Origin of the sequence: Priestia sp. FSL P4-0332 (genome assembly GCF_038005845.1) — a bacterium.
Lineage (GTDB): Bacteria > Bacillota > Bacilli > Bacillales > Bacillaceae_H > Priestia.
Window position 1 is genome coordinate 1 of sequence record NZ_JBBOUA010000004.1, and the last position, 115343, is coordinate 115343.

Consider the following 115343-nt stretch of genomic DNA (forward strand, 5'->3'; position numbering starts at 1 on the left):
ATAATCAATGAAGACACGACTTTAAATAGCCAAGTGGTGGCAACGGATGTCGATGGCAGACCATTGACGTACGGGTTACTGACAGGTCCAGTAAATGGAACCGTCGTTGTGAATCCAGACGGCACCTACACGTATACGCCAAATGAAAATTACAATGGGATAGATAGCTTTAGTGTAGTAGTAAGCGACGGCCAGGGAGAAACGGCCGTTTCTACCATCACGATTACGGTTCTGCCAATAAATGATCCACCAGTAGGGCCAGATGTTATTACGGTTACTACATTGGAAGAAATCCCAGTTACAGGCCAAATCGTGGCAACTGATCCAGATGGAGACCCTCTAATGTACACCTTACAAGATCTACCGACTAATGGAACAGCGATAATCAATCAAGAAGGATTATTCACTTATATACCAAATGAGAATTTTGCTGGAAACGATACGTTCACTGTAAGTATAGCTGATTCAACTGGACAATTTATTATTACTAATGTATTTGTTGTTGTTATACCAGTTGAACAGCCACCTACTGTACCGAATTATTCAATTACTACTCCTGAAAACCAATCCGTAACCAGCCAGGTAGTAGGAACCGATCCGCATGGGGATCCACTCACTTATCGTTTAGGAACCTCTCCAGTAAATGGGAACGTTATAGTAAATGCAGATGGAAGTTTTGTATATTTACCAAATTCTAATTATGTAGGTCCAGATTTATTTACAGTTATTGTAGAAGATTCAACAGGTCTTACAGCAGTGTCTATTGTAAATGTTACAGTTATTGATATGAATGATTCGCCAGTTACGAGTGATGTTATTCTTCAGACTATAGAAAACGTAGCAATCAATGGGCAAGTGTTCGCTACAGATCCAGATGATAATTTACTCACTTTCAGTTTATCTGGTACTCCCTTTAACGGCACAGCTGTGGTAAATGCAGATGGAACATTTTTATATACACCAAACCTTAATTTTATTGGCTTGGATTCTTTTACAGTAGAGGTAAGGGATAGTCGCGGAGCTAGTGCACAATCTCTTGTGACTATAAGTGTAATTCGAGTAAATCAACCACCTCTCGTTATAGATTTATCAATTTCGACTGTACAGGGACAGTTTGTAACAGGGCAAATTCCTGCCTTTGATCCTGAAGGTGATCCACTAGTATATGGGCTGAGTTTAGCGCCACTTAATGGTACCGCCATTATTAATGCAGATGGCACCTTTACCTATACGCCGAACCCAAGTTTTGTAGGATCAGATTCATTCTCTGTTTTTGCCAGAGATGCTCTTGGAAACCAAGGGTTTGGAACTATTACCGTGGAAGTGCAGTCTCAAGATTTACCGATTAGTGCTGAAGGGCTCACTTTAACTACTTTAGCAAATCAACCTGTAAGTGGATCTATTGCCACTGTGAATCCAGCGGGCTTTCCGTTAAGTTATGCTGTAGCCATTTCCCCATCAAATGGAACCGTTGTGTTAAATCAAGATGGTGCTTTAGTTTACACACCAAATCCTGGATTCACCGGAGAAGATGTCTTTAGTATCGTTGTTAGAGATTCAGCTGGAAACCAAAGTATTGCTAACGCTGTTGTGACAGTAGTAGTAGGAGACAGAATTTCAGTTGTTAATAGTGAGATAACTACTTTATTCAATGCACCAGTTTCTGGGCAAATAAGTGCTACAAATTTGAGTGGAAATCAGTTGTTTTATACACTTACATCTAATCCTATTAATGGATCTGTCTTAGTTAACCCAGATGGCACATTTAGTTATACACCAAATGCTGGATTCTTTGGAACAGATCAATTCCAAGTGCTTGTAAGTGATGTTCTCGGTAATACAGCTGTTGCAACTGTTTCCATTGTTACGGAAGGACCGGTAGAAAGGGCACCCATTGTGTCTGATCAAACCTTGACTACAATTGAAGAACAGCCAGTGTCAGGGGCAGTGCAGGCAGTTGATCCTCAAGGTGAAGCATTAACCTATACGTTACTTGGCACACCACCAAATGGAATAGTCGTATTAAATCCGGATGGCACCTTTACGTATACACCAAATTCAGGATTTGTGGGAACTGAGTCATTTACAGTGGCTGTTCAGAACCAAACTGGTTTAAACGCCACAGCTACCATACAAGTGACTGTTACCCCACTAGTAAATCAAATTATAGTGACAAATACGACGGTTCGAACAGAGGAAAATCAGTCAGTAAACGATCAAGTATCAGCTCGCGATCAGTTAAACAGGCCGTTAACCTACACGCTTAACACTCCTCCATTATACGGAACAGCAATTGTGAACCAGGATGGAACTTTTATCTATACACCAACTCCGGGTGTAAGCGGTATTGATAAGTTTGATGTGCTTATTCAGAATAATCAGGGAGACCAAGCAATTGCACCGGTTATTGTAATAATAAATCCAGCCCAGAGCACTATTACACTAGAGGATGTAACAGTGCAAACCCAACAAAATGTGAGTGTCTCAGGGACAGTAATAGCTACCGATTCTCTTGGAAGACCTCTTCGCTTTTCATTGAACCTGCCACCTTTAAATGGAACAGTTAGAATAAATCCGGATGGCACATTCACATACACGCCGAGCCCTCAGTTTTTTGGAATAGACTCTTTTACCGTACTTGTCCAAAACGATCGAGGAAATTCAGCCATTGGAATTGTTCGAGTAGTGGTTCAAGAAAATCAAGATATTATTACAGTTACTCCTCTTACAGTGAGAGGGCAAGCAAACCAACCGGTTACAGGGCAAGTTACAGCAACCGACACACTAGGAAGGCCGTTAACATATCAAGTAAATAATTTACCTTCAAATGGAACAATTGTTTTCAATGCGAATGGTACATTTATTTATACACCCAATATGGGTTTTACCGGTATTGACTCCTTTACCGTACTTGTCCAAAATGATTTGGGTCAGTTTGCAACGAGCAGTGTGAACGTTGTAGTTGAAGGAATAAATAATACGATTAGTACACAGGATCAGGAATTGACAATTCCAACAGGTCAAATTATTGGAAGTCAAATTATTGCGGTTGATGCATTAGGAAGACCCCTCACCTACACAGTGGTAACACCGCCTGCAAACGGTGTAGTGATTTTAAATATAGACGGCACATTCACCTATACTTCAAACTTAGGGTTTGTCGGTCAAGATCAGTTTGTTGTTGTTGTAAGGAATGACACTGGGCAAGAGGCATTCTCAGTTGTGACTGTTAATTCAACTCCAAGTAATAATATCATTACACCAGGCAGTAATACGTTTACTACTCTTCAGGGGATACAGGTGATCGACAGCGTGCAAGCAACGAATCTATTACAAAGACCATTAAATTACACACTGACTACTGAACCGGCTAATGGCAATGCAACCCTTGATGCTTCTGGGAGGTTTGTATATCAACCAAACTCCGGATTTATAGGAACAGATTCCTTTACAGTATTAGTAAGAGACGATTTAGGCACAGACTCTATTGTGCTAGTTACAATTATAGTAGGTAGGTTACCTCAGCCTCCTATCATAGCAGCCCAAACGTTTAGATTGTTGGTTAATACTATTGCAACAGGACGAATTATCGCCACAGATCCAAATTCTCTACAATTGTTTTATCAAGTGACTCAAAATCCACAAAACGGGCAGTTGCTGGTTGATCGAATAACAGGTGAATTTATTTATGTTCCTAACCCTAATTTTGTAGGAACGGACACTGCTGTCGTGCGTGTAACAAATACGGATGGGGTATCAAGTGAAGCTACGGTTACATTTACTGTAGAAAGGGCGCCTACACCTACACCCCCAATTAGCCGTCCAGTCAACAATCTAAGGAAAAGAAAACGTCTTAAAAAGAAAAAACGCAAACAAAAAAATGACTGCTCTAAAACGAAAAAAGAGAAATCACAGGATGATTGTTCTGAAACAAAAAAAGAGAAATCTCGGGATGAATGTTCTAAAAAGAGAAAAAAATAAGATATAGAAACTGATCCTTTGATTGCGAATAAAGTAATTCACGGTTCTCTAATTTCACAAAATAAAAACACCTTCACATTTAATAACTAACATTGAATGTAAAGGTGTTTTTTAGTGAAAAAGAAGAAATGAAGGCTTAAAAATATTAGCAAAAATAAATACAAAAATACATTTAGAAAAAGAAAACATTATTTGATATTTTGTGTATAAGAGGTAACAATAATTTTTATTTATAAAGAAAATTTGCTACGATACTATATTTTTAAGAGCAGTCATCAGCTGATCATAATTGAATTTTTTCACAATAGGAAATAAGGTTTTCTCATATGTCCCTTCATATTTCTGAAACAACTCTAATATAAGAAGACGGTTTGTTTGATGAAATTTATCAATTTTGTGTAAATGATTATTCAAGGTTCTCTTATCAACCGTTCCATCTTTTTTTCTATAATTCTCTCTATTCATTAAACGTTTCTTACACTCTTCCGGTGAAAGGTCTAAAAAAATAATTACATCAGCCTTCTCAAAACGTATATCGTAAGTTTCAAAATACCCCCATCCCTCAATAATCCATTCTTTTTGCTCTACTACCTTGTCTAATTGCCTTCTGAATTTGCGCCTTTGGCGCCGAAGCTGTTTAATCCTTTGCATGTTTTTATCACGAAACCATAAGTCCAAATGATAAACAGGTATCATTAGGTCCTTTCCGAGAGAAGTAGCCAATGTTGTTTTACCTGCACAACTATTCCCAAAGATTACAATTCTACACATAGAGCTCCCATCACTCCATTTATAAAATTAAAGGCCGCTTATAGAATTTAGTATAGGCTATGAGATTATATTAATAAGCCGTAAAATGGGTCGGCTACTTTAAAATATAACTCTTTCTGCTTACATAATAAGAAGCTACTTTAAAAGATCGATAGCATTTTTTCTGTTATATAATTAAATTTTATGATCATGTTAACTGTATATATGTTTGCAGATACAATAAAGGAGACTTATTACTATATAGAATATATACATAATATTTTTCAATAGTAGGCAATTATCTTTTTAGCATCGTACAACTCTGATAACCACAAAGGTGTGGATAAGTTTTCTTATTAATTCTATATTTCATGCTTGATCTAAATTGCTTCCATAAAGTGAGCGACTAATAGCCTGATTCACTTATTCTATGCCATAATAACTATATATAACCTTATATAACTTAGAGCACAGACTTAAACCTGCCCTTTTAGTAATCTATTCCTATCTGTAGAAACCGTTATATCGATATTGGTAAGGTAAATAATACAGAAAATATGAGCTTAGATGTAGATTTTAATACGATGTGGAATATTTGAGGGGTGAAAATTGAGCAACGATTTAAACAAGAGTTAGAAGATCTACAAGCTTTACTGTAATTGTAAACGAATAAAATTAAAAGGGTTGAGCCTCGTACGATAAAGAGTTTGATCTCATTAGGTACTTAGGCAATGTATCTAACTTTTAAGGTTTAGTTTCTAATCTCGATGGTCCTTTTTATCTAAACAAGCTTATCATGTACAAGTTTAGTGTTGATGTTAATATACAGCTAAAAATAGGTATTTTCCCTCCATACTTTGTCCATTCAATGTTTAATATTTTTCATATAATATATAGCAATGTGAATTTATTTTTCTTCTTTAAGGAGGGGTTTTGGATGGGCAGAGATCATAAATGTGTATGTGATCAGTTAGAAAGATTACAACCAGGGACACAAGTTGATATATTTCTAAACGGAAATGTACTGGAAGACCTTATTTTTACTAACTTTAATTTGGATACTTTCTGTGCAACTTTTGTTGATGTGGAAACGGAGACAGGAACTATTATTGTTTTAGATTGTAGAGATATACAAGCACTTCGAATTGAGTAGCATTATAAGATAATAGTGTAACAGTGTAATTGCAGAAGAGCTTGTAAAAGAGCTCTTCTGTTAATTTAAAGAAACGCTCTATTCAGATATTATCCAAACTAAGAAAGGGAAACCTAAAATGTCAATTTTCGTTAACCGTTTTACCAATCCCAAAATATTCAATTCTAATTCTATAGCTGAGAATCATAATCAGAAGGTATATCATATTGATCTGAATTCAAAATACAGTTCTAAAAGTGTGTGCAGCCTTTTAGAAACTTTTCACCAAGGAAAAAAGGTTAAAAACCTTTTAGTAAATGGTACACAAATAAAAGTTCAGAATTTTGTAGGATTTAACCCTAAGACTGGTCTCGCTACATTTTGGGGAAAGAATGATGGTATTCTTTTAGTTGATTGTGAGCGTATTGATGCTATTACACTTTGAAATAATTTTCACACTATAATGCCCTGTTCTGTGTCTTGTTAATCAGTGAAGATACCCCTTACTGTAATATTGTTTATAGAGAATTAATAACAGATATTTTTATACTTCCATATCATTTATACAAATATAAGGTTACTTTACAAACGTTTATAGAATTTAAAATACTCTGATGCATATTTTTTCTGCAACAAAAAGGCTTCTTAAAAATAGAAGCCTTTTTAAAATTATTAACCATGGAATAGTAAAAACCAAAAAAGTTTAGTCCTATTAAAATTTTCAAAACAATTTAGTTTATAAGGTTCTATATAAATCACACCAAATTTTCTGTTCTAAGTAGAGAAAAGCTACTGTACAGAAGCAATGGTTTTTCTGTTTTTAGGTTGTATAAATTACTCACTTTTAGTTTATATAATGAGCTTTATCAGAATTAAAAAGCTATGTTTCTTAAACAAGAACATAACTATTAAGGAAAAACCATCTAATGGATGCACTATATAGATACTTTAGGAGTAGCTACCCCTATCTTTAAATTTCATTGCCTGAAAAGGACAAGCATACAAGCAAAACTTTTTCTTTTTCATATTAATATATTATATCTTAAAAAGGGAGGTGGAGTGTTGAACTTTAATAGCAATGCACTCATTGGAACGGAAACAATACAAAAAATCCTAAGCAAGCAAATTTCCAATTCAATAGTTGTTGTTAAAGATTCTTGTAATGTTAATATTTCTATCACAGATACACAAACAGCAATAATTTTACAATCATTATTGCAGGTTTTAACCTTTATTCTAACGTTAATAGGTTTGGATGCTAATTCAATAAGATTAATTACAATCGAAGTTTTACTCCTTGCAAAAGTTATACAATCTAGCAATCATAAAATTATTATCGAAAATTCTAAAGATGTTCATGCTACTACAACTAATATTGATACAGTTATTTTTATACAAAGTTTTATATTAGTTTTGACTATTTTACTAGTTATCTAGGGCAGTGTATAACTAAATAAAAGTCAACTTAAGAAAAGCTCATCATACAAAAATTCAAATGGTATCGGGCAAGCATTTAATTTCTTGTTAGCATAATGGATTTAAAATCCTCTTCAGTGATTAACTGAAGAGGATTTCAATGTGTAATGATTATATTATGAAAAGAATTAAGATAAAGATTATATTAACTACCAAATAAATCATATTCATTAGCTTACTTTAAGTAAATTGTCTATATGAAAAAAATAACAATAATTAGAGTGAACTGATGCAATGAAACATACATTCAAAAACCTTGCCGTAAACAGAACAACTACTGTACAAGAGCAGTAGTTGTTCTGTTTCTAATCTATATATACTATACATTTTTAGCAACATAATTATTATTCTCGATATTTGTTTTTATAATAAATAATTAAATAGTACAAGCTCTTATTTGAAATTTACATATAATAAATCAAATGTAAATTTATAATTTATATTTAATTTATTGCAATAAGGGGGGGATACAAAGGATGATTACAGACTTATTAAGAATCTTAGATCCTGGAACACCAGTTCCAACCTTAGTCGTAGGCGGTGCTACGCTTACTAATCTTGTATTTTCAAGCTTTAATGCTACAACTAATTTAGCTTCTTTTGCAACTAGAACAGGTACTGGGACAAACGCTAGCACAAATATTGTCACAGTAAATGCTAATCAGATTCAAGCTATAACAACAGCTTAAATATATATCTTATTTAGAATTGGACATGCTTCATTTGACTATATATTTTATTAGATATATTTTAAAATCTCCATGTTTGACCAAACACTTACATCTAATTTAATGTAATAAATTCTAAAAATTAACTTAATACTCGTATAATTACAAAAAACTACTGATGGATCCAGTAGTTTTTTTTCTGCTTTTAGGCTGTATACGACATACAAAGACAATTTACATAATCTGTTTAATAAGAATGGCATAGTCTATTCTTAGACCATCCCATTCTTATAGAGTTATATTTAGTATTTAGAACAGTCACAATGATTGCAATCACAGTGACGATGGCATCTACAATTAGAACGGTGATCATGATGATTATTACATTCATGGTGGTGTTTACAGCTAGAACCATGGTGATGATCGCATTCATGGTGATGTTTACAGCTAGAACCATGGTGATGATTACATTCATGACGACGTCTACATCTACAACAAAATACAAGACGATTCCAACAATTCATATATAATACCCCCTATATATAGAATAGGATATTATATTCACAATAAAAAAAATGGCTTGTATTAGTGTCACCTAGTCTAAAAAATAGGCTCTACAATATAGAATGGTTATTCTTAAAGAAAAAATCTTGATGGTTACAAGTAAAAACCAATATTTTTCTTTTTTATACATAAATTGTTTACCAATTTGAACAAACTAATCAAGAGGATAAGAAAGATTTTATAAGAAGGGAAAACCTTTAGATATTGCTTAAATATAATGATTAAATATCCCTCGTAACTTCTCGTGAAAATAAGGAGTTGGTCCCTTATAATTGCTGCGGTTAATAATCTTAATATTTGTTCATATGAAATTTTTTTTAGTAACACAAACCAAGCAATTGGGTCATATGCTGATGAATGAAAAATGAAAGGTTGTGAATAAATGAACTATTATGTTTATGTTCCATATTATCCTCTGATGCATACCTATCACCCAACTGATCATAAATGCAAAAATTCATATCCTGTAGACATGTATTATACCCACCCTACTTATTTTGATTATCGTTTCTACGCTGTTCCGACTTATCATGAAACAGAATACCAAATGGGTAGAAGAAAAGTTAGAAAAGAAAAAGGTGGTCCAGATTTTGAGGCCCCATCTTATCGTAATTCCGACCTTGAGACTTCATCCTCTCATGATTCAGATTTTGAGGCTTCATCTTATCGTAATTCCGACCTTGAGACTTCATCCTCTCATGATTCAGATTTTGAGGCTTCATCTTATCATAATTCCGACCTTGAGACTTCATCCCCTCATGATTCAGATTTTGAGGCTTCATCTTATCGTAATTCCGACCTTGAGACTTCATCCCCTCATGATTCAGATTTTGAGGCTTCATCTTATCGTAATTCCGACCTTGAGACTTCATCCTCTCATGATTCAGATTTTGAGGCTTCATCTTATCGTAATTCCGACCTTGAGACTTCATCCCCTCATGATCCAGATTTTGAGACTTCATCTTATCGTAATTCCGACCTTGAGACTTCATCCCCTCATGATCCAGATTTTGAGACTCTATCTTATCGTAATTCCGATCTTGGGATTTCATCCCCTCATGATCCAGATTTTGAGACTCCATCTTATTGTAATTCCGATCTTGGGACTTCATCCCCTCATGATTCAGATTTTGAGACTCCATCTTATCGTAATTCCGATCTTGGGACTTCATCCCCTCATGATCCAGATTTTGAGACTCCATCTTATCGTAATTCCGATCTTGGGACTTCATCCCATCGTGATTCAGATTTTGAGACTCCATCTTATCGTAATTCCGATCTTGGGACTTCATCCCATCGTGATTCATTCCTAGACAATTTATACAAAGATGGTCCCTATGGTGATATAACTGTAGCCTATCCCTTCAAAAACGATATAACCAATGGAACTAAATAAAAAACGTAAATGAAAAAGCAATTGCTGAAAAGAGGGATAAGTTATATAAAAGGACCGCATCCTTTTTTATGTAATTAGTTTAGACAAAACTTATGATAATAACAAAAAACTAATTTTTTATTTATCATAGGTTTTAAATCACATATTATCATTATTAGATAAAGCTTTTAGCAACGAAGCATCAGCAAAAGATTACAATAAAAAAACAGAAAAAAACTATCTCCATACGCCAAGATAGTTTTTTCTGTTTTTAGGATGTATATGATATACAAAATATCTTACATAATCAGTTTAATGGGAAGTTCGTTTCCCAATGAAATTTATCTATCAGTTTGATTTGTATTTATTACGATTGGAAGGTATAATTTTTAACGGTCTCATCATGTCATGGTCTTCATGTTCTAAACGATGACAGTGCCATACGTAGTCTCCAGAAAATGGATGAAATTTCATGATGATTCGTACGGTTTCTCCTGAACCTACTAGAACAGTATCTTTTAAACCAAAATCAGCTGGGAGAGGAGCTACCAAGTTTCCATTTTGATCATAACGATCAAGTACACGAAAATTAACCAGATGTATATGAATAGGGTGAATTCCGGGGGTCAAATTCACTAACTCCCATATTTCAACAGAATTAAGTAAGGGTGTTTCTGTTGCTGGGTCCATCCACTCCTTATCGTCAAATAAAAGCATAAGACGTCCAAATTCGTCTTGCGAGTCATTTAATGTCAATCGTCTTATCTTTTTCACTTTATTTAATGGAATACGGTCAATATGGCTCAAGAGAGATGGAAGTCTGCTCTGATCAGGACAGGATAAAAATTTAGTTACTTGGAATTCCATTATCTCGCCAGTTGGATTTTCTGATTCAAAACCATCTTGTAATATTACATTTTGCCCTTCCAACCCTGAAAAATCAATAACAATATCGATCCGTTCAGCTGGTGAAACATCCAAACTTTTCACTTTAATTGGACGGGAAAGAAGGCCACCATCAGTTCCAATTAAAGCAAAAGGGCGCAGGTTGCTTAATTGGAACTGATATGTTCGAGTATTGGAAGCGTTTAATAAACGGAATCTATATTTGCGAGGCTCTACTTTTAAAAATGGCCAGACTTTCCCGTTAACCGTAATGGTATCCCCTAAAAATGAAGGAACAATTGAAGGGTATGGTAAATTAGGAGATGGATTGTCTGGTTGTGCAGGATAAAAGAGCGAACCGTTTAGATTAAATGTTTTATCTTGGATAATTAGAGGTACCTCGTATTTACCCTTAGGAAGTGACAGTGATCTTTCTTGCTCATCTCGAATGAAGTAAAGTCCCGCAAGACCCGCATACACATTCAGACGAGTAACCCCAAGTGCATGGTCATGATACCAGAGAGCAGTTGCTCTTTCCTCATTCGTATAATGATAAATTTCTTTCATAAAGTGAGGACCTGTTTGTCTAAATCCTCTTGTAAACCATGCTTCGGGATGACCATCACTAGCTGGTTCCGAGGGGCTTCCATGCAGGTGTACAACAGTTCTTACTTCTGGATTATGACTAGCTCCGTGAATGGTTTTATCCACTGGTAAAAAATGTTTTTCAGGTAAGTTGTTTGCCCATCTCACATATATGGGTTGATTTTTTTCTACATTAAAAGTTGGACCTGGTACTAACCCATTATAGCCCCATACCTTGGTTTTAGGTAAATCCCTATGAAACTTGTGTAGTGTTTCAATCATGCATACATCATAAAACGGCCTGCCTTTATACATTCCCTTTGGTCTGATTATTGAAGGAATTGGAAGGGTATCAACAAATTTTTTTAACTCCAAACATTTTTATCTCCTTTTATCTAACAGAATATATTAATTGACTATATTCTATTAAATAAATATTTTTTTGCTTGTATACTTGTCCATATTTATTATAGAACTTGATATATAAGGGTTTATAATATTTTTTTAATTAATTAAGCTTCACTACTGTTAATGATGCAGCATTAACTTCTTGTTCACCTATAATTGGTAACAAAGTATCCGTAGATGGACCGATGTTTCTAAGTTCCAATGTTGAGTTTTTTGGGATATGAATAATAGCTTGTCCAATGAGCATTAGACTCGCTCCATTCACTTGTCTTTGTATACCATACTGGGTAAGCTTATCCTTTACTAAGAAATTGTTTAAAATCAAACCATACGTTGAAGAAGAAGAAGGACCATCGATTAATAATACATATTCAATCTTATAGTCACCGGATTTACTAATTATTAAGGTATCACTAGGTAAGGCAAACTTTATATGATTTAATGGACCGTTTTGATTAAACGTTATACTTTCACCTGAGTTGACCATGATGGGTTTGGAACCTATGAGTGTAACGTAGCCATAGGCAGGTGAATATCTTTTCCAGTTTCGATCTGACACTATTAGTCACCTACTCACTTATTATTTCTATTATGGTATGTGAGTAGATTAAAATTGATTGTACTATTGTATTATGAGTTATATTATTAATCCTAATAGATAGAAATGAATACTCAATACAATGTTAGTTAACATAATAAAAATTATAAGTAATCATAAAACCAAACCAAAACCTTTCTTTTTCTGTTTTTAGATGCATATTGTATATAACACTAGTTTACATATGAGTTTTTCCAGTATTAAAAGCCTCTTCAGTTCATTAAAGGGGCTTTTAATGCGTGATAAGTAGATTTAGAAAAAAGGTAAGGTGAAGGTTAAATTAACTACCAAATAAATTATATTCATTAGCCTATTTTAAGTGAATTGTCCAGTCAATAAAAATGAGTTAAAAACAGCCCATGAATTAATTCATGGGCTGTTTACCCTCCTAGCAAAGGATGAAAATAAAGATAGAGCAAGAGATCTGTCACGTGTAATATATGTTGCTGCCCATTACGAAGTAAATTGTCCGTAGGAATAAAACAAAAATAATTTGAGAAACTACCAAGATGGATGAATCATTGTTTTGAGCTCATCTCCTTAAGAACAGAAAAAATTCCTTCCAACCAACGGGGATTTTTCTGTTTTTAAGCTATATATGATATATATATGTTTAGTTAACATAATATAGATTCCATAAATAAGTAAATGCATTTTAGATAAAAAGTTGCATTTTACTCTTTAGGGTATACTTGCCTAGTGGTAAGTACACTCAGAGCATCCTTAACTTTTCTTGCAAAGGAGAGTGGCTGATCAATAGACTCGAAATGCATATACATTAGACGTGGTTCATCAAATAGCCAATGATTATGAACAGCTGTTACGATGATACCATGTTCTCGAAGCCTAGTGATAAATGGATTGATTTCAGTCTGCAAAATCACAGTTTCTCCACTGCAAAGAGCCTGACCATCTTCTGTCATAGACTCGAATGTAAACATTTGAGGGATTAGTAAAAATGATCTTCCTCTTCTCCCAAGAACCTCAGGGTGAATGTTTGTACGAGATTTCATTACTGTACAAATTCCATTCTCAAATGTATGCATGGATCCCCCCAGAATGTTATTAAATCTGTCACAGAGATTAGATGAGTTACTATAATCAGAAGTTATGGTTTTACAATCAGGATAAACATTACGTGTAGTCAATACACTCAATGCATCTCTAACTTTTCTCGCAAAAGAAAGTGGTTGATCAATAGATTCAAAGTGCATATACATTAGACGTGGTTCATCAAATAACCAGTGGTTATGAACAGCAGTTACTATGATGCCATGCTCCCTAAGTTTACTCATGAATGGATTAATTTCATCTTGGAGAATTACTGTTTCCCCAAGACATAAAGCTCTCCCATTTCGATCAACGTCTTCAAAAGAAAAAGCTTGTGGTACAAACATGAAAGATTCTGCTCTTCTCCCTAATACTACAGGATGGAGATTGGTACGAGATCTAGTTGCAGTACATACGCTATTAATAACACTTGGCGTTGAGTCAAGTATTCTTGCAAACTCTCGACAGAGTTCAGATGGTTGATTGTCCATGTTCCTCATGAAAATGCCTCCTATAAATAACATATAATCTTGTTATAATATGTACTTACATAAATTAAGAAATGGGCAATCGTCTACTACTGTTCTCTTTAGATAACTTTTTCTGTTTTTAAAATGTATAAGGTATATAAATCTAGTTAACATAATGAGTGTCATCTGAGTTAAAAGCCATTGGAACTAATGATTCAAACGTTTTTTTTTCATATCAGAACATGCCCAAACTCTTTTCATTTAGTTGCATATTTTACTAGTACAAGCACTATATAACTTTATGAAAGGAGAAAAATTAATGCCCTTTAACTTTAGAAAAACTGTAATCGTTATGGAACTGCTATTCCAAGATGTGTTAAAAACAAACTTTGTAATCCCTTTATATCCAACTACATTTAGAGAAACCATTATACCTGTCCCTACGCCTTTAGGAGTTACAGATTTGCCACCTAACATTTATTTTGATCTTGATAATCGATTTAATGTAGAACAAGAACAAAGAATCAGAGATGCCATTAGTGAAACTATGTTGGTATGGGCTACTCATATGAATGAAAAATGGAATGGCGGAACAAACACTGGAATTTCACAAATGGCAGCTTGTATAAACATATATGCAACACAGAATTTACGCCCTGCTTGGTATAGTGAATCACCTATTCAAAATGGACTAACAGCTACTAATATAGCTATGGATCAGTTTACTCAACTTATACGTGATAATGGATTTAGGCGTTCCCCAAGAGCGAAAATCTTCGCTGCTCCACTTAACAATAATACTATTGTCTTTGCATTAACTGCTTTTACTCAGAATTTTGTACCCTTATCATTTATTGTTGACCCAACCTTAATTGATATTGCTACTCTAAACTTTATCACTGGTTCTATGATGCACTCTTGGCTACATTGCGCAGGATTCTTCGACCCTAATACAACTAGTTATTTCAACACGGAATGCTCAATGTGTGTCATGAGAGGATTTCGACCTAAAAACCCTGACATGCCTGATAACCTTTATTATCAGTTTTTCGATTAACTAAAAGTGTACGTATACCTTATACACTTTTAGTTAATATAATGAATTTTATTAGAAAGAAAACTTTTTTTACAAGTTACCCTAAAGGCTTTCTATATAGGATTCAGATTATATTAGACAAGCACACAAGCACTTTCTTGATTAAAGAATAGTATATTAAGAGAAATGAGAAAGGAGGAATTATAGTGGGTAACTGCCATGAAAAAAAACATGAACACAAACACAACTGTGAATCTATCCTTCAGAAAGCCTTTGAAAAACTTTTAAAAGAAATCTTCGAAGATCATCATAAAGATCACCATAAAGATCACCATAAGGACAAACATGATTGTGGATGTCATAGCTAAGATTAACATTATTATAAAAGACCTTTTAGCGGGGACAAGCAATAAAGGATTGAATTCTTGTCTTAAATACTGACCCATAATTCAAACGATTTACTCAAAATGTTGAAAAGTATCCCCAATTTAGAACCCAAAAGGAAAAGCTTCTGTTGCAACAGAGGCTTTTTCTCTTTTAGACTGTATACGATATATAAAACTAGTTAATATAATGTGCCTCACTTATACAAAATGCTTGTCCTGTCTTAGGACAAGCATACAAACATTTTATTAATCAATGAATAAGATATATAGAAACTAATAATGGAGGTGATAAACATGTGTAAATATTATTGCAAGTCAAAAGATAAGAAGTATAAAGAGGACAAGCATAAGGAATATAAATGTAAAAAAAATAAAGAATACAAGTCTAAATGTAAAGACAAGAAAAACGATGGTTATTCTTATTAATTAATTTATTAATGTAAGGTCTCTATTTCTTATAGGAAGTATAACAGGTTTTTAAGAAAACCTGTTATACTCATCAAAAATGCCTGCCTCTTTTGATTTAAAAAGGGCAGGCTGTTCTTTCTACAGCATCTATAAGAAATAGACGCAAAAATAGTATAAATCTTAAATAACACCAGTACTTGTCCAAGCACTTGTAATTACTTTACATATCATAAATTATGCGACGAAACATTTTGTCTCTTTCTATAAATGGGAGAAAAAACTACTGATGGCACACATCAGTAGTTTTTTTGACTTTAAAGATATATTTGGTATAGACTTTTAGTTCATATAATGTTTTTTATCAACATTAAAAGCCCCTCCGATCATTAAACAAAGAGGCTTTTGACGCCTGAGAGGTTTATTCGAAAAGAATAATGATAGAGTAAGAGATCTGTTATTTACAATACATAATATATGTTACTATTCATTACTAAACAAATTGTCCATTATGAATAATTTTTTTATCATTTGGACAAACTAGCTAAGATGGATAAATCATCACTTTACGACTACCTTTCAACAAACAAAAAAAGCTACTGTTGAAGCCAGTAGCTTTTTTGTTTTTAACCTATATATAGTATACACATGTAGCTAGCATATTTGATTTTATAGGCACTATATCTACAGTAAAAGGATTGCCAAAAACACTTTTCCACTTCATTACCATAAATGTAATTTTTTAATGATTGATATTCTTAAACTTATCTGATTATTATGGATTTAAATCGTCATTCTTATCTAATTAAGCGTTTTCATTTTAAAAGTGGGGGACTATACTTATGCATGAGAAACAGAAAAGACATGCTCAATTTGTAAGGCTTCCTGTTGATATTGTAAAAAGGATTGATGAGTATAAAGAATCTAAAACAATATCTTCTAGAAATGAAGCTATTTTAGAATTAATTAAAAAAGGGTTAGGTAAAGCTGATTGATCTCTAAAGAGTAAGACGCTGTTACGAATAAGATTTGCTTTTACGAACAAACTACTCAAGAAGCTTATTAGCTTTCTGCCCAAAATTTCCGCAACAGAAAAACTTCCTTAACGCATTCGGGAAGTTTTTCTGTTTTTAAGCTGTATATCATATACAAAGCTAATTAACATAATGAATTTTATAGGAAATAACTAATAGCACCTTATCTATAAAGATGCTATTACCACTGAACTAAAACACTCTTTAAGGCATTTTGTTTAACTAACCCGTTTGTATATTTCTCCTGGAACTTATTTAACATAGAGATTTTCGTTTGAACAAGAAGATTTTTGCTATATTCATAAGGGTCTGAACATTTTGGGCCTATTTCTCATACTGTATTAGGTATTAATAATATATTGAGGTGAAAAATATGGACGCAAATTATATAGATTCTTATTATTACCCAAGATTTTTAGACTCACAGTTCCCGTCCCCTAGTTTCCCTGGATCACCTGGTGGTTTCCCTGGATCACCTGGTGGTTTCCCTGGATCACCTGGTGGTTTCCCTGGATCACCTGGTGGTTTCCCTGGATCACCTGGCGGTTTCCCTGGATCACCTGGCGGTTTCCCTGGATCACCTGGTGGTGGGCAACAAGCTCCAACTTCCCCACCACCAGCATTTATCCCACAACAGCAAACGGCAACACCATTTGCAGTCGATCCAGGAGCCATTTCTTTATGTTTATTCCGTAACACCTATATATGGCTTAGAAATGGGTCAAGTTTTTGGTATTACCCTATTTTTGTAGGACCGAGATCAGTTGCTGGTTTCAGATGGAACGGGCGATTCTGGACTATTTTTGGTATAGATACAAGACGAATTGTTTCATTTACATGTTTCTAAGTGTTCATAATTTATAGCCCTAGAAAAAGGGGGGAACCAGCTTTGCAACATACAGAGAATGTCAGGGCTAGTATGCCATTCCCATCACGATGGGGTATCCACGCTGAGATTGCAGGTAGACCTATGGTTTGGGGTGTGCTTATCATTAACTCTATTACAGAGAATAGAGTAATGGGTACAGTTAATTTTCGGGGCACCCTCATTCCTATTAACGGATATTGGAATGAGGGGAGCAAACAAATCACCTTTAATTCACCTTATGCCACATATTCTGGTAACTTAACTATGTTTGACGATTCCACTACTAGAATTCGACATCTTGTTTTAAGTGGGCGGGTTATTATGATGTCACCTTCTTTGCTAGCAGGTAGGAGTGGAACTTGGGTGGCTACCACAGATACAAGTCTCACAGGACCTGCCGTTAGCAATAGTGATTTACCTCCTGTTGGTGCCTTTTTAACATCAAATATACTTCATAGTGGACTTGGACGTTGAGGAAATCCTTTGAAAATATCCAATTTGGAAAGCAAAAAAACTAACTTTGAGTCAGAAAGAAGTTAGTTTTTTTGCTTTTAATGATATAGATTAATACATCATCTTATAAAATTATAGAGAATTCCTAATAAGTATTATAAATATTTTCGCATGTTTCAGCTTTTGGTTGATAAAAGCAATGAAGCTTATATCGAGCAACAAGAGGTTGATTGTACCATGTTGGAGGGCACTGTTGAGGAGGTCTGAAATACCATAGGCTAAATTTTGCAGGCCAACTACGTTCTCCTCTGACAGATCGACGTGCCAAACGTTTTTCACTTTCCCGTGCTCTTTGATAGAAATAGCCTTTTTGAGTAGCTTCAAATGCATGCGGTTGATAAATCATTTGTGGAATAGTTCTCAGTCCTTTAAAATCAGAGCAATTTGCTCTAATTCTATTAACCCCCACATTTCCTATAAGAAGCATTCCTTGTTCACCTTCACCTTCACCTTCTGCTCTAAGGAGCCTCGCTAAAAGAGCTATGTCTGAAGTTGTCGCTTTAACAACCGCCATAATTTCACCTCCAGAAATAGGATATTTCCCTATGGCCCGTATAATGTCTTTTCTTCATTTTTTTTAAAAATAGGCTTTTCTCTACCATTACTTCCTGCCTATTTTCCCAAAAATATGGACATTCACCCAAGAAGGAAACTAGGTAAATGCATATTCTTGCTTTGATAAGAAAAAATGGAGGTTTTTGTCATGAATTCAGAAATGCATTTGTTACCTAATTTATATTTTCAAGAAAATCAGTTACCCTATGGAGATATGAGGTTTGGAAGACCAGGTTTTGGTGGTCCTGGCTTCGGCCGCCCTGGTTTTGGTAGTCCTGGTTTCGGTTTTGGACGCCCCGGATTTGGTTGGGGACCTGGTTTCGGGTTCGGTTTCGGTTTTGGACGCCCTGGATTTGGTTGGGGACCTTGGTTTGGCCCTGGAATCGGTTGGGGAGGGCCCTGGTTTTGGTAGTCCCTTTTTATATTAAATGAACTATATCCAAAAAGCCTTAAGATCAATGATCTTAAGGCTTTTTTTGAAATAACTTACTAAATTCAGAAAATCAAAGCTTTATAAATTTACCAATTTCAGCATATTCAGTTTCTTTACTTAAGTGACTTGCCTATAATGAATAAAACAAATGATGCAACAAACATAAAAAACATTGGCTAAGACTTAGCCAATGTTTTTTATGTTTAGATAGATACCCTGAGGAGGGCTTTTTCCAAAAAAAAACGGATGATTCTTCAGAATTCAGATTACATTCTATTCATCGACCTGTTTTCAGGTGAATTATCTATACGAATAACATTTAACAATTTGAGCAAACTACCCAAGATGATTAGAGTCATCAATAAAACATAGTTTTTTCTTTTTTTAAACTGTATAGAATATACAAAGTTAGTTAATATAATGTGCATTATCAGCAATTGCTAAGTATATATAGAAAAAGTGAATAAAAAAAGCTAGCATCTAGCTAACTTTTTTTCAAACAAACTGGATTTAATGATTAGCATCCTCCAGCGAAGCCGCCAAAACAAGAAGCACCGATAATGATTAATAAGATAAACAGCACAATAATTAAAGCAAAACCACTACCAAAACCACAGCCGCCTCCGCCATAGCCGCAACCGCCACCATAACCTCCAAAGCCCATATTTTCACCCCCCTATATGTTTAATACTCTTAAGATATGCATAGAAAATTAAAATGCCAGCCCATACTCTGAACTGGTAAAAATAATAGGATTTTGTAGATATATATAAACCCTTTAGATTAGTTTACATAGAATGAATGAACCATCCGATTTAAGCCCGTAGATCAGTTACCTCCCTAACGGATTTGCAGTTGTTAAAAAAACAGAAAAACCCCCTGCCGCCTGGGAGTTTTTCTGTTTTTTAGATGTATATCATATATATGTTTAGTTAGTGTAATGGATTTTATTGGAATTCATTATCTGAAAAGGTTTTGAATATTATTAGAGAAGGCTCTAGGAATGCCACTTCGATAAAGCCATCTCTATTTTTTTTAAAAAAACAATCTGTCTTCCAATACAGATTGTTTTTTCTTTTTTTGATTTTGTGAATTATGAAGGTGAAAAATGAAGTTAAAAGGATTCTACGTGTGAGACGAAATTTATTCAAGTTACATTATATGCCTACATTTTTCTTTAGGTAACTTGCCTAAATTAATATTTTTCTATCATTTGAACAAACTACTCAAAATGTAATAAAGCATCAGCTAACATCTATATTTTACGACTAGAAAAACTCCCCATAAGGTAGTTTTTTCGTTTTTTAAGCTGCGTATTTTATACATCTTTAGTAAACATAATCGTTATTCCCAGAAATGATAAGAGCCCCTATTTTATTGAATAAGGGTTCTTCTTATTTAGTTATTACTATGAGTAGCTACCAAAGCCTCCGCCAAAACAACTACATCCAATAATGATAAGAAGAATAAATAATACAATTAATAAAGCAGCTCCAAATTCGCCGCAATTAGACGTATAAAGAATCCCTTCTCTATTAGATTTTTATCACTTTCACAGATAAAATAGTCCTCTTACTTTTAAGAAACTAGTCTATTATAAATAAATTTAAAATGACCAAACAGGAATATGTAAAAGCCTTTCAATTGATTTAAAAAGACAGACTTTTCTTTCTACAGTATTTATCTTAAAAAGGCTACTGCATGGTGAACAGTGGTTCTTTCTTTTTTTGCTGTAGTGAATATACAGGTGTAGTTAAAATAATACAATTTATAGATAATAGTCACCTTAATCTTTGATTAATAATACTAAGATTTATCTTGTAATAAAAATCCCTTGAATTATACAAACTCAAGAGATTTCTACATATAATTAATATCTTTATTTATAAAAAGGAGTGAATATATGAATCAAAATATACCTCAGTATGTTGCTTTAACTTTTGATGATGGACCTTCAGCTTACACAATCTCCATTTTAGATATTCTAAAAAGATATAATATATCCGCAACATTCTTTGTTGTTGGTTCAGAAGTGAAAAAATTCCCAGATATAATACAAAGAATTTATAGGGAAAAGCATATCATTGGCAATCATACTTGGAACCACCCTGATATAACAACCCTTTCAAGGAATGAATTGTGGAAGGAAATTAATTCGACAAATATTCAAATCAAGAAAATAATAGGACATTCTCCAGATTTATTTCGTCCTCCCTATAGTTCAATAAATGATAAAAATGCTGATGCTATTAAGAAATTTGGGATGACTTCCGTATTATGGAATGTAGATAGTAAAGATTGGCAGGAGAAATCCCCCTCAAGTATACAAAAGAATGTCATTTCAGGAATCAAGAAAAAGAGTCTCATTGTAATGCATGACGGGGATCAATACGGTAGTGGACCTAGAGACCAAATCGTTACTTCATTGCCTGAAATCATTACATATTTATTAAAAAATAATTATCGTTTTTTAACAGTTCCAGAGTTCCACCAAGTTGCATACAAAATTGAAAAATGGTCCTAAAAGGATGGTTAACTTTTTTATATTCGGCTCAACAGTAAGATAGTTTTTTCTTTTTTAGCTGTATATGATATATATTTTTAGTTAACATAATGAATTAAATCAGCAGCTACACTTAAATCATTTTCAATACCTATCAATAATTTTTAGTTCGATCCATGATAAGACCCTTCCATTTTTTGAGGGCACCCCATATTATAATAAAGGTCTTTATGAGTTCTACATGGAGTGCTTTCCTTGACGGGAAAGTGCCCTTTTATTTTGTTGTCTCCTTCTACTTTTTTGAATTCTTAAAGAATTCTTTCTCCAAAAGCTGAACAAGAGAATCTTTTTTGCACATACCTTCTTCAATACATCTCTTAGCAAATTCTTTAAATAATTCTTCTGGTATATCAGCATTTAAACGCTTAAATCCAGGCAGTGTTTTAAGCATTTTAAGCTTCCTCCTAGAATGAGTGCGCACTCAAATAAGTGATAATTAAAGGATATAATTACCATAGACAATAACCAAAATTAAAATGGTTATTTAGTAATTAATTACCTATAACAGAAATCTTGAATATCATAGGGAGAATTAACACATTAAAATCCGGGGGGACACGATGTGACCAAACTATTTGCTATCAGTGCAGGTATGTCCTTTTTTGCCGTTGCTAAAGCTGAGAATGAAAAAGAAGTACTTACTATTCTTGTTAACCGAGAATTAGAAGAACAAGAGGATTTTGGTATCAGAGCGCATATTGATGACTTTTCGATTGAAGGGCTGTGTGGTGATTTCTTCCATGATGAAAAGGGATCATTTATCGAAGGTCACATCTTAGACTACCCTCGCCATATAAGGAAAATGGGCACTAAAGAGCGTGATACCTATATCCAATCACATGTCGAAAAGAATGCTAGAATTTTTTGGAAAGACAATCCATTTTATGCGGAATTGTACTTGCGGGAATTCAAAAAGTATAAGGCAGCAGGGAAAGACCTAGGAAATACGTTCCGTCCTCATTTTTCGGATGAATTTTATTTCATTACGGCCAAATTAATTATTACTGAAACGGATTGGTACGGAGAAGATTTTCAAATCATTGAAATTGACTTAACTAACCGTAATTACCAGCTTATTTTCGAACTTACTTTAGAGGAAGATTAGTTAACATAATAAGCATTCTAAGAAATAAAAAAGCCATGTTCTTAAAAAGAGAACATGGCTAGGGAAGATGAAAAGGTTGTAATACATTATATATACTTTATAAATAAGTTGTATTAGACAATAATCTAATTTTAATAAATAAAATTAGATTTCTAGAGCAAACTATTCAAGAAGCTGTAAAGTTTCCATTCTTCAATCAAATAAATGTAACAGAAAAGCACCAGGAGTTTTTCTTTCTTTTAAGCTGCATATGATATACATGTTTAGTTAACAATTTCAAGTATGCTTCCCGATTCCTCTATATTAAAATAAATCTATATGGAACAACCTGATAATAAGATCCATATAATAATATTATATTTCTTTGTCTTTTGTCATTTACTTACCATATCTTCATAAAGATATGGTTTTTTCGGATCAATCCACATAAAACAAAAAAGGACAGATAAACTTAATTCTGTCCTTTTTATTCTCAACAAATAAATTAATATCCACTAAATCCTGTACAAGAACAACCTACAATGATAAGTAAAATAAATAGAATAACAATTAATGAAAATGCCATTAACTATAACACCTCCTACTTTTACATCAGAGGATTAATTAATAAGAAGACTTGAAACATGAGCAACCTACAATAATTAATAAAATAAATAAAACGAGAATTAAAGCCAAACTAAAACCGGATCCACCATAACTAGATCCACCGTAGCCACAGCCACCATAATTGTTTCCACCCCAACACATCAATAACTCACCTCCACTAAATACTAAGAAAAATTAATCTCTACTCTAAGGTATGTCCTTAAAGCTAAATTCGATTGGACAAACACATTAATAGGCATAAAAATAAATTTTATGCCTATCGTCATTATTATTGTGTATATAAAAATTATGATAAAAAAGCCTGTTATTATAAAGAAGATGCTATCTTAGAAAGTATAATACAAAGAACATAATGATTCTAAAATACATATAGTATTCATGTAATAGCTCACACAAACTTATCTATAAGCCATATTCTTTAAAATTCGAAGATATGGCCTTCGTTAAAAAATATACGTATTTAACAATATTTATTTTAAATATCTGTTTCCAATAGATTTATTTAATTTAGGCTATGTTGACGATCATTAAAGAAAGACCTGTTACTTAGGCGGTGTTAGTAACAGATCCTGTAAAGGAAATATGAAATAGGATTTCCTTATACGCCGCTAAGATATCCTACGTAAAATTAGTGAAACAACTTATAATAATGTCTATAAAATCATTAAAAATATATATTATTTATCCATAAAAAATAACGCCAGCACTTATCAAAACCCTTTTTATTACTTTGCATACCATAATGTTGAGCAACCTCCTTGCTCTTCCAATAGATCCTGAGTTCCTATATTGCTACTATCTTAAAGAAAAAACTACTGCCTAGTGATAAACATTAGTTTTTTCTGTTTTAACGATTTCTAATTTTCATAGAAGGAGCAAAAATCGTCCAAGCTTTTTTCATTAAACTACATATCATAATTATATATCTTGTCTTACGAAGGGAAGTGATGATATGTCTTTGGAACATCATTTTCGTGGAAATGGCTATCGCCATTGCAATGTAATATTTGTGACATTCGATCAAACAACTGGCAGAGTGATCCTTATTAGTCCTTCCATAGGCACAATTCCTCCAGTTTGTGAAAATGACACATCCATCCAAGATCTTACCGTGTGCTTATTGAAAGACGGCTATACAATTCAAGCATTCTATCAGGAAACCTTTGTCTTCTCAAAATGTAAAAGCTACTATGATACAAAATAGGAAATGAATAAAACTCTATAGCCCGGGCAAACTACTCGAGAAGTCTTCTAAGACTTCATCCACAACTTATTTTCATCTATCAGTAGAAAAAACGACCTTCCGCCTGGGAGTTTTTTCATTTTCAAGTATATACTCTCACTATATCAATGAAAGTTAATAAAATTTTTATAATATCAGCACTTGTCCAAACACTTGTAATTACTTTATATATCATAAATTATGCATTGACACCTTCTATCTCTCCCTATAAATAAGAGAAAAAACTACTGATTCACACACCAGTAGTTTTTTTGATTTTAAAGATATATATAGTATAAACTTTTAGTTCATATAATATTTTTTATCAACCTTAAAATCCCCTTCAATAATTAACTGAAGAGGATCCTGATGTGTGATTAGTGTATTTCGAAGGAACTTAAAAGGATGATTATATTATCTACCAAATAAATTATATTCATTAGCTTACTTTTAGTGAATTGTCCACATGAATAAAACAAAAATAATTAGAGCAAACTACTCGAGACACCGTGAGGCATCTACAACCAATTTTCTTCCTTAGCAAAAAAGCTATTGGCGCTGGATGAGCCAGTAGTTTTTTTCTATTTTCACCCTGTATATGGTATACATCTTTAGTTAACATAATGGATGTTATCGGCAATTGCTCTGTATAAACAGCAAGGATAAATAAAAAACCACTCTTTATAAGTGGTTTTTTTAACTGAAGCCAGGAAAATAGACATATATATAAACTTTCTATGTTATTTTACATAGAATAATAAAGTATTCTTATGATCACTTTGATTTTTCTGTGGAAAGTAAATCTTATTATCCCTGATGGTACGTTTGATGCCATTGTTGCCAACTACTATGAGGATGCTGATGATGCCATTGTCCCCATGGCACATATGGGTTTTGCTGATGCCATTGCTGCCACGTGCTGTGAGGATAATGATGGTGCCATTGTTCCCATGGTACGTACGGGTGCTGATGATGCCACTGTTGCCAGCTACTATGAGGATGTTGCTGATGCCATTGTTCCCACGGTACATATGAAGAATGTCCTTGTTGCATTGAATTCACCTTCTCTCTATTAAGCTTTTATAGTTTATGGATATTAAGTTATAAAGAGCTTATCTTCATCAAATATGGGCTATTCCATTAAGAACTAAAAGCCATTGGGATTAAAAATCCCAATGGCTTTTAAAATTGAATATTGAACAAGTAGTTTTCTAAAACTTAAAAATAACTCTAATAATTTCAAAAATAGGCTTTTCTCTTTTATTACTTTTTACTTATTTTTCACCAAATAAAGGCATTTATCCAAGAGAGAATCTAGGTTAATGCATATTCTTGGTTTGATAAGAAAACAAAACAGAGGTTTTTCTCATGAATTTAGATGAAAGATTTATTGGTAGACCCGGATTTGGCTTTGGCGGGCCTGGTTTCGGGTTCGGTAGACCTGGATTTGGCTTTGGCAGACCTGGTTTCGGATTTGGTGGTCCATTCATAGGTGGATTAGCAGGTGGATTATTAGCTGGTTCTTTATTTTCCGGTGGATATGGTGGTTATGGTTATGGATATCCTTATGGAGGATATGGAGGATATGGTGGCTACGGGTATGGGTCCCCATATGGTTACGGTGGTTGTTGTTAATCATTCATAGTTTAAATAAGATAAATATAGTTTTATCAATACTGCTCTTATCTTATGTAAAATAGTCATCGGAAGTCTGGATATATGTCCTAATCGCTTTTGTGAAAAATTTTATCAAGGCTAAAACTCCTTAGATTTAAAAACCTTGAGGAGTTTTATTTTGCTGAAGAAAGGATATGTTTTTAATACTTACATACTTTTGTTTTTGAATTATCTTTCTTCAAAGTTACCGTAAACTTCTTGAAAAGGCTTTGTAATAATCTTATTTAATTCCATAATCAACATATTCATCCTTTGTTCAACTTCTATTAATCGTACAATCTTTTCATTTCTCTGAACAACTTCCCCTACTTTTTGAACTTCCTCAATTTCATCCCGCATAATTTTCTGACCTGTCATCTGCTTATGTTGTAATTCCATTTGTAAATTGTAGAACTTATTAAAAAGTTGCTTTGTCTCTGGGTCAGCATTAACTTCTCTATATATACTCTTTAAACTTCTAAATTCATTGCTCCTACGTAATATCCTTTCAAAGTCATGAGTTATACCATATAAGTTTACATCCAAGGGGAATATCCTCCTAATATCAAAGTTATAGTAAATAAAGCTAATGGAATTATTAATCCCATTGGCTTTATCTATAAACATGAAAAAATCATTATGATGGTGTATTTAGATCAGGTTTTTATTTTAATACACCATCAAAAAAAGAGCTTTTAAAGAAAATACAATTCATTCTAATTTCACTATATTCATTGACCCATTTTTACGTAAATTGTCTATACGAATAACATTTACTATTTTTAGTATACTACTCAAGGTGTAATCAAACATTGACTCATACAACTTAACGCTTGGTACGGGAAAAACTACTTTTTATAAGTAGTTTTTCTCTTGGTTTTTTTAGACGTTTGTCACATTCCTTTACTCAATAGTGTCTAAATATGTAATATTTATATTAGTTAAGTATATTGGAGAGATTTAAGTATGCAATCCCCTTCTCCCCTGGTCTTATACCCTTCCCTTTAAAACAAAGTCAACATACTTTATATAAGCACGTCCAATTCTAATTAAAAAGGAGGGTGATACCATGAAGAGAAAAAGATTAGGTTTTTGTATGCCTGGGTACCGATGGTGTGGTCCTGGATGTAGTGGTCCAGGGGCGCCGACAAACGATGTTGACGCTTGCTGTAAATTACACGACGAATGTTATCGGAGGTTTGGTGGGCCTTCGGCCTATTGTGATAACCTATTTATTAACTGTATGCGCCCTAAAATCAATTCCCATACAAGAAAAGGAAGGGATGCAGCCCTATTTTCTAACTTTGTAAGACTTAGTAAATCATTACGCTCCTTCTAGCATGACTGCTCACAGTAACTCCTAATACCCAGAAAGGATCCGTTTACTTTATAGATTGGGGAGGCGTAAAAAGGAGGGTGAAGGGATTTTAAGTGCGGGAACTGAATTATTTCAACCACACTACATGCCTTCATCTTCCCTTAGGTAACTTGTTCATTACAAATTAATTCGCTTATCAGGAGCAAGCTATACGGGACGCCTTAAAGTATCTACCTAATGAGATAAGTTTTTCCGATACACAAGTCCTTAGTAATAAAATAAATCTATATGGGATAACCCAACAATAAGACCCATACAATATGTAAATTTTTATTTCTTTGTTTCTTGCCGATTTACCATATCTTCATAAAGAAGATATGGCTTTTTAGATTAGTCAAGATAAAAAAAGGTAGATAATCTTAATTCTGCCCCTAACACTCTCAACAAATGAATTACGTTTAATGCTTGCACTTAAAAAGGAAATATAAAATTAAGAAGCTTTTATATATTCACTTTACAAAAAAATTAATATCCACTACATCCTGTACAAGATTTAGAGATTACTTGCAATTATTCCGAAGTTCTTACATCAAAACCTGTTTCATCATACTTAAGGATTTAAGCTTATAACCCTCTTCACTATTTTGCTTCTTTACTCCCCCCCTCGTCCTTAAACTTATTAATTATTTGTTTAACTAATGGTGAAATGTCATTTATTATGGGTTTATATACATTAACTGTTTCAATCAGAGTATCAATGTTTGCCATGAGCTCAATAATATGCTTATTGCTACTAATATCTTCAGCAGGATTAGGAGAAATATTATTAGGCCCAGCATCGTTACTAAATAAATCATGATTTACTTCTTCCGTTTTGGCCCCCCTGATCCTAGAATTTCCAAACATGAATTGTGAGAACCTATCAATATCCCGATTATTATTCTGTTTCAGGATACGATCCCTATTTCCATTTGAATTGCCACTCCGTAAGGAACCTCCCGTTGTTGAGCTACCCTGGGAATTTTCATTAAAGTCAATATTATCTTCCACTATTATCCTTCCTTTCATTTTGGTATATCCTATGATCTTCCACATTGCCAAGTTTGGACTTTTTTTGTTTTTATTAAATTTTAATAATTTCTAATATCCCCTGTTCACCTCATTACTAGTGCAAATCTTATGAAAAAGACCACTTGTGGAAATAGGACATTTAAGTTGGTCATAAATTCAACATACTCTAGACGTAATCTATCAGGAAAGTGAAACCAGCTATATTTTGGAGGGGATTAGGGTTTTGAAATGTATTTTATCAGATATTATTTTTTAATCTTTTTTCACTGACAGCTTGGCCTTGATATCTCATAACTAAATCTAGATGCCTATACCTTAATAAGCTTATTTGAATAAAATAGGAGGGATCATACTAGTAAAGGGGGGAATTAAGATGTCCCATGAAGATAAACAAAAAGTAATCCATGCTGACAAAGTAGTTATTCATACAAAGGATGTTGAAATTATTCATAATCGAAAGGAAATTACTCAAAGGGATCCATGGGGGTTTTTTTGGGGGAGACAACAGGTAGATAAAGTAAATGAACAAGAAGTACCAAACTCAGAAGAATCACAGACTAGGAGCAATGAAAAAGTTACAAAGATAAATAAAACAGGAAAAAGAAAAGGACCATGGTTTCCAAGTTATTAGAAGTCTAAAAAGCTCTTAATTGTAAGAGCTTTTTGTCATATGTATATACTACACAAGTCAATCACCATATAAATACATATATCAGTTATAAGAAGTCAAAATAAAAATACGCTAACTATTTTCCAGATAGTCAGTGTGTTTTTATTGTCCTTGAAAAGTGAATTCCAAAGACAAAATGCCTTACTTTTCCGTCCCTATATTTTATGCATATTGCTAGTATAAAAGGCTTAAACTAAAAATTTTCTTTGAGCCTTGAGCAAACTATTCAAGATAGATTAAGCATCCCCCTTTGGAACTGCTTGATACTTCATTACACTTAACAAATACCTTGCCACCTTTCTAAATGGATTAGAGGTAGTTTTTTTACGAAACACGAAGTCATAGAACTTTAAGAATAAGCATATAATCTAAAAAAGGGCCCCACGTGCTCATGGATTGAACTAGTAGATAACTCATGAATACAATGTATTCATGGGTTATTTGCTTTTTATATGAATTAAAACATCATAACCAGAGCAAACTACCCAAGACGCCGTTAGGCATCAGCAACTTTAAAATCCCTATTCCTTTAACAGAAAAACTCCCCTCAAAAAAAACTAACTGAACAATTAGACAGGGGAGTTTTTTTCTGTTTTTAAGTTGTATATTGTATACATGTTTAGTTAACATAGAAATGAGCTAAAAGAAGTCCATGAATTAATTCATGGACTGTTTTCCATCCTTACAAAGGATGGAAATAAAGGTAGAATAGGAGTTTTGGTATTTGTCATACATAATATATGTTGCTGCCTATTACTAAGCATATTGCCCATATAAATAAAACAAAAATAACTAGAGAAACATATTCAAGGATTGGTTAGTAATCTTTAGCTATAGCTAAACCACTAAAAGAAATCGGTCCTACGATAGCTGCTTCTGTACCATTTGTAATATTCTCAGCAGTTACTCGGTAATCATGTGATCCAGCCCTCACATTCTTATCTATAGCTTGGAATGTCACAATATAATTTATCTCTGATTCAGGATCTGCTTCTACTCCTTCTTGAGCTCTAAAGATTTCTTGTCCATCACGAAAAATTTTAAATAAAATTTGCGAAGTACCACTTACTCCTCGAACACCAACTGTTGCAATTAATTCTACATGATTTCTATTTGCGTCCCTTCCAGGAATAGTTATACGTATATCTGCTAATACAGTTTTTTTAGGAGAATGAGCAATAGGACTTGGGTTTTTTTGATTAACTTTATGAACTGGTTCAGTTGCTTGATAATCAACAATACGAAACATTATAATTCCCCCCTTAACTTTTATACCCTAGAGTATGTAGTTAAGAGAGAATTGGCTTGGACAACTTTTCTATGTTTAAAAGAAAAATTTCTCTAAAACTATTTTTCTGTATTATTTTATGTATATCATATTCAATCTTAGTTAACATAATGTAAGTTATAGACCAAAATACAGATTGGTTACGCTGCAATGCATAACCTCTCTAAAAGTAAAACAGCTAGCATATTATTACTAGCTGTTTTACTGGATAAACACAAAAAATAATCAAATAAACTTGTCTTAGTTTCCCTCATATAGTCAGAGGCTGAAATAAGATTTACTTCTTATTAGTACCCTCCATGACTAAAACAAGAACAACCGACAATAATTAATAAAATAAAGAGGACAACAATTAAAGCAAAACTACTGCCAAATCCTCCCCCGGAGCCGTAACCATAGCCCCCTCCAGAACCATAGCCTCCACTATAACCTCCAAAACAACACATATCCTTCACCTCCATACGTTTCTACTTTAAAATATGTACAAGAAGAAAAAATGTTCGTCCTAAATTACTAAAAGAAAAATTATCCACGCCTGACCAATTTCTATGCCTCTATTAATATCTTAAGGAATCTATATAAAAAGACCCGTTACTCAGACCTCAATAGGTCCTCTAATATAATTGAATTTACAACTTAGATTTACCTATTGAAAATTTCATTTTATATCCACGCCTGTCCATTACCTTTTATTCTATTTCGCATATTCTAAAACATATGAGATAGAAATTCTCATGTAACCACCCGTAGTCTATATTCGCCACATCTAACAACAGCCTCTCCCTTTATGGAGCAATAATAAACTCTTATTATATTCCTAAAAATAGACTATTTACTATGAAAGGAAGGTGTTAAATATGAGTTTTACGTTAATTGTCATCTTATTCATCTTGCTTATTATTGTAGGATGTTCTTGTACAGGCCTAGGTGGATATTAATTCACCAAAGCATTGATTATAAACTATGATCTTATATTATCGATCTAAGTAAAAGGATTAGTTTAATATTAGTTGATTGAAAAAGAAAAGGGCAGGTTGAAAAATTTGTCTCTTTTATTGAAGTAAGGTATTTTTCCAAACATCTGTTAAAAGACATCTACCTGCTTGAGAAAGGAGGATGAAAATGGAAAACTTAATTTGGAGATATCGAGGAGAACCCGTTGAGATTATGGATCGTTGCGGAAGAATCCACAGGGGAGTTATTGATTCGGATCCACCAAGAGGAGGAATGTTTCTTCGTAATGGTTTTGGAAGAAGATTTATCCCATTCTTCTTAATCACTGCGATTTTCCTTTCAAGATTTGGAAGACGACGCATTTTTTAAAAACTACCCCTGATTATAAATAAATAGGGGATGGGCAACTGCTATAGAAACGTTGACTCATCTTTTTTTAGTTGTTAAACTATCAGACTTACGACCTGATAAAAATTTTCAAGTTATAAAAATATATCTTTAGAACGGTGAAATGTTCACTTGATATCCAGAACCAATCAATATAAGGTGCATATAATATTCAAGATGGTAGGTAAGTTACCCAGCTTGCAGATTTATCATCCTTATCTATGAGCCATGTCCCTTAGCCATGAGGGGGCATGGCCATTATTATGGAAATGTATATATACTTTCTAAGACTTATGTTAAATATTTTTTATATTTTTATTGATCTGATCCGAACTATTTTGACCGGCATTCAACGAAGCCCTGTTACTTAATCGGCGGTAGTAACAGGGCCTATAAAGGAAGTATATGGGATGTCCTTATACAAGGATAAAATATTCTATGTCAAGTTAGTAATACAGCTTGTACAAATACCTATAAAACTAACAAAAATATAAATTAATTATCCATGATGAATATATTTTTTATAACTGAAGCAAACTACTCAAGAAGCAGTAAGCTTTCGATCCTTCAATAAAAATGAATGTAGCAGAAAAAACTCCCGACCTCCTGAGGAGTTTTTTCTGTTTTCACCCTGTATATGCTATACAAGGTTAGTTAACATAATGTCTCTTTCCGGTACACACCATAAAAAAGAACCCTTGTGGGAGTTGGGTTCTAAGGAGGTTACGATTTCTGTAATATGCAGCTTTTTATACATCCTTGATAAATCCTTGATAAATCAGCTTTTTCTCTTGAGGTGATTGAAGCCACGATGTATAAAAAGCGCACCTTTTATACATATGCAAAAAAAGAAAAATATATATTTATTGGTAAAATATGATACAATATTCAACAGCAAAGAAACTACTGGTTCCCTCCGTTCCAGTAGTTTTTTCTATTTTCAAACTGTATCCGATTTTATTAATGAGATTAATGACCTTTAGGATAATTTTTATAGCCTTCAGGTACATCTTTTATTTAGTATCGCTTATTAGAATCTAGGAATTAGAAGTATTATCAATTTGTCCTTGATCACTAATATCTGGATCACAATTATTATTTAACATATGCGCCACTGAAGGGGAAGCATTGCCAAATGAAAAACAAGCTCCTACTGATTTTGAATTAGCCGTATGACTGTTTTGAACATTATTACCTATATCTAGATTAGCGTTTTCTGTAACTCCATTAGCATTGAAATTTTGCACATTAATATTAGATGGCATAAAGAATATACTCCTTTATTCTTAAACTTGGCCTGATATTGGCATGGAAGGGTTAGCAATTTGATCTTGATCACTAAAATCGGGATCAAAATTACCATTAGCCATCCAAGCTGTAGAAGGAGAAAAGTTACCTAAAGAAATATTAGCTCCTACCCACTTTGAATTAGCTGTATGACTATTATGAACCGTGTGACCAAAATCCACATTTCCATTTTGAGTAATACCATTGGTCAGTACATTACCAATAATAATAGAATAAGGCATAAGATTACTCCTTTCTCATTTTCTCACTTTACAGAATATAAAATCATCCATTCTTTATAACAACTGTTTCATATATCCTGAATTTTAAGTGATAAAGAGATAATATAAGAGCTAAATTCACTTTAATTGTAGCTTATGTTCTCATTCTTTATTAGGTAACTTGCCCATCCTGAATATTTTTTTATAACCGAAGCAAACTATCCAAGAAGCCGTGAGGCATCTACCACTTTAAAATTCCTATTCTTTTAGCAGAAAAACTACCTTTGGCTGATAGGTAGTTTTTCTGTTTTCAGGCTATATATGATATACAGGACTAGTTACCATAATGTCTCATTTCGGAACACATCACCAAAAAGAACCTTCTTGGGTTCTAGATGGGGCCTTGTTTCTTCTTTATGCAGCTTTTTATACATATGCAATATCCCAACAGAGATAGCTTTTTTTAGAAAAAGATGTTAATATATAATTCCATAATGATGATGTTCTAAAGGCAACCTCTACTGACGACTGGAGGTTGCTTTTTATTTTGTTAATAAGCTCGCTCACCTTTACAACGATTTTTTGCTCCTCTTGTTTAGCAACTGCTACTTTATCTAAGGCGATGCGATGGGCAGCAGTTCCTCCTTACTCTCTTTCTGATGTTCTCTACATGTTCTAAAAGTTTAAATTGAGCCCATGCCCATTTAATTTTTCGCTTACACTGTTATTATAATGCTCATTTTCAGTAGATATTTCTGTAGCGCATAGAGTTATAAAAACTTTATTATATGTTGGTATTAGGCCTTTCCTGGATGTTTCAAGAGTTATAACGTTTTTTTATCTGTGACTCTTCTGAACTTTGAAACGCTTGTATCGGTGTAAGATCTGTTACCTTTCTCATCTTTATGGAATATAAAACTCCCATTTTCAAAAGTTGTAGCGTACCATACTTAATTACTGTTTGTCTTTGAATACTTAATTGTAACGCCACCTCTTCAGGAGAATAAAAAGCTTAGAGATTTTCTTGTATTCCTTTTTTATAACGGCATTACAAGATGAGTTATAAAATTTTTTGTAACTGGAATTATAATATTCTTTAAACCCTAATGCTTTTCCTCATTCAAAAAGGGGTAGGTCCTAGCGGGAACTTCGAGCACAAAGAATATGAAATAAAATGATTAATCAATTTACTAACCACAGGTAATTAAGAGCAATTAACAAGCATCACCTATTTTACTAGCCTGTCCTGTAAAACAAAATAGAAGAAGCTAACCTATCCAAAATCATTCGGTTAAGTTTATGGGTCAGTTTTTCTACACCACAACTGAAGGAGCTTGGACATAGTTAGATATAAAAACAGCCGTTGAAATGATTAATTCCAACGGCTGTTTCTTCTGATAAAACTCATTATGATGTCAATTTCATACTTCTACCAGAAAAACAATGAAGCTAATGCAAGACCTGTAATTGCTCCCAGTGCTACAGCATAAGGTGCTCCAAACCCATAAAAACCCCCACCATAAAAACCATAGCCAATACCATTTCTACGTCTCATAGGCTGGATATAAACATGACTTGGAGTTACCCTTGTAATACGTCCAAGATGCGTTCGACCATAACGATCATTAATTCTTACGGTACGTCCACGGTGTCGATGACAAAGTTGATAATAGTTTCCGCCGCTCATTATTAGAACCCCCTTTTTATCTGATATGATATGAAAAGGAAGTCCTAAATGTTTGGACGAGTGTCTTGAAAATTAGGAAATACAACGAAATATACGAAATCCTAATAAATTTTGATACTTTTTAGTTAATCTTTCATGATCATCAAGTAAATCATAAACATTTGAAGGGATTTCATCAGATAAATCAAACTCTGTTCCAAAATCAATATTTTGTTCTTTATCTTCCCCTTCCACTTTATATTCACGCCTACTTACCACTGTGGAAAATCCTGCCTTTTTCCAATATTCGACCCATTCCAATTCATTAGGGATGGATTGAAAATGATAAAATTCCGAAACTAAACGTTCATCCTGTTCTGTCATTTGTGGTTCTTTTACCGTTTCAATAGCTAAGATAATTCCTCCCTTTTTTAGCACCCGTTTACATTCCTTTAACGAAAAGGAAAGATTTGTAAAAGAAGCAACAGATTCTAACAGGATGATATCAAATGACTCGTTATCAAATGAGAGATCCTCCATATCTTCAATTGTAGCCTTGCAGGGTAATTTTAACTGTTCAAATCTTTTATTTGCCTTTTGTACCATAGTTGCATTTATATCACATGCTGTTATTTCACACCCATACCTGCAATATAGGTATGCGGATGTTTGTCCTGTACCACAACCTATATCTAATATGGAGGTATCTCCATTTATTTCCTCTTTTTCTAATAACTGTTTTGTTAAATGTAAACCGCCAGGATGGGCCCCACCAACCCCTAGTAAGGCAAGCATATCCATATACTTCATATGAATCACCTCTTATTTTTGTATGTAACAAGGTATGAGAAAAAAAGTAAAAGGTAATAACTTAATAAAATATTTTTTAGATGTATAGAAATTTAGATTTGCCTTACTTGTATAAATCCGCAATGAATTAGTAAGCATAATTCCCAAGTATCTTAATAAAGCTAGCCTTTTTAATTCAGTGGTTATCTTTATTTAAAACTATTATTTTAGGCGATCATTCTTACTCCTTGTACATATTATAAAATTAACATAACTAAAAGGAGATCTTTAAATTAATGTATAGAAGAACACGTCGACCTATAAACCCTTTTTTTCCACATCAATTTCAGCGTCCGAATACAAAACAAAATAACCCAAGTCTATTGTCCTTTTTTCGTACATCAGATGGAAATTTAGATTTTGACAAGATTGCTGGTACTGCGCAGCAAGCGAAGGGATTGTTTAATCAGTTCAGCCCCTTCATTACAAAATTTCTTAAAAAATAACGTTATAATTCCTTAAGAAATGTTGCGAGGTCCTTATATTCTATTTCCCCCCTCTATAAACCCCTGATATTACCCAATTTATAGTGGGGGATCATTATGTCGGATATAGCTTTAAAAGAGGAACTGCCCTGTCTCAAGTTATATTTCCCTTAATAGATAACGATCATATGAGCTTAGAAACTTATAAAAGCTTAATATGTGGGACAAAGGCCTATTTTACAAGAGCGATAAACCATATAACCACTCAGACAGATACTAAAAATGTGCTGTACCCTATCCACTAATTATTTTTATCTAATATAAAAAATACAAAGGGGTGTTTATTATATGTCTGAATGTGGCGGATATGGATTTGGCGGGGGCTTTGCCTTCCTAGTTGTGCTATTTATCCTTCTTATCATTGTCGGATGTAGTTGTTTTGGCGGATGGTAATCATTGCAAAACAGAGCCCAAGTGAGTCCAAAAGGCTCTGTTTTTTGCCCTTATGACGATTGAATATGTAAGCAGACTGAGAGCGAAAAACAGTCTGCAATACTGAAGGGGTACATATAATGGGTCTTAGGATAATTCAGTGTATGTTAAATTACAGAAAATGTTTATATAAGTTTTATTTGTTTGTACCAACCTTTTACTTTCTTTGTAGCATCACTTTTATCACGACATTGGGCAACTTAATTAAAAAGTTTTAAAAGCCATACCAAGATAAGTATGACCCCCTAGATAAAGATGATTAATATGTAATGACGTGGACGCCGGTATCCACTACTTATATATGTAAATCTTACAAAAGGGTTAACGATTTAAGGCGAAAAACAAAGTTCGTAAGCCCTATAGTAAAATAAGGCCCACGAACTTTACAGGTCATTTATATTCTTAGTACCCCCCACCAAAACAAGAACAACCTACAATAACTAATAAAATAAAAAGTACCACTAATAAAGCGAAGCTGCCTCCAAAGTTACCCATACTTTCACCACCTATAATATTCTTTCTTTATTATATGTACAAGTTGCAAAATTGCTCGCCTAATGTTTTATAGGAATAAAATGCAAAATAAGCAACACATTAATTCATAATATTAATAAGATAGTATATAAGTTTTTATCCCACAAAACTTTATGTAAACTTTCTAAAATTAGCTTGTTTACATCCTTCACTTTTTACGAAAAAACACCCTTTTCATCAGCCATGAAAGGGTGTTTTTTTAATAGCAACTATGATTTTAGTGCTCTTGGTTTAATTAAGCTATCCATCTCCAAAAATAAGTATAATAAAGTAAAAGAGCCACTACATAATATATTGACTCTTTTGTTTTTGAGAAGTGTGATTTAAGATAGTTATGTATAATTTTGTGCATCTTGACTTGCTACGATCATTGAGTTTGCAATCTTTATACACTCATTAAAGTTTCTTATCTTTCGAACATGTATCATTTATTAAAAATGCTCTTTGAACTTATGCTTAGTACTAGCACTTTTTTTAAATCTTTTTTACAGGAATTAGTGAACAAGTATAGAATAACTCAATTATCCTTCTCTATTTCATAAAATGATGGTACTGTAATGAAATAGATTGCACCAGCGCTTCTTTATTCGTCTTAGTTCCCAAAAAGACGAGCAAAGAAGCCTTTTTTATTTTCTCTCCCTTTTTCCTGGGCCGCTGCTGTTTCAAGTAAATGTTGTTGCTGTTGTTTTTGTGATGAGCGAATGTATTCCATCATTTCTTTATCACGGCTCTCTATGTGTTTTTTCATTTGCTCGGCTTGCTTATCAAAGCTGGCTTGCAACTGTTCGAGTTGCCTTTTTGTTTGCTCGCTATCTACTCGTCCTTGGTCCTCTAACTCCCTTAAATCATTTTTAGAATCACTTAAGGCATTCCTATACTCTTCAATTTAATCATTTCTTTTTGTCAAATTTTAAAATTTCCAGTATGAATAAGGAAGAGCATAAGGGGTTTTTGATATCACATGACTGTGATATGCTGGGCAGAGCCCAGCAAAACAATGTTTTCATCTCAAAAAAGGTGATATCACGAAAACTTCCAGTCTGTCGACATGCTGTTTACCTAAAAAGAAGAAAAACGCCTAATATTGATCTAGTACTGACATCAATTTTGGTGCTTTTTTTGCACATGTTGACCTACTGTGTACTCAACGTCCCCTCAACTTTTATGAAGTTTTAACGAGTTTTTGAAAGGTTTCTTGATGATAATTCGTGAAGTTTTGAGAAGAAGTCTGGGTAGCTTTTTTATAAAACCGATCGTTTCCTCCATCGAAAAAATGTTTAATTTTTGTAAAATGCTGCGTCTCTGATTCTTAACTGTGTTCACTTCTTTGAACAAAATATCTTGCATTTCTGTAATGGAATGGCCATCAATTGCAAGAGCAAAAAGCCGGTGTATATTTAAGCCTTTGGACTATTTCACTTCTTCCTAACGTTCCTACATTAGATTAAAGAGCACAGGTAGGAATTTAAATAAATGGAAACCCTGCTATCGCTATCAATAGTGATTTCTTCGTTGAGGAGTAATTTTCGCTAATGCAGTAAATGTTTCTACTATTCTTAAGTTAGAAGCTGGAGATAGAGTTGATATCTTTGCTCAAAGTAATTTAGATGTATGATCTTAACGGATACCAATAATGTAATTAGTACAAATTTTGAAGTTGCTAAATTCCCTTCTCCAACAAGATAAATAAGGGAATTTAATTACTAATAGGGACAATTTATATAAAAATACTTTAGATTGTTTTTATTTTTCTAAAGTATTTTTTATTTAAAAATGAGTACTGTATACATTTTAAGTTAACATAATAAATTTTATAGAAAAAGGATACAAAGAAGATAGTAAAAGTTTTATATAAAACCAGCGCTTGTCCAAACCTTTTTTATTATTTTGCATATTATAAATTGAGCATTGCATTAACCTCCTCCTCTTCCATTAGAGGGCGATCCATTGCTATGGAGTTGAAGAAAAAACTATTTTTGGGGAAGAAGTAGTTTTTTCTTCTTTCTATACATAAATTCCTGATAACGAAGAAAGCTACTCAAGATACCTTAGGGCATCAATAATCTTTAAGTAGATTATGTATCAAAAAAAATTATCTACTTCCATGATAGTTTTTTCTATTTTACATTATATACGTTGTTCATTCCCAGTAAACTAACTTCTAAAAAATAAAAATACTATTAAAATAATGAAATAGTACAAGCCCTTACTTGAAATTTACATATAATAAATCAAATGTAAATTCATAATTTATATTTAATTTATTGCAATAAGGGGGGGATACAAAGGATGATTAGGGACTTATTAAGAATCTTAGATCCTGGAACACCAGTTCCAACCTTAGTCGTAGGCGGTGCTACACTTACTAATCTTGTATTTTCAAGCTTTAATGCTACAACTAATTTAGCTTCTTTTGCAACTAGAACAGGTACTGGGACAAATGCTAGCACAAATATTGTCACAGTAAATGCTAATGAGATTCAGGCTATAACAACGGCTTAACTAAATGCCTTATTTTAATTTGGAAACAAAAGCCGTTGTAATCAATAATTACAATGGCTTTTTCTGTATTTAACCATGTCCAAACCTTTTTCATTTGGTTACATACCCCACTAGTACAAGTATCTTCTATGAAAGGATAAAATAAAAATGTTTCATAGTGTAAAACGAACTCTAATTATAATGAAATTGATTCTGCAAGATGTATTACAAATAAACTCCTTAGTACCTTCCTATTCCAGCACATTCACAAAGATAGCCTTTCCTGTACCTGAACCACCTGGCATATCCGACTTACCACTCTTCATTTATTTTGATATTGATAACCGTTTTACCTTAGCCCAACAACAATGGATTCGTGATGCTATTAACGGTGTGCTATTTCAATGGTTTCAACATCTAACTGAAAAATGGAATGAAGGCTCTAATAATGGGATCTCCCAATTGGCAAATTGCACTAATTTATACGCCATCAGAAATTTACGACCAACTTGGTATCTAGGGTTACCCATTAATGATGGATTAGCTGCTACTAATATCGCCATGGATCAATTTACCCGACTCATACGTGACAATGGATTTGGACTGGCTCCCCAGGCAAAAATTTTTTCAAATATTTCATTCCCTGCAAATTCTTCCACCATCTTTGCTTTAACAACTTTAGCACAAAGTCAAGTTCCCCTATCCCTTATCGTTAACCCGGCGCAGCTTGATAGTTCAGATTTGAACATTAAGTTTCTCACTGGATCTATGTTTCATGCCTGGCTCCACCGTGCCGGTTTCTATCATCCTAAAAAAAGCGGTCATTTTATTATCGAATGTCCAATGTGTATTATGAGAGGATTTCAAATTAAAGAAACTATCACTCCTGATAGTTTCTATATTCAATTCCTTGATTAAATTTAAGCTGTGTATGATATACAATCTTAGTTAACATAATAAACATATCTAAAGTAAATTATTTTGAGATTTTCTTCATATAGAATTCATATGCTAATGGACAAGTACACAAGCACTTTCTTGATTAAGGAATAGTATATTATGAGAAAAAAAGGAGTGACTAAAGTGAGTGAATACCATGAAAAAAACATGAACACAAAAACAACTGTCAGTCCATCCTACAAAAAGCCTTTGAAAAACTGTTAAAAGAAATTTTCGAAGATGATCAAAAAAACACATCGTTGTGGATGTCATAACAAAGATTGAAATTATTATGAAGAACCTTCTAGATTGGACAAGTGATAAATAATTGATTTACGGACTCGCTTTTAAATTAATTTTTCACCCTAAATGTTAACCCATAATTTGAGCAAACTATCCAAAAGCTCGTTAAATATCAAGTCATATAACCCAGTATAACAAGAGGAAAAGCTACTGTTTAGGCCAGTAGCTTTTTTTCTTCTAAACTCTTTCTGTATTCTACCACCAGTATCTGTTATGAAAGGAGAATAAACACAAGAATGAACGATGAAAAATTTAACTTTAACATAAGAACTCAATTTAAATTGACAACAAATGATCGTACTTTAGGCTATATTTTAAATAGTATTGCTCAAAAAGGAATCAATATTAATGACTACTCTCAAACAAAAATTAATGTAAATGAAAATCTTATTAGACTTGTAGTTGGAGGTACTAGAGCAGAAACAATTGATGTTCTTCGTTGTGTAAGAAGTATATTCAGAATGCTTGACATTAAGTTTAGTGAGAAAGACATTATTCAAATTGAAAGTATTGCATCTAATGATACTCGTCAAATTAATACTTTGTTTGGATCCTTGTAACATAAGTCAAATGTATTATATGAAACTATAGATGATGCCGTGAGGCATCTACGAAAATCCTTGCAGCAATAGAGCAGAAAAACCGCTGATTAGCCCTAGCGGTTTTTCTTGTTTTCATACTCTATACCATATACAATGATTTATTTTAATATAAATACAGCTACAGGAAGCCCTAAGGCCAATGTTAAACTTAGTGTTGTTTAAAGGGAACACTTCCATAATACTGCATCTACTACAGCATCATATCTATGTTAAATCTGTTGTTGCAATTTTAAAGGAGATTTCCTCTGCTGCCTCTAAAGCTCTTCTTTTAGCAGTTTCTTTATAATATGATGATGCTAAAATGTAACCATAACGATGCCCCATTGATGTAGGTGGCTGTAAAATTGCTCCTTTTTTAGGCTTTATATAAACCTCTTCTATGCCTAGGTAGTTAGAACTGCGTTCTTTTCCCGTAACTTGAATTAGTTTTCCTTTGGACTCAACTGTTAAATAATGGGCGTATACATATTTATAATCCTTTTTAGTCAAGGAAGGTTCCTGCCCCATCATTAATTGCATAGTCTCTTGTACTAAGTTAATTCCATGTCCAATTTCAATCATACGATTCATAGCTCCACCCGATATTCTTGGATTTATCTCAATTAATTTCCAACCTTCAGTTGCTTTACGAAGCTCCAAATGACACGCTCCATTTTTCATACCAAAGGCCTGTATAATGGAACTAACAGCATTAAAAAGACTATGAGATAAGCTACTATTCAATTTCCCTAACAAAGAATAACCAGTGACGATAAAACGCTCAAAAAGGGTAATTTCTTGTTCAATTATCGCAATAATATGAACCCTTTCATTATGAACTAACACCTCAACTAAGTACTGAGGGCCATCTACGTATTCCTCGAGTAAGATTTCCTCGTTAGGTAGCTTTTTTAAAAGGGTATGCATAGATGATATTAACTCACTCTCATCCTTCGCTAACAATACATCCTTTGATCCTGTTGATTTAGGGGACTTAACAATAAGGGGAAAATTTATCTCTTTAGTTTTAAGAAATGAAGATAATGATTCTGTTGGTTTATAAATTAAATAATTAAGTGAAATGGGTAATTCCTTTAGCACATTACGAGTCAATATCTTATCTTCCATATGATAGATTGCATCAGTAGATATATCACTCTGACAGAATTCCTCTGACAGACGTGCAGCCACATAAACAAAAGGGTCAATGAAACTAAAAATTCCTTTTATATTTTTTCTTGTTTTTTTTAATTTTTCGATTATCGTGACTAAATTATCATAATCATTTATATCAGTAAAGATCATCTCATGCACATCTGGAAATTCACTTCGATCTTTAAGAAATTTTTTTCTACAAGTTAACAAAACCGTAAAGAAATTAAGATTATTTGCTGCCTTAATTGCTTCCCGACTCGATCCTGATTTATTTGTTTCAATAAAGACAATAGTATCCATAAATATCCCTCATCCTATCCGATCAAAAATGTTCTCTCACTCTATGATATAAAAAAAAGACAACCAAGGTTCGTCCAAATGTAAATAATATACGAATTTGATGAATATACCTAAACAAGTAAGAGTAGAAGAAAGGATGATTGCTATGGCTTCAATCGGCATGCTTCATCATCGTAAAGACCCAATAAATGTTAGAAAAGCTTATGCTTTCGCTGCAGTAGCAAAAGTCGAAGGTATAGATTTTTTTTATTTCACTCCAGGGAAAGTTAATTTAGAAAAACGTACCATTTTAGGAAAAACATACAAAAAAGGAAAATGGATAGAGAAAAGATATCCTTATCCTGATGTTATTTATAATGCCAGCCCCCCTATAAGTGATAAAGCAGCAGATATAGTAGATGAATTAAGGAAGATAATCCCATTTACCAGTCACTCCGTTGGGGATAAATTAACTGTTTATAACAAAGTGAATAAGGCTAAAAAATTTAATCAGTACCTTATTCCTACTTCAGAATTAACTAATTATAGAGTATTGCTAAATATGGTGGAAAGCTACACAAAAATAATTGTAAAACCCTTATCCGGGCATAAAGGGGCTGGTATTTTCTATATAGAGAAGATAGGTGACAGTTATAAAGTTAGTAAAGACGAACAAGACTCCATATTTAGTGAAAATCAATTAGCAGAGTTTATCGATAGTCATATAAAACAGGATACTTACTTAGTACAAAAATTTATAACATGTAAGACAAAATTAGGAAATGTATATGATTTTAGATTACATGTACAAAAAGGTGGCAATGGCAATTGGTTAATTACGTCTATATATCCCAGAATAGGTAAAATGGGTAGTATAGCTTCAAACCTAGGCAACGGTGGCTATACTTGTATTCCAGATATCTTTTTAAAACAGGAATTTGGAGATAACTACTATAATGTCCAAAAGTATCTTGAACAATTTGCTTTAAGTTTTTCTAACCATTTTGAATCTCTATATCAGGATATACTATTTGACGAGTTAGGAATTGATGTAGGACTTGATAAAAAAGGAAGACTTTGGATTTTTGAGGTAAATTGGAGACCAGGCCCTCCTGTCATTATGAATGTTGAATTGGATGTAGTAAGGAATACTCTTCAATATGCCCAATATCTAGCTGATAAAAATAAAAAATATTAGCTGAAATTTATTTATATAGAAATATAAGCATTATTAATTAATATAGGACTTCAATTCAATAAATAATTTTTAATGATGTGAAAACACATGCCTCTGCATGGAGATATTTTTTTATTTTACTCTATAGATTTTATCTAGCCATACCAAGTCGAGTAAGTTAGGGGCAACATTGCCCCTGCCTCCCATAGCAAGTTTTTTTATCGTCTCCTCATCTACCGTATTAGTAGATAAAACGTACGCCCATACTCCAAGTAGAGGTACACATAACAGCATCTTTCTTTCATCAGAGGATAGCCACAACCTTATGTACCTATAAGGGACCAGCAAGAGGTCAACTTCATTTCAGATCTATCATGAGTTTGTCCATAAGGAAAATAGTATTCATCCAGTTATGCAGTTTTATGCTTTTCTGTTCACTTTCCATATACCGGTGTTCACTTTCTCTTGTATTCTTTATACCCTGTCACGTCATTTGATTGTACAGTCTCCCTACTTATATAATAAGGGGTTTACTGAGCTCATCATCCTATAGATACAATCAGCTTAAGTAGATTCTTTACCCCAGGTAAGATACATGACGTATCACAGGAGTATTATGTATCTACTTTTTCTCTTGCCAATACGTAAACAAATCTGTATCCTGTCCTGAGCTCACATTTACGAAGCTTACAAACCTTCACTCTCATTCATCTTACTTATCTTCCCCAACAGTGTTCCAGACCGTGTATTGATTTTCTATTTCGGCGCTTTCTCATGTAACCCTCAAATCCGTTACCAAGCCAACGTTTTTTGACATGAATATTTTTCACGTCTAAACTAGTGGCTTTTGCCCTAATATATAGTAGCAACTGCTTGTCATACCCTAATTTTTGTTGCCTAAAATTATAAAAGAAGGAACATTCGCATATAGAATGCTCCTTCTTTCTTAAATTTATTATAAAGTTCTTTAAAGAGCTTTATCCAATACATTTTTGAAACTCTTCTAAATTAAGTTGTTCCAGTTACCCTGCTGATACTAATAGCATCTAAACTGGTTGTATTAATATTATCCGAGCTATCTGTCCAAATTAGAAATCCATCTTGTACATGAATAAAAGTACCATTTCCATCAATTTGGTTTCCAAAAGAAAAAATTTGAATCCGATCTCCTCTTCTTAAACCATTAAAATCGAAATCATTTGAAGATGCTCCTTCTAAAGGCGTAATGTTATCACTTGAGTTAACATTGCTTTCAAAGGTATGGCCATTAGACATGACATCACCTCCTAAAAAAGATAAGTAATAATATATACTATGAAAAAAATTAAGTTTAGTACAAGCCAAAAGCTTATTTATAGTTATGAAAATCACCCATTTAATCCTGTTCGCTTTTCTTGGATACCATAAAATATACAGTACAAACGTCCCTCCAATCTTAGAGTATGGAATTTAAATTTCAATCTATGAAAAACCATTTAAATCTGAAAATATTATAAATATATTCTGTCTTGTCCAATCAATTTAGAATGCTCCCTATATAATATAAGAAAGCATAGGAGTGAATAGTATGAATTTACAAACTCTGCGAGGCTCTTATAATTTAGTAGCAGGCTTAGGGAGTTGGTGTGGTCCAGCACTTTATTCTGAACGTCATAATTTAAGAAGGCATTCATTCCCACTTGATTGGGTTCAAACCCCTTTTCTTTCTGATGTAAATAAATTACTAAAAAATAAATTTCAAGGTTTTATGGAATTAGAAAATATGATTGAAAAAGATATATTAGCCAATTATATAGACGACAATGGATATCCTATTTTTAAATTTGGAACTCATGAATCAGTAAGAACTCATTATATTACAGATACCCAATATAACATCGACTCTGTTCATGACTTCCCAATAATCCCGAACCAAGAATGGTTTCTACAATATCCTTCCTATAAAGTAAGACTAAATCATCGCATCCAAACATTCCTTAATCAAATTACACAAAGTCAACGAACCTTGTTTATACGACACGAATGGCTGCCAACAAATTATCAAGATATAGTCATACTAAAATCTATATTAGCTGAAATGACTAATGGTAACTTTAATATTCTTTTAATAGAAACCGTTGATGATGACTTACAGGGCGTGAAGGATATGAATTTTGGAACAGCTGAAGATGGTATTTGTTGGGTTCAGGTTTCTCGCGAAAATGGTACTAATCCTTCCATTTGGAATACTCTATTAGAAGGAATAACTTTAATAGATTAAACTTTTAAAGACATCAATTAAGAGGAATGAGAAGTACAAATATAAATAGACCAAAAAATCCAGGACCAGACCTTAGTCGTTAAATAGTTAAACAAAAATTTGCCTTAAGGCAATTAGAAACAACTTAAAGTTGTTATTGCTCCTAGGAACTACATTTTATATATTAAAATTCGGTGTTATTCTATGTTTTAGGTTAACTGATTAAAGAAGCCATCTATTAGATGTAATAGATGGCTTTTCTATTTGAAATTTATAAGCTTTATATATTACCAAAAAATAGTTATCTTACCTTAGGGCACATTTATACTAAATGGACAAACATGCATATTGGATAATATAGGTATTGTATTCATTATCCTTATGGAGGATATGGTGGTTACGGGTATGGCTACCCATATGGTTACAGTGGTTGTTGTTAATCATTCATAGTTTAAATAAGAAAAATATAGTTTTATCAATACTGCTCTTATTTTATGTAAAATAGTCATCGGAAGTCTGGATATATGTCCTAATTCTTTTCGTGAAAAATTTCAGCAAAGTAAAACTCCTTAGATTTAAAAACCGTGAGGAGTTTTACTTTGCTGAATAAAGGATACGTTTCTCATATTTACATACTTTTGCTTTTGAATTATCTTTCTTCAAATTTACCATAAAGTTCTTGAAGAGGCTTTGTAATAATTTTATTTAATTCTATAATCAATATATTCATCCGTTGTTCAGCTTCTATCAATCGTACAATCATTTCATTTTTCTGAACAACTTCCCCTATTTTTTGGACTTCCTCAATTTCATCCCGCATAATTTTCTGACCTGTCATTTGCTTATTTTGTAATTCGATCTGTAAATTGTGGAACTTATTAAAAAGTTTTTTTGTCTCTGGGTCAGCATTAACTTCCCTATATATACTTTTTAAGCTTTTAAATTCGTTGCTTCTACGTAATACCCTTTCAAAGTCATGAGTCATATTATATAGGTTTACATCCAAAGGAAATATCCTCCTAATATCAAATTTATAGTAGATGAAGCTAATTAAATTATTAATCCCATCGGCTTTATCTATAAACATGAAAAATCATTATGATGGTGTATTTAGATCAGGTTTTCATTAAAAAAAGAACGTCTAAAGAAATTACAATATTAAGATACAATTCATTCTAATTTCATTATATTCACTAACCCATTTTTACGTAAATTGTCTATACGAATAACATTTAACAATTTGAGCAAACTACCCAAGACGCCGTGAGGCATCAACATTAAGTTCCCTATTCTTTTAACAGAAAAAACTACTGAACATAGTCAGGAGTTTTTTCTCTTTTTAACCTGTATATCGTATACATCTTTAGTTAACATAATGGATTTTCTAGGAATTAGACACAAAAATAGTAGAAAACTTAGATAAAATGAGCGCTTGTCCAAACGTTTTTCATTGCTTTGCATACTATATAAGTGAGCATCCTCCTGCTCTTCCAATAGATCGGTTTTATTGCTATTAGATTGAAAAAAACTACGGTGTGGTGAACAGTAGTTTTTTCTGTTTTTAAATTTGCAAACTCAGGAGGTTGAAAAAGGCAGTCTAAAAGTATACTCAGTACGAGACTAAAGCTACTTGAATACATCTTATGTCTTTATTTCCCTTTAGGTAACTTGCCTATTAGAAATAAAAATTTATTTTTTGAGCAAACTATTCAAGATGTTACAAGGCATCAAGAATCCCTGTTCTTTTAACAAGAAAACCTACTGGTTCCCTCCGTTCCAGTAGGTTTTCTATTTTCAAGCTGTACTTATTTAGTAACTACTACCACTAAAACAAGAACAGCCAATGATAACTAATAAAATAAAGAGTACAACAATTAAAGCAAAACCACTACCAAAACCGTATCCTCCACTTGAACCGCAGCCAGGTCCTACACCGTATCCTCCACTAAAACCTCCGAAACAACACATATTCCTCACCCCCATACGTTTCTACTTTAAAATATGTACAAGAAGGAAAATGTTCGTCCCAAACTGGTAAAAGTAGAATTATCCACGCCTGACCAATTTCTATGTCCTTATTAATAGCTTAAGAATCCTATATAAAAAGACCTGTTACTTTGGCGGTTTTAGTAACAGGTCCCGATGAGGAAATATGGAATAGGATGTGTTTATGTGATATAAGGATATCCTATGTAAAACTGGTAAGATAGCTTAGACTAATGTCTATAAAATGATCAAAAATATAAATTATTTATCCATGAAAAAATAATACCAGCACTTGTCCAAACCCTTTTCATTACTTTGCATACCATAATATTGAGCAACCTCCTTGCTCTTCCAATAGATTTCGGCTTATACATTGCTATTAGGCGAGAGAAAAAACTACTTTTGGGGCAGACAGTAGTTTTTTTCTGTTTTTAGGATATATATGATTTACATAAAAATAATTGTCCAAGCAAATTTACTCAACTAAGCATCTTATATAGGAGAGTCTCAAAAGAAAAGTAGGAGAATGATTAATTTGAACTTACATGATATCAAAGTATCCTATGATGCTGTGTTTAGTTTAGGAAGCGCCTGTAATCCAGCGCTTCAATTTCAACGTCTTAATTTAAAAAGATTCACCTCAAGTCCACTTGATTGGAATTACTCTCCATTCCTTTCCGACGTAAATAGATTGTTGAAAAATAAATTCAATGGGTTCATGGAACTTAAAAACATGCGTGTGATAAATGATAAGGGAGTTTCTATGTATGCTGATGAAGGGGTTTTTATTTTTCCTGATAAAGGGCTTCATAAACCAATAAAATCCTATCTAGTACTAGATACTGTTTATAAAATTTTTTCTGCTCATGATTTTCCTATTATTCCGAATCAACCTTGGTTTTTAGCCTATCCACCTTTTAAAAAAACACTCAACTTTCGGATAGATAGATTTTTAGATAAAGTTAAAAATAGTCAATCCATTTTATTTGTTAGATGGGTGGCTAATTATCAAGAAGCAGTTGAATTAGAATCTATTTTATCTGGACTAACGAAGGGAAGCTTTAAAGTCCTTATCCTTAACCCAATAGAAGGTCTACAGGGGATTAGTGAAGTAGATTGGGGATTGGGTAGAACTTGTGTAGTTAACGTTCCAAACGATCCAAATAGTAATGTAACATGGGATTATGTCTTAAACGGGATAACGTTAATTAATTAAGGGATTGTTTTAGATCACAAAATCATTAAATGGTGTAAATCGTTACCCCGTATAACAAAAAGAAACGTAACAAAGCCTAGGCTTTGTTACGTTTCTTTTTTAAACCCTATTAAGTGGTAATTATAGTAGTAACACCTAATGTGCTAGTTGGTGTTGAAGTAGAGGTTGCAGTATGAGTTACAAATTCTACAATTACAGGTGCTCCAACTGTTACCTCATCATCAATATTCAAAGCAGTTGTTGACAGAGTGTATACACTAGTAGGCTGTATGACCCCATTAATATATACATTAGTGTAAGAATTAGCTGTTACAGCAGGCAAGGTTGTGATTGCTGCTCCTGTATCATCAATAAAACTCCCTGCAGGTATGGACGTGATTCCTCCAGCAACCATTGGTGCTGTTACGAATACTGTAAATCTTGCAGGTGCAGGAGTCACACTTGTTTGGTGTCACAAGGTTTCTTCATTATTGACTTAGAAGAATGTATAAAAAGTGCACCATTTATACATATGATATTCCCCCCGTAAATAATCATGTGTATGCGAAAGATATAGTAAAGCCAGCTCAGCTCATATTAAATTTCCCTAAAAAACAACCTCAGTTGAACACTTGAGGTTGTTTTTTATTTTGTTAATGAGATTAATCACCTTTATTTTTAAGCCTTTAGGCATATGTTTTTTCTAAACGAATAAGGCATAAAAATATTAATAAACCGTAGTAAATGCACTTTCCATTATGTACAAGCTTCATACACTGTAATAAGACAAATATAGAAAGAAGTGTATGATATTATGTTAGGTAATTCTAAAACATTAAAAACTTATGTTTTAACAACCAGCTTTGACAAATATGAAGAACAATTGAATGACTTTCTTCAAAATAATAATTTTGAGATTATAGATATTAAAATTTTTAATGCTGGGTTGAATGTTTCAATTTTAATTATTTATAGAGATCTACTACACCATCCCCTTAAGCATCCCTTTAGATTAAAGAAAAGTCTTTGACATAAAAAGACCCTTTATTATTAAGAGTTCGATACTTGCTTCGTAATTATCCAATTTGATAATTACGAAATTAAATTAAGATGGTGTTATACTAGTTATAATCTTAAATAAATTGGAGGTTATAACTGGTATGTACATGGAATTCTATGAAAAAGTAGAAGGATTAGCAAGAGCTATTGGAGTTACTACTTCAACTGTCAAAAAATATTATTTACTTTTTGAAGAACATGGTTATAACTTTAAACGTAATCAACAAGGACAACTCTTGTTTTCACAAGATGATATAAATTTATTTAAAGAATTAATGCTTTTAAAAAATGAAAAAGGCATGACTGTTCCGAAGGCTGTAAAAGAAATTATAAAAGATAAAGTTATGACGGACACAACTGATATAACTGATATAACGGATATAACTGCTACAACAGAAGACATAACGGTTATATCGAAACACGTCACAACCGTTATGTCTGAATTAGATGAGTTAAAACAGTTAGTAAAAAATCAAAATGAGATTATAGAAAAACAGCAAGAGGACTTTAAAAAACAATTTTTAAAACAAGAAGCATACATAAAAGATAGTTTAGAACAACGAGATAAGACATTAATTACAACATTGAGGGAAGTCCAAGAATCCCAAAAAGAAATAGCTACTAGCTTGTCAAAAGATCAAGCTAAAAAGAAATGGTGGCAAATATGGCTAGATTAAACTACTTTAAACTACTCAAATTGATTGAGTAGTTTTTTAATTAAAAGATGACGTCTTGAGACGGTTTTTTTAGCCTTTAGGCTATAATTTTTTTTAACGAAAAAAATTATAAAAAGACTCTTGCAATTCTATCAGCGAATTGCTATTTATATAGAGTGAGAAGGGACAAATACAAGAATACTGTTATATCAAGGTTTGTAAGATATGAGGTGTTAGAAAAAACTAACACCTAAAAAATGTAAAAAAGATAAAAAAAAGAAATGCAAGAGCATTTCTAAAATAAATAAATTGGTAGTTTGTGTTTTTTCTTAGTATCTCCCCCAGTAAAATTCTTCAAAGATCTTCGAAATATTTGTCGAGTAGCTCTATCAATTTTATCTTTAGGACCACAACATAGAATATTCGGATTAACAAACCAAGTTCGAGAAGTACAATTACGTCCTTCTTCTGTAGTAATACCAGCTTCTGCTACTCCTAAAATACCTTTTTTCAAAAGATCATTCATAATGACTGATAATGGTGCTCTAGATTTACCTAAAGCTTTCGCTAAATATGTGGGCGTTGCAGCGTTAACTGTTATCTCTTCATGTTCTCCTTCTGCTTTTTCAATATAAAGTATAATAATTTAGACAGGAATTCGTCCCACAAATCATAGTGAGCTTAATTTCATTTTTAAGTACCTAATGTGTATCATAAGAGGATTTCAACTCAAGTTACCATAATGGTCTTTCTAGGTAGTCATAAAAACCATATATGATTAGTAAAGTAACCCCTACGTAAGACTCACCGCCCTATAGATTCTTAAATCTAAGGGGTTTCACCTTATAACCACATGTTCTTTTTAATTTCTTTGAAAATAAAAGAGTACAACTAAAGAATAACCTAGTATAGAAGGAAAAGGTGTATTTCACTATGTATTGTGTCTAAGAGGATTTGAAGGTAAACAAAAATTAAAACCAGCTCCTCCCTATATTCATAGCACTCCACCTTAGGACTTGGGAGGAAATCATGCATTGACAAGTACAACAGCTGCCTAAATGAAGTACCTAACTTTTTGGTTTCAGTTCATTTTGATATACCGATGTATTTTTTTGCAGCTCTTTTATAATCTTTAACAAAAAAAGAACCCTTGTTCACCAAGACAAGGATTCTCAGGAAGAATAGATTTTTTGACTAAACAATTTTTTATACATCCCTGATATAACGGATTTTTCCCCAGGATCCAGGTGGAAGGAAGATGTATAAAAAGTCTGTCCTTTATATATATGCTGCGTTTTAGCTAAAGCAATCTCCTTTACAAAAACTTATTAATGTTTACATTATGTAAATATTCCCATTCGTTAAAAGACAAGCATACATGCAAAAAAAAATAATCAACATTAAATATAGTATATTGAGAAAAGGAGGTTATGATATGTCTTCATCTAAAAAAAGAAAGCATGACTCTTGTTGTACTCAGCCTTGTTCTTGTTCATCCTCATATCCAAATTCCCCACCTAAGTCTTGCCCTGCTTACGGTAACTTTTTCAATAATACTAGTCTTGTAACAGTACTAACTGGAACTGCATTTCCTTTTAATATGCAAGGACCGATTGCTGGAGGAGTCTCCCTGTTAAATCCCACCACTATCTTTATTGAGAATGGAGGAGATTATAGAGTGAATTTTGTAATAACCGATAACACAGTTGTTTTTGGTCCAAACCCAGTTGCATTTCCTCACCTTCCTACTGTTTCATTATTTTTAAATAATGTCCAAGCTCCACTCGAACAAGCTAACTTTGGAATTGAAATTACTCAAGCAGAAGACCGAGGTTGCAAACCAATTGTTGGAGACACTATTCTATCTATTCCAGATAACTCAATACTTGAATTAAGAAATATAACTACACAGGGGCCTATTACAACTATAATTACTTGTGACAGTGTGGGAAACAACGTTCAGTTAAGCCTTTTTAAACTAAGTTAAGCAGAAAGCACTCTCTAATTCCCTCTCTTGGAAAGCAATCTCGCCTAGCCGAGGTTGCTTTTTTACATACTTAAATCAAGCTAAGTAAAAAGAGATAAGATGGGTATCTCCCAGAATTATTGAAGTAAAATTGTGTCTTAGGGAGATACAAGATGCACACATTAGGAACGCCTAAAAGTTGATCCGCCTTCGGGCGGCCATGTAATCTCAGGATTTAATGTTCTCTAATAAAAAAACTAACATATTTTCCATAGAAAAAAGATCTTAGCTACAATTAAGCTCTTTTTTATTTCCTCACTCTACAAGCTACTGGACTCTTATTGGCGTAGTCTGTAGAGTGGCTATATTATTTTGAATAGTTAAGTTTAAATCATAATAACCTCTATCAACAGACTTACATGCATAATCGCCTGAACATCCTGTCACATAAAATGGCGTATTAGGAAAGCTAGGATTAATAGGAACTGAGTTTGAAAAAAGTTTATGTGCATGATGAGTGAAGATAGCCAAAATTCTATTTCTCACATTGGCAGGTATTGCATTGAAAAACATATCTGTTTCTCCTTGTGTCATAAGGTGGTCGTCATGTATTTCATTAGTTATCCCAGGAACTCTCAAAGGCCAATGAAAATCAATAATATAATAATAATTAGGATCCAAACTTCTTAATAGGTTTAAACTATCCTGGCTCCATCTTCGATTAGCGTTATCTAGCCAGAGATGCCGTACCAATCCCTGCGTTCCTGGAATACCCACATATCCAGTTAGATAACGGTTGACATACCTTCTAAATAAATTTGTAGTAGAATCTTCCCAGTTTCCTATAGATGATCTATAGGGGATATTTGTCCCTAAAACATTATTTATAATACTTGCGAATTGTTGGTAACGCCTTGTAGCTTCTGCTGTTGAAACTCCGCCAGCGTGTACATCATCTCCCCCGAAAATAACATACCTTTTGTTACCACTATTCACCACATTCTGTAAAAGATTATTAAACATACTTTGGCTATTTCCAAACCCCACATGGCTATCACCCACAACAGCCAAATTGACAGTAATAGCCGATGGAAGTCCCGGTTGGTTTGGGGGATTAAAGCAATAATTGTCCACATTACTTTTATTTTTCTTAACTATTTTTATCACCCTTTCTTTATAACTTACTTCATATCTTATTCAATAAATGAAAGGCTGCTTGTACCCTTAAAAAAATGTTCTTTTATCATTTTCTTTCCCCTTTATTTTTGAACCAACGTATCTTAAAAGGGATCCGCACAGTTACGCAGGGTAAGGTAGGGGCATTACTGCCCCGGCCCTACCCTGCGTAACTAAGATTGTATACAACTAAATAACAGAAAAACCCCTTGTACAGTCGGGATTTTTTCTGCGCTAAATCCAACTAAGAAAAGGGATAGATACCTGAGGGTACCTTGTCCAGTTTGCTCAAGATCAAAAGTTTATTTTCTTCTTTTAGTATCCATTTGTAATAACCTAATAAGACTAAAAATAATATTAACTCTGTAATTGATGCTTATTGTAATTTCAGCACCCCTAAGCAAAGTATCTCCTCAGCTTAGGAAGCCCTATAATTATTTCATATTATCTTCGAAATTAATTTTTTTCACTTTATTATCTTTGTTTTTTTTGCCACATTTTCTAATAACCACACCATCTTGATTGGCATTTTGTCCACCTGTTTGGGCAATCTGACCACCTTGATTAGCGTTTTGTCCTCCATTACCACTAATTTGTCCTCCAGTTTCGGCATGGTTGTAAATGTTGATATTAATACAAATTTTCCCTTTTTTACATTTCTTGTTTTTTTGTTGATTATTTAACTGTTTACTATATTCACCATCGTATTTTTTTATTGTAATCACCTTCTTTTTTATTTATCTTTATAATTTATTCATTGATAGCAAAGGTGATTGTATGCTTGTCTTATTGAATTAGACTATTTTTTAACAGTACTTAAAGAAAATTAATTTTAAAATATTGATATCTAGAATAATAATTATGTTAACTCTTTACCTACTTACAAACTCCTAGGATTCTATACTAAGCAAGAAGATAAGAAGCAAAATTATGCTTCTAAAAAATTAAAAAATAAAGGATTAACGAAATTTTGCCGAACCTCTCGTCTACGTTCAGCACTAAATAAACCTCTTAATGTCCCAAAAAAGTAGGCTTCAAAGACAGTTTTTATTCGTTTTCTTTTGTAAGCGAAAAGAGTTTCCCTAAAACCTTGCACAGCAATAGAAACTAAGTCTTCTATAGGCTTTTCTAAGCCACTAATTTTATAAGCTAGCAGGACTTTTCCCCATAAGCTATAAATATCATCTGCATTCCTAAAGAATGGAGCTACTGCTTGTTTGAACGATTTCGGAATAAAAGATGGTACATAATCCTGTGAAAGTTTAATACTTGTATCTTCTTTACGTATGTATTTATTTAAATCTTTTAAAGATAAATTATAGGTAGAAGAATTTTTATAGAGTTCTTTCTTACTCTCACAAGGGATTACGTCTTTTTCTGCTTTAACATCTGTTTCAACATTCTTAGCCAAATTGAGTTGTAAATAGTTCACCCAATATTTGAAATAAGGATGATTTACAAACAGATGTACAGGACTGCCTTTTCCATTATTACGAGGACAACGCCGATAAACTGTAACAATTTGTCCTTGCTTTCGAAGCTCACTTAGATGGCGATCAATTGTTCCTTTTGACTTTTCATATGTTTTACCTAAATATGTACTACCAGGAAAGCAAAATCCTCTTTCCGCAGCAAACCAACAAAGCCGGTCTAAAGCTTTTCTAGTTCCTTCGTGGAGACGATAAAATTTTTCCCCATAAAGGTTAATAATTTCCTTAAGTAATTTTCGTTTCAATGATTGATGTTGAGAACGGTTTTCTATGAAACTCTGATAACTTTTCATATAATCAAATTCTTCTGTCGTAAGCATACGCGTAGTAGACATCAGTCTATCCTCTCCTTTTTAGGAACAAAAAAAGACATCGCATCCCATAAAATAGGAAAACGATGTCGGATTTTTTGACAGACTATGCCCTTGAAATAAATCTAATTATCCTATAAAATAAAGGCGTAATTAAATTTATGTATTAGGACTTCGACAGGTGTTTTCCCTAGTCTCTTTAGGGTTAACGGTGTAAGGGTGTTGGCGCACCACTTGCACACGTTGGAGTCTTTTTATATTCCGGACTGTTTTGTTGACTCTATTATAACGTCTATTAATCTTGTAATTCAATAAAAATTCACCAAGTCCTCAGTAAAATAATATAACCTCCCTTCACTTATGATTAAAATCACTTCAATTGGATACGCTGTTAAAGTAAATACTCTGGGATTAGGATTTTCTCTCTAAACAAATAATAATATTAAAATATAATGTATACTACTGTTGTTTTCCTGTTTTACATATTGTTTTATATATTGTTTTTCTGTTTTATTGTTTTAGACCCTCCGCAGACCCTTATATTACAGCATTTATAAGCATAAACTATCACTAATTTTGCGCGAACTATCACTAATTTTGCGTAAACTATCACTAATTTTGCGCGAAACTATCACTAATTTTGCGCGAAACTATCACTAATTTTGCGCGAACTATCACTAATTTTGCGTATTTATCCCTATACGTTTATAAGTATCACTAATTTTGCGTGGAAAATGCAGATTCGGCTTAAGTATCACCAATTTTGCGTGATAAATGTAGACATGCTTTAAGTATCACCAATTTTGCGCACCAAAATTAAGATATAAGGTAACAAATTAAGGTTGAGTTATGTTTTTAGGGTTAAAATCCCTCCTTAAGTATCACTAATTTTGCGTGATATTTAAATTGCAAGGACAGGCTGCTCTTAAACATGCAATTTACACAGTATCACTTTTATGATATTTTAGTGATAGTTTAGAAAAATATGGGGGATTTTATGAAGAAATCAAATGTAGTTCAACCATATGATCTGGAAAGCATAAACATAAAAAACTGGGTAACTAAGTCAAACATTTTAATTGAGAGTACATATAAATTATCCTTGCAGGAACAAAGGATTTTGTTGATTATGGCATCTAAAGTTCAACCTAATGACGAAACGTTAAAGACATATAGATTCCGAGCTAAAGATTTTATAGAAATAGTGGGAAATAAGAAAGGAACAGGGTTCTACTCATACTTAAAAGAAATTGTGAATGGTCTTCAAACAAAAATTCTTACCATAAAGGAAAAAGGCCGACAAAGAAACTATAACTGGGTTATTACCTCGATCTACGAAGAAAATGAAGGGTATATAACATTACAATTTCATCCTAGTCTAAAATATTTATTTTTAGAGCTTAAGGAAAAATTTACTTCGTACCAGTTAGAAAATGTTGTGAGGCTTAATTCGGTTTATTCAATTCGTATTTATGAACTTCTTAAGCAATACGAGCGTTTGAGAAAAAGAGAACTAACTCTTGAAGAATTACGTCATTTTTTAGCTATTGAGCCTACTAAATACAAACAGTATGGCCATTTTAAGAGCAAAGTATTAGCAGTAGCTCAAAAAGAAATAAATAATAAAACAGATATTTACTTTGAATTTGTAGAAATAAAAACAGGCAGAAAAGTAACCTCTATAGAGTTTATCATTACTAGCTCTTCTGCTTTGAATGGTACTAGTTCTTCCAAAGAGACGAAACTTAAATCAACCCAATCTTCATTAGATTTATTAGATAACGAAAAAGAAAATGGATTGTACCATGACTTAATGAGCTTAGGAGTTAAGCCTGAAAAAATCGAGTGGGTTTTATCAGAATTTACAAAAGAACAAGTTAAAAGAAATGTAAAATACACGCAAGGTCGTTTAGTTATTGGAGATATCACTCATCCGCATTCTTATGTAATAAAAGCCATTCAAAAAGACTACGCGAAAGTATCACAAGAATCAAAGGTTTCTACACCTAAAAAGTCTACTAGAAAAGAGTTAGTTCCAGATTTTATAATAGAAGCTGAAGATAAAGAAAAGGCTCTTGAAAACCTTACATTAAAGGAAAAACAAGAATTATTTTATAAAGAAAATGGAAATCAAATAGAATTTGAAAAAAGGCTTTTACAATTTCAAGAATTAAGAAAAATGTTAGTTTTAAATTCCGAGGAGCCCAACCAGGAAGAATTAAAAAAAGCCCAAGAAGCAGCAGTACAAGAAGTACTACGAAATATGAACGAGGACTTAAGAAAACGTGAAGAAATAGGCCTTAAGCCAAGGCAGATAAATGACTTCGAAAATAAAGAACTAAGGGAAATATATCGAACCTTCTTGCATAAACAAGTTTAATAAAAAAATAGTGTTATTAGCACGCCTTTTATGGGCGTGTTTTAATGTTTTTAAACGGAATATTTTTGTGCGAAAGGTAAATTTAATATACAATATACATTACTTAATCTAGTTGGTGTTTTTGATTTTTATATTCATTAATAGTATATTAAATTTACCAATAATGGAGGTGTTTTATATGGATATTCCTCTTCTTGTTCAACATTTCCTTATTCATTTACATGAAACAGGGAAAAAACCTTCTACAGTTTCCATGTATAAACATGATTTGATGGCGTTCTTCAAATGGTTAAATCAACACTCCCCTGATATAACGCCAGGAATCTTGCCAGAAGAGAAAAGTTGTTATGAAGAATACCTTACCTACCTGAAAGAAAAAAACTTATCAGAGGCCAATTTAAGGCGTGTGGCTTCCCATCTGAACAGATTGTTAGAATATCATAATTTAACGGATCAATTTGGAGCGCTTAAAGCTACAACAAAAAAACAGAGGGATTTAGTTGACAGTGACTTTATAACTGAAAAGGATACCTTTTCGCTTTTAAACTCTGTTGTCAGTAAAAAAAATCTGACAGAAACTCAATTGCAAATACAGAAATATATAGCTCCTCGTAATTATTCAATTTTGATTCTAATGCTTCATTACGGCCTTACACTTAATGAAGTGGTATCTTTAAATATAAAGAATATTAACTTTAGCCAAAATGAATTAACTATTATAACTAACAAAGGAAAACGTGTCTTAAACCTTTCTAAAGACGATAAAAAAATAATATACAATTACTTTTCAAACATACCTGCCTTATTTAAACCTAAAGATTATACAGACGATCCTTTGTTTCTTTCTTTTCATCCTCAGAAGATGGTTTATTGGTACGATTATAATTTAAACAAGCCTAAAAGAATTAGTCTAATTGGTGTAAAGCGGATGATTGAGAAAGAAGTCGAACGCTCAGGTATACAAGCTAAGGCAAGATCAACACAGTTTCGAAACAGTTGTATACTAAATAAAATCTGTGAAGGATATTCAAATGAATACCTTATCACCTACTTTGGTTTGTCTAGTCGCCATGCTTTGTATCGATATAAGAAATACCTAAAAACAAAATAAGGAAAGTTCCTATTTTGCTTCAAAATGCATTTTTTATTAAGTTGAACTTATTTTCTATTTAAATCGCTAAATTAAAGTACTTTTATATGATGAGTTCAACTTATATTCTCTTTTTATTGTGCCTAACTCTAAAAAAAACCAAGAAGTTAAACTTAAGTTTAACTTCTTGGTTTAAAATAAACGCAGCCACTTTCATTAAATCGAAATTTGTTGGTTAGATAGATTAATAATAAAGCATTAATCTAAGATATTTTAAAAATATCTTAGATAAGCGTCTATATTTAAATGGTTATCATTCTGGAATTTAAATTGAATTTCTATTCTTGATTTAAAGCTAGATAAAGTACATTCTAGAATCATTATCACGCCTTAATTACCAAGGCTTTAATCAATTCAAGATTTAGTTTTTTACAAACAAGAATACTTGAAAAATATCTAATAACATAAATAGGGCAATCTATGAAGAAGTTGAGCTTATCTATACATCTGGGGAATGGAGTCCATATAAAAAAACTAGTTGTTTCATTAATTTACAATAAGGAATAATATCACTTTATTCACCACTAAAATATATGGTTTTGAAAGTAACTTTCAATCTGGAATAAAAACTAGTGTAAGTACATTCTAGAATCACCAAAAAGCCTTTTGTAGATTGGTTTGCAAATACTCTAGTTTTCTAGATATCAGAGATAATTTAAAAATAATTCTCATGTATATAAAGTATGTAAAGATCTCCAAGTAATTCTATCTCGTACATTTATAAGAATTATATATAAGAGATTTCGAGGAGAATAATAGGCATTTCATTAATATATAAAATAAATATCCCCCCCTTGAAAATTTCCTGTTTTTATCTAGAATTAAAAGAAAGAAGGTATAAACATTATTCCAGAGAATTAGAATATCAATAAATAAAAAAGATTTTTTTTGCTTTTATCTAGAATTAAACCAGAAATATAAATCTTGATTAATATCTTGTACATCTAGGTTCTAGATTCACGAATAATCCTTTTGTAACAATGTTATATGCCATCTAGATTTTTTATTTAGAAAGGAGAAGTCTAGAAAAATGTCCAATAACTTAGATGAAGAAGTTGTTTACACTCTGAAAGATACGGTGAAATTAACTGGATTAAGTATTGATTTAGTTAGATTGTATGAAAAAGAATTTAATCTCCAGATTCAAAGAACAGAGGGAGGCCACCGAAGATATACTAAACAGAATATTGATTTGCTAATTGAAATCAAGAAAAGAATACAAGAGCAAAATTGGAGTTATAAAATGATTAACCAATGGCTTCAGGGAGAAATCATACCAGAATCTATCGAGGTTCAATCAAAGCTCGAAAAAAAGGTGGAATCTCTCGAAGATAAAGTTCAAGAATTACTTAATCGTTCTGAAAAAGATGAGCAGTTTCAATTTGCACTTATTCAACGTTTAGATGAACAAAGCAAGCTTATAGGACAGCTTACAGAAAAGTTATCCTCTCAAGATAAATATATTGAAAATAATCTAGAAAAAAGGGACGAGAAGTTAACTAATGCTATTCGAGAAATTAGTGATACAAAGAAACTAATTGCAGCTGCTCAGGAAAACCTAGAATCAAAACCTAAAAGCTTTTGGCATAGGATTTTCCGTGGTTGAAAACTCTATGGGTATAGTATCTAACCATGTTCCTCTAGGCGGCCAAGTTGCACGAAAGAACGTAACACTGTGTAATGAAATACAAAAATGTTCTAGGATGTTAAATAATAGTATGTAAGTGAAGGTAACTGAAAAGACCCTTATCTCCTGAGAGGTGAGGGTCTTTTTTATGTTTACTCTGTTTACCTTTAGTTTATGTAAACTTGCGGAAACTAAAAAAAGCAAATAACTACTTTTTCTATAAAGAAGTGATCTTTTCAAATACAATTTGGTTATGTATTCTATAATATCCCTAAGCCTCCTTACAAAGGAGAGCTGTAAGAGATTCTTTGTTCTCAGAGGTTAATGCTCTTCGTACTGAGCAAAATTTTCTTGAATTAAAAGCTAAAATTTTGCACAGACCCCTTAATTAGTTGTGCATAAAATAGTGCAGACATACAAAATTCTAATTACACCAACCAGGCAGTAAACTGCTATATCCCAAGATCCTTTTTTTAGTAAAAGAAAAAAACTACTGGCTTAACACAGTAGTTTTTTTAGTTTTCTAATTTATTAAAACTTTGCAAATAGCCCGTCCAAATTACATTGTTCCAGATACTTTACGTTCCAGATACTCTACTGATACTAATAGTATCTAAACTAGTTGAAGTAATATTACCATCTTCATTCACCCAGACTAAAAATCCATCGCGTATACGGATAAATGTACCAACTCCGTTAAGTTGATTTCCAGCAGAAAAAACTTCAATTCTATCACCTTGTCTTAAACCATCCAAACGAAAACCATTCGAAGATGTCCCACGGTTACTTGAAGAAGTACGGCGCTCGTCAGAAGTACGTCGTGAGCTACGACGCTCATCAGAAGTACGATGTTTTGGCATGCAATCACCCCCTAAAAGAGATACTACATGATATGAAAAAAATTGAAATCTGTATAAGCAAAAAGCTCAATTATTATTTGTTTTACTAAAAATGGTTAAATAATCTAGTTCTACTCTACTTATTTAGTCTTATTAAATCATTCTAATTACATAATATTTTTTTAGAGTATTAAAACTTGTTCAAAAACTTGTATTTATCTTACATATTATAAAGTGTATAATCCCAAAAGACTAAAAATCCTTATTATGGAACAAAAGAGTTGAAAATAAGTATATATTATACTGAATACACACCTTAAGATAAGAAGTACTATCTAAGAATATTATCTAATTATGAAGAAGTAAGAACCATAATTAAGGTAATTTTTAGTGACATTATAATAAACCAGGTAATGGGAATAAGTTTTCTTCCTAAACCGAAATCTTTTTTTATCACCATAATGTAATTTATATATCTTTCCTCACAAATTATAAAAACGCACTTTCCCTATATGCTTTTATTATAAAATGTAATTTTTATACATTAATTCAAAAGGGGGCACAATCCTAATTTACTAAAAATAGCCCAGGCAAACTTGATGATTTTTTCTATAATAGTCAATGTAGCATCATTATAAATATAAAGAGGGGGATTAGCCATGAAAAAAGCAAGAAAATCTGTGGGTAATAAAACGAAAATTTTCTTAACATTAACATCAAATAATTCAGGCAAAATTGCCAAGAAGCGTTGATACATTCAACTAAATTTTATAAGAAAAAAAACAGCTGTCTTCGTTTGAGGATAGTTGTTTTTGTTTTATTGATTTATCCAATCCTTGAGGATCAGTATTTTCACAAACCGAGGTCTACAGAACTGTAATTAAAGAATTCAGTAATACATTGCTTACGAATATATCTTTATACATATTTTAACCTGAATTTATAAATTCAATTAATGTTTTCATAAGTAATACGTTTGTCCAATCCTTTCTAACGGAACATGAATATTCTATAAGTACTCAGTTCTTTAGGAGGGAAATAGATGCTTAGTTGGCTTGTTACTGTCTCATCTCTATTCGTTATTATACTATTATTTTATACTGTGAAATATATAGTGATACTCTTACAGTTAGATTCTTCAGAATTTACTAAGAACACTCAAATAATCGTTAAGTTTAAAGAAGATGTGTGTGAAGAAACACAGCTAAAAATTCATCATAAGCATAAATGTACAATTTTAGACCACAACAAGGAACTTGACTTTCAAGTTTTACATTCTAAAAGGGATATTAATACACTTATTAAAATTTATAATAAATTAGAAGAGGTAGAATACGCAGAACCAAATCATATGTTGAAAGCCTTCTATACACCCAATGACCCTTTTTTCGCCTATCAGTACGGCCCTCAAAAAGTACAAGCTCCTGATGCTTGGGATGTTACGACCAGTAATGGAAATATAAAAATTGCTATTATAGATACGGGAGTTCAATTAAACCATCCTGAGTTAGCTATTAAGCTTTGGCCTGGTTATAATTTTGTAGAGGGGAATTTAACTCCTAACGATGGCAATGGTCATGGAACTCATGTAGCTGGTATTGCTGGAGCTCTTACAGAAAATAGTTTAGGTATTGCGGGGATAGCTCCTTCAGCATCTATAATACCTGTTCGTGCTCTTGATAACAGCGGAAATGGAACCTTGAGTAATATTGCAAATGCAATTACTTACTCAACAAATGCAGGAGCTAAAGTAATTAATTTGAGTTTAGGCTCTTCTCAAGGATCAATTACTTTAGAGAATGCCATTAATTACGCCTGGAATCAAGGGGTGGTTATTGTAGCTGCGGCTGGAAATGAAGCTTCTAATACACTAACATATCCAGCTGCTTATCAGAACGTAATTGCTGTCGCTTCTACAGATATAAACGATCAAAAATCTGATTTTTCTAATTATGGTACTTGGGTAGAAGTATCAGCTCCTGGTTCAACTATCTTATCCACTTACACAGGAAGTTATTATGCGTATTTAAGTGGTACATCGATGGCCTGCCCCCACGTAGCTGGATTAGCAGCATTATTAGCAGCTCAAGGGAAAAATAATGTACAAATTAAAAATACTATTTTATCTACCTGTGATCCAGTACCAGGCACAGGATCATATTGGACTTACGGAAGAATCAATGCAAATCGAGCAGTTCATTAACTCTTCTAAATTAATGAAAAAACTATTGGCATATTAAATACCACTACCAATGTAAAAAATATAACCATCCACTTTTAAAAGCACTGACCTTGTAAGAATATTCAGTGCTCTTTATATTTTAGTGTAAATTAATACTTTATATGAACATGAATCTAGAAATAACTAAACAAATTGCCATCTGAACGTATTTAGCTATATACCCTAGATTTTAAAATAAGTGGGGGATAATTTTTAGATAGTTATCCACTTTTCTTAGTTACTTAAGACCTATTAGGATTAAGTTTCTCTAAGTCTGTAGTTACTTTGTCCAAGCAAAAATAAATGATTTAGCATTTACTATAATAGAACTGTTAAAAGTAAAGGGATGATTATATTGAATTTACAAGATATTAGAGGATCTTATGATTTAATGTTAGGGTTAGGCAGCTGGTGTGGTCCCTCTCTTAATTTAAGAAGACATAATTGGAGAAGATTTTCGTTCCCTTTAGACTGGATGATATCTAATTCAATTTCTGATGTGAGTAGATTGCTAAGAAATAGATTTACTGGGTTTATGGAGTTTCAAAACTTACAGCGAACTGACGGTTATGCTCATTTTCTCGATGATGGCGTAGCAATCTTTCCTGAAGAAGGAGGAACTGAACCAGTTAATGCTCACTTCATTCATGATACTTACTACAATATCATTTCTGTCCATGATTTCCCTATCATTCCAAACGTGGATTGGACTGTAATGTACCCTTCCTATAAAGAGAAACTCTATCAGCGAATAGCTAGATTTTTGGAGAAAGTCGAAAATAGTTCCTCCATTTTATTTATTAGATGGGGAGCAGCTAGTCCAGAAGAAGCTATAGAATTAAAATCTGTAATATCAGGGTTGACAAAAGGGTCGTTTAATATATTACTCCTTCAGCCGGCAGAGGGACTTAAAAACGTTATTGATATGCATTGGACGATTGATGGGATCTGTTCTGTTCAAGTACCTATGGATGACCCAAATAATGAACTAGTATGGGATTATGTATTAAACGGAGTAAGTTTGAGTAATTATTGGGATTAGCATTTAAGATAGAGCATATCTTTTTTATCGCCATGATAATGAAGATAAAAAGAAAGAGTCATTATAAAGAAAGACAGCAGAACTTCCTAAAAAGCTTCTGCTGTCTTTCTTTATAATGATTGAATAAATAAATATCCCTTTTAAATTTATTTATAAGCCCAATACACAACTCTTTTTAACGCTATTTTTAAAGTTTTACAAAAGAATAATAAGCTCTAAAGAAATCCTTATGTTTATACCGCCTTTCTCCCACTTCACTTAAAAAGTTTTATAAATTGGGTAGCTAAGTTTTTATTGGGAAGATTAATAGATTAGCCTATAGCAAGAAACAAGGGTGAGCATATTTTAATAAATAAGGGGGCGAATACGAAATAGAGCAGGTATTTATGCTCAAATAACATGAATAGGGCGTGTATACAATGAAAGTTATGACCATTTTGGGTACAAGACCCGAAATTATACGTTTAAGCCTCATTATCAGAAAACTAGATAATTACGCTACAGAACACATTTTGGTTCATACAGGACAAAATTTTACTGCTTCATTAAGCGAAGTTTTTTTCCAAGAATTAAATGTTCGCCAACCAGATTATGTATTGGCTAACCAACAGCTTACCCTGGGAGAACAGTTATCAAAAATGTACAAAGAGCTAGAAGGTATATTTTTGAAAGAAAAACCGGACAAAATTTTAGTATTAGGTGATACTAATAGTGGTCTAAGTGCGATTTTAGCTGAAAGAATGGGTATACCAGTTATTCATATGGAAGCTGGAAATCGTTGCTTTGACTTAGAAGTGCCTGAAGAAAAGAATCGACGAATTATTGATTCTATTTCAAGTTTCAATCTTCCTTATACTCCCCAAAGTAAAGAAAACTTACTTAGAGAGGGTATCCCCTCTAATCGAATTATTGTTTCTGGAAACCCAATTAATGAAGTTTTAACGTATTACAAATCTAGAATAGAAGATAGTAAGATTCTTAACAAATTGTCCTTAAAAGAAGGAGACTACTTTTTAGTTACAGCTCATCGTGCGGAAAATGTTGATCATGAAGATCGATTACTGGAAATTATTAAAGGGATCAACATGGTGGCCGAATATTACCAAAAAAGAGTCATATGTAGCATACATCCTCGTACAAAGTCTCGAATAGAACATAGTTCACTTGTTAACATTCACCCACTAGTAGAACTTCATAAGCCATTTGGCTTTTTTGATTTTGTAAAACTTGAAAAAAACGCTTACTGTGTCTTGACAGATAGCGGTACAGTACAAGAAGAATGCTGTTTATTTCACGTTCCTACTGTAACCATTCGTAAAACAACTGAAAGACCAGAAACAATTGAATGTGGAAGTAATATGCTTTCAGGAATAAGTGCTGATCAAATTTTAAGCTGTGTCCATGTAATGGTTAATCAATTGAAAAATTGGTACTATCCCGAAGGGTACGGTCATCTAAACGTTTCAGATAAAGTGATTAAAGTAGTATTAGGAGGAATAAAAGGTGTTTGAAAATAAAACTATTTTAGTGACAGGCGGTACAGGTTCATGGGGATACGAATTAGTTAAACAACTATTAACACATAACCCTAAAGAAATCCGCGTTTTTTCAAGAAATGAGTCCAACCAATTCACAATGAAGCAAGAGTTTGACAACCATCCTAAATTAAGTTTCATAATTGGTGATATTAAAGACAGAGAAGCAATAATGGAATCCTGTCAAGATGTGAATTATGTTTTTCACTTAGCTGCTTTAAAGCATGTTCCAGTATGCGAAGATCAGCCAATTGAGGCATTGAAAACAAATGTACATGGAACACAAAATGTAATAGATGCAGCTATAAGTTGCAATGTAGATAGAGTTGTCTATATTTCTACTGATAAAGCATCAAACCCCGCTAACTTCTATGGCTTATCAAAGGCGATGGGAGAAAGGCTAATTATTCACGCTAACACATTAAATACTAAAACTAAATTTGTTTGTATACGTGGCGGTAATGTACTAGGAACAAACGGGAGTGTTATTCATGTATTTAAAAAGCAAATTCAGGAGAAAGGGAAAATCGGCATTACGGACCCGAATATGACCCGCTTCTTTCTAACTTTAGAAGATGCAATAAAACTTGTTTTTAAGGCGACATTTGAAAGTCTGGGCGGAGAAATTTTTGTTATGAAAATGCCTACTTGTAAAATTATTGACCTAGCTAGTGTATTGATAGAGGCTTCTGGTAAAGAAACGATTGAAATTGAAACATTAGGTATACGACCTGGAGAGAAAATACACGAATTACTTTTATCTGAATATGAGAGTACGACCACTGTCACATATGATGATGAATATTTCGTTATTTTACCTCCAATCCATATTGAAGGCTTAAAAGAATATTACGCACCATACACCCTTGTAAACCTAGAAAAATATGATTCAAGTAAAGAAACAATTAGCAAAGAGGCAATTAGAGAAATGTTGCTGAAAGGCGGTTTTATTTAAATGAAATTATTGATTCTTGGTGGAAAAGGAATGGCAGGGCATGTAATCACAAGGTATTTCATGCTAAATTCAAATTATGATGTATCCTATACATCAAGAGATCCTAAGGATAAAAATGGAATTTACTTAGATATAACAAATTTTAAAAGGCTCGAGGAAACTATCGACGCTATAAAGCCAGATATTATTATCAATTGCATTGGAGTCTTAAATGAACACGCAAGTAATAATCCTATGCGTGCTTTTCAAATAAATAGCTTATTACCGCATCAATTAGCTAAATTAATTGAACGTTATCAAGGTAAGTTAATTCATATTAGCACAGATTGCGTATTTTTAGGATTAAAAGGGGATTATACAGAAAACGATTCTCCAGATGGTACATCGGTATATGCTCAATCTAAACAACTTGGTGAAATTGTTGATAATAAGCACCTAACAATCCGTACTTCAATAATAGGTCCTGAACTGAAGGAAGGTGGAATTGGTCTATTTCTTTGGTTCATGAACCAACGGGGAATAATAAAAGGGTATAAAAAAGTTTTTTGGAACGGAGTAACAACCTTAGAGTTAGCTAAGGCCATTGAATTTTTTATAGAAAATAATGTTACGGGATTATATCATCTACATTCAAAGCAAAAGTTATCAAAATTAACATTATTAGAATTGTTTAAAGAAGTTTTTGAGAAGGATGATATTGAAATAATTCCCGACGAGGAAGTAGTATTAGACCGAACAATCATTAGTACCCGCACAGACTTCTGTTACACCCCTCTAGAGTACAGAGAGATGTTAAATGAATTAAAAGAATGGATGTCTAAATAATTCCCTCTAAATAATAGAAATGATAAAGGAAGCCACACTAAAAATGATGTCCTTTTTTATCTCCACCTATTGTTTGAAGTTTTGTGATTTATTTAAACATTCATTTTTAAATAATTAAATTAAAGGGGTAATAGACAGCCAATTATTTCAAAATGAAGCTAATTAGCTGTCTCTTTTTATAATACCTTATTTGTTGTGTAACTCTTATAATTATAAAAGCTAACTTAGCATAACCCATTCAAAGGGAAGAGCTAGATCTTTTAACTTGTTCAGGAATTACATACACTGTTAAACCATAACACTCTTTTATTTCAGTTGCAATTTGATCTGCTGTTACTTTATCGTTAAATGCTCCTGTTATTAAGCGGTAACGTTGTTTTTGAGTGGAGTTATTATAATTACTATTATGAGTCTCTTCAAAGCGATTATTATCCATAATACAGCCCTCCTTACTTATAACTAAGGATAAGTTAATTTAAATACTTAGTTACAAACAGATTTATCACAGTTACTCTTTACCATGGTAAGGGCACTCCTAAAAAGCACCCTAACATCCTTAGAAGAGGTGCCTTAAATGAAATTGAATAAAGATTCGTTTCAACTTGTCCAATAATCTTCATGTTAATTATATTTAGAGAAAACAATTTATAGGGTATAACTGACTTAGAGCAAAATAAAGAATAAATTCTATGTATTTACACTAATACCTCAGTGCATATCCTCCTTTTAAATTTAATATTTGCTCTTACTAACAGCAAAACTTTATAATTATATAAAAATTACCCCCTTTATAATTAGGTAAGAAAAGGCTCCTTCATGTAATTATAAAAGGGTAATATCAGCTAGTATCATTTTCCAATAATGATTGTTTGCATTCCATTTATCATGATTAGGCAGTTCAATGGCACAGACTCTTTGCAGAGACCAACTCTTTTCAACTACATGGGCCACATCGGTATGATTAATAACAAGAATTCTAAAATCATTAGCAATCATTCCAGATAAGATAGCTTCAAGCTCAGCAACTTCTTCAAAACTTGCTTCAGTTCTTATAAACAGGATTCTTTGACTTGTAGACAACTTCTCTAAAAAGCGCTGAATTCTTCTATCATATTTTTCTTTAACCTCAGCATAGCCACCTAAATGGGTAAGTGTATTTTTATCTGTTTTAAAATCATGATTAAACCCTATATTATAAACTTCATCCCACACTAATAAGTCCCATTGTGATATATATTTTATAATTCTAAGATTATTTAGATTCAAAAAATCAGCAAATCGATTCTGTAAGAGAGCATTAACATTCTTTAAAGAAGGAGATGAGACCCAATCTAAGATTCCAGAAAATGTTCTTAAGTTGTTATCTTTAAGCTGAAGTGAAGTCAAACACAAATCCCCTAAACTGAAAATAGCGTCGTAGTGCCCTTTTATACCTTCTAAATTCATACTATTTTCCCCTTAAAATAAAATTTGTACGAGTTTATATATTATATTAAATGCACAAATCTAAAAAAAGGAAGGGCTAGTAACTACTAATCTAATAAAATAAGCATTCACACAAAGGATTATGGATGGGTCATAGAGAAGCTTTAAGTCAAGTGAGTAAATCGACTAACTATTAAACAATCATATTTATAAATGTTATTTATTATTTTTTAGATATTTGTATGTTTCTGTTAAGCCATTAAAGATAGAAACTTGAGACTGCCACTCTAATAGCTTATGTGCTTTTTTACTATCGAGACAGCTATGTTTAATATCTCCAGGGCGTCCTTCCGTATGGCTTATATTAATTTTAGAACCATGAATCTTCTCAAGCTCCTTTAATAAACGATTCACAGAGGTTCTCTGTGTAGTACTAGCATGAATAACCTCCTGATGGCCTTTGTCGATAGCAGCTATATTTGCCTGAACAATATCTTTTACGTAAATAAAATCACGGGTTTGTTCGCCGTCACCATGAATATTTAGCATAGTTCCTTTATTTAGTCTATCTAAAAATACTGCAACTACTCCTCCTTCACCCTTTGGGGTCTGCCTAGGTCCGTATACATTTCCATAACGAAGAATTGTATAAGTTAGTCCGTATAAGCGGGAAAATAGGCGTATATATGACTCGGCTGTTAGCTTAGATAAACCATAATAAGAAATGGGTACTGTAGGATCCATCTCGGTAATTAACTCTTTTTGTAACTCTCCATAAACAGCTGAAGTAGATGCAAATATAATTTTATCAACAGAAGCGTCTCGACAAGCTTCAAGTATATTGATAGTCCCGTTTATATTTACATCAGCATCGTACTGGGGGTCATTGATGGACCTTGAAACATCCGCCTGAGCAGCCAGATGAAACACTATATTTGGCTTTTCCTTGAGAATAATTTGTTTAGTCTGTTTACTACATATATCTTCAACATGAAGAGTAGCAAGAGGATGTATATTCTCTTGCTTTCCTGAGATCATGCTATCAATTATATGAACTTCGAATCCTTTTATAATAAGTTCTTCCACAAGATGGGAACCAATAAAACCCGCCCCTCCAGTTACTATAGCCTTCATATACTATTCTCTCCCTCTTTAAGTTTCAATAGTATATGTCATCAAAAAGGTCACTGTGTAAGCTCCCTACCCAATACTTCGTTAAAAAGATGAATTAATTTACCTTTGCCGCACTACTAAAAGTTATAAGTTTACTCCCGGTGTGAGAGGACCTTTTCGTAAACGTTTAATACCTTATCAACTGCTTTTTTTTGCGACCAATGATTTAAGGCCCATTCTTGAGCTTTAGCCCCTAAGGATTCCCTGTATTCTGGGTTTATTAATAAGTTATAAATATTTTCACATAGTGAGTTTGGGTCTCCAGCAGGTGAAATTATTCCTGTTGAACCGTGTTGAACCATTTCTGGTAACCCCCCTGCATCACTTACTATTACGGGTTTTCCAGCAAGTTGCGCTTCAATTACGGATAGGGGCTGATTTTCTATAAGGCTAGGAAGTACAAAGATATTAGCAAGAGATAGTAAAGAAGGAACATCATTTCTGTTGCCTAAAAAAATAACTCTTTTTCCTAGCCCTAGTGCTCTGCTTTGAGCTTTTAACTCAGCTTTTTTATCCCCATCCCCCACTATCCAACATACCCACCCTTTTTTTAACTTTTTTAGTTCACTGAGGGCAGATAATAAATGATGAATTCCCTTAATCTCAACCAACCTTCCCGTATAAATAATTACTTGTTGACCAACACGTGAACGAAGACTTGGGGGGTTCTGCATTCGCTGAAGAAAAGAATTAATATCATATCCATAATGAAATACTGTAAGCTTTTGCTCTTGAACCTGAAATTCCTTTATTAAAATATTCTTAAGCCAGTTATTTGCGACCACTGTACAGTCAGCAGACATAGCACCTGTATGCTCAAGCTCATTAAAATACTTACATGCTATATCGGCAGTAGAGGATTTCAAAGTATTTTTAACGTAGTGATTTAATTCGTGGGCTACACAACCGTGTATAGTTGCTACTAATGCTGTTTTTTCAGGTTTTAGCGGGCTAATACAGGCAGTTGACACTACGTCTTGTGTATGAATTAAATCGTATTGATCTATGCATAGGTGAGTAACTCCTTCCATATAGCCCAGACGCTGCTTCTCATAAAATTTAACTACTTCATCTTTGTATAGAAGAGGTTGATTTTTTTCTTTTTGAGCTAACTTTGTGACTAATGAAAGCTCATCTTTAATAAATTCTTGATTTTTATTAACAATATGAACTGATTCATTCCCTGCTCCATGACCAAGCAAGTCTACTTCATGTCCCAATGCTTCAAGTTCTTTTTTTAACTGTTGCATATAATTCCAAACGCCACCTACATGAGGGACTTCCCAAAATGTAGCAAGTAATATTTTCATAAATTTCTCTCCTCTTTTCATAAAATCAGAGCTCCTAAATTCCCTTATATATAGGTATTCATGCAGATAATTAATGTTATAAACTACCATTTCTATTTAAAAAACAATATTTTAATACAGTAGCATAGAGGCTCTAAATGAAAGATTTGTTTTTTTTAGCATACATCTAATATTAAGCTTAATTTAATGGGAAGTTTAAATACACTGGGTGGGATGTGAAACTAATGAACGCAAAATATAAATTATTAATTACCGGAGCAAGCGGCTTTACCGGACAACATGCATGTGAATATTTTTCAAAATTAGACTTGGATATCATAGCCATAACTAACAAGAGAAACTTTTGTTATAAAAAAGTTAAAACAAAACAATGCGATTTATTTAATAAAAAGGGAATAAAAGACCTTATTAAACAAATAAAACCTGATTATGTTCTCCATTTAGCAGGACAAAATGCGGTAGGTCGTTCATGGGAAGATCCTCTCAATTCCCTAGAAGTGAATGCAATGGGTACAGCATATCTTATTGAGGCTCTCCGACAAGAAGCACCAGCTTCTAAGACAGTTATTGTGAGTTCAGCTCTCCAATTTAACCCAACCTCTATCCCTGCTTTTAACCATCCCTATGGTCTAAGCAAAACGATACAATCTATTTTTTCTCAATTTTGGGCTGCCTTATATAATATGCATATTGTTATTGCTAGACCATCAAATTTAATAGGACCGGGATTCTCTACAGGAGTCTGTTCAATTTTTGCTCAGAAGATTGTAAATATGGAAAGAGGGAAAGAAGAAAAATTCTTAAACGTGAGTAATTTAAATAATCGTCTAGATTTTTTAGATGTACGAGATGCAGTAAAAGCTTATGATTGTCTTCTTAAGAGAGGGAAGTCTGGTGACATATATGATGTCTCTTCTGGTAAGAGCCATTCCTTAGGTGAAATTATAAACATGTTTAGGAAAACAACGGATATTTCATTTCAAACAAAATTAGATAATCAAAGCCCTATAGTTAATCATGTTGATCTGCCCCCCGTATCTTTAATTGAATTGGGGTGGCAGCCAAAAATACCTCTGGAAACTACTATAAAGAACATTGTTGACTTTTATCGTCAACAAGTAAATAGTCCTAATAACTAGCAAAAGAAAAATGGCTACTTTATTAATTAGTCCTTTAATGATTCTTATAAAATCTCTTATGTGAAATTAATTAAGATTTACTTTAATCGAACCTTTTTCCATATTCTCACTAGAGGTTGGCATATGAAAGGTGTTTTTTAGAGAGTTTTCATATCATTTAACAAGTGCTTTGCATATTCTAATTGAGGAATTAAATAAGGTAATTTCAGACTAGTGGGTTCCTTAATATTCCGTAAAGTATATAACTTATAATTTCCATTGCTTAAATTAAAGTTATTTTTTGTGAAAATTTGGATTAAGTATGGATAATAAGCGAGTTATATACCCTGAATACAATTTATTTTTTGGAGGGTAAGTAATGGGTCCAAAAGTATCAATAATCATTCCTTTTTATAACTGTCCTTATGTAGATCAGGCAATTAAAAGTGCCTTAGATCAGACATATGAAAATATAGAGATAGTGGTAATAGACGATGGTTCTACAAGCTATACGGAAAAAATCATTCCATTTAAAGACAAAATTATTTATATAAGGAAAGAAAACGGGGGAACTGCTACTGCTCTTAACACCGGCTTATTTGTTGCTACAGGAGAGTATATTGCTTGGTTAAGTTCAGATGATTATTTTGTTCCTGCAAAAGTTTCTAAACAGATAGAATTCATGACTAAAAAGAAAATAGACGCCAGTTTCACAAATTTTGATTACATTAATAAAGATAATCAAGTTTTAGTTCCTTGGTGTACTAAACGCTTTACCAATCTTGATGATGTATATAATGCTTTTCTAACTTATAATGCTATTAATGGCTGTACGATCCTTATAAAAAAGGAATTTTTTGATAAAGTGGGGGTTTTTTCTCCAGACTTTCGTTATACACACGATTATGAAATGTGGTTCCGCATGCTTGTGAATGGCTATGAAATTCATTACTTTGATGAATCCCTTACAAAGTTTCGCTCACATGAGAATTCGGGAACACGTAAATATCAACTCGAAATGCAAAAAGAGATGAAAATTATTGAATATCATTACCGTCCTCTTTTAAAAGAATATATAAAATCGCTTCAGTCAGACCAGTCATAAAGTGTGTATAAGTTTACAATTCTCTATGCCCACTAATATCTATCTCAACCTTATTTAATAAGCTACTTCACTACTTGTTCGAATTATGAATCCCATCCAAATAATTAAAATCCTCCCTTACAAGTAGTGCTACCCCTTATTCTTAGTCTCTTTACACCTATATACATTTAAATCTTGTTACATACATCTCTAATTGAAATATTAAAAGAATAAGCCCCCTCCATATCAATTAAAAATTTTTCACATATTATACATTAAGGAAAGCCTATATAACTAAGAAAAATTTACTTAACCTTATATAAATGTGGTAAATCGGATATTATTTTTGGCCTAATTTTTTTAAGAAAGAAGGGAATTAATAATAAATGAAAGACAAAAATACTTCATCATTTGATAAAAATCTTACTGATTTCTTAGATGAGATAAAAACCAAATTGCATCCAGACTATAAAATTCCTGATCCTCAAGTTGTAAATATAATTTTAAAATATACTCAGTAAGCTAGTCGAGCTTTCTACAATGTTGTTATAAGCTTACACACCCAACACCAAAATATATGCAAAACAATTAAGGGATGATTATAAATGAAAATTTTATTGGTTTCCTATTATCCACTCCCCTATACCGGGGGAGTTTGGACGTTTGTATCATTACTCAAAAAATCTCTTGAAGACTTGGGGCATTCTGTCGATGTACTCAGCCATACTCCTGATACAACCAAATATCGAATTATAGGGCAAGAAACAGAAATAGAAATTGATAATATTTCTCCTTATATTAAAGAAAAGATCATAACAGAGATGCCTTCATTACCTATAAACAGCTGGATATATAATGTTGAAATATTTCGTTATAGCTTGGAGCTATCAGCCGTATATTATAATCTCCAACACTATGACATCATTCATGCACTAGATGTAACAGCGGCAAGAGCTGTAAGTAGAGTTAAACCTTCAAACATCCCCCTTGTTACTAGTGCACTGGGTAACCTATCAAGGGATATTTTCTTTACCCTTAAGACCATGCATCGAAAAAAAACTGATCAACAACTGCAAGATACATTTGAATATCAATACCATAAAACCCTTGAACGTCTAGGATATCAATCTAGTAATTTGATTCATAGTCCCACGCTTTGGATGCGTAATAATATTATAGATAACTTTTCTATTTCTCCGGATAAAATAATGACTTTTTCATACGGATTAGATATTAAAAATTTTCAAGAAGATTCTATGAAACACCCTATTATTGGACCAAAAAAGGGAAAGAAAATTATCCTGTTTATGGGGAGGCTCGTTTATTTAAAGGGTGTTCATCATCTACTTGATGCACTTGCGCTTTTAAAAAAGGATAGAGATGATTGGGAATGCTGGATACTCGGAGAAGGAGAATTAAAAGCAGAGTTGCAAGAACAATGCCAAAGTTTAGAGCTTAGTACCCACATTAGATTTTTAGGAATCTCTAATGATGTTGCTCATTTTCTCAAAGAGGCAGATATTTTTGTTCACCCTAGTATACATGATACCCAGCCTTATTCTGTCATGGAAGCTCAACTAGCAGGTTTACCGGTTCTTGTAAGCAATACGGCAGGTTTACCTGAAATGGTTGAGACCGGCAGAAGCGGATTAGTTTCCTCTGTTGGAAACATCCATGAACTATATGATCAGTTAAGATATTTACTTGAAAATGATATTCTTCGTAAACAACTGGCTGTCTGTACTAAGGAATGGGCGAAAGAGCGATGGTCTCTTGATACCATGGTTAATAATGTTCTGTCACTGTACCAACAGGCTAAAGGTTTAGAAACAGAAAATGAAAATTCAACTTAAATAAAACACCAGAGCATGTAAAGGCTCTGGTGTTTTATTTATTATCATATTCCAAGGGACCTAATCATAGCAATAAAATTTGCACAGTATAATTCCGGACTAAAGTTTATCTTTACATGCTGGAGAGCATTTTTACGTATGTACTCTCTTAATTGAGAATCCATTATCAACTCTTTTGCTTCCTTAACAGCTTCATCAACATTACCTAACGTATAATATTTTCCTGTTTGATTATGAATAATTGAACTTTTTACACCATCAGAGTCTGTTGTCAATACGGGACACTTACAGCTCATTGCCTCAAGAAGCGAATAAGGTGCTCCCTCTACTTTAGAGGTAGAGCATAAAAAGCCACCAGATTCACCGATCATTGAAAAATAATTTGCCATTTCATTGTTAGGGACATTTGCGTGAAGCAGAAGATTTGCCTCTAAATTTAATTCTTTAATTAAATTTTTAAATTCAGCTCTTTCTTTTGGTTCACTTATAGTAGGATCTTCAAACATATGTAATTGTATGCCTGAATTATAATTATGAACTAATTCACTGCCTATTTTTAAAAATTCTCTCCAATTCTTATTATCTTCAATTCGTCCAATCCATGCAATATGTGGAGTATGACTTTCAGGTACGGATCGGTATGAAAACTCATTAGTATCAAAACAGTTGTTAAAACTAAAAACAGGGAATGAGGGATAAAGTTCATCTAACAGCTGCATAATGTGAGGGGTTTTAGGGTTAAGGAAACCAGAAGCGTATTTAGTTACAAGAGGCACAGCATTTGTAAGGGCAGCTCTGGCGGTGCTTTTTGGACCGTATCCTTGTATTTCTATAATCATCTTTCCCCGATAACCTAGTGATTTAAATCTAGGTAAAGCTTGGAAATCTGAAACGATCACAACGAGACTGTAATTTCCATCATTCAATATTTTTTTTATCTCTGTGTCTTCATTTGTTACAAACGTTTGAGTACCATGATCATTTATTGTCTTTTTTCTATTTTCATAATAGAGACAGTCGGCATTAATATTATATTTCTTAAGAGCCTTACACCTTTGACGATTTAAAGTCTCTACACCACCACTTGGGACATAGAATACAAACAATATATTCATTTCTTACCCCCATTTAGTAAATTAATTTAAAAACAAAAATTATAGATCGTATATTAAACCTTAAGATAATAAAGGTCACTCTAATAAATAATATGCATAAATTGAACTGCTCTTTTACTTAACTTACCAATATTATTAAATTAAAATTTTTATTCACTTTAAATGATGAGTAAAATTAATCTAACGAATATCTATTTCATATTTAAAATATGTTTCATATCTTAATAAATGTAATGTTATTTAATAAGGTATTAGAGATAAAATAATAATCAAATAGGATATTAATAAGTTTAATGTTATCTGAAAGGAGAATTAAATATGTTAAAAGTATCTGTTATTGTACCTTTCTTCAACTGTCCATTTATTAGTCATGCATTGGACAGTTTACTAAATCAAACCTACAATGATATTGAAATTATCGTGATAAATGACGGATCTACTCAATATAAAGAAAAAATCATTCCTTATTTAGATAAAATTATATATACAGAAAAAGAAAATGGGGGAACAGCAAGTGCTTTGAATGTGGGTATCAAGTTGGCTACCGGAGATTATATATGCTGGCTTAGTTCAGATGATATTTATTATCCCCAAAAGATTGCTCTCCAGTTAGAATTCATGATTATAAACAATGCTCTTTTTAGCCATACAAATTACTACGCTATTAATGCAAAAGGTAATATTATAACTCCTCCTATAGGATTTCATCCCTCAAGTAAGCTTGAAGTACTAAAACAAATGAGTAAGGGAAACATTATTAATGGCTGTTCTACAATGATAAATAAAAATGTGTTTACTTCTGTAGGCTTTTTTGATGAAACACTCCTTTATACTCATGACTATGATTTATGGGCGCGAATCATTCAAAAATTTGATCTTCATTATCTTTCCGAACCGCTTTTATTATCTAGAATTCATGAAAATATGGGTACTAAAAAATATGCTTCCTTTATTAAGGAAGAAAATAAAATCGTCATTAACCGCCATCAAAATACTCTGACGCAACTAATCACAGAATATATAGCAAAAGAAAGTTGATAAACAACAATACCTGATATATTCACAGTCTAAAAGTTACTTTACCAAAACAAATTGTTAAGTTTATTCTTCATACTAAAAAATTTAAATATAAACACAGAACATTTGTAATACACTTCTCTCTTGCATATACCCCTCAAATACACATAAAAGATTATTCAACCCCTGACTAAAATAATTAAAATGCTGAGCACCGAAAAAATCGGATAAGCATATTATAAAACATAGACAATAATGTAAAAAAATGCAATTAAGAAAGGATGATTATATTGGCACTATCAAGTGAAGCTAAAGCAAGGTTACTCAACCTACTTGGGACATTACAAACCTTACCCACTACAGCGACTTCTACAACTAACAATCTGTTAAACACTGCTAATTCATCAACTAATGTAACTGAGCTCCTTAACACTTTAAATACTAATGGCCTTGTGGATACTTCTTTAATCACTAATCTTTTGAACTCTACTACCACTAATGTAACTGATCTGTTAAACACTACTACCGCCAGCGCTACTGACCTGTTAAACACTACGACTGCTACTGCTACTGGCCTTCTAAACACTACCACTACAGCGACTACTAACCTTTTAATTGATCTTCTAAGACTAAGACTTCTACCTAGTTTAAACGCTCTACGTAATGATTTAACAAATCGTCTTAACCAAACAGTACAATTGTCAACAGAGTACGAGACACTTACAGGAGTTTTACTTGCCGTTCTATCAGATTATGCCGTTTTAGTAGAAAGTGATGGAACGATGAATTTTGTAAATCTAAGCAAAATTGAAACAGTAGCATCACTTTAAGGAGGAGGTTTATTATATGTTTGAAAGCTTTTTAGCTGCAGAATTAACAAAACGTATTGGGACACCAGTAGAAATTGCTATGTCTGATGGTTTTGTGGAAGGAATTATTACTTCTGTTACAGGTAACCTTCTTACTATCCTTCAGACAGTTGGATATGGTTATGGTACTACTACTACTCCACTAACTATATCTATCCCTGCAATTAACTTTGTTACTTTTTCTCCAGTTGCTTAATTAAGCAATTTTAAAAAATCGCTCCAACCGGAGGGGTTTTTTTTTGTGATGCTTAATTCATGCTCTCTCACATTATAAACTGTAAAATCTTTATATAGTAAACGATTTTCTCTTAGTAAATGATTTAATATACTAACGTCTTCATACATACGACCATTCTCAAAGTCTATAATTGGAAATCCTTTATTCTCCTTTAAAGGCAATGTCCGATAGACGCGCGGGCCTAAAGGAAACGTATATGAGAGCAATTCCATTTTATTAAACACTTGGCTTCCTTTTCTAATACCTTTGTATTTTACTTTCTCTGGGTTTACCTGTTTCCAAGCTCTTAAATTACCATAAAGAACAGCAACATCGTCTGATAAGCTCCTTAAATAATCTCTGATAACAAAGATCGCATCAGGATCTAGCCAATCATCAGCGTCTAGTTCAACTATAAAATCTGTCTCAATGTATGGGAGTAATTCATTCAAGGCTCTGGCCTTTCCACCATTCTCTTTAGTTAAAAGTTTAAACCTAGGATGGTAAATCCATTTTTCTAAAATCTTATAAGACTCGTCAGTCGAGCCATCATCAACCACTAATATCTGTTCTGGTGGACTACTTTGTAGGAAACATGAATTAATAGCAGTTCCTACATAGTTAGCCATATTATAATTTGATACCATTACTGCTACGGAGGGTTGAGCTATATGGTTAGGTATTTTCAACTGATACCTTTCTATAAATTTTATTTTTTCAACATTACTTGTAGAAGCATCTTTAGAGTACTGACTAATAATACCCCTATTCTCTAGTATAAGGTGATAATGATCAACTAGAGATAGCCATGAAGGTAATATGGCTTCTTTAAAAGGAACTTCGTTATCCTGAAAAAATATATTTTGTTTTAAGAAATACGTCTTTACAAGAAAAGGCCGTTGAATTGTTATATTTTTAATTGTACTTTGATAAGTCATCACTTGTTTTTCATTGTTTAACTCTAATTGTATCTCTGTTATGTTTGAATTTAAATAATCTTGGTCGTAAAGAAATAAAACATATTCACAAGATAGCTCTTTAATATAGTTATTTAATACCCTTCCCAAATCATTGTTATTTAGTTTCACATATTCGATTTTCACTTGCGTAGTAAAAGTATCAGCTACCTTTAACAAAAGGTCAGGTATATCTATAACTACGACCTCTTTTACTCGATTGATAATAAGATTTAAAGACGTTAAGGCCTGCTGTAATGCATTTGAGTTAGAATAACTCAGTAAAATGACTTGAATATCTTTCATAATATAAATTAACCTCCATTATACAAGATACTGATTATAAATATTCCAATAACGGGGGTATTGATACTTTTATAAGCTTACTGTCATTAATAAGACGACATTCTAATTTAATTTTTGTATAGAAGATATCTTATCTTATAAAATTTCGTTACAATATTTGTAACGAAATTAAAAAGTAATTATTTATAAGGTTACTCATATGTACTTTAACTTCTTTATGATATTAAATAATTTATGTAAATTTTACTCTAGGGAAGTATAATTGATTAGATTTCATTCCATTAGTTAAGATTTGAAGTTGTACTTAAACTAATTGGTTTGTCCAAGCGTAAAAACTTACTTGTCATATAATAATAAATACCATAGAAAGGAGGTCATTACATGACTAGATTATTAGATGCTAGAACATCCCAAAATGCTAGCATTGCTAACTCTATTTCTATTCCTATTACTATTCTCTCGCAACCAGGATTATTTGGACAAATTGGACTTAATGTTTCAGGAGCTACAGGTCCTATCCGTACTCAATTAAGCGGGACAGTTGCTTGCCAATTACCTCTACTACCTGCAGCAACAACTATTACTCTTACAATAGTCAGAGGAACTGCCCTTACTGATCCTGTTGTTTATTCCTCTTCAGAATCCTTAAATATAAATCTATTAGGCCCCCAACTTTTTACCTTCACAGCTTCTGATTTTAACATCCCTGCACCGGCTTCTGGCCTTTTAGTCTATACGGCATTTATTGGCTCAAATCTCCTAGGAACCGTGAGAGTGGGACCAGAGAGTTTTAATGGTATTGCTTACTCAGACTAATACCAAATAAAAATCTTGTCACTTTTCCCCTCAGATGGTGAAACTAAATACTAGAATTGTTTAATTCCCTTGTCCATTTAATAATTTCATCTATAAAATATAAAAAGCACTTTCCACAAGAAAAGTGCTTTTTTCCTATTCTCAGGAAAGTAAATAACGAATAAATTTAGCTAAATATATCCATGAGTTTAAATATGACGTAATAATCTTTAGAACTCTATATAATTCTGGTGTACTCTAAAACTATTAACTGAGGGAACCGTTTTTTAGACTATCCCTCTCTTTTTCTGCTAGTAACCTCTTAATAGATAAAAAAATCCAAGATTATTACGATTATCTCTTTATTTTAGTTTGTAGTATTAAAAAAATAACTCATAATTATGAGCTAAGTAGAGAAACAAATATTGCTATTAACACTTGAATTGCTACTTGAATATTTAAAGCAACATCTGCATCAGTTGTATTAACTTTTACATTTATTGATCCTTCGATAACTGTTTTTTGACTATTCCGTTGTCTAGTCCCCAATAGTGCTGTCATTTCTTCAGCTACAATTTCACCCTGATTGACATTACTCGTGAGAATGGCTACAACGGCTGCAATAGCTACCTGAATAGCAACTTGTAGTTGTACCGCTACTTGTGCATCTGTTGTGTTTACTTCAACACCCTCAGAATCTTTAACAATAATCCATTCAAAGGATTGTTGTTCAATTGAACTTGCTGCTTCTGCATCCTGATCGATAACTGCTCCATTATGTGTTCCAGTTTTACAATGGTCTAGTGCTCTCCATTTTTGTTCACCCATACTATTTCACCTCTTTAAATTTTTAATTAAATAAGAATTAAGAACTAAGGACAGAAACAAATACTGCAATTAGAGCTTGAACTGCTACCTGAATGTTTACAGCGGCATCTACATCAGTTGTTGTAATTTTGACATCTTTTGAATTTACAATGACAATTTTTTGTTTGTTAGTTTGCTCAAGGTTAGCATGTGCTAGTAAGTCTTGAGCTATAACTTCAGAATTTGCAACATTCGCGGAAAGAATGGAAATTACTACTCCAAGAGCTACTTGGATAGCAACTTGAAGCTGCACAGCTACCTGAGTATCTGTTGTAGTAACTTCAATGTCGCATGAATCTTTAATCCAAATTAATTCAGTAGATTCTTGATCCACAAATGAAAATGCATCTGGTTCTTGTTCAATAACTGCATCCTCTTTACTCTCGTCCTCAAAATGATTATCGCTTTCAAATAAATGGGAAAAATGATCATCCTCTTCTAATTCGAAACGACTTTTGTGATCATGATCAGAATGCTTCTTTTTACTTCTTTTCTTTACTTCACGAGACTCATAGCGTTTATGAGTTGGCATGATTAACACTCCTTTCCTTATATGAAATAATATATGATTTTTCGAATGAATAAGATTGGGCTAAACCCTATGAGCCTATGTCCAATTTTAAAATAGAAAAAACGCCTAAAAAAGGCGCTTTTAAGAAGAAACGGAATTACTTTGGTTTCGTTTTTGGAGAATTGGACTTGGCCCTATCAACAAGTGAACCGGATTGCTGTTTTAATTCTTCTAATAAATCGAAGATTAGTTGCTTTTGTTCATCAGTTACTTTCCCTTTAACATTCTCTTTTGTAATACCGTGTTTTTGAAGAATGTTTAGCATCATTAATTCCATAAGTTTGTTAGGGGTTTCCCCGGGCTTTTGGTTTGAATTATTCAATTTACCTGCTCCTTTCATGATATTTGCCATAATACTATATGTATTTACTGCACAAAAGGAAACTCCTGAGTTCGACCTTTATTTCCAAATATTATAAGTTTTAAAATGATGCCAGGGGTATATCATATCCAATATAGGGGTAAAAGTATATGTGGAGAAATTTATCTTATAATAAGGTCAAGTTTTTTTTTGAATAATAAAAAAATAATAATATCATATATTTATACATAAGATATTCCCCTTATGTTTTCAACAATTTTCTTACAGTAATTATGAAAAGAGTTGGTGAAAATGGCGAAGAAAGCAAAAAAAATAAATGTTAATTTTAGCGATAGTGAAGCTTCTAACGATCAGCTATATGTAATAGATGAGAATAATAACGTAATTTCTGTCGTTAATGCAACAACAAATAATGTAGTTTCTACTATTCCTGTAGGGCATCAGCCAGTTAGCCTAAATGGGAATCCAAATAACAATCGGATTTATGTAACAAATGGGGGGAGCCAAACGGTTTCTGTAATTGACGGGGCAACTAATACTGTAATTGCTATCATTCCAGTAGGAGTTCAACCGGCCGGTGTAGGGATCAATCCATATATCAATCGAATTTATATCTCAAATAGGGGAAGTAATACCGTTTCTGTAATTGATGGGTTAACTAACACTGTAATTTCCACGATTTCAGTAGAAACTTACCCAACTGATATAGATGTCCATCCATATATCAATCGAATTTACGTAACAAATGAATTTAAGAATACCGTTTCTGTAATTGATGGGTTAACTAATACTGTAATTTCCACGATCTTAGTAGAATCTCAACCGTCTGGTATAGGTATAAATTCGGCCACTAATCGAATTTATATCTCAAATAAGGGAAGTAATACTGTTTCTGTAATTGATGCAATAACAAACACTGTAATGGCTATTATTCCTGTAGGAAATCAGCCTACAGGTATAGAGGTTAATTCATCCAATAATCAGATCTATGTGACACATGAAGCAGAAAATACAATTTCTGTAATTGATGGACTAACTAATATTGTAGTTGCTACTGTTCCGGTAACGTCACCTATGGCTAACATCGATGAGGACCTTTCTTTAGAATAATCTAACCTTATAAAATTTATAAAGATTAACAATTTAATGATTAGACAAAAATATATAAAATTGAGCATGTTATTATAAATATATTGATAACATTTGTATTAAAATACCATTTAATTAAGTATCACAAAATTCCTTTTTAAGCAGCGTATCTCTGGATATAGTGATTAAATAAGGGTTAACTACTATATTATAAGATTCGTGCTAAAATTAAATTTAATTTTATGTAAGTGGATTAAAAAGCCATAGGTTTGAAGAGCCCTGGCTTTTTTTGTGTGCTCCTAGACTAATTAAGGGAGAACCAAGAAAAATTACATATTCCTCGCGTTTATTTAGTGCTTATAAAAAATCACCTACATATATCATTTAAACCATTGTTTAAGAACGAACGTTTTTCAATTTCCTTCCCTTTTCCACTCATAATTAATTATTTGTTATGTAAAAATTCAAAAATATACAATCGTTCTGAGTTACTGTCCTCGAGGAAATTTCTAAATTTATAACTATTAGTTCTCCGCCAATGACAGTTTCTAAAGGTACAAGTACTTCATATATTAAATATAATACGGAACCAGGAGGAAAGAAAATGAGAGATTGTATATTAGTAATTGGAGCTCATCCTGATGATGAACTATTAGGAACAGCAGGAACTTTAAAAAGATTTGTAGATGAAGGCCATCAGGTAATTTCAATCGTTGTGGCTTTAGGAAGAAAAGAAGAAGCACACCACATTCAAGAATTAGGAAAGCTCGCAAACAAGCAGCTTGGTATTGATGAAGTAATATTCCTTGGGCATCCCAATTTAGAGTTAGAATCAATTCCTCTTCATTTGTTAACGAAGGAAATTGAAAAATTGATCGAAAAATATAAACCTAGTAAAATATTTACCCATCATTATGGTGATCTAAATCTTGATCATCAAATTACATTTAAGGCAGTATTAACAGCAACTAGACCACTCCCTAATAAGGAACCAATAGAGTTAATTACATTTGAAACTGTATCCTCTAGTGAATGGAATGCCTCAACTTCTGATAACCTATTTAAACCAAATTATTTTGTTGATATCACAAGTAATATTGATGCTAAGATTAATGCACTTAAATATTATGACGTTGAAATGCGAAATTTCCCTCATCCCCGTTCTTACGAAGGCGTTAAACATCTAGGCAGAGTTCGAGGTATGACTATTGGTGTGTCATATGCAGAAGCTTTTGAAGTGATAAGAAGGGTTTGGAAATGATAAGAGATCTTATTTTCCCTTACCCTTATATCATTGAAAAAATGGATGAATACTATAAACCTAATCTCCCGCCAGTAAAAATTAGAGAAGAATATAGAACAAAGATAAGCCCTCATAAACGGCCCTCAAAAAAGAAACTCACTATATTAATCGCTACATTTTGGGACTACCCTCATATAGGAGGATTGTCCAATTATATTACGGAGCTTAGTAAAGGTTTAAAAAAACAAGGCCATAAAGTTGATGTTATCTCCCCTAATCTATTCCCCGGTGCGACAGTAAAAAATTTACGAGAAGATATTACCCCTAAATTAAAGGAATTCTTCCTTAGACGATATGGAAGTTATGATAAAAAAATCTTATCTAATAGTCGTCTTTTATATGTATATGAACAGATGCTTCAAAAAATGGATTTAGAGAAATACGATATCTTTCATGCACAGGATATATTTACAGCAAATATTTTAGGAAGATTTAATGTCAATTACAACAAACCTTTATTTTTCACCCCTCACGGAATGTTCACTTTCAAGAGAATAAAATTCAATTTAATGGAAAAGGGTTCTATTGAAGAAACCTATTATAAAGAGCTAGAGAAAAAAGCAATAGAGTTTGCTAGCCAGCTCATTATTCTTAGTGACTCATTCCGGGATTCATTAACAGAATTAGGAGCAAAACAGGAAAAAATGACAACAGTAATTACAGGTATTAATTATCCAGAAAAATATTACAAAAAAAAGCTGGGGCACCAAGAAAAACTTGTAATTACATGTGTCGCCAGATTAGGACCAAGAAAAGGGCACAACTATTTACTTAATGCATTATCACGTATTAAGCAATACACAAATAATGTTGAAGTATTAATAGTTGGTGATGGTGAAATGCGGGAAACTTTAGAGAAACAATTACATTCCTTAGATTTACCTATGGTGAATTTTTTAGGTTCAAGAGACGATGTACCTTATATTTTAAGCAAAACAGACATTTTTGTACTTCCAACAATTAACGATAGTTTACCGATTGCGATTATTGAAGCCATGCATAGTGGGACAGCAATAATTTCAACAAATTGCGGTGGCATTCCAGAACTTGTTAGACATGGTAAAACAGGAATTATTGTTGAACCTGGAGATACAGAAGAACTAGCACAAGCATTAAGATTTTTCATTGTTAATAAACAAGCTCGAAATAAAGCTAGTACTAATGCATTTAATTTTGCTAAGACACACTTAACCACAGATGGAATGATAAGAAAAATAGAAAGTATATATAATAAATTTTAAAGGTGGCTAAACCTTATGAAACATGAACATTGTGCAGTTGTGCTTGATTTGAGCGCAAATGGGGTTGGAATAATTCGAAGTTTATCTAAAAAAGGGATAAAAATATATGCTTTTGATACAGAGAGAGCTTATAAGATAGGAAAATCCCGTTTAGCGACTTGTAATATATGTCCCAATCCTTTAACTGAAGAAAATGAATTGCTTATGTTTTTAATCAATCTTTCCCAAAGCATAGGAAAAAAACCTATATTATATGCAGGTTCTGATGATTATATTGTTTTTATTTCAAGAAATCGCAAAGTACTGTCTAGATACTTTTTGTTCTTACTTCCAGATCACTCTTTAATTGAAGAAGTTCTAGACAAAGAGAAGGCATATGAATTGGCTTTAAAGCATAATATCTCATGTCCTAAAACATATATTGTAGAAAATGAAGACCACTTTGAAGAAGCGATTGCTAATCTTGATTTTCCTTGTATCCTCAAGCCAGTTCTTGGCCATGAATTCAGAAAAAACATTAACAAAAAAGCTATCTTAATAAATGATTTAGCCCAATTAAAAGCTGATTACCAGACCTACAGGGAATATGGAAAGCTAATTATTCAAGAAATTATTCCTGGAGATGATAATTGTTTTTATAAAGTCGCTACTTTCTATGATGACGATATGAAATTAATGGCATTATTCTCTTTACAAAAAAATCACCAATTTCCTGCAGAGTTTGGAACGGGTGCACATATTATAAGTAAGCGAGTTCCAGAGCTTTTCGATATATGTTTACCCTTCTTTGAAGAAATTGAACTTAAAGGCATTGGTATGGCTGAATTCAAAAAGGATCCTCGAGATGGTATTTACAAATTCATTGAAATAAACCCACGTTTCTGGCTAACACATAGCTTAACAGAACCTTCTGGTATTAATTTTGTCTATATGTATTATTTATATTTAACTAAACAAAATCCCGAGCCCATCTTCTATCAAATAGATGGGGTTAAATGGATATATCTAGTAAGATATTATCTGACTTTTCTTCAAAAAAGAAAAAGAAAAGAAATGAGTTTTATTGATTTTTATAAAGGTTTTCAAGGAAAAAAAGAGTTCGCCCTATTTGCATGGAATGACCCAATGCCATTTATTAGAAGTACATGTTCTCACTTGGTTAACGCTTGGAAACAACATTGGAAATAACAAAGGAAGGAATGAAAATTGTGTATGAACCTAAATTATTATACAAACTATTTACGAAATTAAAGATTTCCGAAAAGCTTTCTTATTCCATGGGCGAAAAAGTTATCATTGATCCAACTAAAATAGAGTGTCTGAAATCAACCAAAAGAAGCAGCATATATAAATTATTACTTCGAAAAAAAAGTGGTTACTATCCAATTATTTTTAAGGTCTATAGTTCAACAACTCAAAAAAATGAAGTTGAAATTAATATATATAAGAAACTCCACCCACTGCTGAAAGAATTTTTACCTCAAATTTACCTCATAGAAAGGAATTCAAATGAAGATTGGGTTTTCATGGAATTTGTTAATCAAATACGCGGTCAATTAAAATTTACCCCAAAACATTTAGACTACATTATTCCCACGGTTGCTAAACTTCATGCTCGCACGTTCGAAGACAAATTCAAAAAATATAATGATGCTTGGAGTTCTTGGCTTCCAACTTATGATTCCGCATCAGCAAGAAAGGAACGAGAAAAATACATTGAAAAAACGGTCGTTTTTCTCGATGAGGCAGTTAGCGATGACAGAACAAAAGATTTAATAAAACCTTATTATAAGCCCTTAATAAAACTATATAGTAAAGGTCCGGATTTTTTCCGTGAAATACTGGAAAGTGGGTCTTCTCTTACACATGGAGATCTTCACATGCAAAATATATGTAGTAAAGATGTTACCAAAGATTATCCCTGGAATATTCAGTTCATTGATTGGGAGTCAGCAAGATATGCTCCAACATGGTTTGATATGGTAGTTTTAGTAGAAATATTATTAGGATTCAGAGCAGATTGGCAAAAATACGCCGAAGAAATTCGAAATCATTGTATAGTAACTTACGTTAACGAAATGAAAAAGCATGGAATTAAATTTAAAACTGATCCAAGAGATCTTTACAAAATGGCTTATTTACAAAGAACATTAGAAAAAGGATTGCACACCCAATTACGAAGAATATTTGATAACCGTGGAGGCGAGTTACTAGGTTATCATCTGGAAAAAGTAGCAACTTGGGGTAGGGAATTAGGAATAGATTGATATATAAAAAGTAAGTTATCAATCTCTATAAATAACAATCTTTCCGGAGACATTTAAAAATGACTCTCCGGAAAAATTTAAAAATAGGCTGTAATGTTGAATATTTTTCCGTATAGTACAAGCAATTTTACTGTAAAAAAATAGAATATAATATGAAAGGAGGAAAGCAATATGAGTAAATCTTATAAGAACAAAAAAGAAGGCCAGCATTACGATTTAAAAGTCATCCATGACGCTAGCAAAGACAAACATGACTGTAAGTACAAAAAAGATAAATATGAAGAAAAAGACGAGTACAAGCACAAAAAAGACAAATACGAGTCTAAAGACAAAAAAGATAAATATAAAGAAAAAGACGAGTACAAGCATAAAAAAGACAAATACGAGTCTAAAGACAAAAAAGATAAATATAAAGAAAAAGACGAGTACAAGCACAAAAAAGACAAATACGAGTCTAAAGACAAAAAAGATAAATATAAAGAAAAAGACGAGTACAAGCACAAAAAGGATAAATGTAAATATAAAAGCACAGATTACGATACAATGTATCCGTAAATAATCCTTTTTTAATTTTCAAATAAAATTCAATTAAATTTCTAAATAAATATCCCTTTTTAATCACAATTCACGATTAATAAAGGGATATTTTCCACCTAAGTATTATACATATTCATTGATGTTTGACTCATCTAATTTGTCTCAAAAATGTAAAGAAGCAATCTTTATATAGCTTCAATAAGTTAGCAGCAATACCATATAACGTTTCCTAAAAATAGTCTTATGAAACTTTACTAATTCTTCTAGTAACATAGTAGTTTGTAAAATAGACCCTAAGTATGTATGTCTTTAATTACAGTAATGTTTTGTGTTTTGGTAAATTATGTAGGGATCTTTATTAAAAAATCAGTTTGTGTATAGTTAGTATAATAGGATTACACCTAACCTTTTTATTTAAGTCGATTAAAAGAGTGATTAGTTACTCATAATATGTCTCTTGGTTTCTAAACTTTTCTTTAGTATCCGTGAGAATCCAAACCTTAAGGATTTAATATTTTAATAATCAGTAGTATCTTTAAATTTTAAAGTAATCCTTACTGTTTTATTACCTTTTTGTAAATAACACCTTTTATTATCAAATATATTCCAGATAAAATCACATAACCATTCCTCCATTAGGCTTGAAAGAATGGTTATGTAGCTTCTATTATTAGTTACATAAAAAAAGATATATAAATGTAAAAATTATCCTTTTTTCCACAAACTAATAATTCTTACCGTTGCACCAGAATCTTTGTGCTCACTTTTCTTTTTTTTCTTTTTAGAAGAAACTTCTTCTGAATTCTTTTCCTCGTCCCAGTATTCTTTGTAACCCATAATAATAGCACCTCTCTTCCAATTTTAATAATATTATATGTAAAAACAAGCAATCGGAAAGGGTACTTGTACCATATTTCCAAAAAAATTTTTCATTTAAAATAACATTTAAAAAATAAATATTTAGGAATTTCTTTAATAACACCAAATAACAAATTATAAGTCAACAGATTATCAAGACAATTAACATCAGCTAGAATTATTAATTTACACTACAAAATATATTTTCTAATTAACGGACAAGAATCCAAGCATCTTATTAATCCAAGAATAAGATATAAAATATGAGAAAATAACAAAATTCACTTCTCCCTCGGGGAATATATCCTGAAGTTCAATAGAAAAAGAGTCATAAGATACTCGTCTAAATGCTAACTTAAGTAAATTAATGAATCTTTTTATACATTTATAAGTAGAAGGTTCAAGTAATTAACATTTAAGTTACCTAATAGTAATAACAATGAAGAAATCACCAGCTCAGATTTTGAAAATATGATTCTTCATTTTTAGGAGGAATAGATTTGAAAGATTTTTCACCAATAATCATTCATAAACCCAATAAGGTTATTCGAAAGGAAGACTTAAAAGAATATGAAATAATCGGAGACGGAGCAGATGGTATAGTTTATCAACTAACATCTGATCGGTGTATTAAATTTTTTTTTAAAGAAGAAACACAACAAAGAGAATTGGAAGCACTGCGTAGAGGCCAATCATCTCCAGTAATGCCACGTCTTTATCAATATGGTGCAAACTTTATAGTTATGGAATATATAAAAGGATTCTCACTCGCACGATACCTAAAAAAGCATGGACAGTTAACGAAGCCTCTAGTTGAGAAGATTTTAAACATGTTGGATGAACTAAAAAAATTAGGGTTCACTAGATATGATGCAGAAATACGCCATGTGTTAATCAATGAGTTAGGGGATTTAAAAGTTATCGATCATAAAAGGGCTTTTACTTCTGACCAACCTGTACCTGTTAAATTATTGAAAGGATTTAAAAAACTAGGGTTAACAGGCGAGTTTTTGAAATTTGTAAGAGAAGTTCGTCCATCGGTCTATGATGAATGGAAAAAATATAAGTAAAGATATTATTATTTCATGATGCAGGTAGTAGTGAAAGGATAATCCATAAAAACGAAAATTAATATTAATCTTTTAATTTTATAGGATATCCTTTTCACTTTAATGTAAAGTCCCCATAATCAATAAAGACAATTTTCCCTTTCTTTGTTAAGGCTAAATTAGGTCTTACTAAATCTTTAGGTCTTACTCCATATTGTCTAAACCTCTTTTTTAAATACTTTAATTGGTTATCGTAATCTTCAGTTCTAGGTACTGGGATTGTCATTTTTTCCATTATATTCCACCCATATCCGACTTCCTTAATTGGACACAGATGTTCTTTTAACTTAGCATGACAGTACTTATATATTATAAATTCATTTTTATTACTTTTAAGCCCTAACTCTGACGTAGCAACTTTTAATACATATCCATTTTGAAGATCATAAGTGACCCGCTCGTATCCATATCCAATTATTTTATAATCTAATTTTAAGGTCCTTACTGCGGCTTTAGTCATCCACTCCGTATCTTGTGTTTTATACTGCCTCATCTTCGTTATCCACAAATTAATGGACTTTATATCTTCATCACGCAAAATAGCACTTACCACTTTTCCTCCTCTTTTCTCTAAAAGTTTGACTATATGATATATTTAAAAGATATTTTCCTCTTAAGCTAATGAAAATATTAATACATCTGCGTTGAGTTCTACATAGATCTTAAAATTGAACTTTCTCATTTAGTATGAATTATTAAAAAAGGTTTAATAACTTACAAGGCAATTATATAAGGGGGAAAGGTAAAATTAACAAGCTTGAACAGTTCAAGGAAATGTATAAGTAGTATAGAAATTATTCTATTCATCAATTTAAAGACGTTTTTATATAGGGGAAAGAAGGTTTACTCGGAGATAATAGGTCAAATAAAATTAAGCTTAAACTAACATTCATATTGTTTAGGGAAATACTTTGACTGCTGAAAAAGTTGTACTGCCGTCCCCTTGTATCATGCCAGCAATGCTACTTCTCATCCCTACTACAACCTGATCTCCCGCATTTAACCAAAAGGTTTCACTTGCTGTTATAATTCCTGGTCTTTTTGCTGCAAAAGCTTCATTATCTCTTCCTTCAGTTTCTCCCTTGTTGGTTATGAGAAAAACTATATCTAAGTTATATGGGCTACTATTAAAAGGTTTAAATTTAACTGAGGATGAAAGGGAATATACTCCACTTTCTCTCGGGACAAAAGTAGAGGTATTTAGATCATATTCATTTGCCAAATCATATTGTTCAGTTTGAAAACGAACCTTGTTAGCACTGTTAGCCTGGAGAGGAATATCTACATTATTAATAGCTCTAAAAGCAGAAGCTCCTGCTCTTACATCGTTAACATACGGTCTATATACTCCCTCATAATTAGGAGGAATATAATAATTTTTCATTTCATAAACCCCATTTCCTGTATTTTTATATAGTTTATTCCTTTATAGAAAAAGGGTTAGTATTCTTAGCCTACTATAGGCAAAAATACTAATTTGATAATCTTTTCTTAGCATTCTCTGCAATAGCAAACCCATCAAGCTATGATAAACGTTGTTACCAATATCAATTGTTAAATGTAAAAAATAGACCTCAATTGGATTCCTTCTAATTTATTATATATACAAAATTCCTTTCTTTTTGTGCTTGTCCAGTTATGCTAAATTTCTGTGAATTCAATAAATAACTTACTTTTTAACCCCCTAAGTAAGAAAAACCAAGTATACCCTGCTTTCGAAATTCTTCTTTATCTTCATAAATACTTATGTTATAAGGAATAAATCCGTTCTTCCACTTTACTTTCGAGCAAGAGGGTATGCATATGCAAAAACCCTCTTACGTTATTGTTACGCATTGTGTTTACGTTCTTTTATCATTTGAAAAATAAACTCTTTGTTATTTTCTAAGAGCTCTTTTGTAGTTGTATTATGGTTCTTGGCATGACGAGCAAAGTTAGTTTTACTGTACCATTGGTAGCATAAAGGACAAGGTAGTTCATTTTCAACCTCATAATGTGCTGACGTCCAGCGACTAGAAAAAGTAGAAGAGCTATTTGTAGTTTTTTTTATATACGGTGTATTCTCATCTTGTATAGATTTTTGTATTCGTCCTGTAGTTGCAGCAACTTCGTTTGTAGTCATTGTGTATAGATTCTCTTCTAACTCTTCCCTGATGAGTAAATATCCAGCTTCCGACATTGATAGACCTAACTCTTCACAACGCTCTCGAAATTGCTCATATATACTTTCTGGCAATCGAATCGGTAACACTTTGCTTGCTTCTTTTGATCTTGATTGACGAGCATACTTATCTAGCTTTCCCACCTTATCACCTCGTGTATACAATTTGTATACATATTCAGCACTTCATCCTCATGTTCCTGCCATCTATTCAAATACATTTTGTATACGTCCTGTATTCGTAGATGATTTTCTAATAACTATGGATATGATAATAGAAACCAATAGATAGTTTTTCAAGAAATCACATTAAATATTATTCTATTGCTTAATAAAATTTAAAAATTAACTTTTATTAAGATATATTTATAAAGTTCTTATTTTTATATAAATATTATAAAAGTTACTTTTTATAAATATAGTTTATTATTTATATCGTTTGTAGAAAAATCTCCTATTTGTCGTCACTTAGAGTAAATGATAAAACCATTAATTTTTTATAAATATTTTATTATTTACTTATTGAAAATTAATATTTTTTAAATTGTTTTTAAAGACATATATCAAGTCAAAAACATTTATATATAAATATAAATTTAAAAAAAATTAGAACTAATAAGTTTTTTATCATTTTATTGATGCGTTTTATAAGTGGTTATAAAGTAATCCAAGAAAAATAAAATATAATCTAGAAACAAAATTCTGTGTTTTACTGGAACCCCAATTACCTAGGAATCGTTTTTTAACGACTAAGTAATTATAAAATGCTTTTAAGGAAATAATGTATAACTACAGATAATATCCTATTTTTTATTGGTACTATTTTCTTGGGCTAACATGTTTATAAAAGCTGCACTTTTTATACATCCTTCATTCAAACGCCCTTAGAATATTATCGAATCCACGATAGATAAAAAGCTGCGTATTTGAGAGGAAACACCTTTTCAAAAACCAGAAACTTAATGGCGACAAATCAGAAAGATATGCATTGTTAGGTTCAACGTTTTGAATACCAAACCTAGAAGAACTCTTAACAGATAACAAACTCTTTATGAGAATGATGGTATTGAGTCCCTAAAACTCAAGGAAGCGTCCATCCATAAACAAAAGAAAAAAGTCACTGAACCTAGTCAGTGGCTTTTTTCTTTCAATGAAACATAATTGTCTTATGATGCTCAAAAACGCCTTTAGAAGTTTTCTAACTTCAAAATGAACACTTTCATCCCTTGTACATATTTTAAAGGTATAAACATATAGGAGTGAAAACATATGATTTTTCGTAGATGGTGGCGCTGGCAATGGTTACGGTGGTGGAGATCATGGTCGCGAAGATGATGACAGTAATGTTAATAAACGAAAGAAACAAATCCTTAGTAAACAAAGACCTATTCGTATATGGAAAAAACTATTAAAAATAATTTCAACAGCTTCTCTCTTGAGAACAAAAAATTATGTAGAGTATTCTAGACAGGCATACAAGCAAAATTAATATTTTTTTAATATAGCTATAGTATGAGTTAAATAAAGGGGGGAGTTTTTTGTCTTCATGTCGAAAGAAACACTGTTATTGTTGCACCAATCGCACTTCGAACTCCTGTTATTGCACAACATCAAGGCCTTCAGGGTCAAGTGTATTACCCGCTTTTGGTTCTTTACGTAAAGAATCTGGACAAGTTATAGATGTTGATGAAACAAAAGTTGATTATGACTTCGTGGGTCCTTCTGCTAATGTAACATTAAGTATAGTTAATGATACAATAACAATTAATGAATCGGGGGTTTACGAAATATCTATGAGTTTAACTCTTGGAATTAATCCAACAGACCTTGCTAGGGGGTTTCTTTTTGTTAATGATGTTCCATTAAATTTTTCTGCGGTAAGTTTAACTGTAACGAGTAATACACTAGCTTTAGCCACTGTAAGTAAAACTATTCAATTAGATCTTTTAGCTAATGATGTAATTGATGTTCGAATTCATAAAGTTGGTGATTCAGTTATTGTGGGTAGTTCTTCTCTTACTATAAATCGGATTGGTTAATGAAAATTTCAAATATTTAAATTGCATTTACAATAATGTATTTTGAAATTAGCAATTAAATTGGCATATCAAGAGCTAGTTTAATAACTAGTTCTTTTTTAGATAGACTACTCCTAATGGATTTTAAGTTATATTAAAAGACATATAATAAATCGTTAGATAGTTGCCTATTTTTCACAAAAATTTATTAGTTTGCTGATACTAAGAGCCTCCTTTTTTACTCTACGCTTTTAGTATTAGCTAATTTTATTGTAACTTATACAATGCCCTTACTGGTTAAAGAGGGATATATTTTACTAGTGGAATAAGTCTGTGTTTTGTAGACACAAGGGGATTGATAATCATAGCTGTGGTTGTAGACACTATATAGATAATGAGCATGGTTCCGGTTGTAGAAAATAATCCAAAATATTTCTTGTTAACTAAATTTATATATAATAACTAAGAAAGCTACTGAACCCATTCAGTGGCTCATTTTTATTTTTGAACGGGAATCCTGAAGAGGTTTCCAATCCAGTGGGAAAGCCAATGGGTTTTAAATCCTTCTTTTAGGGAGGAGGGGATTATGTACAGCTTAACCAAGCCAGTGTCGAATACCGGGATCCTTGCTAGGGAATAGTTCTTAGTTAACCTTTTACCCCTTTTATTAACAACGATTACGTAAATTAGAAAAGACTAGGGGCTACATTACTGTACAAGGAAAACGACCAGTTCTAAATTAGCTTTTTCTTTCTTCACTTATTTTCACCTCCACGATTGAAGCCTTGCACAGTTATTATTATTCTAAATAGAGAATTCATATTTGTTTAGTCCTTTTATACGGATACAAGAGAGACACCGATACTGTATCAGTCAATGCATTTTTAAAATAAATGTTTCTTCGTCAATATAGTACGCTTAATATTGTTTTCTGATTATTTCTAATAAAGCTCAGTATGTTAATTAATTCTCGTGGCTAATAAATTTCATTACATACCATTTTTAATTAATATTCTAATGGGAAAAGAGTTACTTTTGATATCAGTAGTAGAGGTCACTGTGTTCGTAGCTGTATTAATAACCGATACATTGTCACTAAACTCATTTGTAACATAAACATGGGTTCCATCCGGTGTAATAGCTATTCCAGATGGAGCATCCCCAACGAAAACAGTAGCTGTTACCGTATTTTTAGCTGTATTAATAACTGAGATATTATTACTACCCGCATTTGTAACATAAGCATACATCCCGTCTGGTGTAATGGCTATTCCAGATGGTTTATAACCAACGAAAATAGTAGAAATTACTGTATTTATAGCTGTATTAATAACCGATACATTGTCACTGAACTTATTTGTAACATAAGCATACATCCCGTCTGGTGTAATAGCTACTCCAGATGGTTTATAGCCAACGGAAATAGTAGAAATTACTGTATTTGTATTTGTATTAATGACCGATACATTATCGCTACCCGCATTTGTAACGTAAGCGTATTTTCCATCTCGTGTAAGAGCCACCTCATTAGGAGTGGTGCCAACATAAACTGTGGCGATTACTGTATTTGTAGCAATATCAATTACCAAAATCGTATTATTATCCTCATTTGTAACATAAATACGTGTTCCATCTGGTGTAATAGCTAGTCCGGATGGATTGCCTTCAGTGAAAATAGTAGCAGTCACTGCATTAGCGATCGTATCAATTACTGAGATTGTAAGATCTCCATAATTTGCAACATAAATTCGCATTCCATCTGGTGTAATAGCCAGTCTGTATGGGATACTTCTAACTAAAATGTTATAAGTCATTAAATTAGTTTCTATATCGATTATTGAAACTGTGTTATTTCCAGGATTTGCAACATAAGCGAGAACACTATAAATAATCGAAGGTGTTGTTATCAATTGAATTCTCCCTTTCTTCATTAATAAGAAAACTTACATAGCTTTATGTCCAAATTGTCGTGAAAATCTTTTATATTATAAATTAAAGTTAATTATGAAATAGTCCATACATTATTACTTTTTTTGATATTTCAAGATTGACTTTTACTGTTTTAAGTTCATATACCCTTTCAAAATCTTTTTGTTCTTCGAAATCATCTATCGCTTTGTTAATGTTAATAAGGGCCTTGTTAACATTACCTAATACTTCAAGTAAATTTTCGTTATCGGGATGTATGATGGTTATTCCCTCCCTTTTTGCGTCCTTATTATATAAAATGATCAATTAATTAAAAGTGATTGGACAACTTAGAAAGATAATTATTTTTCATGTAATAAATTTACTAAATTAGGTCTAGAGGAGTATTATTGCTATCATGAAGCGAGCAGTGGGTTTCCTTTTTTATGCCTCCCATAAAACCCAGATAACTAAAAATGAATAAACTATACAGCCTAACAAAAAAAACTACTGTTCCTGAACAGTGTTTATTTCTGTTTAGACGCAGGTTTATACAGAGTAATAATGTGAACCATCTCGAATACTTTTCTCCAATAATAGAAAATATTCAGCTTAGGCAAGTTACCTAATTGAGAATGAAAACATATAGTGTATTAAGAATAGTTTTTTTTGGTGATGGAATAATTAACTTTTAATGCTCATATTTTTGCATCATTCTAATCTTTATAAATCAAAAAGTCCCTAGAACAAACATTTCTAAGGGCTTTTTTTGATAATTGTGATTATACGAAAAGGAAAACTATCTTATGGGAGAATTAAGGTAGTTTTTTCTTGAACAGACAGACATTCAAACCTTCTGTTAGAAAATTAGGAGAATACTGAAATAGAATTGCTTAATTTATAATATGTAAAGTAGTAAGAAGGGTGTGGACGAGTGCAGATTCCATATAAGATGCCTATTTCCTGAAGAAGCCATTATGGAGTGTTACAATAAAAGATTTTGATTTTATCAATTAATTATTTTTATTAATTTTAAATGATATTCTATTAAACTGAGACTAACTCCTGTTGTAACTTCCATAAGAGAAACATTTATAAAGAAAAATAGACAATTCTTAAGAAGGCACTGACTCAAAAAAGGAGGAAATATTAATGAAGGAAAAACTTCATCTGGGTTGTGGGAAAACTATTCTAAAAGAGTGGATAAATCTAGATATCATGAAAGGACAAGGAGTGGACATTGTAGCTGACCTAGAAATGTGTTCAGAAATCCCTCTTCCTTTTGAAGACAATAGCATAGATGAATTTTATGCAAGTCACCTAATTGAACATATCCACTTTACACTCCCTCTAATGCAGGAACTTCACAGAATAGCAAAAAATGATTCAAAAGCAGTTTTTCGCCTTCAATATGGATTAAGTGATAATAAATATGTGGTGAAACCATACTTTATAGATTCTTTTGCTTGTTTTTCACAACCTTATTATTGGAGAGCAGATCATGGATACAAGGGTGATTGGAAAACGGAAAAAATCTCTTTATTTATTAGTCAAGCAGTATATAAGAAAAAATCATTTCACGAAATATACGAGGACGTGATGAGAAAGCGAAATGTTGTAAGTGAAATGGTTGTAGAATTACGAGCCATTAAACCTACAAGAGTAACGAAAAAAGAATTACAAACACGTCCTTTTATTGAATTTCTAATGGTGTAAAAGTAACTTTAAGTTGATTCTAATTGGGGTCACTCTAGACTGGGATAGCTTTTTATCAGGTTTCATACGTATAACAAGCAATGAAAAGATAACTTCGAATTAATGAAACCGTATTTTCACCATCAAGACTACATTTTACCTTAGCTGCATATGTATAAAATGTGCACTTTTTATACACCTTATTTTCATTCACTTGTAGAGAAATCATTGTTATATCAAGGCTGTGTAGAAAGCTGTATATTGGAAAAAAGTTACACAAAGAGAACCTTTGGTATATCAAGGTTCTCTTTTTCGTAGATCTCCGTGTTAACTAAGTTTGTATATCATATACAGTCTAAAACAGAAAAAACTATGTGTATATTGATAACCCTAATTGCCTTGAGTAGTTTACTCAAAACATTAGCTTTTATTAATATATCTTCCATTATCATCAAGTTAAATTGCATATTTTATTATTTATATTACATAAAATTTATAATTACATTTTTATTATTAAAATTAGGAGTTGAGTAGATGGGATCAATACAGTTAACAGGACTAGTAATCTTCAAAGGAGACCCTGGCTATGAAGAAGCCATTAAGAATTGGAACCCTTATGTTGATGTCTCTCCCCTTGTCTTTGTTTTCGCACAGAATTCTCAAGATGTAAGCAACGCTATTAAATGGGCTCGTGAGAATGAAGTGCCCATGCGCGTCAGAAGTGGGCGCCATGCTCTAGATAAGAACCTTTCAGTAGTAAAAGGTGGTGTTGTTATTGATGTGAGTGAAATGCAAAAAGTTTCCTTAGATAGGAAAAATGCGATTGCAACGGTTCAAACAGGAATTCACGTCGGCCCACTTGTAAAAGGATTAGCTCGAGAAGGTTTTATGGCTCCGTTTGGAGATAGCCCAACCGTTGGAATTGGAGGAATAACAATGGGTGGTGGGTTTGGAGTACTGTCACGATCGATTGGTCTTGTAAGCGATAACCTTATCGGATTGAAAATGGTAGATGCAAAAGGTAAAATTATTCAAGCAAATCAATCTAGTAATGAGGATTTACTATGGGCCTCTAAAGGTGGCGGCGGTGGTAATTTTGGATATAATACAGAATACACCTTTAAAGTTCATCAGGCCCCTAGGACAGCAACAGTCTTTAATATTATCTGGCCATGGGAACAACTAGAAACTGTATTTAGGGCTTGGCAACAATGGGCACCGTTTGTAGACGAACGATTAGGGTGTTTACTTGAGATTTATAGCAAAGTAAATGGACTGTGCCATGCAGAGGGAATCTTCTTAGGTTCAGAAAGTGAGCTAAGGAGATTATTAAAGCCTTTACTAAATGCTGGAACCCCAAAAGAAACAACTATAGAGACATTAGCTTATCCAGATGCTATAGATTTCTTAGACCCTGACGAACCGATCCCGGGTAGATCTGATCAGAGTGTTAAATTCTCTTCGGCATGGGTATTGGATCTTTGGTCGAAAGAACCTATTTCAATAATGAAACAATTTTTGGAAGAGGCCACTGGGACAGAAGCCAATTTCTTTTTTATAAATTGGGGCGGTGCTCTAAGCAGAGTACCAAGCAACGAAACAGCCTTCTTTTGGCGCGATCCATTGTTTTATACGGAATGGACTGCTAGTTGGGAAAATAAATCACAAAAAGATGCGAATCTTGCATCAGTTGAAAAAGTACGCCAACAGTTGAAACCATATGTAACAGGCTCATATGTGAATGTTCCAGATCAAAACATCAAAAAATATGGAAAAGCATATTATGGCTCAAACTATGAAAGGCTACGAAAAATAAAGGCGAAATATGATCCTGAAAATGTATTTCGTTTTCCACAAAGTATACGTCCTAAATTTTAAGTCTATCTTTTTCATTTACTATTTTATAACTATTTAGATTAAATTTGGAAGTTGGTAAGAATTAGTAATATCTATTAACGGAACATGTTATATATACAGTAACTTCCTATGATGTTGATTATGGTGCGAAAAAAAGTCACCTTTATATGGTGTGGCTCATGCTACTAGTTTAGAAGTAAAAACTCCCCCATGTAGCAGTAAGGCAATTTTTCTTGTAAATACCATAAACAGTTGTACTTGACATCTTACGGCGCCTTGAGTAGTTTGCTCAAGGTGTTAGAATTTATTCTTTAAGTTTTCAAGTTCCAAAAAGGAAAAAAGGGGAATACACTAAAATTAAGAAAATCATGTGGAAATGGTATGTGTTACTTTCAACACTTAATTAAAAAATCTTGAAATCATTGCTTGCAAGGACTTTTGATTCTATTAATTTATGACTATGCTTGTTACATAATTTCTAAAAGGGAATTTTCCTCTTTGCATTTGGAAAATAAGAATTAAAGGATTTTTAAGAGAGGAGGTAAATTTTCCAATGGGGAAAAAGCTTATTATCTTTATACACATTCCTAAAACTGGAGGAACCACATTAAATGAAATTTTCAAAAGATCTTATGCTGAGAATGAGATATATGATCATGTCCCCGTGGAAGCAATGAACGAGCATTTTAGTCAGTTAAAAGAAGAAAATAAAAAAGTAATCAAAGCAATATCTGGTCACCATTTTTATGGAATACATGACCTTTTTTCTAAACCCTATACTTACTTTACTATGATGCGTAATCCTATTGAACGTGTGATATCGTTATATTATTTTTTAAAAACATATCCGGGTTATTATGAGGAGAATATGAAAAATATGACCTTTGAAGAATACATTGATTGGGATCCACAAGCTAAGAATGGACAAATTCATCAAATTTGTGGGTTAAACTCTCAACTAAGTTTAGAAAAAGCAAAAGAAAATCTAGGAGTATTTGAATTAGTTGGAATAACAGAGTTGTTTAATGAATCACTTCTATTGCTAAAGAATAAATTTAATTGGACTAATATTGAATACGTGAAGAAGAATGTTACAAAATCCCGCCCTCGACTCAGTGAAGTACCAACTGCAATAACAAAGAAAATAGAAAAAAATAATGAGTTAGATATAGAACTATTTAAATATGTGAAATCTAATTTTATTAGGCAATTGAAAGATCTTTAAAAATAAGTTCACATATATTTATTTGGATATGCAGGAATAAAAAACAAGGAAATTCCCTATTTCTACAGCGAGCTTTTCTGCTACAAGAATTATCCCATAGGTTGATGCGTTGCTGCACCTTGAATAGTTTGCTCTAGAAATCTAATTTCATTTGTTATAGTTAGATTATTGTCTAATACGATATTATTTAAAAAGCCTGTATGATGTATTACCACCTTTTCATTTTCTTTAGCCATGTTCTTTTTTTAGAACATGGCTTTTTTACTTTCTAGAATGGAAATCATACCTTTTGAGACAAAATTATAAGTAGCGTTGCAAATTAAATACGTTGTCTGGAAGAAAGAGTATATGATTAAAATTGGAGAAGGAAATCGTCATCTTACTTCTGACATTTCAAAAGAGCTACATAAGGAATTACGTTTTTTAGCTCTTGAAAACCGCACAAACATTATGAAATAAATGAAAACGATTTTAGAAAAACATGTAAAGAAAGTAAGAATAGTAAACAAAGAAAGGGTACTTCCTCTGGATAGGAAGCACCCCATGTAGAAATTAAAGTAGTGGTAGACTTTATAATAACATGGGGTGCACTCAAAAAATAGAAGGGTCTTATCGTAGATCAAAATGAAAAACTTTAAGGGAAATTGAATACATTGGGAGGGTTGCTTGGTTAAAAAATGCAAAAGAGGAATGCAAAATTCTTGAAGAAAGAATGCTTCCAAATCAATTTACAATCGCCAAACCGCAAGTTTTTGAGCTTGCTTTGGATAGATATTCAAGACGAGAAATGTAGTTGATACTGCCTAAAGAAGACACCACAATTAGATCACAAAGACCACATATCATACGCAAATTAGATGTATCCTCTATGAAGTAAGCTGTTGGGAAAATTCAGAATTTAGCATATGAATCACCAAAAAAATTTCTTCAATCTTGATAAACTCATGTGACCTTTGAAGGGTCTCAACATCAACAGATTATATACACTAAGTCACCTGTGAGGGGGACGCAAAAGGGACATTGCTTCAAAACAAGGGGACATAAAAGAGACATTGAGATTTTAAAGGGGGACTTGAAAGGGACGTATGCCAAAAAAAGGGGACGTAAAGGGGACATTTAACGATTTTCTTTGTACCCACGGTTTTGCTAGGCTTTGCCTAGCCCCACGCCTATGGTGGGGGCAAAAACCCCTTATGCTCTTCAAGATGTTTTTTACTTTTTTTATATTGAAGTAGAAAAACACTCAAAAAGAGAATAAAGATAGAGATTAAAGTGAGAAATGTGTGTTCGGTTGCTGTGAAGAATTTAGATGATTTAGCAAAAGGGAAAGAGCCTTCTAGATATGTTATCTTTGTGCTTTCCATATAATAAAATTTCATCTACACAAATTCGAGAGAACTTGTGTATCTCCTTTATTTAGTATGATTTAAAAACATAAAATCCTGGTTTTTATACAAAAAATCCAGGCTTGATCGTCGCAGAAACGTGTTGAATCAATAATATATAAACAATAAATTTGAAAATGACTATTTACATTTTAGCGATGTCTAAAGTTTATAATTTCCCCATGTTATTTCTGATAATTATTGTTATGTAAATCAACTTTGTATTCACTACGGAATGAACTTTTAAGTTTTAAGAACTAAAAAGCCATTTGAGAATCTAATAGTTAAGACCTTTATTTGAATGTTTTATGAATAAAAAGATGAATTAAACATATAAAGTAAAAGTAAATCAAATTATTATAAATATCATTATCGTTTTACCCCTGTGAATATAGAGAGGAAGTTGAAGAATTGATTAATGTAACCATTAATTTAATGAAAGTTATTTTGCATAGTACTATGAGAAAGAACTTGGTTTTTATGAATTGTTACTTTAGTTCAAGAGCCATTTTGTTATCCGGTTCTAAGAAGCCATAAATTATTTTGTTTACCTTGAAGGTTTTAATTATTATCAATACAGATCATGACATGAACCAATAATACAGCCCGTCTACAGCTAAAAAATAGAAAAAACTACTGGTGCCGCCCAATCAGTAGTTTTTTCTATTATACCAAATCATCTAGTAAGAGCGACCCTTTATAGTTTCTGAAGTAACTTGCTCAAACTCTTATATAATATATATTCCAATCAAAAAAGTTTGGGTATATCCAGATACCAGAAGTCGCTAAAGCCAAAGATTATTAAGGCTTTTATTTTTGATAACAACTAATATATTAACTGATAACGCACTAATACAATATTTTATAAAGTAAATATAATAGCATTATGAGATCTTGTAAATGATTTTATTATTCCCATTGGCTTTAATACCATTATCTAATGGCATTTTCAAATGAATGATAATCTATTTATCATTTTATTATTGCATTTTGAAATATTCTACTCATTCTAGCTTTTTTTAATTGTAAGGGATCAATAGTTGGGATGATGTTAGGAAGTATAGGAGCCATGAGATTGCCTACAAGGTTACTGTGAGCCGTATCACTATTTCCCGTTACAGGATTAATAAAAGGTCCCGTAGGATCTATAGCATTAAATTTAAATATATTATTAAAAGGTTGTTTATCAAGTTCAGTCAATAAAACATGTCCTGCTTCATGTGCAAATGTAAAAGGGGCATTTAAAGCTCTATTGCTCAATGCAATAGAGCCAAAGAGTGTAAATTCAGGTATATCATCTTTGATTCTAAAATCCTCAATTATGACTCCTCCTGCACCTATAGGGCTAGTACTACCTGAAGAAACTGCAAAATCATTCCCACTCGTATAAACAACATATATCCCAATTGGATTGCCAATCTTATGTTTAACTTTCTTAATTAAACCTTTAACCGGACCCTCCATTGCTGCTTGAAAACCTAAATTGGTCACATCTATTATTGTTTTCACTTCAAATATAGGTTGTGGAATAAAATTTATATTACACATTCCTCCCCCATTCCATATCTGATTCGCCAAATTGATGTCTCGATTAAATCTTTTTTGCCGTCCATTAAAATCACTAGGTTTAGAGCCTGCAGTAAAGATACCATAAACATTAACTTGAAGGTTATTTTGGTATTGTTGATCGGGCCCAATTTTTAATATTTGACTAGACTGGAAAACCTTATTTGTTTTTTTTTTTGACTTTCTATTATTCAATTGATGCACTTCCTTTTATATCGTTAATATAAGCTATGAAACTACGGCTAATTTGCTTGTATACTTATCCACTAATAGGGATAAAATAAAAATTTTCAAAGCTAAAATCCAGTGACATAATCTATATAATAAAAAACTACTGAACTCTAATCAGTAATTTTTTCAATCATGGTATATAAAAGTTAAATTTACTATGTTTTTCGAAACCTCATATATACATTTAACAAAGAGCGCCCATTACTTATTAATGTACAAGATGATCTTAAATATGTTTACGATAAGAACATCTACATTAACTAAAAGAGGTTAGGTTAAAAACGCAATAGTCAAAATCGCTGTTACACCCTAAATAAATGTTGTCATTCCAATTACATTTTTCCAACAACTAGGTAAATTATAGAAGATAAATTAGTAAGTGTATTTATAGCCTTACCTTACGATGAATAGTAAAGTTGTTAAACACTTAAAATCGATAATTTAGTTCACTAGTACAACTAGGCTTTTATGAACCATCTTACCGTTAATTAAGATTAATGATTATAAAATATGATATTCTCTGGTTTAAAAGGGAGATGAAAAAATGGGAGACAAAACTAAAGATGTACTTTCTATTGAAATTAAAACCACAGATGGAAGAAATTACACAATTAAAGATGAACAATCTATATATGACATAGAGGAGCAATTAATCGGTAACAAGAAGTTACATTTAGGTAGATTCCTTTCAGTTGTACCTGACAATCCATCCTTAGATAAACAGAGGAAATTTGAGCACATGTATTTTAATATCGACCAGGTTTTAAGTATTAAATACTTAAAAAAGTTTGATTGAAAGAGGTGAAGACTTTTTTGAAGTTATATCTTTCATATCATTTTTCATAGGTCATAACACATGTATAAAATGTACGCGTTTTATTGATCAATTCCAATTTCACCTACCGAAGGAACATTAAATTTTCATCGATAACGATGTATCAAAATGTACATATTCTGAAAAAATAATCCTCGGTAGACGTCTACCTCCCGAAGAGTTCTTTAGAATGGCATTCTAAAACTAACTTTATATATCGTATACACTCTAAATTGAAAAAACTCCCTTAGACGGTAGGGAGTTTTTCTTTTAACTAACGAGACTTTAGATGTATTTCACTTTATTGATTGGACAATTCACTTGAAGTCAGTTAATGAATAGAGTTTATTTACTAGTTAATACAATCTTACCTTAATTCCTTTGGAAATACATTTTCCCCACATCAAAAGCCTCTTCAGTTAATCAGCGAATAAGCCTTCCATGTCTGTAAAATTCATTATGGTAACTAAAATTTTATGTTCTACAAACCTACTGTTTGAAAGTAGTTTCTTTCTGTCATATCATTTGTTTTTAATTTTAATCCTGGCTTTATAAAGACTACAAATAATATATTTGTTCGAAGGAACTTGCAAGATAATCAAATCCCCGAGGACGTAATGTTTCAAATTGTTGATGAATTTTTATTCTTTCCTCTGATCCGCCAGGAAGTTTGTAAAGTTCTGTAACAGGCTGCTCGTTATTTAAACATTCAATAATTCTAAAAAGCATTGTTCGAAAAGCTTTTTTTAGTTCATTATATTCATTTGGAAAACGCTCATCTAGTGCATTATATTCAACTAATGTCTGATGCATATGCATAAATGATAGTTCTTTCCATTCAAGAGATAAGATAAGAACGTCTATATTTGGATGTTTTTTAACGAAACGATAATGATTACCCCATTGTTCTTTAAGTTTTTTCTTAGATATTGGATGCTCTTGATGATAAGCAACTGTAGAGGGATCTAAAACAAATTGCGCTCCGTTTTTATATAAACGATATCCAATTTCCCAATCTTCTGCCCCATAACCAACAAAGGTTTCATCGAAATATCCAGATTTGTTTAATTCTTCTTTCCTTACTGATACATTTCCACTTAAAAATGCGATATAAGGAAGTGTAAACCCCTTAAGCCTCTCCCCAAAATGTTTTAACCCACTATTAAGGAAATATCGGTTAGAAAATGATAAACTTTGAAAGCGTTCTGTATCAATATCTTCTATTGTTACAAGCGGATAAGGTTTCTTTGATTTATGTCTAGTACGTTCGTAACTTTCGTATATTTCCATATACTTAGGATCTTTTCTCACTAGATCTTTTAGGTGTGCAAATTGATCTTCATTATAATCCGGCATAATAAAAGTATAGACTCCTTCATAATGCATGGCTCCCGTGACTACAAGGTTTGTTTCTTGCAAGTGATGTTTATAGTGGTTTTGAATAAAATGAGGAGTCACTAACATTTCTCCATCCAAAAAGATTAAAACATCTCCTTCAGAATGCTTAATTCCTATATTGCGGACAAAGGAACGTCCTTTATTTTTTTTCATACGTATATATTTAAATTTGAATGGGACGTCAATTTCTTTTAAAATATCACGAGTTTTATCAGAAGAAGCATCATCTACTAAGATAACCTCATAATCAGAGTCGGGAAACGTTTGTTTTGAGAGGCCGTAAAGGGAAAGGGAGATTTGATTATATTTATTATAGGTAGGCATAATTATACTAACTTTAATTGGATGGTTATGATTATTTTTTATACTCATCTTATATAAGCTGTTGTCCAAATTATGGACTTGATTAATTTCACTTTTGGTTTCTCTTAATTTGTTTTGATTATTTTCTCCCTTTTTTCTATAATATTTTCCCTTTTTATAATATTTTCCATTGTGAGGGTTGTAATAATGACCATAAGAATCTATTTTAATCATCCTTTCCTTTTTTTTTATAATATTCAATTGGTGGAAAAATGCCTGTACAATACAAAAAATGAGTTATAAATGCTGGGGAATTGATTAAAGAATAAAGTATTTTGAAGTAATAATACTTTCATGAACCTCATCTAAAAAATTATTGTTCCAGATTAAAATGTTAAGAAATTCAAATTCACCTTTTTTATTTAACAATTTCTATGTGATTTGGGAAAAGATAATCAGAAATAAGAATTAACAATCTCTATTATCCGAAAGAGCCACCGCTGTAAGTAAGCCTTCAATTCAATACTTAAGTACTTGCCTATAGTGTTATATATCTGTGATTACCGATAAGCTTTATTATGGTGCAAGAAAAAGTCGCTTTTATATAGTGTGGCTTGCGCCACTAGTTTAGACGCAAAAACTATCTCCGTCCCAAACTGCGTTTCTAACAACAGATTCATGGTTTGTATGCGGAAATACGGAAACAGAGAGTCAGTACGTGACTCAAAACATTGCTAGGAAAAGAAGATTCATAATCTTAATAATGCTGGGATGTGCCCCAAATTTTGCCCGAAGTAAAGAACCCATCTAACCTCGTCGTATCTATAAGATGCGGAACTTGGTAAGCTCCTTGTCACTTGTGTAAACGGGAAGGGGCTCATAAGATTCAACGATGTGACAGAGGGTAAAGGATAGGAGAGAAAACGAATGTCGTTATCTCGAAAGAGAACAGGAAGGTAGGAAACTATATAACTCGATGGATACTATTGTTTTCTGGGGGGCAATGTTATACCTTCTAAAACATAATTCCAAGTCCCAGGGTCATTTGGGATTCTAGGTACTTTAACTGCACATATTTTATCAAGTCCCCAATCAATTTCACTTACACCCTTGAAGCCTTCTTCTGGGCAAAGAATAAGAATATTGAACTGACCTTTAACAATTCCCTCCAAAGTCGATTGTAATTCTACAGCTTGTTCATAGGTAGCCGCCCATCTAATAAATAAAATAGATTGAGAACTTGTAATTTTTTCGAAAAATCGATCGATTCGATGGGTAAGTTTCTCTTTATAGGAAACATATGTTGCACTCCAATGTTGATTTGGAATTATTGGGAAATCATGTACTGAAATAATATTGTAATGGGTATCTTCTATTAAATAAGATTTGACACCTTCAATCAAGACTCCGTCATTACTAAATGCAAATGCTCCATCTATCAATTGCATATTTTCAAGTTCCATAAAGCCATTGAATTTATTTTTAAGTAGTCTATTAACATCTGAAAGTGATAGAGCTACACTCCAATCTAATGGTCCAGCGATTGTCCTTAAATTTAACCGTTTTAATTCCATTGCCGGATTACAAGCGCTACCTAAACTAACAATTACATCATATAAGCCCTTAATTTCTTTTAGCTTCAACAGAATTCTCCTTTTTTTATGACTCACTATATAAGATGATTAATTGGATAAATTTGATTGGACAAGTTGTAAAAAAGATGAATTATAAAAATAAGCTCCAGAGGAAAAAATACCCATTTAAAAGATTCTTTAGATATCGATAAACTCCATTATGTTGAGTAGATCTGTATATGATATACATTAAAAAAACAAGGAAAAGCACTGAACAGGTCTCAGTAGCTTTTCATGATACATGTTGTCAACTCAAAACAATGTGGATTTCCAAATGGACGCTTTAGAGCATCCTGGGTAGTTTGCTCAAGATATTAGATTCGATTAGTTCTTTTAAAAACTAACTTTGTATATCCCTTACACTTTTAACTTCTTCATCATTGGCTAAAAAATTTATAGAAAGCACTATCAGGTAGAAAGAGGTTTTTAAGTTCATAATCCCGCATAATACACATTGAACACTCCGTAATAAAATAACTAGTTGTATTAGGATTATAAAATCCTGCCCGATGTAACCAAGCATGCATAATGGATCCTGCATCTATGCCAATATTGCCTACCTTCGATAGATCAACAATAAATGATAAAGGTACTTTGGTTCGGTTTAAAGCTGTTAAAGCCAAAGTAAGGGAATCATTATCAAGGGAGCCAGCAAAGATCTTCGCTTTGGGAGCGAGACGCAAACCGTTGTCACGTATAAGTCGGGTGAATTGATCCATAGCTATGTTCGTAGCCACTAACCCATTGGGAATACGTGGTCCAGTATACCAAGCAGGTTGTAAATTCCGTATTGCATACACATTATTGCAAGCAGCTAAATTAGAAATACCATTATTAGCTCCACCATTCCATTTTTGCCTCAGATGATGGAACCAATTAAATAGTACAAGTGAAATGGCATCTTTAATACCTTGTTCTTGTGTTAAGGTAAATTGATTATCAAGGTCAAAATAAATAAAGGAGGGTAAATTGGTAACTCCCGGAGGTGTAGGGACAGGTATTGCTATTTCTCTGAATGCAGCGGGGTACTGTGGCGTAACGAAATTTGGTTTTAAAACATCCTGTAGAATAAGTTCCATACTGATGAGGATCGGTTGAATATTGATTGGCAAAGAGATGTTCTCCTTTCATAAAAGATATTTGTACTAGTAGAATATTCACTTGAATGAAAAAAGTTTGGACATGTGAAGATAGATAGAAAGCCATTAAAATTGAGAGTTCCAATTTCTTAATAATAATGATTATTTCAACTGGATAATCTTTACTTACTGTATACGTTTAGAATAGAAAAGAACGCTGAACCTCGAGGCTGCACCCTTAGAGCGGATGTTGAAAAAATCACAGTTAGTCGACCTTGGATGGAAAGGAGGGTCAAGCTTTTTTTAGATAATAGAGGCGTGCAATAAAAGGATATACTGATCAAGAGTGTTACATCAAAAGATGGGAAATGGGGAATGTTGTTTTAAGAATTTCCATGGAATCTTAATGAGGGAGGGAAAAGGCAAGGATTTACGTACCAGAAGTATTAAAAAATCAATATATTTATATAAAGAGACAAAAATAATTAAATCGACAATCTCCAGTAAATTATCGTAACGAGCAACTTGTTGCATAAGGAAATGGGGATCTTAAACATGTACAACTAGATCAAAAAACAGGGAGCTATTCCCCTTAGGAAATAGCTCCCTGTTTTTTGATTTTCGCTTTTTGGATCCTTAACCACTTCATCGTTGTTAAGTAGCTTGCTAAAGTAGTTGGCTAAAGTAGTTGGCTCCTATCCATTTTACCCTTAACCCACAGCCTTTGAGCCCGAATTAGATCCCAAGCTCCATAAACTAAATATAATCGTGATTAAACCAAGAATTACACTTGACCAAACTTCTCCATTTGTTAATGAATAGATGAATGGGAAAATTACAAACCAGACACCAGTAATTGTTGAAACCCAATTTTGCCAAGAATTCCAACCAGGCTTGTCATAGCCCCACAATGATACAATAACTTGAATAATTCCAAAAATAATACTTGACCATAAAGCTCCTGATTGATCTGAAAAACCAATAGCCCAAGGTGCGATAATAAACCAGATCCCAATTAATGCATTTAAATTACCCCTTATTTTCACGGTTACACCTCCCAAAGGTCTATGAAATCCCTAAAGATTTCATTACTGAATTATATGCTTAAAAATTATTAACATTAACTAAAATGAGGATACATAGTGATTTATAAAACAACACAAACAATCTGTAGAGGGCAGATTATTTGTACTCAAATAGGGATTAGGGCTGCAGGTCTTAACTGTATTTTATATTTCTCATTTCACTTTATAATTACCTGTAAAATTACTATCTTTGTATATTAATATTTTTTAAATAGGAGAAAAATTGTCAAAATAATCATATATTTTTACTTTCTTTTATATTATTTCCTTATGTTCCATATAGAAGGGAAGGCTAAAAATGGAGGCAGAGATAAACTCTTTATGTACCCCAATCCCTGGTCAAAAAAGCAGATCGAGTCGTAACTTTTCACTTTTTCATTTACCTACGAATAAAAAAGTTAGGGTTGTAGTTGAAAGGAAGTATCAGGGTATATCATTTACTTTTGATATTATGAGTGATGATCTAAACAGTACAGATCATGTCATTTGGCATAATGTAGGAAATGGTTCAATTCTTAAAATGCCAGATCTGATTAGACAAAGTAAGGGATGGTACATCGCAAACCCTTCTATAAGTTCTACGGTAGGGTTCACAGATTTGGTTCGGGAAACATTTAAAGTAAAGTTTTATACATTAGAATAAGCATATAAGCTAACCAAAAGTTGGTTTGTGAAATTCATGAAATAAGAGGAACAAAAAGGTAGAACACTGTGTCAGTTTTTTTCTTTTTTGTTTTCAAGCCAGTGAAGCAATATATGTATAGTAAATACCATGCTGTTAGATGTTTTCCATATAGATAACCCACCTAAAACAGGCCTATGACCATAAAGTAATTTGTATTCTTAAAGTCATCTGTCTTTGTAAAAACTAACTGAAGGAAAACTTAACTATAGGGGGAAAATTCTGAAACGAGTATTTACACTAATAAAAAATATACATGTTCAGATACAAATAAAAATGATTATAATCATTAGTTCTAATCTGCTCTATCCCTAATAGTGATAATTATGTAAAAGAACATGCTCCTTAGTTGTATTAGTATGAGGTTCAGTAAGAGGTTTGATTGCATAATCCTATATTAATCATTGATTAATGAATTGTTTTTCCTCTTGTCCTAGGACACAGAAAATTTATAAATATTTTTATATAGGGAGAGTCACTGGCATCATTAGTTCCAACGGCTATGCTTCAGCTAACTTCATTATTTATTCCTTTCTCCATAAATTGGCTAATCTCAAGGATTTATAAGAAGGAAAAATAAAATATAAAAAATTCTTTTATATTCATTTAAAACCTTATATTTTCCTTTTCACTACAAACCGGTACTAAAAGAAATAACTTCTCTACTCTTTTTCTATTATTAAAAATATAATAGAGACATACCTATGGTCGCACAATGGGTCGCTTGCATAGTTAACATAATCGCAGGTAAAAAAACTTAATGATATTAATGAATACGTTAAAATAACTTAGCCTACTCAAATTTTAAGAGTAGGCTTTTTATAATTGTTATAACTTTTTCGGCTTAGAAGGAGACGGGGTTCCCTCGGGCACAAATGTAAAATAGCTAAGTTTTAAGTATAATTTTTGAAGATAATAGCTAGTTAAATCAAGAGTAGGAAGTAATAAAGGATAAAACCGACAACAAGTAAGCTAGCCCATGTTTTGAAAATTTCATTATATATATTCTATAGGACGTAAAGTGAAGTTTTATTCCCTAATATCTATTATCTTAATTAGTAAAGGCAACAGCCATAGTATATACAATTTATATTTATGAATTGATAATTATAAATTGTAGAGTAATTGGTACATCTTTTGAAGGAGATTCTTCTAAAGTTAATTTTCCTTCTTCAACTGTGTAAGTACTTTGAGGCTGCAGAATACCATTTATAAATAAGTTAATATAGGAAACTTTATTCGGTGACAATATTTTGGCATCTCCGTATTGTGGTACACCATCACTGTTTAAATATTCAAGTTTCTGTCCATCTGAAAAAGTAAAGTATAATAAGCTAGTTGTTGGTATTACTCCCTGAAGTGGTGGTCCTTGAGGTCCCGTGGCTCCTTGAGGTCCTGGTGGTCCTTGGGGTCCTGTAGCTCCTCGAGGTCCTGTAGCTCCTCGAGGTCCTGTAGCTCCTCGAGGTCCTGTGACTCCTTGAGGTCCTGTAGCTCCTTGAGGTCCTGTGACTCCTTGAGGTCCTGGTGGTCCTGGTTTTAGACAACAGCAAGGATGAGATTTACAGTAAGAACAAAATTTATTAATACATGAAGGATCCCTTCTAGAAAGGGAGTCCGGAAGTTTGTACTCACTGTAAATCTTTTTAGAGTAACGTTTTTTGCATTTCTTTTTTTGATAACATAATTTTTTATAATAATGATCTTTGTGCTTTATATTCATCCTATCTTTACCTCCTCCTTTCAGTTAATTTTGTTTTAATGTATTCTCATACCGAATAAAAGGGGATAAATTATATACTCAGTTAATGTAATTTCGGAAATGCATAAATAAAAAGAGAAGATCACAT

General features: G+C 32.4%; 107 protein-coding genes and 2 pseudogenes. 58 read left to right on the forward strand and 51 right to left on the reverse strand.

Features of this window, described 5'->3' with window-relative positions:
- Positions 1 to 3981, forward strand: a 3981-nt coding sequence (locus tag MKY06_RS28910; protein ID WP_340962123.1) for an Ig-like domain-containing protein, incomplete at its 5' end; no start/stop codon positions are given.
- Between the two features lie 246 nt (positions 3982 to 4227).
- Here MKY06_RS28910 and MKY06_RS28915 read toward each other — a convergent pair.
- Positions 4228 to 4752: an AAA family ATPase gene (locus MKY06_RS28915; RefSeq protein WP_098278602.1), complete on the reverse strand. Its 525-nt coding sequence runs from the start codon at positions 4750 to 4752 to the stop codon at positions 4228 to 4230.
- A gap of 916 nt (positions 4753 to 5668) precedes the next feature.
- Between MKY06_RS28915 and MKY06_RS28920 the strand changes: the two genes are divergently transcribed.
- The 6 genes from MKY06_RS28920 to MKY06_RS28945 all read left to right on the forward strand — a co-directional run bounded on the left by MKY06_RS28920 (position 5669) and on the right by MKY06_RS28945 (position 9967).
- Positions 5669 to 5884, forward strand: a complete 216-nt coding sequence (locus MKY06_RS28920; RefSeq protein ID WP_029319888.1) for a hypothetical protein — start codon at positions 5669 to 5671, stop codon at positions 5882 to 5884.
- 118 nt (positions 5885 to 6002) lie between these two features.
- Positions 6003 to 6308, forward strand: coding sequence for a hypothetical protein (locus MKY06_RS28925; RefSeq protein ID WP_047933833.1), 306 nt, complete (start codon positions 6003 to 6005; stop codon positions 6306 to 6308).
- A gap of 617 nt (positions 6309 to 6925) precedes the next feature.
- Positions 6926 to 7300, forward strand: coding sequence for a spore coat protein (locus tag MKY06_RS28930; RefSeq protein WP_116299326.1), 375 nt, complete (start codon positions 6926 to 6928; stop codon positions 7298 to 7300).
- Between the two features lie 515 nt (positions 7301 to 7815).
- On the forward strand, positions 7816 to 8028 hold the full coding sequence (locus MKY06_RS28935) for a hypothetical protein (RefSeq protein WP_074684415.1): 213 nt from the start codon (positions 7816 to 7818) through the stop codon (positions 8026 to 8028).
- A gap of 302 nt (positions 8029 to 8330) precedes the next feature.
- On the forward strand, positions 8331 to 8537 hold the full coding sequence (locus MKY06_RS28940) for a hypothetical protein (RefSeq protein ID WP_141524677.1): 207 nt from the start codon (positions 8331 to 8333) through the stop codon (positions 8535 to 8537).
- Positions 8538 to 8953: 416 nt separating this feature from the next.
- The gene (locus MKY06_RS28945; RefSeq protein ID WP_116299320.1) at positions 8954 to 9967 is read left to right on the forward strand and encodes a pentapeptide repeat-containing protein; all 1014 of its coding nucleotides are present in this window, start codon (positions 8954 to 8956) and stop codon (positions 9965 to 9967) included.
- A 327-nt stretch (positions 9968 to 10294) separates the two neighbouring features.
- Here the strand turns inward: MKY06_RS28945 and MKY06_RS28950 are convergent, their stop codons facing one another.
- The 3 genes from MKY06_RS28950 to MKY06_RS28960 form a co-directional block, all read right to left on the reverse strand.
- Positions 10295 to 11791: a multicopper oxidase family protein gene (locus MKY06_RS28950; RefSeq protein ID WP_116299319.1), complete on the reverse strand. Its 1497-nt coding sequence runs from the start codon at positions 11789 to 11791 to the stop codon at positions 10295 to 10297.
- 133 nt (positions 11792 to 11924) lie between these two features.
- Complete coding sequence (locus MKY06_RS28955; protein ID WP_029319874.1) at positions 11925 to 12383, reverse strand: hypothetical protein; 459 nt, start codon at positions 12381 to 12383, stop codon at positions 11925 to 11927.
- A gap of 713 nt (positions 12384 to 13096) precedes the next feature.
- Positions 13097 to 13972, reverse strand: a complete 876-nt coding sequence (locus MKY06_RS28960; RefSeq protein WP_116299318.1) for a DUF1259 domain-containing protein — start codon at positions 13970 to 13972, stop codon at positions 13097 to 13099.
- 271 nt (positions 13973 to 14243) lie between these two features.
- Between MKY06_RS28960 and MKY06_RS28965 the strand changes: the two genes are divergently transcribed.
- From MKY06_RS28965 to MKY06_RS28980, 4 genes are all read left to right on the forward strand, one after another.
- Positions 14244 to 14999 carry a hypothetical protein gene (locus MKY06_RS28965; RefSeq protein ID WP_256995909.1) on the forward strand — a complete coding sequence of 252 codons (756 nt, stop codon included), beginning with the start codon at positions 14244 to 14246 and terminating at the stop codon, positions 14997 to 14999.
- Positions 15000 to 16611: 1612 nt separating this feature from the next.
- A complete protein-coding gene (locus tag MKY06_RS28970) occupies positions 16612 to 16764 on the forward strand; it encodes a hypothetical protein (protein ID WP_170960126.1) in 153 nt (50 codons plus the stop codon).
- 412 nt (positions 16765 to 17176) lie between these two features.
- The gene (locus tag MKY06_RS28975; RefSeq protein WP_098502259.1) at positions 17177 to 17650 is read left to right on the forward strand and encodes a transporter; all 474 of its coding nucleotides are present in this window, start codon (positions 17177 to 17179) and stop codon (positions 17648 to 17650) included.
- Positions 17651 to 17773: 123 nt separating this feature from the next.
- Entirely contained in the window at positions 17774 to 18145 is a 372-nt protein-coding gene (locus MKY06_RS28980; protein WP_223269040.1) for a hypothetical protein, read from the forward strand.
- 124 nt (positions 18146 to 18269) lie between these two features.
- On the opposite strand, the gene MKY06_RS28985 is transcribed toward MKY06_RS28980, so the two are convergent.
- Complete coding sequence (locus MKY06_RS28985) at positions 18270 to 18698, reverse strand: cell wall hydrolase (protein WP_097812776.1); 429 nt, start codon at positions 18696 to 18698, stop codon at positions 18270 to 18272.
- A 189-nt stretch (positions 18699 to 18887) separates the two neighbouring features.
- On the opposite strand from MKY06_RS28985, the gene MKY06_RS28990 reads away from it, so the two are divergent.
- Entirely contained in the window at positions 18888 to 19151 is a 264-nt protein-coding gene (locus MKY06_RS28990; RefSeq protein ID WP_340962136.1) for a hypothetical protein, read from the forward strand.
- Positions 19152 to 19689: 538 nt separating this feature from the next.
- Here MKY06_RS28990 and MKY06_RS28995 read toward each other — a convergent pair.
- On the reverse strand, positions 19690 to 19836 hold the full coding sequence (locus tag MKY06_RS28995; protein ID WP_074684460.1) for a YjcZ family sporulation protein: 147 nt from the start codon (positions 19834 to 19836) through the stop codon (positions 19690 to 19692).
- Between the two features lie 744 nt (positions 19837 to 20580).
- Positions 20581 to 20697 (reverse strand): sporulation protein YjcZ, encoded by a 117-nt coding sequence (gene yjcZ / locus MKY06_RS29000; protein WP_074684461.1) that lies wholly within the window; start codon positions 20695 to 20697, stop codon positions 20581 to 20583.
- A 378-nt stretch (positions 20698 to 21075) separates the two neighbouring features.
- Here yjcZ (MKY06_RS29000) and MKY06_RS29005 point away from each other — a divergent pair, with 378 nt between their 5' ends.
- Positions 21076 to 21696: a polysaccharide deacetylase family protein gene (locus MKY06_RS29005; RefSeq protein ID WP_097812777.1), complete on the forward strand. Its 621-nt coding sequence runs from the start codon at positions 21076 to 21078 to the stop codon at positions 21694 to 21696.
- A 271-nt stretch (positions 21697 to 21967) separates the two neighbouring features.
- Here MKY06_RS29005 and MKY06_RS29010 read toward each other — a convergent pair whose 3' ends face one another.
- On the reverse strand, positions 21968 to 22126 hold the full coding sequence (locus MKY06_RS29010; RefSeq protein WP_190238268.1) for a hypothetical protein: 159 nt from the start codon (positions 22124 to 22126) through the stop codon (positions 21968 to 21970).
- Between the two features lie 171 nt (positions 22127 to 22297).
- Between MKY06_RS29010 and MKY06_RS29015 the strand changes: the two genes are divergently transcribed.
- Complete coding sequence (locus MKY06_RS29015; protein WP_029319861.1) at positions 22298 to 22840, forward strand: hypothetical protein; 543 nt, start codon at positions 22298 to 22300, stop codon at positions 22838 to 22840.
- Between the two features lie 484 nt (positions 22841 to 23324).
- Here MKY06_RS29015 and MKY06_RS29020 read toward each other — a convergent pair whose 3' ends face one another.
- The 3 genes from MKY06_RS29020 to MKY06_RS29030 form a co-directional block, all read right to left on the reverse strand.
- A complete protein-coding gene (locus MKY06_RS29020; RefSeq protein ID WP_116299316.1) occupies positions 23325 to 23405 on the reverse strand; it encodes a YjcZ family sporulation protein in 81 nt (26 codons plus the stop codon).
- A 38-nt stretch (positions 23406 to 23443) separates the two neighbouring features.
- Complete coding sequence (gene yjcZ, locus MKY06_RS29025; RefSeq protein ID WP_098278594.1) at positions 23444 to 23587, reverse strand: sporulation protein YjcZ; 144 nt, start codon at positions 23585 to 23587, stop codon at positions 23444 to 23446.
- A 1888-nt stretch (positions 23588 to 25475) separates the two neighbouring features.
- On the reverse strand, positions 25476 to 25721 hold the full coding sequence (locus MKY06_RS29030; protein ID WP_098450085.1) for a hypothetical protein: 246 nt from the start codon (positions 25719 to 25721) through the stop codon (positions 25476 to 25478).
- 315 nt (positions 25722 to 26036) lie between these two features.
- Here MKY06_RS29030 and MKY06_RS29035 point away from each other — a divergent pair, with 315 nt between their 5' ends.
- The gene (locus MKY06_RS29035) at positions 26037 to 26303 is read left to right on the forward strand and encodes a hypothetical protein (RefSeq protein ID WP_116327268.1); all 267 of its coding nucleotides are present in this window, start codon (positions 26037 to 26039) and stop codon (positions 26301 to 26303) included.
- A gap of 210 nt (positions 26304 to 26513) precedes the next feature.
- Here MKY06_RS29035 and MKY06_RS29040 read toward each other — a convergent pair whose 3' ends face one another.
- Positions 26514 to 26870, reverse strand: coding sequence for a YlbF family regulator (locus MKY06_RS29040; protein ID WP_098450083.1), 357 nt, complete (start codon positions 26868 to 26870; stop codon positions 26514 to 26516).
- A 550-nt stretch (positions 26871 to 27420) separates the two neighbouring features.
- Here MKY06_RS29040 and MKY06_RS29045 point away from each other — a divergent pair.
- Complete coding sequence (locus tag MKY06_RS29045; RefSeq protein ID WP_306441403.1) at positions 27421 to 27663, forward strand: Parvovirus coat protein VP1-like protein; 243 nt, start codon at positions 27421 to 27423, stop codon at positions 27661 to 27663.
- Between the two features lie 618 nt (positions 27664 to 28281).
- Here the strand turns inward: MKY06_RS29045 and MKY06_RS29050 are convergent.
- Positions 28282 to 28692, reverse strand: coding sequence for a hypothetical protein (locus MKY06_RS29050; protein ID WP_142759515.1), 411 nt, complete (start codon positions 28690 to 28692; stop codon positions 28282 to 28284).
- Positions 28693 to 29086: 394 nt separating this feature from the next.
- Between MKY06_RS29050 and MKY06_RS29055 the strand changes: the two genes are divergently transcribed.
- Positions 29087 to 29344 carry a hypothetical protein gene (locus tag MKY06_RS29055; protein WP_116299312.1) on the forward strand — a complete coding sequence of 86 codons (258 nt, stop codon included), beginning with the start codon at positions 29087 to 29089 and terminating at the stop codon, positions 29342 to 29344.
- An 856-nt stretch (positions 29345 to 30200) separates the two neighbouring features.
- Here MKY06_RS29055 and MKY06_RS29060 read toward each other — a convergent pair.
- Together MKY06_RS29060 and MKY06_RS29065 are read right to left on the reverse strand one after the other, a co-directional pair.
- Entirely contained in the window at positions 30201 to 30632 is a 432-nt protein-coding gene (locus MKY06_RS29060) for an exosporium protein C (RefSeq protein ID WP_116299311.1), read from the reverse strand.
- Between the two features lie 326 nt (positions 30633 to 30958).
- Positions 30959 to 31057, reverse strand: a pseudogene (locus MKY06_RS29065) (YjcZ family sporulation protein); the annotation flags it as partial.
- A gap of 471 nt (positions 31058 to 31528) precedes the next feature.
- Here MKY06_RS29065 and MKY06_RS29070 point away from each other — a divergent pair.
- Together MKY06_RS29070 and MKY06_RS29075 are read left to right on the forward strand one after the other, a co-directional pair.
- Positions 31529 to 31609: a YjcZ family sporulation protein gene (locus tag MKY06_RS29070; RefSeq protein ID WP_098450077.1), complete on the forward strand. Its 81-nt coding sequence runs from the start codon at positions 31529 to 31531 to the stop codon at positions 31607 to 31609.
- Positions 31610 to 31793: 184 nt separating this feature from the next.
- Positions 31794 to 31994, forward strand: a complete 201-nt coding sequence (locus MKY06_RS29075; protein ID WP_098526716.1) for a hypothetical protein — start codon at positions 31794 to 31796, stop codon at positions 31992 to 31994.
- Between the two features lie 1055 nt (positions 31995 to 33049).
- Here MKY06_RS29075 and MKY06_RS29080 read toward each other — a convergent pair.
- From MKY06_RS29080 to MKY06_RS29095, 4 genes are all read right to left on the reverse strand, one after another.
- Entirely contained in the window at positions 33050 to 33277 is a 228-nt protein-coding gene (locus MKY06_RS29080; protein ID WP_029319826.1) for a spore germination protein, read from the reverse strand.
- A 21-nt stretch (positions 33278 to 33298) separates the two neighbouring features.
- Positions 33299 to 33541: a spore germination protein gene (locus MKY06_RS29085; RefSeq protein WP_029319824.1), complete on the reverse strand. Its 243-nt coding sequence runs from the start codon at positions 33539 to 33541 to the stop codon at positions 33299 to 33301.
- Positions 33542 to 34949: 1408 nt separating this feature from the next.
- Positions 34950 to 35207 (reverse strand): hypothetical protein, encoded by a 258-nt coding sequence (locus MKY06_RS29090; protein WP_097812780.1) that lies wholly within the window; start codon positions 35205 to 35207, stop codon positions 34950 to 34952.
- Between the two features lie 72 nt (positions 35208 to 35279).
- Positions 35280 to 35996 (reverse strand): class I SAM-dependent methyltransferase, encoded by a 717-nt coding sequence (locus MKY06_RS29095; RefSeq protein WP_116299310.1) that lies wholly within the window; start codon positions 35994 to 35996, stop codon positions 35280 to 35282.
- 275 nt (positions 35997 to 36271) lie between these two features.
- Between MKY06_RS29095 and MKY06_RS30755 the strand changes: the two genes are divergently transcribed.
- Positions 36272 to 36481 carry a YppG family protein gene (locus MKY06_RS30755; RefSeq protein WP_098526713.1) on the forward strand — a complete coding sequence of 70 codons (210 nt, stop codon included), beginning with the start codon at positions 36272 to 36274 and terminating at the stop codon, positions 36479 to 36481.
- 327 nt (positions 36482 to 36808) lie between these two features.
- Complete coding sequence (locus MKY06_RS29100; RefSeq protein ID WP_081715117.1) at positions 36809 to 36913, forward strand: YjcZ family sporulation protein; 105 nt, start codon at positions 36809 to 36811, stop codon at positions 36911 to 36913.
- 441 nt (positions 36914 to 37354) lie between these two features.
- Here MKY06_RS29100 and MKY06_RS29105 read toward each other — a convergent pair whose 3' ends face one another.
- Positions 37355 to 37447, reverse strand: coding sequence for a YjcZ family sporulation protein (locus tag MKY06_RS29105; protein WP_074684410.1), 93 nt, complete (start codon positions 37445 to 37447; stop codon positions 37355 to 37357).
- A gap of 631 nt (positions 37448 to 38078) precedes the next feature.
- Positions 38079 to 38234, reverse strand: coding sequence for a hypothetical protein (locus MKY06_RS29110; RefSeq protein ID WP_176524227.1), 156 nt, complete (start codon positions 38232 to 38234; stop codon positions 38079 to 38081).
- Between the two features lie 1541 nt (positions 38235 to 39775).
- Here MKY06_RS29110 and MKY06_RS29115 point away from each other — a divergent pair.
- The 3 genes from MKY06_RS29115 to MKY06_RS29125 all read left to right on the forward strand — a co-directional run bounded on the left by MKY06_RS29115 (position 39776) and on the right by MKY06_RS29125 (position 41769).
- Positions 39776 to 39988 (forward strand): hypothetical protein, encoded by a 213-nt coding sequence (locus MKY06_RS29115; protein WP_029319813.1) that lies wholly within the window; start codon positions 39776 to 39778, stop codon positions 39986 to 39988.
- Positions 39989 to 40135: 147 nt separating this feature from the next.
- A complete protein-coding gene (locus MKY06_RS29120) occupies positions 40136 to 40885 on the forward strand; it encodes a hypothetical protein (protein WP_116299308.1) in 750 nt (249 codons plus the stop codon).
- A 560-nt stretch (positions 40886 to 41445) separates the two neighbouring features.
- Complete coding sequence (locus tag MKY06_RS29125; RefSeq protein WP_116299307.1) at positions 41446 to 41769, forward strand: hypothetical protein; 324 nt, start codon at positions 41446 to 41448, stop codon at positions 41767 to 41769.
- A 246-nt stretch (positions 41770 to 42015) separates the two neighbouring features.
- Here MKY06_RS29125 and MKY06_RS29130 read toward each other — a convergent pair whose 3' ends face one another.
- Positions 42016 to 43245, reverse strand: a complete 1230-nt coding sequence (locus MKY06_RS29130) for an ATP-grasp domain-containing protein (RefSeq protein ID WP_098526710.1) — start codon at positions 43243 to 43245, stop codon at positions 42016 to 42018.
- Between the two features lie 145 nt (positions 43246 to 43390).
- Here MKY06_RS29130 and MKY06_RS29135 point away from each other — a divergent pair, with 145 nt between their 5' ends.
- The gene (locus MKY06_RS29135; RefSeq protein WP_340962142.1) at positions 43391 to 44422 is read left to right on the forward strand and encodes a YheC/YheD family endospore coat-associated protein; all 1032 of its coding nucleotides are present in this window, start codon (positions 43391 to 43393) and stop codon (positions 44420 to 44422) included.
- A 987-nt stretch (positions 44423 to 45409) separates the two neighbouring features.
- Here MKY06_RS29135 and MKY06_RS29140 read toward each other — a convergent pair.
- A complete protein-coding gene (locus MKY06_RS29140) occupies positions 45410 to 45676 on the reverse strand; it encodes a hypothetical protein (RefSeq protein ID WP_223269039.1) in 267 nt (88 codons plus the stop codon).
- Positions 45677 to 45968: 292 nt separating this feature from the next.
- Between MKY06_RS29140 and MKY06_RS29145 the strand changes: the two genes are divergently transcribed.
- On the forward strand, positions 45969 to 46661 hold the full coding sequence (locus MKY06_RS29145) for a DUF1796 family putative cysteine peptidase (RefSeq protein WP_116299305.1): 693 nt from the start codon (positions 45969 to 45971) through the stop codon (positions 46659 to 46661).
- A 628-nt stretch (positions 46662 to 47289) separates the two neighbouring features.
- Here the strand turns inward: MKY06_RS29145 and MKY06_RS29150 are convergent.
- Positions 47290 to 47646: a YlbF family regulator gene (locus MKY06_RS29150; protein WP_116299304.1), complete on the reverse strand. Its 357-nt coding sequence runs from the start codon at positions 47644 to 47646 to the stop codon at positions 47290 to 47292.
- Positions 47647 to 48449: 803 nt separating this feature from the next.
- Positions 48450 to 48608, reverse strand: coding sequence for a YjcZ family sporulation protein (locus MKY06_RS29155; protein WP_098622537.1), 159 nt, complete (start codon positions 48606 to 48608; stop codon positions 48450 to 48452).
- A 544-nt stretch (positions 48609 to 49152) separates the two neighbouring features.
- On the opposite strand from MKY06_RS29155, the gene MKY06_RS29160 reads away from it, so the two are divergent.
- The gene (locus MKY06_RS29160) at positions 49153 to 49842 is read left to right on the forward strand and encodes a DUF1796 family putative cysteine peptidase (RefSeq protein WP_223269038.1); all 690 of its coding nucleotides are present in this window, start codon (positions 49153 to 49155) and stop codon (positions 49840 to 49842) included.
- 109 nt (positions 49843 to 49951) lie between these two features.
- Here the strand turns inward: MKY06_RS29160 and MKY06_RS29165 are convergent, their stop codons facing one another.
- Positions 49952 to 50281, reverse strand: coding sequence for a DUF4183 domain-containing protein (locus MKY06_RS29165; protein ID WP_223269037.1), 330 nt, complete (start codon positions 50279 to 50281; stop codon positions 49952 to 49954).
- Between the two features lie 700 nt (positions 50282 to 50981).
- On the opposite strand from MKY06_RS29165, the gene MKY06_RS29170 reads away from it, so the two are divergent.
- The gene (locus MKY06_RS29170) at positions 50982 to 51557 is read left to right on the forward strand and encodes a DUF3967 domain-containing protein (RefSeq protein WP_223269036.1); all 576 of its coding nucleotides are present in this window, start codon (positions 50982 to 50984) and stop codon (positions 51555 to 51557) included.
- A 274-nt stretch (positions 51558 to 51831) separates the two neighbouring features.
- On the opposite strand, the pseudogene MKY06_RS29175 reads toward MKY06_RS29170, so the two are convergent.
- Positions 51832 to 52155 (reverse strand): annotated as a pseudogene (locus MKY06_RS29175) (MarR family transcriptional regulator); the annotation flags it as partial.
- A gap of 816 nt (positions 52156 to 52971) precedes the next feature.
- On the opposite strand from MKY06_RS29175, the gene MKY06_RS29180 reads away from it, so the two are divergent.
- On the forward strand, positions 52972 to 53523 hold the full coding sequence (locus tag MKY06_RS29180) for a hypothetical protein (RefSeq protein WP_116299302.1): 552 nt from the start codon (positions 52972 to 52974) through the stop codon (positions 53521 to 53523).
- A 306-nt stretch (positions 53524 to 53829) separates the two neighbouring features.
- On the opposite strand, the gene MKY06_RS29185 is transcribed toward MKY06_RS29180, so the two are convergent.
- From MKY06_RS29185 to MKY06_RS29195, 3 genes are all read right to left on the reverse strand, one after another.
- Complete coding sequence (locus MKY06_RS29185; protein ID WP_074684420.1) at positions 53830 to 54669, reverse strand: metallophosphoesterase; 840 nt, start codon at positions 54667 to 54669, stop codon at positions 53830 to 53832.
- Between the two features lie 443 nt (positions 54670 to 55112).
- A complete protein-coding gene (locus tag MKY06_RS29190) occupies positions 55113 to 55403 on the reverse strand; it encodes a hypothetical protein (protein WP_097813199.1) in 291 nt (96 codons plus the stop codon).
- Positions 55404 to 55606: 203 nt separating this feature from the next.
- Positions 55607 to 56503, reverse strand: a complete 897-nt coding sequence (locus MKY06_RS29195) for a transcriptional regulator (protein WP_116299301.1) — start codon at positions 56501 to 56503, stop codon at positions 55607 to 55609.
- A 973-nt stretch (positions 56504 to 57476) separates the two neighbouring features.
- Here MKY06_RS29195 and MKY06_RS29200 point away from each other — a divergent pair.
- From MKY06_RS29200 to MKY06_RS29210, 3 genes are all read left to right on the forward strand, one after another.
- Positions 57477 to 58859, forward strand: coding sequence for a replication initiation protein (locus MKY06_RS29200; RefSeq protein WP_116299300.1), 1383 nt, complete (start codon positions 57477 to 57479; stop codon positions 58857 to 58859).
- Between the two features lie 178 nt (positions 58860 to 59037).
- The gene (locus MKY06_RS29205; protein ID WP_340962154.1) at positions 59038 to 59970 is read left to right on the forward strand and encodes a tyrosine-type recombinase/integrase; all 933 of its coding nucleotides are present in this window, start codon (positions 59038 to 59040) and stop codon (positions 59968 to 59970) included.
- A gap of 1069 nt (positions 59971 to 61039) precedes the next feature.
- Entirely contained in the window at positions 61040 to 61615 is a 576-nt protein-coding gene (locus MKY06_RS29210) for a MerR family transcriptional regulator (RefSeq protein WP_029319782.1), read from the forward strand.
- A gap of 599 nt (positions 61616 to 62214) precedes the next feature.
- Here the strand turns inward: MKY06_RS29210 and MKY06_RS29215 are convergent.
- Entirely contained in the window at positions 62215 to 62496 is a 282-nt protein-coding gene (locus MKY06_RS29215) for a hypothetical protein (protein WP_029319780.1), read from the reverse strand.
- A 1021-nt stretch (positions 62497 to 63517) separates the two neighbouring features.
- Between MKY06_RS29215 and MKY06_RS29220 the strand changes: the two genes are divergently transcribed.
- The 5 genes from MKY06_RS29220 to MKY06_RS29240 all read left to right on the forward strand — a co-directional run bounded on the left by MKY06_RS29220 (position 63518) and on the right by MKY06_RS29240 (position 69053).
- Complete coding sequence (locus MKY06_RS29220; protein WP_116299298.1) at positions 63518 to 64678, forward strand: S8 family peptidase; 1161 nt, start codon at positions 63518 to 63520, stop codon at positions 64676 to 64678.
- A gap of 373 nt (positions 64679 to 65051) precedes the next feature.
- Positions 65052 to 65738 (forward strand): DUF1796 family putative cysteine peptidase, encoded by a 687-nt coding sequence (locus tag MKY06_RS29225; RefSeq protein WP_223272404.1) that lies wholly within the window; start codon positions 65052 to 65054, stop codon positions 65736 to 65738.
- A gap of 419 nt (positions 65739 to 66157) precedes the next feature.
- Positions 66158 to 67249, forward strand: coding sequence for a non-hydrolyzing UDP-N-acetylglucosamine 2-epimerase (gene wecB / locus MKY06_RS29230; RefSeq protein ID WP_116299296.1), 1092 nt, complete (start codon positions 66158 to 66160; stop codon positions 67247 to 67249).
- Entirely contained in the window at positions 67242 to 68228 is a 987-nt protein-coding gene (locus MKY06_RS29235; protein ID WP_029319771.1) for a polysaccharide biosynthesis protein, read from the forward strand. The genes wecB and MKY06_RS29235 overlap by 8 nt, the downstream gene beginning before the upstream one ends.
- Positions 68229 to 69053, forward strand: coding sequence for a dTDP-4-dehydrorhamnose reductase family protein (locus MKY06_RS29240; RefSeq protein ID WP_116299295.1), 825 nt, complete (start codon positions 68229 to 68231; stop codon positions 69051 to 69053).
- 238 nt (positions 69054 to 69291) lie between these two features.
- On the opposite strand, the gene MKY06_RS29245 is transcribed toward MKY06_RS29240, so the two are convergent.
- From MKY06_RS29245 to MKY06_RS29260, 4 genes are all read right to left on the reverse strand, one after another.
- Entirely contained in the window at positions 69292 to 69489 is a 198-nt protein-coding gene (locus tag MKY06_RS29245) for a hypothetical protein (RefSeq protein WP_116299294.1), read from the reverse strand.
- A 386-nt stretch (positions 69490 to 69875) separates the two neighbouring features.
- The gene (locus tag MKY06_RS29250) at positions 69876 to 70499 is read right to left on the reverse strand and encodes a DUF1796 family putative cysteine peptidase (RefSeq protein WP_116299293.1); all 624 of its coding nucleotides are present in this window, start codon (positions 70497 to 70499) and stop codon (positions 69876 to 69878) included.
- Between the two features lie 195 nt (positions 70500 to 70694).
- Complete coding sequence (locus MKY06_RS29255; RefSeq protein WP_218812891.1) at positions 70695 to 71612, reverse strand: NAD-dependent epimerase/dehydratase family protein; 918 nt, start codon at positions 71610 to 71612, stop codon at positions 70695 to 70697.
- Positions 71613 to 71743: 131 nt separating this feature from the next.
- The gene (locus tag MKY06_RS29260) at positions 71744 to 72982 is read right to left on the reverse strand and encodes a glycosyltransferase family 4 protein (RefSeq protein ID WP_116299291.1); all 1239 of its coding nucleotides are present in this window, start codon (positions 72980 to 72982) and stop codon (positions 71744 to 71746) included.
- A gap of 203 nt (positions 72983 to 73185) precedes the next feature.
- Between MKY06_RS29260 and MKY06_RS29265 the strand changes: the two genes are divergently transcribed.
- From MKY06_RS29265 to MKY06_RS29280, 4 genes are all read left to right on the forward strand, one after another.
- Complete coding sequence (locus MKY06_RS29265) at positions 73186 to 74100, forward strand: NAD-dependent epimerase/dehydratase family protein (protein WP_116299290.1); 915 nt, start codon at positions 73186 to 73188, stop codon at positions 74098 to 74100.
- Between the two features lie 358 nt (positions 74101 to 74458).
- Positions 74459 to 75184, forward strand: a complete 726-nt coding sequence (locus MKY06_RS29270; protein WP_116299289.1) for a glycosyltransferase — start codon at positions 74459 to 74461, stop codon at positions 75182 to 75184.
- Between the two features lie 365 nt (positions 75185 to 75549).
- Entirely contained in the window at positions 75550 to 75684 is a 135-nt protein-coding gene (locus MKY06_RS29275) for a hypothetical protein (protein WP_256995910.1), read from the forward strand.
- 84 nt (positions 75685 to 75768) lie between these two features.
- On the forward strand, positions 75769 to 77016 hold the full coding sequence (locus MKY06_RS29280; RefSeq protein WP_116299288.1) for a glycosyltransferase family 4 protein: 1248 nt from the start codon (positions 75769 to 75771) through the stop codon (positions 77014 to 77016).
- 44 nt (positions 77017 to 77060) lie between these two features.
- Here the strand turns inward: MKY06_RS29280 and MKY06_RS29285 are convergent, their stop codons facing one another.
- Positions 77061 to 78131 (reverse strand): glycosyltransferase family 4 protein, encoded by a 1071-nt coding sequence (locus tag MKY06_RS29285; protein WP_116299287.1) that lies wholly within the window; start codon positions 78129 to 78131, stop codon positions 77061 to 77063.
- 318 nt (positions 78132 to 78449) lie between these two features.
- On the opposite strand from MKY06_RS29285, the gene MKY06_RS29290 reads away from it, so the two are divergent.
- The 3 genes from MKY06_RS29290 to MKY06_RS29300 all read left to right on the forward strand — a co-directional run bounded on the left by MKY06_RS29290 (position 78450) and on the right by MKY06_RS29300 (position 80213).
- A complete protein-coding gene (locus MKY06_RS29290; protein WP_098450053.1) occupies positions 78450 to 79169 on the forward strand; it encodes a glycosyltransferase family 2 protein in 720 nt (239 codons plus the stop codon).
- A 260-nt stretch (positions 79170 to 79429) separates the two neighbouring features.
- A complete protein-coding gene (locus tag MKY06_RS29295; RefSeq protein ID WP_256995911.1) occupies positions 79430 to 79978 on the forward strand; it encodes a DUF2642 domain-containing protein in 549 nt (182 codons plus the stop codon).
- Between the two features lie 16 nt (positions 79979 to 79994).
- Entirely contained in the window at positions 79995 to 80213 is a 219-nt protein-coding gene (locus tag MKY06_RS29300; protein ID WP_074684250.1) for a hypothetical protein, read from the forward strand.
- On the opposite strand, the gene MKY06_RS29305 is transcribed toward MKY06_RS29300, so the two are convergent.
- The gene (locus tag MKY06_RS29305; protein WP_116299286.1) at positions 80210 to 81496 is read right to left on the reverse strand and encodes a glycosyltransferase family 2 protein; all 1287 of its coding nucleotides are present in this window, start codon (positions 81494 to 81496) and stop codon (positions 80210 to 80212) included. The genes MKY06_RS29300 and MKY06_RS29305 overlap by 4 nt on opposite strands.
- A gap of 381 nt (positions 81497 to 81877) precedes the next feature.
- On the opposite strand from MKY06_RS29305, the gene MKY06_RS29310 reads away from it, so the two are divergent.
- Entirely contained in the window at positions 81878 to 82312 is a 435-nt protein-coding gene (locus MKY06_RS29310; protein ID WP_098526691.1) for a hypothetical protein, read from the forward strand.
- Between the two features lie 378 nt (positions 82313 to 82690).
- Here the strand turns inward: MKY06_RS29310 and MKY06_RS29315 are convergent, their stop codons facing one another.
- The 3 genes from MKY06_RS29315 to MKY06_RS29325 form a co-directional block, all read right to left on the reverse strand.
- Complete coding sequence (locus tag MKY06_RS29315) at positions 82691 to 83119, reverse strand: spore coat protein (protein WP_029319744.1); 429 nt, start codon at positions 83117 to 83119, stop codon at positions 82691 to 82693.
- 37 nt (positions 83120 to 83156) lie between these two features.
- Positions 83157 to 83690: a spore coat protein gene (locus MKY06_RS29320; protein WP_029319742.1), complete on the reverse strand. Its 534-nt coding sequence runs from the start codon at positions 83688 to 83690 to the stop codon at positions 83157 to 83159.
- Between the two features lie 136 nt (positions 83691 to 83826).
- Complete coding sequence (locus MKY06_RS29325; RefSeq protein WP_223272403.1) at positions 83827 to 84051, reverse strand: hypothetical protein; 225 nt, start codon at positions 84049 to 84051, stop codon at positions 83827 to 83829.
- A 291-nt stretch (positions 84052 to 84342) separates the two neighbouring features.
- Between MKY06_RS29325 and MKY06_RS29330 the strand changes: the two genes are divergently transcribed.
- From MKY06_RS29330 to MKY06_RS29355, 6 genes are all read left to right on the forward strand, one after another.
- On the forward strand, positions 84343 to 85161 hold the full coding sequence (locus MKY06_RS29330; RefSeq protein WP_116299284.1) for a YncE family protein: 819 nt from the start codon (positions 84343 to 84345) through the stop codon (positions 85159 to 85161).
- 583 nt (positions 85162 to 85744) lie between these two features.
- Positions 85745 to 86401 (forward strand): PIG-L deacetylase family protein, encoded by a 657-nt coding sequence (locus tag MKY06_RS29335; RefSeq protein ID WP_098526690.1) that lies wholly within the window; start codon positions 85745 to 85747, stop codon positions 86399 to 86401.
- Positions 86398 to 87684 carry a glycosyltransferase family 4 protein gene (locus MKY06_RS29340; RefSeq protein WP_116299283.1) on the forward strand — a complete coding sequence of 429 codons (1287 nt, stop codon included), beginning with the start codon at positions 86398 to 86400 and terminating at the stop codon, positions 87682 to 87684. The genes MKY06_RS29335 and MKY06_RS29340 overlap by 4 nt, the downstream gene beginning before the upstream one ends.
- A 15-nt stretch (positions 87685 to 87699) precedes the next feature.
- On the forward strand, positions 87700 to 88872 hold the full coding sequence (locus MKY06_RS29345) for a carboxylate--amine ligase (RefSeq protein ID WP_116299282.1): 1173 nt from the start codon (positions 87700 to 87702) through the stop codon (positions 88870 to 88872).
- Positions 88873 to 88892: 20 nt separating this feature from the next.
- Positions 88893 to 89951 (forward strand): phosphotransferase, encoded by a 1059-nt coding sequence (locus tag MKY06_RS29350; RefSeq protein WP_116299323.1) that lies wholly within the window; start codon positions 88893 to 88895, stop codon positions 89949 to 89951.
- Between the two features lie 171 nt (positions 89952 to 90122).
- Positions 90123 to 90506 (forward strand): hypothetical protein, encoded by a 384-nt coding sequence (locus MKY06_RS29355; RefSeq protein ID WP_116299281.1) that lies wholly within the window; start codon positions 90123 to 90125, stop codon positions 90504 to 90506.
- Between the two features lie 687 nt (positions 90507 to 91193).
- Here MKY06_RS29355 and MKY06_RS29360 read toward each other — a convergent pair.
- Entirely contained in the window at positions 91194 to 91325 is a 132-nt protein-coding gene (locus MKY06_RS29360; protein ID WP_255286001.1) for a hypothetical protein, read from the reverse strand.
- Positions 91326 to 91846: 521 nt separating this feature from the next.
- On the opposite strand from MKY06_RS29360, the gene MKY06_RS29365 reads away from it, so the two are divergent.
- A complete protein-coding gene (locus MKY06_RS29365) occupies positions 91847 to 92416 on the forward strand; it encodes a kinase (protein WP_116299280.1) in 570 nt (189 codons plus the stop codon).
- A 94-nt stretch (positions 92417 to 92510) separates the two neighbouring features.
- Here MKY06_RS29365 and MKY06_RS29370 read toward each other — a convergent pair whose 3' ends face one another.
- The 3 genes from MKY06_RS29370 to MKY06_RS29380 form a co-directional block, all read right to left on the reverse strand.
- Positions 92511 to 93008 (reverse strand): hypothetical protein, encoded by a 498-nt coding sequence (locus MKY06_RS29370; protein WP_116299279.1) that lies wholly within the window; start codon positions 93006 to 93008, stop codon positions 92511 to 92513.
- A gap of 345 nt (positions 93009 to 93353) precedes the next feature.
- Positions 93354 to 93839 (reverse strand): C1q-like domain-containing protein, encoded by a 486-nt coding sequence (locus tag MKY06_RS29375; protein WP_029319724.1) that lies wholly within the window; start codon positions 93837 to 93839, stop codon positions 93354 to 93356.
- A gap of 444 nt (positions 93840 to 94283) precedes the next feature.
- Positions 94284 to 94760: a hypothetical protein gene (locus MKY06_RS29380; protein WP_016766733.1), complete on the reverse strand. Its 477-nt coding sequence runs from the start codon at positions 94758 to 94760 to the stop codon at positions 94284 to 94286.
- Positions 94761 to 96154: 1394 nt separating this feature from the next.
- Between MKY06_RS29380 and MKY06_RS29385 the strand changes: the two genes are divergently transcribed.
- Positions 96155 to 96655, forward strand: coding sequence for a hypothetical protein (locus MKY06_RS29385; RefSeq protein ID WP_116299278.1), 501 nt, complete (start codon positions 96155 to 96157; stop codon positions 96653 to 96655).
- Positions 96656 to 97623: 968 nt separating this feature from the next.
- On the opposite strand, the gene MKY06_RS29390 is transcribed toward MKY06_RS29385, so the two are convergent.
- Positions 97624 to 98544, reverse strand: coding sequence for a beta-propeller fold lactonase family protein (locus MKY06_RS29390; protein ID WP_098526684.1), 921 nt, complete (start codon positions 98542 to 98544; stop codon positions 97624 to 97626).
- Between the two features lie 1150 nt (positions 98545 to 99694).
- Here MKY06_RS29390 and MKY06_RS29395 point away from each other — a divergent pair.
- The 3 genes from MKY06_RS29395 to MKY06_RS29405 all read left to right on the forward strand — a co-directional run bounded on the left by MKY06_RS29395 (position 99695) and on the right by MKY06_RS29405 (position 103319).
- A complete protein-coding gene (locus MKY06_RS29395) occupies positions 99695 to 100258 on the forward strand; it encodes a class I SAM-dependent methyltransferase (RefSeq protein WP_116299276.1) in 564 nt (187 codons plus the stop codon).
- Between the two features lie 513 nt (positions 100259 to 100771).
- Positions 100772 to 102115, forward strand: a complete 1344-nt coding sequence (locus tag MKY06_RS29400) for an FAD-binding oxidoreductase (RefSeq protein WP_098526681.1) — start codon at positions 100772 to 100774, stop codon at positions 102113 to 102115.
- A 532-nt stretch (positions 102116 to 102647) separates the two neighbouring features.
- Positions 102648 to 103319 (forward strand): sulfotransferase family 2 domain-containing protein, encoded by a 672-nt coding sequence (locus MKY06_RS29405; RefSeq protein ID WP_116299274.1) that lies wholly within the window; start codon positions 102648 to 102650, stop codon positions 103317 to 103319.
- Between the two features lie 2357 nt (positions 103320 to 105676).
- Here the strand turns inward: MKY06_RS29405 and MKY06_RS29410 are convergent.
- Positions 105677 to 106465, reverse strand: coding sequence for a hypothetical protein (locus MKY06_RS29410; protein ID WP_098526679.1), 789 nt, complete (start codon positions 106463 to 106465; stop codon positions 105677 to 105679).
- Between the two features lie 580 nt (positions 106466 to 107045).
- On the opposite strand from MKY06_RS29410, the gene MKY06_RS29415 reads away from it, so the two are divergent.
- Positions 107046 to 107297: a hypothetical protein gene (locus MKY06_RS29415; protein WP_029319701.1), complete on the forward strand. Its 252-nt coding sequence runs from the start codon at positions 107046 to 107048 to the stop codon at positions 107295 to 107297.
- A 576-nt stretch (positions 107298 to 107873) separates the two neighbouring features.
- On the opposite strand, the gene MKY06_RS29420 is transcribed toward MKY06_RS29415, so the two are convergent.
- The 4 genes from MKY06_RS29420 to MKY06_RS29435 all read right to left on the reverse strand — a co-directional run bounded on the left by MKY06_RS29420 (position 107874) and on the right by MKY06_RS29435 (position 112775).
- Positions 107874 to 109250, reverse strand: a complete 1377-nt coding sequence (locus MKY06_RS29420) for a glycosyltransferase (protein ID WP_116299273.1) — start codon at positions 109248 to 109250, stop codon at positions 107874 to 107876.
- 749 nt (positions 109251 to 109999) lie between these two features.
- Positions 110000 to 110659 (reverse strand): DUF1796 family putative cysteine peptidase, encoded by a 660-nt coding sequence (locus MKY06_RS29425; RefSeq protein ID WP_098591092.1) that lies wholly within the window; start codon positions 110657 to 110659, stop codon positions 110000 to 110002.
- Positions 110660 to 111027: 368 nt separating this feature from the next.
- Positions 111028 to 111762: a hypothetical protein gene (locus tag MKY06_RS29430; protein WP_098278562.1), complete on the reverse strand. Its 735-nt coding sequence runs from the start codon at positions 111760 to 111762 to the stop codon at positions 111028 to 111030.
- Positions 111763 to 112439: 677 nt separating this feature from the next.
- Positions 112440 to 112775 carry an SPW repeat protein gene (locus MKY06_RS29435; protein ID WP_098278561.1) on the reverse strand — a complete coding sequence of 112 codons (336 nt, stop codon included), beginning with the start codon at positions 112773 to 112775 and terminating at the stop codon, positions 112440 to 112442.
- Between the two features lie 337 nt (positions 112776 to 113112).
- On the opposite strand from MKY06_RS29435, the gene MKY06_RS29440 reads away from it, so the two are divergent.
- Positions 113113 to 113457 carry a hypothetical protein gene (locus MKY06_RS29440; protein WP_098278560.1) on the forward strand — a complete coding sequence of 115 codons (345 nt, stop codon included), beginning with the start codon at positions 113113 to 113115 and terminating at the stop codon, positions 113455 to 113457.
- A gap of 1132 nt (positions 113458 to 114589) precedes the next feature.
- On the opposite strand, the gene MKY06_RS29445 is transcribed toward MKY06_RS29440, so the two are convergent.
- A complete protein-coding gene (locus MKY06_RS29445; protein ID WP_116299271.1) occupies positions 114590 to 115216 on the reverse strand; it encodes a DUF4183 domain-containing protein in 627 nt (208 codons plus the stop codon).
- Positions 115217 to 115343: the final 127 nt, after the last annotated feature.

Bases quoted from the DNA above. Each gene is read 5' to 3' on its own strand.
- MKY06_RS28915 (WP_098278602.1), bottom strand. From the start codon at position 4,752: ATGTGTAGAATTGTAATCTTTGGGAATAGTTGTGCAGGTAAAACAACA.
- MKY06_RS28920 (WP_029319888.1), top strand. From the start codon at position 5,669: ATGGGCAGAGATCATAAATGTGTATGTGATCAGTTAGAAAGATTACAA.
- MKY06_RS28925 (WP_047933833.1), top strand. From the start codon at position 6,003: ATGTCAATTTTCGTTAACCGTTTTACCAATCCCAAAATATTCAATTCT.
- MKY06_RS28935 (WP_074684415.1), top strand. From the start codon at position 7,816: ATGATTACAGACTTATTAAGAATCTTAGATCCTGGAACACCAGTTCCA.
- MKY06_RS28940 (WP_141524677.1), top strand. From the start codon at position 8,331: ATGATTGCAATCACAGTGACGATGGCATCTACAATTAGAACGGTGATC.
- MKY06_RS28945 (WP_116299320.1), top strand. From the start codon at position 8,954: ATGAACTATTATGTTTATGTTCCATATTATCCTCTGATGCATACCTAT.
- MKY06_RS28960 (WP_116299318.1), bottom strand. From the start codon at position 13,972: ATGAGGAACATGGACAATCAACCATCTGAACTCTGTCGAGAGTTTGCA.
- MKY06_RS28965 (WP_256995909.1), top strand. From the start codon at position 14,244: ATGAAAGGAGAAAAATTAATGCCCTTTAACTTTAGAAAAACTGTAATC.
- MKY06_RS28970 (WP_170960126.1), top strand. From the start codon at position 16,612: ATGCATGAGAAACAGAAAAGACATGCTCAATTTGTAAGGCTTCCTGTT.
- MKY06_RS28975 (WP_098502259.1), top strand. From the start codon at position 17,177: ATGGACGCAAATTATATAGATTCTTATTATTACCCAAGATTTTTAGAC.
- MKY06_RS28980 (WP_223269040.1), top strand. From the start codon at position 17,774: ATGGTTTGGGGTGTGCTTATCATTAACTCTATTACAGAGAATAGAGTA.
- MKY06_RS28985 (WP_097812776.1), bottom strand. From the start codon at position 18,698: ATGGCGGTTGTTAAAGCGACAACTTCAGACATAGCTCTTTTAGCGAGG.
- MKY06_RS28990 (WP_340962136.1), top strand. From the start codon at position 18,888: ATGAATTCAGAAATGCATTTGTTACCTAATTTATATTTTCAAGAAAAT.
- MKY06_RS28995 (WP_074684460.1), bottom strand. From the start codon at position 19,836: ATGGGCTTTGGAGGTTATGGTGGCGGTTGCGGCTATGGCGGAGGCGGC.
- MKY06_RS29005 (WP_097812777.1), top strand. From the start codon at position 21,076: ATGAATCAAAATATACCTCAGTATGTTGCTTTAACTTTTGATGATGGA.
- MKY06_RS29010 (WP_190238268.1), bottom strand. From the start codon at position 22,126: ATGCTTAAAACACTGCCTGGATTTAAGCGTTTAAATGCTGATATACCA.
- MKY06_RS29020 (WP_116299316.1), bottom strand. From the start codon at position 23,405: ATGGCATTTTCATTAATTGTTATTCTATTTATTTTACTTATCATTGTA.
- yjcZ (WP_098278594.1), bottom strand. From the start codon at position 23,587: ATGTGTTGGGGTGGAAACAATTATGGTGGCTGTGGCTACGGTGGATCT.
- MKY06_RS29030 (WP_098450085.1), bottom strand. From the start codon at position 25,721: ATGCAACAAGGACATTCTTCATATGTACCGTGGGAACAATGGCATCAG.
- MKY06_RS29035 (WP_116327268.1), top strand. From the start codon at position 26,037: ATGAATTTAGATGAAAGATTTATTGGTAGACCCGGATTTGGCTTTGGC.
- MKY06_RS29045 (WP_306441403.1), top strand. From the start codon at position 27,421: ATGCCTGGGTACCGATGGTGTGGTCCTGGATGTAGTGGTCCAGGGGCG.
- MKY06_RS29055 (WP_116299312.1), top strand. From the start codon at position 29,087: ATGTCCCATGAAGATAAACAAAAAGTAATCCATGCTGACAAAGTAGTT.
- MKY06_RS29060 (WP_116299311.1), bottom strand. From the start codon at position 30,632: ATGTTTCGTATTGTTGATTATCAAGCAACTGAACCAGTTCATAAAGTT.
- MKY06_RS29070 (WP_098450077.1), top strand. From the start codon at position 31,529: ATGAGTTTTACGTTAATTGTCATCTTATTCATCTTGCTTATTATTGTA.
- MKY06_RS29075 (WP_098526716.1), top strand. From the start codon at position 31,794: ATGGAAAACTTAATTTGGAGATATCGAGGAGAACCCGTTGAGATTATG.
- MKY06_RS29080 (WP_029319826.1), bottom strand. From the start codon at position 33,277: ATGCCATCTAATATTAATGTGCAAAATTTCAATGCTAATGGAGTTACA.
- MKY06_RS29085 (WP_029319824.1), bottom strand. From the start codon at position 33,541: ATGCCTTATTCTATTATTATTGGTAATGTACTGACCAATGGTATTACT.
- MKY06_RS29090 (WP_097812780.1), bottom strand. From the start codon at position 35,207: ATGAGCGGCGGAAACTATTATCAACTTTGTCATCGACACCGTGGACGT.
- MKY06_RS29095 (WP_116299310.1), bottom strand. From the start codon at position 35,996: ATGAAGTATATGGATATGCTTGCCTTACTAGGGGTTGGTGGGGCCCAT.
- MKY06_RS30755 (WP_098526713.1), top strand. From the start codon at position 36,272: ATGTATAGAAGAACACGTCGACCTATAAACCCTTTTTTTCCACATCAA.
- MKY06_RS29100 (WP_081715117.1), top strand. From the start codon at position 36,809: ATGTCTGAATGTGGCGGATATGGATTTGGCGGGGGCTTTGCCTTCCTA.
- MKY06_RS29105 (WP_074684410.1), bottom strand. From the start codon at position 37,447: ATGGGTAACTTTGGAGGCAGCTTCGCTTTATTAGTGGTACTTTTTATT.
- MKY06_RS29110 (WP_176524227.1), bottom strand. From the start codon at position 38,234: ATGAAAAAACACATAGAGAGCCGTGATAAAGAAATGATGGAATACATT.
- MKY06_RS29115 (WP_029319813.1), top strand. From the start codon at position 39,776: ATGATTAGGGACTTATTAAGAATCTTAGATCCTGGAACACCAGTTCCA.
- MKY06_RS29120 (WP_116299308.1), top strand. From the start codon at position 40,136: ATGTTTCATAGTGTAAAACGAACTCTAATTATAATGAAATTGATTCTG.
- MKY06_RS29125 (WP_116299307.1), top strand. From the start codon at position 41,446: ATGAACGATGAAAAATTTAACTTTAACATAAGAACTCAATTTAAATTG.
- MKY06_RS29130 (WP_098526710.1), bottom strand. From the start codon at position 43,245: ATGGATACTATTGTCTTTATTGAAACAAATAAATCAGGATCGAGTCGG.
- MKY06_RS29135 (WP_340962142.1), top strand. From the start codon at position 43,391: ATGGCTTCAATCGGCATGCTTCATCATCGTAAAGACCCAATAAATGTT.
- MKY06_RS29140 (WP_223269039.1), bottom strand. From the start codon at position 45,676: ATGTCTAATGGCCATACCTTTGAAAGCAATGTTAACTCAAGTGATAAC.
- MKY06_RS29145 (WP_116299305.1), top strand. From the start codon at position 45,969: ATGAATTTACAAACTCTGCGAGGCTCTTATAATTTAGTAGCAGGCTTA.
- MKY06_RS29155 (WP_098622537.1), bottom strand. From the start codon at position 48,608: ATGTGTTGTTTCGGAGGTTTTAGTGGAGGATACGGTGTAGGACCTGGC.
- MKY06_RS29160 (WP_223269038.1), top strand. From the start codon at position 49,153: ATGATTAATTTGAACTTACATGATATCAAAGTATCCTATGATGCTGTG.
- MKY06_RS29170 (WP_223269036.1), top strand. From the start codon at position 50,982: ATGTACATGGAATTCTATGAAAAAGTAGAAGGATTAGCAAGAGCTATT.
- MKY06_RS29180 (WP_116299302.1), top strand. From the start codon at position 52,972: ATGTCTTCATCTAAAAAAAGAAAGCATGACTCTTGTTGTACTCAGCCT.
- MKY06_RS29195 (WP_116299301.1), bottom strand. From the start codon at position 56,503: ATGTCTACTACGCGTATGCTTACGACAGAAGAATTTGATTATATGAAA.
- MKY06_RS29200 (WP_116299300.1), top strand. From the start codon at position 57,477: ATGAAGAAATCAAATGTAGTTCAACCATATGATCTGGAAAGCATAAAC.
- MKY06_RS29205 (WP_340962154.1), top strand. From the start codon at position 59,038: ATGGATATTCCTCTTCTTGTTCAACATTTCCTTATTCATTTACATGAA.
- MKY06_RS29210 (WP_029319782.1), top strand. From the start codon at position 61,040: ATGTCCAATAACTTAGATGAAGAAGTTGTTTACACTCTGAAAGATACG.
- MKY06_RS29215 (WP_029319780.1), bottom strand. From the start codon at position 62,496: ATGCCAAAACATCGTACTTCTGATGAGCGTCGTAGCTCACGACGTACT.
- MKY06_RS29220 (WP_116299298.1), top strand. From the start codon at position 63,518: ATGCTTAGTTGGCTTGTTACTGTCTCATCTCTATTCGTTATTATACTA.
- wecB (WP_116299296.1), top strand. From the start codon at position 66,158: ATGAAAGTTATGACCATTTTGGGTACAAGACCCGAAATTATACGTTTA.
- MKY06_RS29240 (WP_116299295.1), top strand. From the start codon at position 68,229: ATGAAATTATTGATTCTTGGTGGAAAAGGAATGGCAGGGCATGTAATC.
- MKY06_RS29245 (WP_116299294.1), bottom strand. From the start codon at position 69,489: ATGGATAATAATCGCTTTGAAGAGACTCATAATAGTAATTATAATAAC.
- MKY06_RS29250 (WP_116299293.1), bottom strand. From the start codon at position 70,499: ATGAATTTAGAAGGTATAAAAGGGCACTACGACGCTATTTTCAGTTTA.
- MKY06_RS29255 (WP_218812891.1), bottom strand. From the start codon at position 71,612: ATGAAGGCTATAGTAACTGGAGGGGCGGGTTTTATTGGTTCCCATCTT.
- MKY06_RS29260 (WP_116299291.1), bottom strand. From the start codon at position 72,982: ATGAAAAGAGGAGAGAAATTTATGAAAATATTACTTGCTACATTTTGG.
- MKY06_RS29265 (WP_116299290.1), top strand. From the start codon at position 73,186: ATGAACGCAAAATATAAATTATTAATTACCGGAGCAAGCGGCTTTACC.
- MKY06_RS29270 (WP_116299289.1), top strand. From the start codon at position 74,459: ATGGGTCCAAAAGTATCAATAATCATTCCTTTTTATAACTGTCCTTAT.
- MKY06_RS29275 (WP_256995910.1), top strand. From the start codon at position 75,550: ATGAAAGACAAAAATACTTCATCATTTGATAAAAATCTTACTGATTTC.
- MKY06_RS29280 (WP_116299288.1), top strand. From the start codon at position 75,769: ATGAAAATTTTATTGGTTTCCTATTATCCACTCCCCTATACCGGGGGA.
- MKY06_RS29285 (WP_116299287.1), bottom strand. From the start codon at position 78,131: ATGAATATATTGTTTGTATTCTATGTCCCAAGTGGTGGTGTAGAGACT.
- MKY06_RS29290 (WP_098450053.1), top strand. From the start codon at position 78,450: ATGTTAAAAGTATCTGTTATTGTACCTTTCTTCAACTGTCCATTTATT.
- MKY06_RS29295 (WP_256995911.1), top strand. From the start codon at position 79,430: ATGATTATATTGGCACTATCAAGTGAAGCTAAAGCAAGGTTACTCAAC.
- MKY06_RS29300 (WP_074684250.1), top strand. From the start codon at position 79,995: ATGTTTGAAAGCTTTTTAGCTGCAGAATTAACAAAACGTATTGGGACA.
- MKY06_RS29305 (WP_116299286.1), bottom strand. From the start codon at position 81,496: ATGAAAGATATTCAAGTCATTTTACTGAGTTATTCTAACTCAAATGCA.
- MKY06_RS29310 (WP_098526691.1), top strand. From the start codon at position 81,878: ATGACTAGATTATTAGATGCTAGAACATCCCAAAATGCTAGCATTGCT.
- MKY06_RS29315 (WP_029319744.1), bottom strand. From the start codon at position 83,119: ATGGGTGAACAAAAATGGAGAGCACTAGACCATTGTAAAACTGGAACA.
- MKY06_RS29320 (WP_029319742.1), bottom strand. From the start codon at position 83,690: ATGCCAACTCATAAACGCTATGAGTCTCGTGAAGTAAAGAAAAGAAGT.
- MKY06_RS29330 (WP_116299284.1), top strand. From the start codon at position 84,343: ATGGCGAAGAAAGCAAAAAAAATAAATGTTAATTTTAGCGATAGTGAA.
- MKY06_RS29335 (WP_098526690.1), top strand. From the start codon at position 85,745: ATGAGAGATTGTATATTAGTAATTGGAGCTCATCCTGATGATGAACTA.
- MKY06_RS29340 (WP_116299283.1), top strand. From the start codon at position 86,398: ATGATAAGAGATCTTATTTTCCCTTACCCTTATATCATTGAAAAAATG.
- MKY06_RS29345 (WP_116299282.1), top strand. From the start codon at position 87,700: ATGAAACATGAACATTGTGCAGTTGTGCTTGATTTGAGCGCAAATGGG.
- MKY06_RS29355 (WP_116299281.1), top strand. From the start codon at position 90,123: ATGAGTAAATCTTATAAGAACAAAAAAGAAGGCCAGCATTACGATTTA.
- MKY06_RS29360 (WP_255286001.1), bottom strand. From the start codon at position 91,325: ATGGGTTACAAAGAATACTGGGACGAGGAAAAGAATTCAGAAGAAGTT.
- MKY06_RS29375 (WP_029319724.1), bottom strand. From the start codon at position 93,839: ATGAAAAATTATTATATTCCTCCTAATTATGAGGGAGTATATAGACCG.
- MKY06_RS29395 (WP_116299276.1), top strand. From the start codon at position 99,695: ATGAAGGAAAAACTTCATCTGGGTTGTGGGAAAACTATTCTAAAAGAG.
- MKY06_RS29400 (WP_098526681.1), top strand. From the start codon at position 100,772: ATGGGATCAATACAGTTAACAGGACTAGTAATCTTCAAAGGAGACCCT.
- MKY06_RS29405 (WP_116299274.1), top strand. From the start codon at position 102,648: ATGGGGAAAAAGCTTATTATCTTTATACACATTCCTAAAACTGGAGGA.
- MKY06_RS29415 (WP_029319701.1), top strand. From the start codon at position 107,046: ATGGGAGACAAAACTAAAGATGTACTTTCTATTGAAATTAAAACCACA.
- MKY06_RS29420 (WP_116299273.1), bottom strand. From the start codon at position 109,250: ATGATTAAAATAGATTCTTATGGTCATTATTACAACCCTCACAATGGA.
- MKY06_RS29440 (WP_098278560.1), top strand. From the start codon at position 113,113: ATGGAGGCAGAGATAAACTCTTTATGTACCCCAATCCCTGGTCAAAAA.
- MKY06_RS29445 (WP_116299271.1), bottom strand. From the start codon at position 115,216: ATGAATATAAAGCACAAAGATCATTATTATAAAAAATTATGTTATCAA.